Source organism: Acinetobacter genomosp. 15BJ (assembly GCF_000400715.1).
In the GTDB taxonomy this organism is placed as follows: Bacteria; Pseudomonadota; Gammaproteobacteria; order Pseudomonadales; family Moraxellaceae; genus Acinetobacter.
Window position 1 is genome coordinate 1 of record NZ_KE007346.1, and the last position, 115343, is coordinate 115343.

General features: G+C 41.6%; 117 protein-coding genes, 1 tRNA gene and 2 rRNA genes (1 of these 120 running past the window's edge). 75 read left to right on the forward strand and 45 right to left on the reverse strand.

Annotation, left to right across the window (positions count from 1 at the left end; genetic code table 11):
* The 7 genes from F896_RS16660 to F896_RS16630 form a co-directional block, all read left to right on the forward strand.
* Positions 1–1442: ribosomal RNA gene (locus tag F896_RS16660) — 23S ribosomal RNA — on the forward strand; the annotation flags it as partial.
* Between the two features lie 203 nt (positions 1443–1645).
* Positions 1646–1760, forward strand: a 5S ribosomal RNA gene (gene rrf, locus F896_RS16655).
* A 94-nt stretch (positions 1761–1854) separates the two neighbouring features.
* Positions 1855–2247 carry a putative signal transducing protein gene (locus F896_RS16650; RefSeq protein WP_016162535.1) on the forward strand — a complete coding sequence of 131 codons (393 nt, stop codon included), beginning with the start codon at positions 1855–1857 and terminating at the stop codon, positions 2245–2247.
* 86 nt (positions 2248–2333) lie between these two features.
* A complete protein-coding gene (locus F896_RS16645; RefSeq protein WP_016162536.1) occupies positions 2334–2729 on the forward strand; it encodes a hypothetical protein in 396 nt (131 codons plus the stop codon).
* Positions 2730–2794: 65 nt separating this feature from the next.
* Positions 2795–3142 carry a GFA family protein gene (locus tag F896_RS16640; RefSeq protein ID WP_016162537.1) on the forward strand — a complete coding sequence of 116 codons (348 nt, stop codon included), beginning with the start codon at positions 2795–2797 and terminating at the stop codon, positions 3140–3142.
* Between the two features lie 22 nt (positions 3143–3164).
* On the forward strand, positions 3165–3728 hold the full coding sequence (locus F896_RS16635) for a DUF4256 domain-containing protein (protein WP_016162538.1): 564 nt from the start codon (positions 3165–3167) through the stop codon (positions 3726–3728).
* A 132-nt stretch (positions 3729–3860) separates the two neighbouring features.
* Entirely contained in the window at positions 3861–5024 is a 1164-nt protein-coding gene (locus F896_RS16630; protein ID WP_016162539.1) for an acyl-CoA dehydrogenase family protein, read from the forward strand.
* Positions 5025–5084: 60 nt separating this feature from the next.
* Here F896_RS16630 and F896_RS16625 read toward each other — a convergent pair whose 3' ends face one another.
* From F896_RS16625 to F896_RS16605, 5 genes are all read right to left on the reverse strand, one after another.
* Positions 5085–5822, reverse strand: coding sequence for a hypothetical protein (locus F896_RS16625; protein WP_016162540.1), 738 nt, complete (start codon positions 5820–5822; stop codon positions 5085–5087).
* A gap of 18 nt (positions 5823–5840) precedes the next feature.
* Positions 5841–6551: a hypothetical protein gene (locus F896_RS16620; protein ID WP_016162541.1), complete on the reverse strand. Its 711-nt coding sequence runs from the start codon at positions 6549–6551 to the stop codon at positions 5841–5843.
* A 10-nt stretch (positions 6552–6561) separates the two neighbouring features.
* Positions 6562–7179 (reverse strand): DUF6915 family protein, encoded by a 618-nt coding sequence (locus F896_RS16615; protein ID WP_016162542.1) that lies wholly within the window; start codon positions 7177–7179, stop codon positions 6562–6564.
* A 119-nt stretch (positions 7180–7298) separates the two neighbouring features.
* Positions 7299–7808: a GNAT family N-acetyltransferase gene (locus tag F896_RS16610; RefSeq protein ID WP_016162543.1), complete on the reverse strand. Its 510-nt coding sequence runs from the start codon at positions 7806–7808 to the stop codon at positions 7299–7301.
* The gene (locus F896_RS16605; protein WP_004652564.1) at positions 7805–8404 is read right to left on the reverse strand and encodes a TetR/AcrR family transcriptional regulator; all 600 of its coding nucleotides are present in this window, start codon (positions 8402–8404) and stop codon (positions 7805–7807) included. Before F896_RS16605 ends, F896_RS16610 begins: the two co-directional genes overlap by 4 nt.
* A gap of 195 nt (positions 8405–8599) precedes the next feature.
* Between F896_RS16605 and F896_RS16600 the strand changes: the two genes are divergently transcribed.
* The 6 genes from F896_RS16600 (at position 8600) to F896_RS16575 (ending at position 17055) form a co-directional block, all read left to right on the forward strand.
* Entirely contained in the window at positions 8600–10408 is a 1809-nt protein-coding gene (locus F896_RS16600; RefSeq protein ID WP_016162544.1) for an acyclic terpene utilization AtuA family protein, read from the forward strand.
* A gap of 10 nt (positions 10409–10418) precedes the next feature.
* A complete protein-coding gene (locus F896_RS16595) occupies positions 10419–11294 on the forward strand; it encodes an SDR family oxidoreductase (protein ID WP_016162545.1) in 876 nt (291 codons plus the stop codon).
* A 2-nt stretch (positions 11295–11296) separates the two neighbouring features.
* A complete protein-coding gene (locus tag F896_RS16590) occupies positions 11297–12910 on the forward strand; it encodes an acyl-CoA carboxylase subunit beta (RefSeq protein ID WP_016162546.1) in 1614 nt (537 codons plus the stop codon).
* Between the two features lie 99 nt (positions 12911–13009).
* Complete coding sequence (locus tag F896_RS16585; RefSeq protein ID WP_016162547.1) at positions 13010–14170, forward strand: acyl-CoA dehydrogenase family protein; 1161 nt, start codon at positions 13010–13012, stop codon at positions 14168–14170.
* Between the two features lie 10 nt (positions 14171–14180).
* Complete coding sequence (locus tag F896_RS16580; protein WP_016162548.1) at positions 14181–15011, forward strand: enoyl-CoA hydratase/isomerase family protein; 831 nt, start codon at positions 14181–14183, stop codon at positions 15009–15011.
* Positions 15012–15096: 85 nt separating this feature from the next.
* Entirely contained in the window at positions 15097–17055 is a 1959-nt protein-coding gene (locus tag F896_RS16575) for an acetyl/propionyl/methylcrotonyl-CoA carboxylase subunit alpha (RefSeq protein ID WP_016162549.1), read from the forward strand.
* Positions 17056–17088: 33 nt separating this feature from the next.
* Here F896_RS16575 and F896_RS16570 read toward each other — a convergent pair whose 3' ends face one another.
* The 12 genes from F896_RS16570 to F896_RS16515 form a co-directional block, all read right to left on the reverse strand.
* Complete coding sequence (locus tag F896_RS16570) at positions 17089–17562, reverse strand: hypothetical protein (RefSeq protein ID WP_016162550.1); 474 nt, start codon at positions 17560–17562, stop codon at positions 17089–17091.
* Positions 17563–17592: 30 nt separating this feature from the next.
* On the reverse strand, positions 17593–18438 hold the full coding sequence (locus F896_RS16565; protein ID WP_016162551.1) for a sterol desaturase family protein: 846 nt from the start codon (positions 18436–18438) through the stop codon (positions 17593–17595).
* Between the two features lie 74 nt (positions 18439–18512).
* On the reverse strand, positions 18513–19292 hold the full coding sequence (locus F896_RS16560; protein ID WP_016162552.1) for an AraC family transcriptional regulator: 780 nt from the start codon (positions 19290–19292) through the stop codon (positions 18513–18515).
* 190 nt (positions 19293–19482) lie between these two features.
* Positions 19483–20412 (reverse strand): lipase secretion chaperone, encoded by a 930-nt coding sequence (locus tag F896_RS16555; RefSeq protein ID WP_016162553.1) that lies wholly within the window; start codon positions 20410–20412, stop codon positions 19483–19485.
* 12 nt (positions 20413–20424) lie between these two features.
* The gene (locus F896_RS16550) at positions 20425–21768 is read right to left on the reverse strand and encodes a sphingomyelin phosphodiesterase (protein WP_016162554.1); all 1344 of its coding nucleotides are present in this window, start codon (positions 21766–21768) and stop codon (positions 20425–20427) included.
* Between the two features lie 360 nt (positions 21769–22128).
* Positions 22129–22548, reverse strand: a complete 420-nt coding sequence (locus F896_RS16545; RefSeq protein ID WP_004652554.1) for a roadblock/LC7 domain-containing protein — start codon at positions 22546–22548, stop codon at positions 22129–22131.
* Positions 22549–22570: 22 nt separating this feature from the next.
* Positions 22571–23113: a GTP-binding protein gene (locus F896_RS16540; RefSeq protein WP_004802616.1), complete on the reverse strand. Its 543-nt coding sequence runs from the start codon at positions 23111–23113 to the stop codon at positions 22571–22573.
* An 8-nt stretch (positions 23114–23121) separates the two neighbouring features.
* Positions 23122–24090: a hypothetical protein gene (locus tag F896_RS16535; RefSeq protein WP_016162555.1), complete on the reverse strand. Its 969-nt coding sequence runs from the start codon at positions 24088–24090 to the stop codon at positions 23122–23124.
* 154 nt (positions 24091–24244) lie between these two features.
* Positions 24245–24604 (reverse strand): roadblock/LC7 domain-containing protein, encoded by a 360-nt coding sequence (locus F896_RS16530; RefSeq protein WP_005214502.1) that lies wholly within the window; start codon positions 24602–24604, stop codon positions 24245–24247.
* 387 nt (positions 24605–24991) lie between these two features.
* A complete protein-coding gene (locus tag F896_RS16525; protein ID WP_016162556.1) occupies positions 24992–25654 on the reverse strand; it encodes a hypothetical protein in 663 nt (220 codons plus the stop codon).
* A 15-nt stretch (positions 25655–25669) separates the two neighbouring features.
* Positions 25670–26095 (reverse strand): ClpXP protease specificity-enhancing factor, encoded by a 426-nt coding sequence (locus F896_RS16520; protein WP_016162557.1) that lies wholly within the window; start codon positions 26093–26095, stop codon positions 25670–25672.
* A 14-nt stretch (positions 26096–26109) separates the two neighbouring features.
* On the reverse strand, positions 26110–26769 hold the full coding sequence (locus F896_RS16515) for a glutathione S-transferase N-terminal domain-containing protein (RefSeq protein ID WP_016162558.1): 660 nt from the start codon (positions 26767–26769) through the stop codon (positions 26110–26112).
* A gap of 126 nt (positions 26770–26895) precedes the next feature.
* On the opposite strand from F896_RS16515, the gene F896_RS16510 reads away from it, so the two are divergent.
* Positions 26896–27294 (forward strand): putative periplasmic lipoprotein, encoded by a 399-nt coding sequence (locus F896_RS16510; protein WP_016162559.1) that lies wholly within the window; start codon positions 26896–26898, stop codon positions 27292–27294.
* A gap of 63 nt (positions 27295–27357) precedes the next feature.
* Here the strand turns inward: F896_RS16510 and rpsI are convergent, their stop codons facing one another.
* Both rpsI and rplM read right to left on the reverse strand, forming a co-directional pair.
* Entirely contained in the window at positions 27358–27744 is a 387-nt protein-coding gene (rpsI, locus tag F896_RS16505; RefSeq protein ID WP_004640839.1) for a 30S ribosomal protein S9, read from the reverse strand.
* Between the two features lie 12 nt (positions 27745–27756).
* Entirely contained in the window at positions 27757–28185 is a 429-nt protein-coding gene (gene rplM / locus F896_RS16500; RefSeq protein WP_004802631.1) for a 50S ribosomal protein L13, read from the reverse strand.
* A gap of 267 nt (positions 28186–28452) precedes the next feature.
* Between rplM and F896_RS16495 the strand changes: the two genes are divergently transcribed.
* The 36 genes from F896_RS16495 to F896_RS16320 all read left to right on the forward strand — a co-directional run bounded on the left by F896_RS16495 (position 28453) and on the right by F896_RS16320 (position 61147).
* Positions 28453–29082, forward strand: a complete 630-nt coding sequence (locus tag F896_RS16495; protein WP_016162560.1) for a hypothetical protein — start codon at positions 28453–28455, stop codon at positions 29080–29082.
* Positions 29083–29159: 77 nt separating this feature from the next.
* Positions 29160–30128, forward strand: a complete 969-nt coding sequence (pdxA, locus tag F896_RS16490; RefSeq protein WP_016162561.1) for a 4-hydroxythreonine-4-phosphate dehydrogenase PdxA — start codon at positions 29160–29162, stop codon at positions 30126–30128.
* A gap of 31 nt (positions 30129–30159) precedes the next feature.
* Complete coding sequence (rsmA, locus tag F896_RS16485) at positions 30160–30972, forward strand: 16S rRNA (adenine(1518)-N(6)/adenine(1519)-N(6))-dimethyltransferase RsmA (RefSeq protein ID WP_016162562.1); 813 nt, start codon at positions 30160–30162, stop codon at positions 30970–30972.
* Positions 30972–31811 carry a symmetrical bis(5'-nucleosyl)-tetraphosphatase gene (locus tag F896_RS16480; RefSeq protein ID WP_016162563.1) on the forward strand — a complete coding sequence of 280 codons (840 nt, stop codon included), beginning with the start codon at positions 30972–30974 and terminating at the stop codon, positions 31809–31811. Before rsmA ends, F896_RS16480 begins: the two co-directional genes overlap by 1 nt.
* Before the next feature lie 157 nt (positions 31812–31968).
* Positions 31969–33240 (forward strand): glycosyltransferase family 4 protein, encoded by a 1272-nt coding sequence (locus tag F896_RS16475; protein WP_016162564.1) that lies wholly within the window; start codon positions 31969–31971, stop codon positions 33238–33240.
* 38 nt (positions 33241–33278) lie between these two features.
* On the forward strand, positions 33279–33830 hold the full coding sequence (locus F896_RS16470) for a phosphatase PAP2 family protein (protein WP_004802640.1): 552 nt from the start codon (positions 33279–33281) through the stop codon (positions 33828–33830).
* A 96-nt stretch (positions 33831–33926) separates the two neighbouring features.
* The gene (gene iscX / locus F896_RS16465; protein WP_004664895.1) at positions 33927–34127 is read left to right on the forward strand and encodes a Fe-S cluster assembly protein IscX; all 201 of its coding nucleotides are present in this window, start codon (positions 33927–33929) and stop codon (positions 34125–34127) included.
* A gap of 107 nt (positions 34128–34234) precedes the next feature.
* The gene (gene ndk, locus F896_RS16460; RefSeq protein WP_004652531.1) at positions 34235–34666 is read left to right on the forward strand and encodes a nucleoside-diphosphate kinase; all 432 of its coding nucleotides are present in this window, start codon (positions 34235–34237) and stop codon (positions 34664–34666) included.
* Between the two features lie 121 nt (positions 34667–34787).
* On the forward strand, positions 34788–36023 hold the full coding sequence (rlmN, locus tag F896_RS16455) for a dual-specificity RNA methyltransferase RlmN (RefSeq protein WP_005206346.1): 1236 nt from the start codon (positions 34788–34790) through the stop codon (positions 36021–36023).
* Between the two features lie 17 nt (positions 36024–36040).
* Entirely contained in the window at positions 36041–36847 is an 807-nt protein-coding gene (gene pilW / locus F896_RS16450; RefSeq protein ID WP_004652529.1) for a type IV pilus biogenesis/stability protein PilW, read from the forward strand.
* Positions 36838–37632, forward strand: coding sequence for a helix-turn-helix domain-containing protein (locus F896_RS16445; RefSeq protein WP_004802646.1), 795 nt, complete (start codon positions 36838–36840; stop codon positions 37630–37632). The genes pilW and F896_RS16445 overlap by 10 nt, the downstream gene beginning before the upstream one ends.
* A 22-nt stretch (positions 37633–37654) precedes the next feature.
* Entirely contained in the window at positions 37655–38770 is a 1116-nt protein-coding gene (gene ispG / locus F896_RS16440) for a flavodoxin-dependent (E)-4-hydroxy-3-methylbut-2-enyl-diphosphate synthase (RefSeq protein ID WP_004802647.1), read from the forward strand.
* Entirely contained in the window at positions 38767–40059 is a 1293-nt protein-coding gene (gene hisS, locus F896_RS16435) for a histidine--tRNA ligase (RefSeq protein WP_016162566.1), read from the forward strand. The genes ispG and hisS overlap by 4 nt, the downstream gene beginning before the upstream one ends.
* 29 nt (positions 40060–40088) lie before the next feature.
* Entirely contained in the window at positions 40089–40787 is a 699-nt protein-coding gene (locus F896_RS16430) for a YfgM family protein (protein ID WP_016162567.1), read from the forward strand.
* Positions 40787–41929, forward strand: coding sequence for an outer membrane protein assembly factor BamB (bamB, locus tag F896_RS16425; RefSeq protein ID WP_016162568.1), 1143 nt, complete (start codon positions 40787–40789; stop codon positions 41927–41929). Before F896_RS16430 ends, bamB begins: the two co-directional genes overlap by 1 nt.
* A gap of 176 nt (positions 41930–42105) precedes the next feature.
* On the forward strand, positions 42106–43515 hold the full coding sequence (gene der, locus F896_RS16420) for a ribosome biogenesis GTPase Der (RefSeq protein ID WP_004802653.1): 1410 nt from the start codon (positions 42106–42108) through the stop codon (positions 43513–43515).
* A 250-nt stretch (positions 43516–43765) separates the two neighbouring features.
* Positions 43766–44380 (forward strand): beta-ketoacyl synthase chain length factor, encoded by a 615-nt coding sequence (locus tag F896_RS16415; protein WP_016162569.1) that lies wholly within the window; start codon positions 43766–43768, stop codon positions 44378–44380.
* Positions 44365–45186 (forward strand): lysophospholipid acyltransferase family protein, encoded by an 822-nt coding sequence (locus tag F896_RS16410; protein WP_155765774.1) that lies wholly within the window; start codon positions 44365–44367, stop codon positions 45184–45186. Before F896_RS16415 ends, F896_RS16410 begins: the two co-directional genes overlap by 16 nt.
* Positions 45170–45430, forward strand: a complete 261-nt coding sequence (locus F896_RS16405) for a phosphopantetheine-binding protein (RefSeq protein WP_016162571.1) — start codon at positions 45170–45172, stop codon at positions 45428–45430. Before F896_RS16410 ends, F896_RS16405 begins: the two co-directional genes overlap by 17 nt.
* Positions 45431–45441: 11 nt before the next feature.
* A complete protein-coding gene (locus tag F896_RS16400) occupies positions 45442–45690 on the forward strand; it encodes an acyl carrier protein (RefSeq protein ID WP_016162572.1) in 249 nt (82 codons plus the stop codon).
* Positions 45687–46238: a COG4648 family protein gene (locus F896_RS16395; RefSeq protein ID WP_016162573.1), complete on the forward strand. Its 552-nt coding sequence runs from the start codon at positions 45687–45689 to the stop codon at positions 46236–46238. Before F896_RS16400 ends, F896_RS16395 begins: the two co-directional genes overlap by 4 nt.
* A 6-nt stretch (positions 46239–46244) precedes the next feature.
* Positions 46245–47912 (forward strand): ApeI family dehydratase, encoded by a 1668-nt coding sequence (locus F896_RS16390; protein WP_016162574.1) that lies wholly within the window; start codon positions 46245–46247, stop codon positions 47910–47912.
* A gap of 10 nt (positions 47913–47922) precedes the next feature.
* Positions 47923–48663, forward strand: coding sequence for a glycosyltransferase family 2 protein (locus tag F896_RS16385; protein WP_016162575.1), 741 nt, complete (start codon positions 47923–47925; stop codon positions 48661–48663).
* Positions 48663–49595, forward strand: a complete 933-nt coding sequence (locus tag F896_RS16380) for an LpxL/LpxP family acyltransferase (RefSeq protein ID WP_016162576.1) — start codon at positions 48663–48665, stop codon at positions 49593–49595. The genes F896_RS16385 and F896_RS16380 overlap by 1 nt, the downstream gene beginning before the upstream one ends.
* A 25-nt stretch (positions 49596–49620) precedes the next feature.
* On the forward strand, positions 49621–51162 hold the full coding sequence (locus tag F896_RS16375) for an HAL/PAL/TAL family ammonia-lyase (protein WP_032882057.1): 1542 nt from the start codon (positions 49621–49623) through the stop codon (positions 51160–51162).
* Positions 51163–51171: 9 nt separating this feature from the next.
* A complete protein-coding gene (locus F896_RS16370; RefSeq protein WP_016162578.1) occupies positions 51172–51600 on the forward strand; it encodes an acyl-CoA thioesterase in 429 nt (142 codons plus the stop codon).
* Positions 51593–52270 carry a LolA family protein gene (locus F896_RS16365; RefSeq protein WP_016162579.1) on the forward strand — a complete coding sequence of 226 codons (678 nt, stop codon included), beginning with the start codon at positions 51593–51595 and terminating at the stop codon, positions 52268–52270. Before F896_RS16370 ends, F896_RS16365 begins: the two co-directional genes overlap by 8 nt.
* On the forward strand, positions 52245–54557 hold the full coding sequence (locus F896_RS16360) for an MMPL family transporter (RefSeq protein WP_016162580.1): 2313 nt from the start codon (positions 52245–52247) through the stop codon (positions 54555–54557). The genes F896_RS16365 and F896_RS16360 overlap by 26 nt, the downstream gene beginning before the upstream one ends.
* A gap of 24 nt (positions 54558–54581) precedes the next feature.
* Positions 54582–55877 (forward strand): NAD(P)/FAD-dependent oxidoreductase, encoded by a 1296-nt coding sequence (locus F896_RS16355; protein ID WP_016162581.1) that lies wholly within the window; start codon positions 54582–54584, stop codon positions 55875–55877.
* Between the two features lies 1 nt (position 55878).
* The gene (locus F896_RS16350; protein ID WP_016162582.1) at positions 55879–56433 is read left to right on the forward strand and encodes a DUF3261 domain-containing protein; all 555 of its coding nucleotides are present in this window, start codon (positions 55879–55881) and stop codon (positions 56431–56433) included.
* A complete protein-coding gene (locus F896_RS16345; protein WP_016162583.1) occupies positions 56430–57623 on the forward strand; it encodes a beta-ketoacyl-[acyl-carrier-protein] synthase family protein in 1194 nt (397 codons plus the stop codon). The genes F896_RS16350 and F896_RS16345 overlap by 4 nt, the downstream gene beginning before the upstream one ends.
* Entirely contained in the window at positions 57624–58055 is a 432-nt protein-coding gene (locus F896_RS16340) for a hotdog family protein (RefSeq protein WP_016162584.1), read from the forward strand. It begins immediately after the preceding gene.
* A 14-nt stretch (positions 58056–58069) separates the two neighbouring features.
* Positions 58070–58795, forward strand: coding sequence for a 3-ketoacyl-ACP reductase FabG2 (locus F896_RS16335; protein WP_016162585.1), 726 nt, complete (start codon positions 58070–58072; stop codon positions 58793–58795).
* On the forward strand, positions 58795–60018 hold the full coding sequence (locus tag F896_RS16330; RefSeq protein WP_016162586.1) for a beta-ketoacyl-ACP synthase: 1224 nt from the start codon (positions 58795–58797) through the stop codon (positions 60016–60018). The genes F896_RS16335 and F896_RS16330 overlap by 1 nt, the downstream gene beginning before the upstream one ends.
* Positions 60019–60036: 18 nt before the next feature.
* Entirely contained in the window at positions 60037–60471 is a 435-nt protein-coding gene (locus tag F896_RS16325) for a hypothetical protein (RefSeq protein WP_016162587.1), read from the forward strand.
* Positions 60472–60493: 22 nt separating this feature from the next.
* On the forward strand, positions 60494–61147 hold the full coding sequence (locus tag F896_RS16320; protein ID WP_016162588.1) for a 4'-phosphopantetheinyl transferase family protein: 654 nt from the start codon (positions 60494–60496) through the stop codon (positions 61145–61147).
* 34 nt (positions 61148–61181) lie between these two features.
* Here F896_RS16320 and F896_RS16315 read toward each other — a convergent pair whose 3' ends face one another.
* Positions 61182–62636, reverse strand: coding sequence for an NCS1 family nucleobase:cation symporter-1 (locus F896_RS16315; protein WP_016162589.1), 1455 nt, complete (start codon positions 62634–62636; stop codon positions 61182–61184).
* Between the two features lie 192 nt (positions 62637–62828).
* On the opposite strand from F896_RS16315, the gene F896_RS16310 reads away from it, so the two are divergent.
* Positions 62829–63542 carry an aspartate/glutamate racemase family protein gene (locus tag F896_RS16310; protein ID WP_016162590.1) on the forward strand — a complete coding sequence of 238 codons (714 nt, stop codon included), beginning with the start codon at positions 62829–62831 and terminating at the stop codon, positions 63540–63542.
* A 120-nt stretch (positions 63543–63662) separates the two neighbouring features.
* Here the strand turns inward: F896_RS16310 and secF are convergent, their stop codons facing one another.
* The 7 genes from secF to queA form a co-directional block, all read right to left on the reverse strand.
* The gene (gene secF / locus F896_RS16305) at positions 63663–64631 is read right to left on the reverse strand and encodes a protein translocase subunit SecF (protein WP_016162591.1); all 969 of its coding nucleotides are present in this window, start codon (positions 64629–64631) and stop codon (positions 63663–63665) included.
* 10 nt (positions 64632–64641) lie between these two features.
* On the reverse strand, positions 64642–66543 hold the full coding sequence (gene secD / locus F896_RS16300; protein WP_016162592.1) for a protein translocase subunit SecD: 1902 nt from the start codon (positions 66541–66543) through the stop codon (positions 64642–64644).
* Between the two features lie 51 nt (positions 66544–66594).
* Positions 66595–66924 carry a preprotein translocase subunit YajC gene (gene yajC, locus F896_RS16295; protein ID WP_004802702.1) on the reverse strand — a complete coding sequence of 110 codons (330 nt, stop codon included), beginning with the start codon at positions 66922–66924 and terminating at the stop codon, positions 66595–66597.
* A gap of 108 nt (positions 66925–67032) precedes the next feature.
* Complete coding sequence (gene tgt / locus F896_RS16290; RefSeq protein ID WP_005296836.1) at positions 67033–68163, reverse strand: tRNA guanosine(34) transglycosylase Tgt; 1131 nt, start codon at positions 68161–68163, stop codon at positions 67033–67035.
* Between the two features lie 352 nt (positions 68164–68515).
* Positions 68516–69085: a LemA family protein gene (locus tag F896_RS16285; protein WP_005193124.1), complete on the reverse strand. Its 570-nt coding sequence runs from the start codon at positions 69083–69085 to the stop codon at positions 68516–68518.
* A gap of 31 nt (positions 69086–69116) precedes the next feature.
* Positions 69117–70145, reverse strand: coding sequence for a hypothetical protein (locus tag F896_RS16280; protein WP_016162593.1), 1029 nt, complete (start codon positions 70143–70145; stop codon positions 69117–69119).
* A gap of 178 nt (positions 70146–70323) precedes the next feature.
* Entirely contained in the window at positions 70324–71361 is a 1038-nt protein-coding gene (gene queA, locus F896_RS16275; protein ID WP_016162594.1) for a tRNA preQ1(34) S-adenosylmethionine ribosyltransferase-isomerase QueA, read from the reverse strand.
* A gap of 180 nt (positions 71362–71541) precedes the next feature.
* Between queA and F896_RS16270 the strand changes: the two genes are divergently transcribed.
* A tRNA-Leu gene (locus F896_RS16270) sits at positions 71542–71628 on the forward strand.
* Positions 71629–71814: 186 nt separating this feature from the next.
* Entirely contained in the window at positions 71815–71961 is a 147-nt protein-coding gene (locus F896_RS20730; protein ID WP_155765775.1) for a hypothetical protein, read from the forward strand.
* 30 nt (positions 71962–71991) lie between these two features.
* Here the strand turns inward: F896_RS20730 and F896_RS21430 are convergent, their stop codons facing one another.
* From F896_RS21430 to F896_RS16265, 3 genes are all read right to left on the reverse strand, one after another.
* Positions 71992–72093, reverse strand: a complete 102-nt coding sequence (locus F896_RS21430; RefSeq protein WP_347007239.1) for a hypothetical protein — start codon at positions 72091–72093, stop codon at positions 71992–71994.
* 8 nt (positions 72094–72101) lie between these two features.
* Positions 72102–72515: a phage baseplate assembly protein V gene (locus tag F896_RS0119610; RefSeq protein WP_016162595.1), complete on the reverse strand. Its 414-nt coding sequence runs from the start codon at positions 72513–72515 to the stop codon at positions 72102–72104.
* A gap of 156 nt (positions 72516–72671) precedes the next feature.
* A complete protein-coding gene (locus F896_RS16265) occupies positions 72672–73157 on the reverse strand; it encodes a type II toxin-antitoxin system YafO family toxin (protein WP_016162596.1) in 486 nt (161 codons plus the stop codon).
* A gap of 475 nt (positions 73158–73632) precedes the next feature.
* Between F896_RS16265 and F896_RS16260 the strand changes: the two genes are divergently transcribed.
* The 5 genes from F896_RS16260 to F896_RS16240 all read left to right on the forward strand — a co-directional run bounded on the left by F896_RS16260 (position 73633) and on the right by F896_RS16240 (position 80595).
* Positions 73633–74154 (forward strand): hypothetical protein, encoded by a 522-nt coding sequence (locus F896_RS16260; protein ID WP_016162598.1) that lies wholly within the window; start codon positions 73633–73635, stop codon positions 74152–74154.
* A 461-nt stretch (positions 74155–74615) separates the two neighbouring features.
* The gene (locus F896_RS16255; RefSeq protein ID WP_016162599.1) at positions 74616–75887 is read left to right on the forward strand and encodes a sensor histidine kinase; all 1272 of its coding nucleotides are present in this window, start codon (positions 74616–74618) and stop codon (positions 75885–75887) included.
* Between the two features lie 72 nt (positions 75888–75959).
* Positions 75960–78707: a bifunctional [glutamate--ammonia ligase]-adenylyl-L-tyrosine phosphorylase/[glutamate--ammonia-ligase] adenylyltransferase gene (gene glnE / locus F896_RS16250; RefSeq protein ID WP_016162600.1), complete on the forward strand. Its 2748-nt coding sequence runs from the start codon at positions 75960–75962 to the stop codon at positions 78705–78707.
* 30 nt (positions 78708–78737) lie between these two features.
* Positions 78738–79664, forward strand: coding sequence for a branched-chain amino acid transaminase (locus F896_RS16245; RefSeq protein ID WP_004652473.1), 927 nt, complete (start codon positions 78738–78740; stop codon positions 79662–79664).
* Between the two features lie 175 nt (positions 79665–79839).
* Entirely contained in the window at positions 79840–80595 is a 756-nt protein-coding gene (locus tag F896_RS16240; RefSeq protein WP_016162601.1) for a hypothetical protein, read from the forward strand.
* Positions 80596–80680: 85 nt separating this feature from the next.
* Here the strand turns inward: F896_RS16240 and F896_RS16235 are convergent, their stop codons facing one another.
* Genes F896_RS16235 through F896_RS16225 form a run of 3 tightly spaced genes read right to left on the reverse strand, consistent with a single transcriptional unit; the run spans position 80681 to position 83789 of the window.
* The gene (locus F896_RS16235) at positions 80681–81706 is read right to left on the reverse strand and encodes an NAD-dependent epimerase (protein ID WP_016162602.1); all 1026 of its coding nucleotides are present in this window, start codon (positions 81704–81706) and stop codon (positions 80681–80683) included.
* Positions 81703–82872 carry a nucleotide sugar dehydrogenase gene (locus tag F896_RS16230; RefSeq protein WP_016162603.1) on the reverse strand — a complete coding sequence of 390 codons (1170 nt, stop codon included), beginning with the start codon at positions 82870–82872 and terminating at the stop codon, positions 81703–81705. Before F896_RS16230 ends, F896_RS16235 begins: the two co-directional genes overlap by 4 nt.
* Positions 82873–82907: 35 nt before the next feature.
* Entirely contained in the window at positions 82908–83789 is an 882-nt protein-coding gene (locus tag F896_RS16225) for an ATP-grasp fold amidoligase family protein (RefSeq protein ID WP_016162604.1), read from the reverse strand.
* Positions 83790–84164: 375 nt separating this feature from the next.
* Between F896_RS16225 and F896_RS16220 the strand changes: the two genes are divergently transcribed.
* The 3 genes from F896_RS16220 (at position 84165) to F896_RS16210 (ending at position 86906) form a co-directional block, all read left to right on the forward strand.
* The gene (locus tag F896_RS16220; RefSeq protein WP_016162605.1) at positions 84165–85163 is read left to right on the forward strand and encodes a Stealth CR1 domain-containing protein; all 999 of its coding nucleotides are present in this window, start codon (positions 84165–84167) and stop codon (positions 85161–85163) included.
* A gap of 3 nt (positions 85164–85166) precedes the next feature.
* The gene (locus F896_RS16215) at positions 85167–85925 is read left to right on the forward strand and encodes a glycosyltransferase family 25 protein (RefSeq protein ID WP_016162606.1); all 759 of its coding nucleotides are present in this window, start codon (positions 85167–85169) and stop codon (positions 85923–85925) included.
* Positions 85926–85994: 69 nt separating this feature from the next.
* Positions 85995–86906, forward strand: coding sequence for a glycosyltransferase family 32 protein (locus F896_RS16210; RefSeq protein ID WP_016162607.1), 912 nt, complete (start codon positions 85995–85997; stop codon positions 86904–86906).
* Between the two features lie 4 nt (positions 86907–86910).
* On the opposite strand, the gene F896_RS16205 is transcribed toward F896_RS16210, so the two are convergent.
* Both F896_RS16205 and F896_RS16200 read right to left on the reverse strand, forming a co-directional pair.
* A complete protein-coding gene (locus F896_RS16205; RefSeq protein WP_016162608.1) occupies positions 86911–87819 on the reverse strand; it encodes a hypothetical protein in 909 nt (302 codons plus the stop codon).
* Positions 87820–87896: 77 nt separating this feature from the next.
* Positions 87897–88799, reverse strand: a complete 903-nt coding sequence (locus F896_RS16200) for a hypothetical protein (protein WP_016162609.1) — start codon at positions 88797–88799, stop codon at positions 87897–87899.
* A 259-nt stretch (positions 88800–89058) separates the two neighbouring features.
* Between F896_RS16200 and F896_RS16195 the strand changes: the two genes are divergently transcribed.
* The 4 genes from F896_RS16195 to F896_RS16180 all read left to right on the forward strand — a co-directional run bounded on the left by F896_RS16195 (position 89059) and on the right by F896_RS16180 (position 93795).
* Positions 89059–90882, forward strand: a complete 1824-nt coding sequence (locus tag F896_RS16195) for an HAD-IA family hydrolase (protein WP_228130603.1) — start codon at positions 89059–89061, stop codon at positions 90880–90882.
* Between the two features lie 402 nt (positions 90883–91284).
* On the forward strand, positions 91285–92082 hold the full coding sequence (locus F896_RS16190; RefSeq protein ID WP_081402370.1) for a glycosyltransferase family 25 protein: 798 nt from the start codon (positions 91285–91287) through the stop codon (positions 92080–92082).
* On the forward strand, positions 92079–92852 hold the full coding sequence (locus F896_RS16185; RefSeq protein WP_016162612.1) for a glycosyltransferase family 25 protein: 774 nt from the start codon (positions 92079–92081) through the stop codon (positions 92850–92852). The genes F896_RS16190 and F896_RS16185 overlap by 4 nt, the downstream gene beginning before the upstream one ends.
* A 136-nt stretch (positions 92853–92988) precedes the next feature.
* Positions 92989–93795, forward strand: coding sequence for a glycosyltransferase family 25 protein (locus tag F896_RS16180; protein WP_016162613.1), 807 nt, complete (start codon positions 92989–92991; stop codon positions 93793–93795).
* 28 nt (positions 93796–93823) lie between these two features.
* Here F896_RS16180 and F896_RS16175 read toward each other — a convergent pair whose 3' ends face one another.
* The 4 genes from F896_RS16175 to F896_RS16160 all read right to left on the reverse strand — a co-directional run bounded on the left by F896_RS16175 (position 93824) and on the right by F896_RS16160 (position 97737).
* Positions 93824–94690, reverse strand: coding sequence for a lysophospholipid acyltransferase family protein (locus F896_RS16175; RefSeq protein ID WP_016162614.1), 867 nt, complete (start codon positions 94688–94690; stop codon positions 93824–93826).
* A gap of 4 nt (positions 94691–94694) precedes the next feature.
* The gene (locus F896_RS16170) at positions 94695–94916 is read right to left on the reverse strand and encodes a hypothetical protein (RefSeq protein WP_004802750.1); all 222 of its coding nucleotides are present in this window, start codon (positions 94914–94916) and stop codon (positions 94695–94697) included.
* 124 nt (positions 94917–95040) lie between these two features.
* Positions 95041–96822, reverse strand: a complete 1782-nt coding sequence (gene aspS / locus F896_RS16165) for an aspartate--tRNA ligase (protein ID WP_016162615.1) — start codon at positions 96820–96822, stop codon at positions 95041–95043.
* Positions 96823–96966: 144 nt separating this feature from the next.
* Positions 96967–97737, reverse strand: a complete 771-nt coding sequence (locus F896_RS16160) for a DUF4184 family protein (RefSeq protein ID WP_016162616.1) — start codon at positions 97735–97737, stop codon at positions 96967–96969.
* 201 nt (positions 97738–97938) lie between these two features.
* Here F896_RS16160 and F896_RS16155 point away from each other — a divergent pair, with 201 nt between their 5' ends.
* Positions 97939–99195 (forward strand): O-antigen ligase family protein, encoded by a 1257-nt coding sequence (locus F896_RS16155; protein ID WP_016162617.1) that lies wholly within the window; start codon positions 97939–97941, stop codon positions 99193–99195.
* A gap of 222 nt (positions 99196–99417) precedes the next feature.
* A complete protein-coding gene (gene znuD, locus F896_RS16150; protein WP_016162618.1) occupies positions 99418–101490 on the forward strand; it encodes a zinc piracy TonB-dependent receptor ZnuD in 2073 nt (690 codons plus the stop codon).
* Positions 101491–101622: 132 nt separating this feature from the next.
* On the opposite strand, the gene F896_RS16145 is transcribed toward znuD, so the two are convergent.
* Entirely contained in the window at positions 101623–101937 is a 315-nt protein-coding gene (locus F896_RS16145; protein ID WP_005208839.1) for a winged helix-turn-helix transcriptional regulator, read from the reverse strand.
* Positions 101938–102045: 108 nt separating this feature from the next.
* Here F896_RS16145 and F896_RS16140 point away from each other — a divergent pair, with 108 nt between their 5' ends.
* The 3 genes from F896_RS16140 (at position 102046) to F896_RS16130 (ending at position 104967) form a co-directional block, all read left to right on the forward strand.
* Positions 102046–102462: a carboxymuconolactone decarboxylase family protein gene (locus tag F896_RS16140; protein ID WP_016162619.1), complete on the forward strand. Its 417-nt coding sequence runs from the start codon at positions 102046–102048 to the stop codon at positions 102460–102462.
* A gap of 206 nt (positions 102463–102668) precedes the next feature.
* Positions 102669–104132: a phospholipase D family protein gene (locus F896_RS16135; protein ID WP_171069636.1), complete on the forward strand. Its 1464-nt coding sequence runs from the start codon at positions 102669–102671 to the stop codon at positions 104130–104132.
* 25 nt (positions 104133–104157) lie between these two features.
* The gene (locus F896_RS16130; RefSeq protein ID WP_016162621.1) at positions 104158–104967 is read left to right on the forward strand and encodes a hypothetical protein; all 810 of its coding nucleotides are present in this window, start codon (positions 104158–104160) and stop codon (positions 104965–104967) included.
* Positions 104968–105051: 84 nt separating this feature from the next.
* On the opposite strand, the gene F896_RS16125 is transcribed toward F896_RS16130, so the two are convergent.
* Entirely contained in the window at positions 105052–105489 is a 438-nt protein-coding gene (locus F896_RS16125) for a hypothetical protein (RefSeq protein WP_016162622.1), read from the reverse strand.
* Between the two features lie 178 nt (positions 105490–105667).
* Between F896_RS16125 and F896_RS16120 the strand changes: the two genes are divergently transcribed.
* The gene (locus tag F896_RS16120) at positions 105668–106159 is read left to right on the forward strand and encodes an RcnB family protein (RefSeq protein WP_016162623.1); all 492 of its coding nucleotides are present in this window, start codon (positions 105668–105670) and stop codon (positions 106157–106159) included.
* Positions 106160–106311: 152 nt separating this feature from the next.
* On the forward strand, positions 106312–106683 hold the full coding sequence (locus F896_RS16115; protein WP_016162624.1) for an RcnB family protein: 372 nt from the start codon (positions 106312–106314) through the stop codon (positions 106681–106683).
* Positions 106684–106724: 41 nt separating this feature from the next.
* Here the strand turns inward: F896_RS16115 and F896_RS16110 are convergent, their stop codons facing one another.
* The 4 genes from F896_RS16110 to F896_RS16095 form a co-directional block, all read right to left on the reverse strand.
* Positions 106725–107222, reverse strand: coding sequence for a phosphate-starvation-inducible protein PsiE (locus F896_RS16110; protein ID WP_004652444.1), 498 nt, complete (start codon positions 107220–107222; stop codon positions 106725–106727).
* Between the two features lie 122 nt (positions 107223–107344).
* Positions 107345–109126 (reverse strand): acyl-CoA dehydrogenase C-terminal domain-containing protein, encoded by a 1782-nt coding sequence (locus F896_RS16105; protein ID WP_016162625.1) that lies wholly within the window; start codon positions 109124–109126, stop codon positions 107345–107347.
* A gap of 162 nt (positions 109127–109288) precedes the next feature.
* The gene (locus F896_RS16100; protein WP_016162626.1) at positions 109289–111091 is read right to left on the reverse strand and encodes an acyl-CoA dehydrogenase C-terminal domain-containing protein; all 1803 of its coding nucleotides are present in this window, start codon (positions 111089–111091) and stop codon (positions 109289–109291) included.
* Between the two features lie 311 nt (positions 111092–111402).
* Entirely contained in the window at positions 111403–111777 is a 375-nt protein-coding gene (locus tag F896_RS16095) for a hypothetical protein (protein ID WP_004652439.1), read from the reverse strand.
* Between the two features lie 131 nt (positions 111778–111908).
* Here F896_RS16095 and baeS point away from each other — a divergent pair, with 131 nt between their 5' ends.
* The 3 genes from baeS to F896_RS16080 form a co-directional block, all read left to right on the forward strand.
* Positions 111909–113582 carry a sensor histidine kinase efflux regulator BaeS gene (baeS, locus tag F896_RS16090; protein ID WP_016162627.1) on the forward strand — a complete coding sequence of 558 codons (1674 nt, stop codon included), beginning with the start codon at positions 111909–111911 and terminating at the stop codon, positions 113580–113582.
* Between the two features lie 45 nt (positions 113583–113627).
* On the forward strand, positions 113628–114314 hold the full coding sequence (locus F896_RS16085) for a response regulator (protein WP_004652437.1): 687 nt from the start codon (positions 113628–113630) through the stop codon (positions 114312–114314).
* A 163-nt stretch (positions 114315–114477) separates the two neighbouring features.
* Positions 114478–115343, forward strand: partial view of a hypothetical protein gene (locus tag F896_RS16080; protein WP_016162628.1) — the 5' portion only. The gene runs 490 nt beyond the window's last position; the window shows 866 of its 1356 coding nt (coding positions 1–866); it begins with the start codon at positions 114478–114480; the stop codon falls past the right edge of the window.

The window sequence follows — 115343 nt, forward strand, 5'->3', positions numbered from 1 at the left end:
AGGTGGAAGGTTGTAGGCATGTATCTTAGGCAAATCCGGGGTACTCTATGCTGAGAACTGATAGCAAGCTGTACTTGTACAGTGAAGTGGCTGATACCATGCTTCCAGGAAAAGTCTCTAAGCTTCAGTTACACAGGAATCGTACCCGAAACCGACACAGGTGGTCAGGTCGAGTAGACCAAAGCGCTTGAGAGAACTCTGCTGAAGGAACTAGGCAAAATGGTACCGTAACTTCGGGAGAAGGTACGCTGCTGACGGTGATGGGACTTGCTCCCTGAGCTATTGGCAGCCACAGAAACCAGGCCGCTGCAACTGTTTATTAAAAACATAGCACTCTGCAAACACGAAAGTGGACGTATAGGGTGTGATGCCTGCCCGGTGCTGGAAGGTTAATTGATGGGGTTAGCGTAAGCGAAGCTCTTGATCGAAGCCCCAGTAAACGGCGGCCGTAACTATAACGGTCCTAAGGTAGCGAAATTCCTTGTCGGGTAAGTTCCGACCTGCACGAATGGCATAATGATGGCGGCGCTGTCTCCAGCAGAGGCTCAGTGAAATCGAAATCGCTGTGAAGATGCAGTGTACCCGCGGCTAGACGGAAAGACCCCGTGAACCTTTACTGCAGCTTGACATTGAACTTTGACCTTACTTGTGTAGGATAGGTGGGAGGCTTTGAAGTTAGAACGCTAGTTCTAATGGAGCCGTCCTTGAAATACCACCCTGGTAATGTTGAGGTTCTAACTCTGCCCCGTAATCCGGGGCGAGGACCATGTCTGGTGGGTAGTTTGACTGGGGCGGTCTCCTCCTAAAGAGTAACGGAGGAGTACGAAGGTGCGCTCAGCGTGGTCGGAAATCACGCGTAGAGTATAAAGGCAAAAGCGCGCTTAACTGCGAGACCCACAAGTCGAGCAGGTACGAAAGTAGGTCTTAGTGATCCGGTGGTTCTGTATGGAAGGGCCATCGCTCAACGGATAAAAGGTACTCTGGGGATAACAGGCTGATACCGCCCAAGAGTTCATATCGACGGCGGTGTTTGGCACCTCGATGTCGGCTCATCTCATCCTGGGGCTGAAGCAGGTCCCAAGGGTATGGCTGTTCGCCATTTAAAGAGGTACGCGAGCTGGGTTTAGAACGTCGTGAGACAGTTCGGTCCCTATCTACCGTGGGCGCTGGAAATTTGAGAGGATCTGCTCCTAGTACGAGAGGACCAGAGTGGACGAACCTCTGGTGTACCGGTTGTGACGCCAGTCGCATCGCCGGGTAGCTATGTTCGGAAGGGATAACCGCTGAAAGCATCTAAGCGGGAAGCCTACCTCAAGATAAGATTTCCCTAGGAATTTATTCCTCTAAAGAGCCGTTCGAGACTAGGACGTTGATAGGTTGGGTGTGGAAGCACGGTGACGTGTGAAGCTGACCAATACTAATTGCTCGTGAGGCTTGACTATACAACACCCAAGCAGTTGTATATAAAGCTCAATTCGATTCAAAACCAAACAGTCAGAAGTGAAAACAACTGATTGAACTTGATTTAGTGAATAAACTAGTTACAATACAGACCAATTATCTAATCCGTTAATAACTCTTTGGACCGTAAGTAAGGCATACGACAATACATCGTGATTAAGACCCGAAAGCACCACAACAGTTTGCTGGCGACAATAGCAAGAGTGAACCACCTGATCCCTTCCCGAACTCAGAAGTGAAACCTCTTAGCGCTGATGGTAGTGTGGCACTTGCCATGTGAGAGTAAGTCATCGCCAGCTTTTAAATACTAAACACCCCCAACCTAACGGTTGGGGGTGTTTTTTATTGTCAAAAAATTTATATACTGGAATCTTTATTTAAGAGCTTTCTCATATGAGTTGGATCGTGGTACAAAGCTTTTCATTTCCTTATGAAGCTCAGATTGCCAAAACGCAATTGGAAGCAGCTGAAATTCCAGCACGTATTGAAAATGAACATACCATTAATATGGATTGGCTTTACTCCAATGCTTTAGGTGGTGTGCGACTGTTAGTTCCTGAAGGCTATGCAGAAGAAGCTAAAGCATTACTTGCTCAAGATTTTAGCCAAGAATTAGAACAACAATTTGGAGCAAGTGAAAGCTGCCCTAAGTGTGGCAGTACCGATATACAACCTTATACAGAAGGTAAACGGCCCGCTTATGTGGTATTTCTATTGCTTGGTTTTCCGCTCTTTTCGTATAAAAATGGAACGAAGTGTCGGCAGTGCGAACATTTCTGGAGTTAGTGCTTTATCAAAGAAAGTTGCAAGATGCTTTTAAATCAAGAATGATTGGCTTATGTTCAAATTACAATAAAAAGAGCATTTAAATAATGAAGATTGCCAAGCATATTTTATGGATAGATTGTACTGCGGCCACATTTGCGGGGTTGATCGTATTACTTGCTGCACAATGGTTAAGTCAACTCTATCATTTACCCAAGGCGATTATCGTTTTTGTGGGTTGTGTAAATCTTTTATACGCATGTTATTCATTTATATTAGCCAATTATAAAAAACGTTCAATATTCCTCGTCAACATCTTGGTGATTGCAAATAGCATCTGGGTCTTGGTTTGTCTGATTATGCTTTGGAAATTCTGGCAGGAAATGACAATCTTTGCGGTACTCCATATTGCTGGAGAGGCTGTCTTTGTAGGTATTTTGGCTCGACTTGAATATCAATGGCGATATCAACTTACATTTTCTTATCACGAAAGAAATAACTAAATTAAGTGGACATCACTTAAACAGCTTTGTCTAATACGGTAGGACATTATAAAAAGGAAAATAAGATGGAATATAAAGGAAGTTGTCATTGTGGAAAAATCACCTTTGTTGCGCAAGGTGATTTGACTGAAGCAATGTCATGCAATTGCTCGATTTGCCAAAGAAAAGGTTCTTTATTGTGGTTCTTGCCTACAGATAAAGTTGATATTTCAGTTCAAGCAGATACTTTAACTAGTTACCAATTTAATAAGCATGTGATCGATCATCATTTTTGTAAGATCTGTGGTATTCATCCTTATGCAACAGGTATTGACCCAAAAGGCAATCAGATGTATGCCATTAATATAAGATGTATCGAAAATTTAGATTTGGAAAGCCTCAAAATTAATCATTTTGATGGCCGTTCGGTTTGACACTCAAATTTAGAGAATAAAAATGACCAAGAAAAAGCAGTTAGATGCTGAACAGACGATTGTATTGTTAGATATATTAAAAAAGCGTTTTGAAGCCAATATACATCGGCATCACGGTTTGAATTGGGTGGATATCGAAGATCAGTTGAAACAGAACCCTGAAAAGCTATGGGTATTGAATCAAATGGAAGAGACTGGTGGAGAACCAGATATTGTTTCATTTGATTCAAAATCATCAGAAATTATCTTTTATGATTGTGCTGTAGAAACCCCAAAAGGACGTAGAAGCCTTTGTTATGATCGTGCTGCTTTAGATGCTCGTAAAGAACATAAGCCTGAAAATAATGCGGTCGATGTGGCCGCAGCCATGGGAGTTGAATTGCTCACAGAAGAGCAATATAAGCAGTTACAGGCGGTTGAACATTTTGATTTAAAAACCTCAAGTTGGGTAACAACCCCAGACGATGTGCGTAAATTGGGCGGTGCAATTTTTTGTGATAGCCGCTATGGCCGCGTCTTTACCTATCACAATGGCGCTCAATCTTATTATGCGACCCGTGGGTTTCGTGGTCGATTAAAAATATAGTTTTGTGATTCGATCGCCCTTTGACATATTTTTTAATCTTTAATTATGCCAAGCGCTTGCTTGGTTTTTCGGGTTTTGCTACTTTAGTGCTCATTCAATAAACAATGATCAATAATTGCTAGGAAGCAGAATATGCACCTTAATCCTTTGTACTATAACGAGCAGCATCTTGAATTTGCCAAGAGTATTCGACGTTTTGTTGAAAAGGAAATTTCACCTTTTATTAATGAATGGGATGAAAGAGAAACCTTTCCGCGAGATCTGTATAAAAAAGCAGCAGATATTGGTTTGTTGGGATTAGGTTTTGAAGAGCAGTATGGTGGGATTGCAGGTACGGATGCATTTTATACGCTGTTATCTTCTATTGAGATCGCAAAATGTGCTTCAGGTGGCTTAGCAGCCTCTTTACTGTCACATACCATTGGTGCGCCACCAATTCAGCACTTTGCCAACGAAGAGGTTAAAGCTCAAGTGCTGCCTCAGATTTTATCAGGTGAAAAAATCTCGGCACTGGCGATTACTGAGCCGGGCGGTGGTTCAGATGTGGCTTCGCTTAAAACCAAGGCTGTACGTGACGGTGATTATTTTCTAGTGAGTGGTGAAAAGACCTTTATCACTTCAGGAATGCGAGCAGATTATTATTCAGTGGCAGTACGTACTGATCCGAATGCGAAAGGGGCAAATGGTATTTCAATGCTTCTCATAGATGCGCATAGTGCAGGAATCAGTAAAACCAAACTGGATAAGATGGGATGGTGGGCATCTGATACGGCACATCTGCATTTTGATAATGTCAAAGTGCCTGCTAGCCATTTATTAGGTCCAGAAAATATGGGTTTTCTGGTGATTATGAATAACTTCAATATGGAACGTTTTTTCCTTGCGGCAAGTAGTTATGGTTTTGCCTTGACTTGTTATGAGGAGGCATTGGATTGGGCACAGCAACGCCAAACCTTTGGTAAGCGTTTAGTCGATCATCAGGTCATGCGTCATAAGCTGGTGGACATGGCTACGCGTCTGACTGCAACCCGTGCTTTACTCGAGGATACTGCTTATCGTTTAGGCAAGCCTGAATTGCAAGGCAGTGAACTGATTGCCCAGATCTGTATGTTGAAGAATGTCGCTACTCAAACCATGCAATTCTGTGCCGATGCTGCAGTGCAGACACTCGGGGGGATGGGCTTTATGCGTGGTACTAAATCTGAACGCATTTATCGTGAAGTGAAGGTGAATATGATTGGCGGTGGTGCAGAAGAAATTATGAAGGATTTAATTAGTAAGCAGTTAGGGTATTAAACTTATTCCGTTGCTCATTAAAAGTGCGGTCAAAACACCGCACTTTTTTCATTTTGAAATTTATTCGAGTTCAGCCAACTCTTCTAAAGAAATCTGACGGATTTCAAAGATGGGTTGTTTTAAAAATGAATTTAGTGCTTTGATATCAATGAATTTTATATTGTCGAGTGCGATACCTTCAATACTATCTTTTTCAGTATTGTAACGAATATCCGCAGTTTGCTCGATAAACTGTTTGAATAACAAAGGGCTATCGCTTAACTCAGCAAGTGGCTTATCCATCAGGGCTTCGAACTCATAGTCCATCGCATAAATATTGGATTCCCACATAACATCGCTAAAGTTCTCATCTTGACTAGAAATAATGCTGCCAGTCTCATAGCCAGAAAAATAATCTTCTTCTGAATTGATCCAAAGCACATAACAAGGTTGTGTCGCATCGATTTCTAAGAGTTGATACCAGACGATCCCTGAAATTTGGGCAAATTCGAAAGCATCGTCTTCATTCAGCTTTGGAATTTCACCATCTTCGATATCAAACTTTTTGCCTGTTTTTTCTAATACCAAAGCTTCAAGTTTTTCGTAGATTTCATCATCTACTTCGCCATTGCCGATGTCATAGTTACAGAGTTCATCATAATATAAGCCTTCAACGACTAAGGTTTTGTATGCCTTTTCTGCTTCAGCTTTATCTGTATAAATCTGTTTGATTGCCCCAGTGGAAACACAGTTGGTCAGATGCCATTCATCATTGTATGCAAAATCATTTTGACGAATCACGTATTGGATATTGCTCATTTCTTCTATTCCTTTTCACTAAGCTTGATTGAGAGATTTTTCTAGTTGATAAATTTCTTCTATTGTCAGATAACGCATCTCAATTGGATTTTTGAGTAAAGGATTGATACTTGAAAGCGCGTTAGGTTTAATTACTAAACAAGAATGATTGTATTTAATATCAGGATGATCTTGAATGAGTCGTTCTAGTAGTAAAGGTGAATCACTAAAATCAGCTAGGCTACCAACCAACTCAATATCTCTATAAATAGCACTTGAAGCAGAGGGCGAAACTGCTGACAGTAAATGATCATTTTCTATAAAATTGGCTTGTAGAAAGTTATTTTCCTGAATGTCATATTCTGTTGTTCCATAGCAGACTCGATATTCATTTTGATAAATATCAAAAAAGACTTGTTGTTTGAGTTGCTTTGGATATTCAAATACAGCATAAACGCAATTGTCGAGTTGGTTCAGTATGTTAAATAATTCATCTACTGACATTTGAGCTAAAATTTTTTCCTTACCATAAAAGTCATGTTGTTGACTACATTCAATAATATTCTGAAAGTTGACTTTATGACTAAATTTATATTCGAGTTGTTTCCATTCTTGAATGGCGGCTTCTTTATTTTCAAATAAAGCTGCCATATGTCCTTGATGCCATCTTTCATAAAGATATGATGAAAAATATTCATCGTTATATGAATATGATAAATGTCGAATTGCATATATTTTTTCTGGTTCCATTTCTAGGGCCCTAAGCAATTTTAGTTTTTAATTCTTGCAGCTTAGCTGCACTAGGTGGCACAGCCATGCCATTATCCATCCAGAGTTCAAAACGCATCGGATTGAAAAAGAAATCAGGACGAATATCAAAATCAATAAATTTGGCTTCACTTTTTCCCATCATGGGAAGAATTGTATTGATAAACCAACTATTGTGGGTGATCAGTAACGACTTTAATTGTCCAGTCACCGATAATGGAGAGAGTAGTGTTGCTGACAGCTTTGGATCATTAATCACATCAGTATGGAATTTCTCTAGGCGTTTTGCTAACCCATCTGTAGGGATATCCTGCATCGCTGCAACAAAATCACTTAAAGTTGGAATAAAGCGATGATGGAAATCAACCAATAGGTGATCTTTTTCACAGAGGTCTTTAACCTCGATACTTCTGCCTGCACTATTTTCGAAATGATGTCCAAAGATCGGAATAATGACCTCCTGAACACCCCAAAAGGTATGCAAGATACGATGGCGATTGTCGGTACACAACATTTTGGTGCTGTCGATTAGAGCATGAATATCAATATAATCTTCAAGCTCGCCCCCACGACGTTTCACCGAAATATTGGCATGTTGTACTGGATTCATTTTTACTAATTCTTATAATCGTTTGATGTTTAAGAACAATAGCAGCTTTCTGATATAACGAATATAGATAAATAGACGTGAGCGATAAGCTGTGTCGTGCTTAAATTGGAATCAATTTTTTAGAATGCTTGATATTTCTTATCTGTCCAATCTGCATTTAAGATTGCCCAACGTTCATGATCTTTCCATTCTTTTCCACCTACTCGTAGGTACTGGCGGGAGAAGCCTTCTTTTATAAAACCTGCATTTGATACAAGGCGAATAGAGGGCAGATTATCTGGTTGGATATTGGCTTCTAGTCGATGCAGATTGAGAGTTTGAAATGCTTCGTGTAAAACCAGTTGCAGACCTTGTCGCATATATCCATGACCTGCATAAGGAGAAAAGGCTTCATAACCTAAATAGGCAGAATGGAAATAACCACGAATGATATTCGAGATATTGAAGGTTCCGACAATGGCATGATTTTCTTTCAAGCAGACAAAATAACGATGTTCTTGTGCGAGATATTGTTCAAAATCCGTTGGTGGGTAGGTCCACGGTTGATGGAGTTGAATACTATTTTGGTAGGCCTGTTTGATTGCAGCTAAATCGCTGAGTTGAGGCTTACGCAAATAGATAGCACTCATTTAACCGCCATTTCCCAAACCATTTCAGTCAATTCATCAATTTTGACTTTACCTTCAGGCCTGTACCACGTCACTGTCCAAGAAATCGAGCCACCGAGCAAGCGACGCCAAATAAAAGCATCGTGTTTCACTTTGCCTTGAGCACGTAATTTTTCAATCACATCCAACCATACTTGCTCATATTCATTACGCATTTTTAGAAGGTAGTCTTGCTTCTCTTTGGAAAGCGCAAACCATTCATGTACCAGTACAGCCATCGCTGCACCCGTATCGCCAGCAATGGAAAGTAATTCAGCTTTGATGAGATGACGTAATTGTTGTTCAGGATCGGTTGAGCGTTCGGCAGCTTCTTTTAAACGAGCAAAGTTATAAATGATGGTTTGTTCCATCACTGTCGCCAGGATTTCATCTTTGCTTTTAAAGTGATGAAACAGGCTGCCCGATTGAATACCAATAAATTCACCGAGTTGACGAACCGTAGTTTTGTCATAACCTTGCTTATAAAACAGATAGGCAGCACCTTGCAGTAAACGTCCACGTGGACTGTCATCAAAACAAACAATCTTGGGTATTTGCTCAATTGAAGTTGCGATCATGCCTATCCGTCTATCCCGTTTAATCCAAACTGTATTGTAACAAAATTCATTTGATGCGTTGTCTTATCTTTTTATAACAAGCATTTGCTTGAGTTTGTCTATTTTTGCTAATACAGCATAGCATTATGTACTTTACAAACCAAGCACTTGCTTGGTAATGTTAAGGCGTTTTTAGCAATAACAATGAGAAAGCGCATGACAACTGTCAAACAGGATGACCAGAGGGTAGTCAAAATCGGGTGTGCATCAGGCTTCTGGGGCGATACCAATACTGCTGCATTTCAGTTGGTGCATCTGAGTGATATTGATTATCTAGTCTTTGATTATCTGTCAGAAATCACCATGTCGATTATGGCCAAGGCGATGATGATTGATCCAAATCATGGTTATGCGCTGGATTTTGTCAGTCGAGTGATGTCACCACTGATCAATAAAATTGCTGAGAAAAAAATAAAAGTGATTAGCAATGCGGGTGGGGTAAACCCACTGGCTTGCCGTGATGCCCTACAGAAAATTATTGATGAAAAAGGCTTAGATTTAAAAGTTGCTGTGGTGTTAGGGGATGATGTATTGCCGAAGCATGCTGAATTACTCACCCAAAATATTCAGGAAATGTTTAATGGCGATGCCTTGCCTGCACATGTTGCCAGTAGTAATGCCTATCTCGGCGCTGTTGCGATTCGTGATGCTCTCGATTTAGGCGCAGATATTGTGATTACAGGCCGTGTGGTCGATTCAGCGGTTGTACTGGCCCCTTTGCTGCATGAATACAAATGGTCACTCGATGATTATGACAAGTTGGCACAAGGGTCATTGGCAGGGCATGTGATTGAATGTGGTGCACAATGTACAGGTGGAAACTTTACCGATTGGCGCCTAGTTCAAGGTTTTGACAATATGGGGTTTCCGATCGTAGAAGTCAGCGCCGATGCTTCATTTATCGTGACCAAGCCGCAAGGGACGGGTGGCTTGGTTTCAACTGCGACGGTAGCAGAGCAGATTGTCTATGAAATTGGCAATCCACAGGCCTATCTTTTACCTGATGTGAGCGCTGATTTTAGCCAAGTACATTTAGAACAAGTGGCAGAACATCGGGTCAAAGTGACAGGTGCCGCAGGTCGTGCGCCAACTCAGCAATATAAAGTTAGCGCAACCTATGCCGATGGTTATCGAGTTCTAGTCAGTTTCTTGATCGCAGGTCGTGAAGCACCAGAAAAAGCCCAAGTGATTGCTGATGCCATTATCAACAAATGTGAACGAGTTCTGGCACTGCGTTCAGTTCCTCCGTTTAGTGAAAAGTCGGTTGAGATTCTAGGTATTGAAAGTACTTATGGTGCACATGCCCGAATTCAAGACAGTCGTGAAGTGGTGGTGAAGATTGCGGTAAAGCATCTGTTTAAAGAAGCTTGTATGTTCTTTGCTTCTGAAATTGCCCAAGCCTCCACAGGTATGGCACCTGCGTTGGCAGGGATTGTCGGAGGGCGTCCTAAAGCATCGGCAGTGGTGAAATTATTTTCATTCTTGATTGATAAAGATCAATTAAAAGTCGAAGTCGATTTTGCAGGACAGCGTTATCCCGTTCAGATCCCTGTTGGGCAAGCTTCACAGGACTATGTGCAGCATCTTGTTGGTGAAGTGGCCGTATATCAAGGTGATGAAATTGAAGTTCCTTTAGTTGAGGTTGCACATGCACGCAGTGGCGATAAGGGAAATCATAGCAATATTGGAGTGATTGCACGCAAGGCTGAATATTTACTGTGGATTCGTGCGGCACTGACTGAAGCCAATGTCGCAGCGTATATGCAGCATGTTCTTGATCCAGAGAAATCAAAAGTGATTCGTTATGAACTGCCTGCCATGCATGCACTGAATTTCATGTTGGAAAATGCATTGGGCGGTGGTGGGATTGCCAGCTTACGGATTGATCCACAAGGTAAAGCTTTTGCACAGCAATTATTAGATATGCCAGTGAAAGTGCCCGCACAACTGTTAGAAAAATATTAAGGATATAAACATGAGTTATCAATCAATTTTCAGGGCAGATGCATTTGCTGACAAAGTGGTGATCGTCACAGGTGGTGGTTCTGGTATTGGCCGTTGTACTGCACATGAGTTGGCTTCTTTAGGCGCACAAGTGGTGATTACAGGCCGAAAAGTTGAAAAACTGGAAAAAGTCAGTCAAGAAATTCTAGAAGATGGTGGCAAAGTCCATTTCATCGTCTGTGATAACCGTGATGAAGAACAAGTTAAAAATATGATTGCTGAAGTGCTTGAAAAATTTGGCAAGCTCGATGGTTTAGTCAATAACGCCGGTGGACAATTTCCTTCTGCATTAGAGAATATTTCTGCCAATGGTTTTGATGCTGTGGTCCGTAATAACCTGCATTCAACTTTTTACTTGATGCGTGAAGCCTATAACCAGTGGATGGCAAAACATGGCGGTAGCATTGTCAACATGACCGCCGATATGTGGGGTGGTATGCCGGGTATGGGGCATTCAGGTGCAGCGCGTTCAGGTGTTGATAACCTAACCAAAACTGCTTCAGTAGAATGGGGGAAATCTGGGGTACGTGTCAACGCGGTTGCGCCAGGTTGGATTATTTCTTCGGGTATGGACAACTACAGTGGTGATTTTGCCAAAGTGATCATTCCAAGTTTGGCGAGTAATGTTCCGTTAAAACGTATGGGCACAGAATCAGAAATCTCTTCAGCGATTTGTTATCTACTTTCTGATGCAGCGGCTTTTGTATCGGGTGTTACCCTCCGTATTGATGGGGCTGCTTCACAAGGTACACGCATGTATCCATTGGCAGACGCGACCAATAATGAAGCCTTTAATGGTTTCCATCGTGCTTTTATTCCTGACATATTCAAAACTGATGGAGAATAAATATGAGTATTCTCCAATCTGAGATTACAGTGGGTGGTGAGCAATATGAGCAAAATCGAGAGGCGTTATTAACACAGTTAGCTGAAGTTCGTGCGGTGCAGCAAAAAAGCATTGATAAGTCTTATGCGGCAAAACCCAAGTTTGATAAGAAAGGGAAAATCTTACCGCATGAACGTATTCGCTTACTGTTAGATGCTGACTCACCTTTTGTTGAGTTGTGTGGCTTGGTTGGCTACAACATGCATGACGATAAAGATGGTTCCGAAGCTGGCGGTGGTGTGATTGCTGGCATTGGTTTTGTCAGTGGGGTACGTGCGTTGGTCTCGGCCAGTAACAGTGCGATCAAAGGCGGCACCATGTCACCCATGGGGGTGCATAAAACCCTACGCCTGCAAAAGATTGCATTAGAACAAAAGCTGCCAATGGTGACGTTGACCGAAAGTGGTGGCGCAAACCTGAACTATGCGGCTGAAGTATTTACCTATGGCGGTATGACTTTTGCCAATCAGGCACGCTTATCTGCAGCTGGAATTCCACAAGTGGCAGTGGTGCATGGCAATGCAACCGCGGGTGGTGCTTATCAACCGGGGCTGTCTGACTATGTGATTGCAGTACGCAAGCAAACAGAAATGCTGTTGGCTGGCCCACCCTTGTTATTGGCAGCAACAGGGGAAGTGGCGACTGCGGAAGAGTTGGGTGGGGCAGAAATGCATACTCAAGTTTCTGGTGTGGCAGAATATCTAGCTGAAAATGATGCAGATGGTATTCGTTTAGCCCGTGAGATTTTTGAACATCTGAATTGGAAAGAACAAACCGCACAATCCACTCATAATTATAAAGAACCACGTTATGCTGCTGAAGAGTTGTTAGGGATTGTTCCGCAAGATCCAAAGCAACCATTTGATATGAAAGACATCATTGCACGGATCATTGATGATTCGGATTTTCTCGAATTTAAGCAGGAATATGATGCCTTAACTGTTTGTGGTTGGTCCAAAGTGGGCGGACTACATATTGGCATTATTACCAATAATGGGCCGATTACCCCACAAGGGGCAGCCAAAGCAGCACAGTTTATTCATTTATGTGAACAGACCCAACGGCCGCTTTTATTTCTGCATAACACCACCGGTTTTATGGTCGGAACCGATGCCGAGCAGAACGGGATTATCAAGCATGGTTCCAAGCTGATCCAAGCAGTGGCCAATGCGACAGTACCCAAGATCTCGATTGTGGTGGCAGGCTCTTATGGCGCAGGTAACTATGCCATGTGTGGCCGTAGTTTGTCCCCGCAATTTATCTTTGCATGGCCAAATTCACATGTAGCAGTGATGGGTGCAGCACAAGCAGGCAAAGTCTTGCGTATCGTGGCTGAGGGTAAACAAAAAGCTTCGGGGATGGAACCGAATCCGCAGATGCTGGATTTCTTGGAACAAAGTACGGCGATGAAACTGGAACAGCAGTCGACGGCTTTATTCAATACCGCAATGCTGCATGACGATGGCATCATCGATCCAAGAGATACCCGGAAGGTATTGATCTTTTTATTACAAACCATTTATGAAGCACAACAACGTGAGTTAAATCCAACGCGTTTTGGTGTGTCGAGATTTTAAGAAATCTCCCCTAACCCCTCTTTAAAAAGAGGGAGACCCCTCCCTTTTCAAAAGGGAGGTTGGGAGGGATTTACGAGATTAAATTTAAGGAAAAAAACAATGAAATTTACCGCAGAACACGATGCTTTACGCCGTACCACACGTCAGTTTGTTGAAAATGAGCTGAACCCTTTTATTCCAGACTGGGAAGAAGCGGGCCGTTTTCCGATTCATGATGTATTCAAGAAAATGGGGGACTTGGGTTTATTGGGGATTTGTAAGCCTGAGGAGAATGGTGGTTTAGGACTCGACTATTCGTACAACCTTGTGGTGGCCGAAGAATTAGGTCGTGCTGCGTGTGGGGGTGTACCACTGGCGATTGGCGTGCAAACCGATATGGCAACGCCTGCACTGGCACGTTTTGGTAGCAAAGAGCTACGCGATGAATTTTTAAACCCGGCCATTCGTGGTGAATATGTCGCATCAATTGCGGTTTCGGAAGTGCATGCAGGTTCTGACGTCGCAGCCATCAAAACCACAGCAAAAAAAGATGGTGATGACTATGTGATTAATGGCAGCAAGATGTGGATCACCAACTCATTGCAAGCTGATTTCTTCTGTTTACTTGCCAATACCTCTGACGACAAGCCACACGTCAATAAATCCATGATTATTGTTCCTGCAAAAACGGCAGGGATCAGCTTCTCAGAACCATTGAACAAATTGGGGATGCGCTCAACCACAACTGCACAAGTCTACTTTGATAATGTGCGTGTACCACAACGTAATTTGGTTGGGGTGGAAGGTATGGGCTTTATGATGCAAATGATGCAGTTCCAAGAGGAACGTATGTGGGCCTGTATCAATGCAGTGGGTGGGATGGAAAAAGTCATTCAGCAAACCATTGATTACACTAGAGAACGAACCACTTTTGGTCAGCCTTTAATTCATAACCAATATGTACATTTTCGGTTTGCTGAACTGATGACAGAAGTTGCGGCATTAAAAGCCTTAACCCTTCAAGCCTGTGAACAGCATATTGCGGGTGAAGATGTCACCTTAATGGCTTCAATGGCGAAGTTGAAAGCAGGGCGTTTAAGCCGTGAAGTGGCAGATAGCTGCCTGCAATATTGGGGCGGTAATGGCTTTATGTGGGATAACCCTGCATCGCAATTGTTCCGTGATGGCCGTTTAGGTTCGATTGGCGGCGGTGCAGATGAAATTATGTTAGGAATCATTTGTAAGCTCACCGATATTTTGCCGAAGAAACAGAAAAACTAGGAGCAGAAGCATGACAGTTGCAACTTCTCTTACAGGCTTAGCGTTAGATGACAGCATTCAGCTCGAACAGCAAGGTGGCATTTTAACGCTATGGCTGAATCGTCCTGCAAGCCGTAATGCCATGAGTTTGAATATGGTCACTGCCATTCAACAGGTGTTTAGTCAGATTGCCGATGATGTCTCTATTCGCGCTGTGGTTTTACGTGGTCAAGGCGGGCATTTTTGTGCAGGCGGCGATATCAAGGATATGGCGGGGTTACGCGTTGAAGCTGCCAATAGCGGTAGCTTGCAGCCCTATGTTGATTTTAACCGCAGTTTTGGGGCCATGCTTGAACAAGTAGATCAAGCGCCGCAAACCGTCGTGGCGGTTTTAGAAGGAGCGGTACTCGGTGGTGGTTTTGGTCTAGCTTGTGTTTCAGATATTGCCATCAGCCGTGTTACCGCTCAGTTTGGTCTACCTGAAACAGGTTTAGGTATTTTGCCTGCACAGATTGCGCCTTTTGTGGTGAAGCGAATTGGTTTGACCCAAGCCCGCCGTTTGGCATTATTAGGTTTACGTTTTGATGGCAAGACGGCTGTGGACTTAGGTGTCGTTCATCAAGTTGCTCAAGATGATGATGAATTAGAGCAACAGCTTATGGATACCATTCAACAGATTAAACGTGCTGCGCCGTTGGCTTCTCGCGCCACCAAAGCTTTATTACATCGGACGTTGAATGAGCCTTTAGAGCAGCTTTTGGATAATGCCGCACAACAGTTTGCTCAGGCAGTCGGTGGCGCAGAAGGGCAAGAAGGAACCATCGCCTTTATCCAAAAACGTAATCCGAGTTGGTTTGACTGAAATCTCCCCCAAGCCCTCTTTACTAAAGGAGGGGCTCCCCCTTCAAAAGGCGGATCGAGAGGGATTTAATAATAGAGATGAAACAATGAGTTTTTCAAAAGTCTTAGTGGCAAACCGTGGTGAAATCGCTGTTCGCGTGATGCAAACAGCCAAAGCAATGGGTTATCAAACGGTTGCGGTGTATTCAGATGCAGATGCCAATGCCCGTCATGTACAGCTTGCTGATGAAGCGGTTTATATCGGTGCATCTAAAGTTTCAGAATCCTATTTATCCATTGCCAATATTATTGCAGCCTGTCAGAAGACTGGAGCTGATGCGGTCCATCCAGGTTATGGTTTCTTGTCTGAAAATACCGACTTTGCTCAAGCTTGTCTTGATCATGGCATTACTTTTATTGGGCCGACGGCTGCTGCCATCGAGTTGATGGGCAGTAAGCGTCTTTCTAAAATTGCCATGATCCAAGCTGGGGTACCTTGTGTGCCTGGTTATGAAGGCGATCAGCAAGACCTTGATTATCTAGCACAACAAGCTGAGAAGATTGGCTATCCTTTAATGGTCAAAGCCTCGGCAGGCGGTGGTGGGCGAGGCATGCGTCTGGTTCAACACGCTGCTGATGTATTGGAAGCCTTAAAAACCGCACGTTCGGAAGCAGAGAATGCCTTTGGTTCGGGTGAGTTGATCTTAGAAAAAGCGGTGATTGCCCCACGCCATGTCGAAATTCAGGTGTTTGGTGATACACATGGTAATTACGTATATTTATTTGAACGGGACTGTTCGATTCAACGCCGTCATCAAAAGGTGGTTGAAGAAGCACCATGTCCAGTGATGACACCTGAACTACGTCAGAAAATGGGTGAGGCTGCTGTTGCGGCAGCACAGGCGTGTGATTATGTTGGGGCAGGCACGGTTGAGTTTCTGCTTGATCAATCGGGTGAATTCTATTTCTTGGAAATGAATACACGTTTACAAGTCGAACATCCAGTCACTGAAATGGTCACAGGATTGGATTTGGTGGAATGGCAATTGCGTGTTGCCAATGGCGAAACCCTGCCTTTACAACAACATGAGTTGACCTTAAACGGGCATGCGATCGAAGTTCGTTTATATGCAGAAGATCCACGTCAGGATTTTCTGCCACAAACTGGCAAAGTACTGCGTTGGCAAGCAGCGGGTGCTGATGGCAGTTTACCGAATGTTCGTATTGATCATGGCATGCTAGAACACGGTGAAATCAGTCCTTTTTATGATCCAATGGTGGCTAAAGTGATTGCCTATGGCAAGACCCGTCAGGATGCGATTCGTCTGCTTGCCAAAGCGGTAGATGATTGTGTATTGCTTGGTGTGAATAGCAATAAGCAGTTCCTTGTCAATTTATTGCGTCATCCGATTATTGTGGCTGGGGACACCAACACCGCATTTATTCAGCAACACTTCCAAGAAGATGTCAGCCTGCATCAACAAACTTTGACACTTGAAACCTTGGCCGTCGCAGCCGCACTGTTTAGCCAGCAAAATCAGCAGCAAGTGGCTTGGCAAACGGGTGTTGCTATGCCGTTTCCACTGAAATTGAAATATGCCGACCAGCAGATATTGCTGCATGTGCAGAATGATCAGCAGCAGGTCAAAGTTGCGTTATGCGACCAACAAGCGACAATAAAAATTATAAGCATCACTGATGTACAGGTTGTTTATAGCTATGAAGGCGTTCGACGTAAGCTCGCCTATGTCTTTGATCAAAATCAGCTGTATTTAGATGCAGCTAATGGCAATAGCGTGCTTGAAAATATTACTTATGCAGCCCCAGAGGCGGCAGAAGTGGTGGGGGATGGCAAAATCCGTGCACCAATGGATGGTGCGATTGTGAATCTGCTGGTCAATGTTGGAGATTCGGTGACAAAAGGACAAACCTTATTGGTGCTTGAAGCCATGAAGATTCAGCAGCAAATCAAATCTGATGTCGATGGTGTGGTGGATGAATTGATTGGTCAAGTCGGGCAACAGGTGAAAAAACGTCAATTGCTATTAAACCTCAGCACGACTTGAAGACAACATTAGAAGAGAGCAAAAAGCGAGGTCTTAGTCTTCGCTTTTTAATAGGTGAAGGACAGCATCTAAAGAATGCTGTGAATTCCCTTGTAATTCTTGTGTTGCAAATTCAGCCAAAGCTTGTTCATGCGCCAATAAATACTGGAGAAAGTCTTGTGTGTTGGCATCTGCGTGTTGCTGCATCCGTTCAAAAGTTAGCATAAAGGGTTGCGTACCTTGTTTAAGTAAACGCATGGCCAGTTTCCACGGCAGTTTGGCCATCGCAATTCCTGATACTTTGGCCTGTAACTTAACATGCAAACGAATCGTTGCCGTTTGACCTTGTTGGATTAAGAACTGTTGTAACTTGTGTAGGGTTTGGGTTTCCAGTTTAGCTAGCGTTTTCCATTTTTGCTGTTGTTCGATTGAGCCTGCATGTTTGGCTGCATTTAAAAAGATCAGCTCACCCAGTATTTCTGATTCAAGTGCGGTGTTGAGGTCGTGTTGATATTGTGGGTAATGCATAACTGATTTCCTTAAATTTATGCGTCTTTATTAATTTTTTCTAACGAATGGCCACAGTATTTGTTTGAGATAAGTCTTCGGTAGCGCAGTCTTTAACCCGACTTGCCCAGCTTCCACGGGTTTGCTTTCATGGTAATACGTCCCAAACAGATGATCCCAGATCATCCAGAATTCACCAAAGTTTTTACGACCAAAACCATGTTTATGATGCCAACGATGGACTTCAGCAACCCCGAGCAAATGCCTAAAAGCACCTAAAGAATAATCGAGATTCGCATGCTGAAAAGCCAAATGAATTGCAGTTAATCCCATCCATGTACCAATTAGATTGGCTGGTGCTCCCATGAGTGTTACACAGATAATGCCAGGTGCAGCGAGCAGAACAGCACTTAATGGATGGCGACGTTCACCATTCAGCCAATATAACCGCTCAGAACTATGATGAAGGGCATGCAATTTCCATAAAAATCGTTTTTTATGGCTTAGCCAATGCATCAACCATAAGCCAAAATCGATGATTAGACCGACAATGAGTAATTGTAGCCAGATCGGTAGAGCGGTTGGCCAAAAGCTCGGAATATGAATCAGCTGCCGAAATATAGTAATGCATTCAGCGGTAATAAAAATCATGATGATACTAAAGCTGGCATGCAGAATATCAACACCTGTATCTTCGTGATCGTTTAACCACGTTTGCTCATAGGGCTGAATCTGTTCAAGCAGGGCAACCAGTCCAATCGCAATGGCTGCGATTAAGGGCACATAAGGCCAATAAGCAAGTGTGCCAGTTGCAATCGGGAATAAGAGAACCAGACTTAGCCCCATAATCAGGGGATAACTGGTATAGCGAATGAGGTACTGAATTAACTTCGGCATAATGTGTTGTTCCAAAAGAATGAACAGTCACTATGCCTGTGCGATTACAGGACTGAATTGAACAAAACAGCTATTTATTCGATAAAGAAAATTTGCCCCTGCATCTGGCTGAGTTCAGATGGCCGCACCCCTAGTAATTCGATACAGGTTCGTGTGAAATGCGCCTGATCAGCAAAATCAGCTTGATGAGCAGTATCTGTTAATGCACGTCCTTTTTGCAGTTGAGTTAATCCACAGATGAGACGTAACCATTTGCGGTAACTGCGCAAAGGCAGTCCCGTTTGTTCACGGAACCAGTGCGAAAAACGACTTTCAGATAAACCTGCAACTTGTGCTAAATATTGACGATCAGGAAGTTTGGATTGCAAGACTCCCTGATAAAGCAGCTCCAGAATGTATTCAATCTTCTGGGTATTGCAATCGGAAGTATCGTTGTTCAGTTGTGCGGCTTGTAAGAAATGGGCCAAGCCTTGATTGAGGGGTGTCTTTAGGCAAAAGCTTTGTCGTAATTGTTGTTGTAGATCTGTGGATACCTCATATACCTGTGTTGGTCTATGAAGATCTAGATTGAATCGGGTGGTGAGTGCATGATGGGTATCAATATAGATTGACAGATAATCGCCTGTTATAAGTTGATGCTTTAGCTTGGCAGGAATGAGTAAAGTCGGTGCTTGATAATGTTGGCCATCAGTAATCACTTGCACGGGTTGATCTGTATTCAAGGACATGGTGATTTGATGCGCATAGTGGTGGTGAGGGTGATTATTTCCTGATTGTCCAAGAAAAGCGCCAATCCCCAAAGCAATTGCTGCTTGACCACTCCAACCAGCATTATCATTTTTTAAGCTGTGCATGCCACATCATGATCTTGAAGTGATTGAATGGCTTATTTAGCGGGAATGCATGTGGTTTGTCAAATGAGCGAATGGAGGGGCTTTTAAAAGTCTCACTCTGGTTTAAAGCCGACGCATTGTTTATCTAAATGGTCGGCTGATTTTTTATCAAAGGCTGCTAAAAAGCTCAAGGCGCCTATATGGGCAAGTATCAAGAGAACATTTTCAAACGTAAACTTTCTAAACGACTTTGATATTGCTTTTGCCATTCTTCATTTGATAGTTGATTTTTTAAAGGCTCCATCTCTTGTTGCAGCTGCTGCACAGCTTGTTGATATTGATCGACTTGCTGCTGCTGTTGAACTTCACGTTGTTCACGCTGCTGTACGTCTTGGCGTTGCTGCTCAGTCAAATAGCGTTGTTGTAACATCTGTTTTAAACGCTGTGTTTCAGCAGGGCTGTACTGACCTTGATTAATTAAACCGAGTGCTTGTTCATAAAGGCCCATTTTATTTTCTTGTTGAGTTGCATCTGGATACTGTTTTTGTAGCTGCTCAAATGCTTTTAAACGTTGTTCAGCACTGAGTTTCTGATTCTGCGCCAAATCCTGATAGGCAAAACGATAATCTGCATAGCCGCGTTCTTGTCCAAAACCAAGCATCGCTTCAGCCTGTCCCAAGGTTTGTTCTCTCAGCTTCCACACTGCATCAAAGCGTTCTTTTGGCGATAAAGAGGTTGATAACACGATGCTTTGCATGCGTTGTTCATATTGCGGCATACGTTTTAATAGATTTTCCACCAAATGTGCAAAGTTTTGATCTGGATAATTAGCTAAAGCTTTTGCTAAAGCTGCATTACAGTCGGATACAGGGCAGTTGGCTTTGAAGTCATTGAGAAATTCGGTGATATTGCCTGGTTGCTGCTGTAGCGTTTTTAATTGTTTCAAAAGAGAGTCTTGAAAAACTTCATCCTTGGTTTTATTGGGCATGTTTTCATCACTCACCTGTAAGGATGAATCTTGAGATGATGAGGTGGATTTGGTGTTCTGAATTGCCGCGGAAGAGGCGGTGCTCTTCCAGACAACAATCCCAACCAAGACCACGACAACAATAAGCATTGTCAGCAATAGTCTTTTATTCATACCGAATTCCGTTTATGGGCCGTAATTAAATTGCCCCATCACAGGGAAATGATCGGAAAGATCCCAAGTCATATATAATGGGTCTGCTGTCGTACGTAAGATGCGCACATCGTTACGCGACTGAGTCGGCTGACGATGGTTATTTGAAGCCACCACATAGTCCAGATATTCCACTGTTGCACCGCCTGAACCTGCTGCTCCAGCCAATTTATTCACGCGTGGGTCAAAGGTCGAAGCGGTATAACCTGTGCTTGGTGCAGCTGTCGCATTCAGATTGGTCAACATGTCTTGATAATCTTGCGGCCATAACAATTTGTTCACATTAAAATCACCGCCCATAAGTACAGCATCAAAACTTGGAACATTCTGCTGATTCACCAATTGACGAATTTGTTTGAACTGGACTTGACGCAATGCGCGTGCTGCATCGGTATCAAAAGAGGCTGTATGCGTAGAGGTCACATGGTAAGCCTTACCATTCTTAATGATTTCCGCATACAACACGCCTTTATCCGCGAAACAATCAGTTCCTGTACAATCTGGATAAATCAATTGTGCTGTTTTGACGATTGGATAACGGCTCACAATGACCAGACCACTATCAAATAAGTTATAGCCAGAACCGACTGGAATATGGGTTTGATACGGATATTGCTGTGCCAGTTGATTCAACATACCTGTACGTGATGAAGCAAAGGCTTCTTGCATCATAATCACATCGTAGCCGTTTAAATGATTTGGTAATTCGGCCAAGCGTTCGCTGATTTTACTCGCCACCATCGGCAGGGCATAAATATTATAAGTCAGTACTTTGAGCTCATCGGCACTAGCTGAAACAGGCTCTTGAACCGTGTTTTGATGAATGGTGTAGTGGAAATCATCATAGCCCCCCGTGTACTCAGCTTTCACCGCTGCCTGCGCAGATAAACCGGCGTAGGTTGTGCTAATACGGTGTACATCACGATCTGAATACCACGGTGATGTTGTGGTCGCCGTTTGAATACCATGTTGAATATTACTACCCGACCAAGTTCCCGTCATGGTTTGTTTGAGGGTCACTTGTGAATTACCACTGCTGATCACGGTATCAAAGTTATAGGTCTTACCTGATTTGATCCCGGTATAGCGGTTCATGCGTAACACACGTTTGGTCTCGTAGGGTGCAAGTTGGGTCGCTTCCTGCGCCCATTCATTGCCTTGCTGTAAGCTTGCCCCAGTTTGATTGACTTGTATTGATACGGTTTGTGGCGTGGTATTGGTCACGAACACGTAGGAATCAGCCAAGGTCTGTTGGGTAGAAAAACCACCGATTAAGAGCGCGACCCCTGCGCCGAGTTTTAAGCTCTTCAGCTTCATCTTTATCTCTCCATAGTGCTTAATAATGTCTGAACAAATACAATCCTATGTTGTTAAAATTATTCATTTGTGAAAATTTTATGATTGTTATTTGTTCGAAAATTATAATAATGAAAAAATATTGCTAAATCATTTAAATTTGTGACCATTCATCTGATGTTTTAAAAAACAATATTTTATTTCATACTTCTGACTAATTTAGGAATTATTTAACAGATTAGGATGATTATTTAGTGAAATATAGGAAGGTGTATGCTTCAAAAATGAAAATTGAAAAGTAATCTATTTATTATAGGGGCTATAAATGAACAAAATCTGACAAGCTGGTTATGCCTGTCAGATTTTTTGATGAGAAAAGGATTAAGCTTGGTCAGCGTCGACGATTGCACTGCTGGTTTGTTTCAAACTATAGAGCAGTTGTCCTAACAAGACATCTTTATTACTTAAAGTCACCATGACCATAGGATGATGAGGGGCAGGGATTGAGGTCAGAATCGCTTTGCCGTTTTCAGCATCCAAGGTAATACTTTGACAGCCTGTCAGCTGGATTTCATTGAGAAAAGCGGTGACCATTGCCAAGATTGAACTACTGACAGCCGCCAGTTTGGTGCTGTTATAAGGGTTCTTCTTGTAAATGGAGGCGAGCTCAAAGCCATCGGTAGAGCAGAGCATAATATAATCGACACCTCGGATATTGGTTAAAATATCGTTGGCCTGCGCTTTAGCAAACTGAATCAGCTCTTTTGGCGCTGTACGTTGCTGACTAGGAATACTGAACATAATTCTTCTCTTTATAAAGTAATTAGTTTGTTGCTTTTAAATTGACTTCTAATGCTGCAATGAGAGATTCAATCATCAGCAAGATATGTTCTTGTTTACGGGCGTCAATAAAAAATAAGGGATATTGGTAGTCATTTTGAATTAACCACTCACGATAGATCGTGGTCGGTTGCCCCTTGTTTTCATCCACGTGGGTGATGCCGATTGAAATATTTTGGGTATAGTCCTTAAAGGTATCCAAATAACCCTCAAGTTCTTCGATCGGTACTTTACTGTTGTGGTCAACCAATAAAATAACGCCCAAGGCACCTTGGCAAATCACAGGCCAAATAAAATCAAAGCGTGATTGGCCTGGGGTGCCATATAAGCCTACTTTTACACCGTCATCTAAAGTAATCTCACCATAATCAATACCCACCGTAGTTTGCATTTTATTATGGGCCTGACTATCTGTATTGAATGCTTCGGTCGCGAGAACAGGAATTTCTGAAAGCGATTTGATTGCTTCGGTTTTACCTGCACCCATGCTGCCTGCAAATACAATTTTATATTGTTGGAGAATCATATCAATCCTTAAAGCCCAAAGCGGCGTCTGATCTTGCCGAAAAATTTATTTAAAAAGCCTTGTTGTTCAATTGTTTGTTCAGTGGTTTCTATTCGTAAGTAATGACTTTCTGAAGCAGGGATAATGCCGCCATTGTCAGAAATAATGCAGGCAGCGATAAATTGTTGAACCGTTTGAATAGGAAGTTTTAATTGTGTTGCAACTTGATAGAGTTGGGCTCCTTGTATAAAGCAAGCAGAAAGCAATAAAGTGGTTTTACGGTCAGTGCCTTGAGCTGGCTGCGGCCAATATTCAATTTTGTAGTATTCATTTTCATTTGGCGCTAAACGCTGAAATTCGAGTGAATGCCAAAACAGGTTCCATAACCAATCTTGCAGGTTATATTCAACTTTGCGTGAGACTTTGGTGAAGTTTGATGTCGTTGCGAACTCATATTTAAAGCTTTGATTGGTTTGCGTGTGGGTACGCGTTGGTTCTAACCATGCAATTTGACTACGTGTATCAATAATGGCCAACGTACCGTGGTCATCAAACAAATGTAGACGGGCATTTTCAGGATTTAACATATCAGTTAAATACTTTTCATTGATGGCATTATGTGTAGAGGTCGATTCGATCTTCGGTTGTTGCGCCTGTTGATGGGTGATATAGCTTAAAAGGCGAAGATGAATCCAGTTTTTTAATGCATCAGTATGCTGAAAAGGCAAGTAAAGCGTATTGTGTTCTTCTATATGTTGTGAGCCTTCTCCTTTTGAAACTTTTAAGCAGGGAAGTTGTTTTTGTTCTAAAATACGTTGAATACCTTCGGTTTCAAAAAAATTTTCATTTATTAATAATAAGTCGATATTAGGATCGGCAATGTTGATCCAGTTAATGCCAAATTCATGAGGTATTGTTTTTCTAAGCTCTATTTTTAACTCATCTGAAACTTTTAAACTTATACCTGAAATTGCGATATTAATGCAATGTCCATTCATAGTATCACTTTAATATTTTATAAAATATTGGACTGCACAGAATTAGTCTAGTACTAAAGACTAATAATAGACTTCTTGCATATTTATATTTTCTTATAATGAAAATAATAAATATACAAGAAATCTAATATATTAAGTATTTTGAAATTTAGAATTAAGCAAAGTCTAATTCTTTTTCAAATGTTTTCAATTCGTGGCGAGCCATCGCAAGGTTTGATTTGCTACGGTCTAATACGAGATAAAGGAATAAGTTGCCATTGCTTTCTAATGGACGGATTAAGTGATATGCCTTGCCAAGTGTGATCAGAATATCTTCGATGTCATCGTTCAGTTTTAGTGAGTTAGCTACACGGCGTTTTGCTCGAATAACTTCGGTATTACCCGCAGCTGCCAGTTCTAAGTCGATTGCACCCCCACCTTGAGTTGCTAGCGCCAAACCACTCTCTGTATCTACTAATGCTGCTGCAACGAACCCATCAATATTTGTTAAGCTTTCTAATGAAATTTTAGCCATGATTTTATCTCTACTAATACATCTTTGTTTATGAAGTTATATTCGCCACTTCTGTTTTTGATTAGTTTTCAAAAGTAGTTAATCTCATTATAGGAAACTCTTTTATTAAATCAATCATACTTTAAAATAATTGAATTGACTGATTTGCTAATAATTGACAATTTTTGTCAAACAAACAAATAAAAATACTAATTGAGGATTGTATTTTATTCTTAGTGTGATTTTATTCACATTAATAATGAGTTTTAAATACTTGCTTTGATTGTAAATAAATGTAAATTGTTTTTAATTAATATAGATACATTAATTTTTTAAATAAAATTAAATGAATAATAAGTCTATGATAAAGAAAGCAATCGTACTTTCTTTATCATTTAAATCATGAGATTAAAAGGAAACCAATTGGCAATATGAACAATACAAAAAGATCAGAATGACCAATGCCACGAAAGGCGAAACAATATAGGCCCATGTTGGCGTTTCTGGAGTTTTGACTTCGATCGTAGGCTCATCATCATGTGCAACGGGTTGTGCTTGATGAACCATTTGATTGAATTCTTGCATAGTCGCTTCAAGCGATACTTCTTGCTGAATAACCGGCTTTGAGCCGAGTAATTCTGTGAGTTGATTGGTTGACCAAACCCAGTCTTCTGCTTGTCCAGATAGATGCTCAATCTGACCCAATAAAAGTTCTGTTAGTCCTGTTTGCCCAAAGCTGCCAGTTTGATCAAGCTGTTTCAACTCAGTTAATTGTAAGGCCAGTACATCTGACAGGCTTTTTTCCAATTCAGTTGCTTTAAGTGCTGATTGATTATGAGCCGAGGTGGTGAGATGGCGAGCAACCTCTTGAATGTAAAGTGGATCGGCAGTATGGACTTCTTGATAGAGTTTCTGTGGATTCTGTTTCCATAGACTAATCAATTGTCCAAGGGCCAACACGTTTACTTCATCAATATATGTTTGTTTTTCTTTAAGAGAATATTGATCAAAAAGTTGTGGTTTTTGAATTTTTATTTGTTCAGAAAAATATTGAACTAAATCAAATGCCATCGTGACGATCCTCGCTTAATCTAAAATTCTTAGTGAAGGTTTCTTTTTCGTTGGTTCAGCTTCTTGCTTTGTTTCATCGATTGATGCCGCTGTCGAGTCATCGATTTCTGCATATTCAGAAGCATCAAAAAACAAGCCTTGACCATTTTCTCTTGCGTAAATACCTAATACAGCACGAATGGGCACATAAATTTCTTTTGCAACACCACCGAAGCGAGCGGAGAAGGTAATCGCTTCATTGCTCATATGCAGCTGATGAATCGCGTGTGGCGCAAGATTTAAGACAATTTGACCATCCTTCACAAATTGTAAGGGAACATCAGTATGGGGTTGCGTCGCATCAACCAATAAATATGGTGTCAGTTGGTTATCGCAAATCCATTCATAAATGGCACGAGCAAGATATGGGCGTGTAGGTGTAAAAGTTATTTGCTCAGACATAATTGAAAAACTTATTAAATCGTAGAAATCAATTCATTGTAGCTGTTTTTTTCTTGAGCTGTCATTGATTTAATGAACGATGGTCGGCTAAAGATACGATGGCAATACAAGAATATAGGTCGACAGTGCTGTGCAGGTAGTTCAATCCCCATACTTTTTAGCCTCAGGAAGATTGGAGCGAGCATACAATCTAAAATTGAAAAAGTTTCCGACATAAAAAATGGAAAATGCTGAAACAGAGGTGTGAGAGAAATTAGGGTGTCCCGAAGTTCCTTCTGCGCTTTTTGCTTTTGCTGCGGGTCTATCGTATCAGTATGTCTTAGCATATGATCGGCAAGCTTGAACCAATCTTGTTCAAAGCGCCAGATATATTGACGTTGCTCGGCACGCGCCATTGGTGCATCAGCATAGAGTTTATTTTGACGATAGCGATCATCTAAATATTCAGCAATCACATTGGCTGAAAATAGCTTTAGGTTTTGCTCAATCAACATGGGAAGTTGGTTGTAGGGATTGAGATCAGCTAAATCCTCATCCTCATGATCAGTAATAATCAGTTGGTATTTGATTTGTTTTTCAGCAAGTAAAAAACGAATCCAGTGTGAGCGGAAATCATCTGCATGACTATAAAGCGTAATGCCTTGGACAGGGGTTGGGGGATTTTCTAAAGACATAAGTCCAAAAAATTATGGTTGACTGTTTAGAATACTAAAATTAACGTTGGAAATCACTTAAAGCTGAACAATATGCTTGTTACAGAATAGATTTATGATTCAATAAGTTCAAAGAGAGAAAATAGAATGAAGCGAGATTACCTGATTGTTTTGTGTGGAGCGTTGTTACTGGCTGGCTGCGCTAGCTCACCTACAGGATCTGAGCAGGGCAATGTCTCATCAGTAGAGAGTGGGGCCGCTGCCGATGCTGTTATTGCTGATGCGGCTGATGATGAGAGTGGGCAACAATATGGTGGGATCAAAAAACAGTATGTGGTCAAAGGTTGCCAGGTCACTATTTATAATGATGGTCCAATTCAGATGGTTCATGAAAAAACGGGCCAACCTTGTAATGCACCGATTCCTAAAGATCATCAATTTTCGAAAACTACTCGAACCTATCAAGAAAATGGCTGTAAGATCACTGAGTTTGCTTCTGCCGATGGTACTGGTGATGCGATGATGGATTGTTCTAAAAAGAAATAACCAAAATCAGGCAATAAAAAACCTCGGAAAATTCCGAGGTTTTTTGTCCAATTCGTAAAACGATTAACGTTTAGAGAATTGAGGACGTTTACGAGCTTTACGTAAACCAAGTTTCTTACGTTCAACTTCACGAGCATCACGAGTAACGAAACCAGCTTGACGAAGAGCAGGTTTTAAAGTTTCGTCAGCAGCGATCAATGCACGAGTAATACCGTGACGGATAGCGCCTGCTTGACCACCAATACCACCACCTTTAACAGTGATGTAAAGGTCAAATTTTTCAGTAACTTCTAAAAGCTCTAAAGGCTGACGCACAACCATACGAGCAGTTTCACGACCGAAATATTGCTCAAGTGTACGGTTGTTAATTACGAGTTTACCTGTACCAGCTGATAAGAAAACACGTGCAGTTGCGGTCTTACGGCGACCTGTACCATAATTAGTAGCCATGTGCTGTATCCCTTAGATGTCCAAAACTTGTGGCTGTTGAGCAGTATGAGGATGCTCAGTACCAGCGTACACTTTCATTTTTTTGATCATTGCATAACCAAGAGGACCTTTTGGTAACATACCTTTAACAGCTTTTTCTAAAACTGCTTCAGGTTTGTGAGCAATTAACTTCTCGAAGTTAGTCTCACGGATACCACCAGGGAAACCAGTATGGCGATAATATTTCTTATCAAGCGCTTTTTTACCAGTCACTTGAACGTGTTCAGCATTGATCACAACGATGTAGTCGCCTGTGTCAACGTGAGGAGTATAAGAAGTTTTGTGCTTACCGCGTAAACGACGAGCGATTTCAGTCGCAAGGCGACCTAAAGTTTTGCCAGAAGCATCAACAACATACCAGTCGTGTTGAACTTCAGCTGGCTTAGCGCTGAGAGTTTTCATTTAAACCACTACCTATTATAGTTGGTTTGGACGGTGAAATCTGTCCAAACAAAAGGAGACCGAATTCTACATGAGTTTATAAAAGTGCACAAGAAAAATTAGCCCGAAATGCCAGAATTTGCTGCAATGTGACTGGTTTGGGAATTAACACACACTGCATGAAATAGCACATTATTTGTCTTGTGAGGGGGCTGGATTTACCCTATCATTTTTATTCCAATTATTTGAAATAAATAGAAGTATTTACCTCTTCTCTCGGGGAATTTGATGAAGTTGTCGTTTTCTACAAAAATTGTTGTAGTCACATTATTAATTGGCGTTTGTTCAACACAAACCAATGCACGACGACTTTATAAATGGGTAGATCAGACCAGCGTCACCAATTATTCAGAATTTCAGCCTAAAGAGGGCACCAGTCGTAAGCTTGAAGTGCTGGAAAGTCGTGGCAACGATCACGTTGACCCTTCAATGGCTGTGACTGCAGAAATGAAAGCGATTGAGATTCCTGTCGATCAAATGAATTTGCAAGGACAAGCGACCAATACAACTGCACAGCCTGTTCAGCAACCAACCACACAAACAGTTGTCAAACAAGGATCAATCGCAGCACCATATATACGCCCAGTCAGTGCAGCGGTTGCACCTACTCCTGTGGAGAAAAAAGAGACTCAAACCGTACAAGTGACTGAAAAGAAAGAAACTGTTAGCAATTCGTTGGCAGATAAATCCGCGAGTACTGTAGCAGTCCCTGAGAAAAAAGAAGAAGCAGTGATGGTACAGGCTGAGAAGAAAGTACAGCCTAAGATTAATCCGTGGACACGCAAGGTCGAGTTCGTACCTTCGAATCTAGTGCCTCAAAACTTACCCAAAGCGACCACAAATTCTGAAGTCAAATAATTTATAAAATGGAAGGGCTATAGCTGCTTTTAGATTTTGGTTACACTAAGCGCTAATCAAAAAGATGAGCGTGGTCTATGCTTCCTTTATATGTCACTTCAGGCGAACCTGCGGGAATCGGCCCAGATATCTGTCTGAGTTTGGCCGAGCGCATCGATGAGCGCCCTGTGGTTGTGCTTGCCGATATACAGATGTTGCAACAACGTGCCGATCAGTTAGAAATGAATGTCGAGCTGATTGCATATCAAGGGCAGACCCAGTCCAGCTTGAAAGGACAACTTTTTGTTGAGCATGTGCCTTTAGCCAAAACGGTTGTTTTAGGGCAGCTAGATTCAGCCAATGCCGCTTATGTGCTAGAACAATTACGTCGTTCGGCCGATTATGCGATGTCTGGACAGAGTGTGGGTGTGGCAACTGCACCAGTACAAAAATCAATTATTAATGAAGCAGGCATCGCATTTAGCGGACATACCGAATATTACCAAGAGTTTGCAGCTATCGAGCGTGTGGTGATGATGCTGGCGACCAAAAGCTTACGTGTGGCTTTGGCAACGACTCATTTACCGTTACGGGATGTACCTGATGCGATTACTTCAGAACGTTTGCAGCAAGTCATTGATATCCTGATTCATGACTTAAAGAGCAAGTTTAAAATTGCACAGCCACGGATTTTGGTTTGCGGTTTAAATCCGCATGCAGGTGAGGATGGCTATTTAGGTCGAGAAGAAATCGAAGTAATTAATCCTGTGCTGGAAAGTTATCGCGCACAGGGGATTAACATGAGCCTCAGTTTACCTGCGGATACCTTATTTACCCCTGAAAATTTAAAAGATGCTGATGCTGTTTTAGCGATGTATCACGATCAAGGTCTACCTGTGTTAAAATCACAAGGCTTTGGTGAAGCAGTTAACATTACACTAGGCTTGCCATTTATTCGAACTTCGGTCGATCATGGTACAGCACTATCTCTTGCAGGCACTGGACAGGCAAAAGCATCAAGCTTGCATGTTGCGGTGGATTTAGCACTTGATTTAGCCCGTCACTGATGGGCAAGAAATTATTCACGTTGGAATTATTATGTATCAAATTAATGCCCTAAACCCTAAAGATGAAGGGCATCAGGCTCGAAAACGTTTTGGTCAGAACTTTTTACATGATCAACGTGTGATTGCCAAAATTGTACGCTCAGTGAATCCACGTACAGGCGAAAATATTGTTGAAATTGGACCGGGTTTGGCTGCATTAACATCGCCCTTGATTGGTGAATGTGATGCGTTGACCGTGGTTGAGCTGGATCGCGATTTGGCAGCAGGGTTACCTGGGCGTGTACCTCATCCTGAACGTTTGACCATTATTGAAGCCGATGCGTTGAAATACGATTTCACCGAGTTGTTTAAAGATGGTCGTCCACTGCGTGTGGTTGGAAATTTACCATATAACATTTCTACGCCTTTGTTGTTCCATCTCTTGGAGTTTGGTGACAAGGTCAAAGACATGCATTTCATGTTGCAGAAAGAAGTGGTTGACCGTATTACGGCGACGCCAAATACCAAAGAATATGGTCGTTTATCGGTCATGATTCAGTATTACTGCAAGCCAACCTTTTTATTTGAAGTGCCACCAGGTTCATTTAACCCACCACCGAAGGTAACTTCAGCAGTTTTCCGTTTAGAACCATATGCAACTAAACCAATCGTGGCAAAAAATGAGAAAGCACTTGCTCGTTTAGTCGGACATGTGTTTACCCAGCGCCGTAAGACCTTACGCAATAGCTTAAAAGGCATGTTGGTGGAAGACGGTTTTGAAAAAGCAGGTGTTGATCCGATGGCACGTCCAGAAACCTTAAGCCTAGCTGACTTTGTGGCACTTTCTGATCAGATGGTGTCTTAATGTCTAAACGCTATAACTACGTCATTGGTGATGTGCAAGGCTGTTTCGAAGCATTGAAAGCGTTGCTGAAAGAAATTCGTTTTGATCCAGACCAAGACTTTTTATGGTTTGCAGGTGATTTGGTTGCGCGTGGTGAAAACTCGGTTGGTGCCTTACGCTTTATTAAAAAGCTGGCTGATCGTGGCGCTGCTGCAACAGTATTAGGTAATCATGACCTGACCTTGATTGCCTGTGCCCGTGGTTTCAAAAAGGCCAAAGACAAAGATCATACTCAAGAAGTGATTGATGCCATTGATGGTGATGAGTTGATCGACTGGTTGCGTAAACAGCCGTTGAGCTTATCTCCAAATGCACAGACTTTGCTTACCCATGCAGGTGTGCCGTGTATCTGGAATGCCGAACAAACTGTGGTATTGGCACAAGAAGTACAACAGGTGGTTGGTCATGACGATCTTTCGGTCTTAGATGGCTTTCTTGCAGAAATGTATGGCTCACAACCTGATCTATGGTCAGATGAACTCACAGGTATGCCACGCTTGCGCTGTATTACCAATTATCTCACCCGAATGCGTTTAACTGATGCAACAGGGCGTTTAGAGTTTGATTTTAAAGATGCGCTCGATGCACCAATGCCAGTAGGTTTTCAACCATGGTTTGAGTTTGAAAGTCAGGCAGCACAGACCCATCAGTTGATTTTTGGACATTGGGCGGCTTTGCAGGGCAAGACCATTAGTGCTCAAATTCAAAATGTCGATGGTGGTTGTGTTTGGGGACAGCAATTGATGGCGTTCCGTTTGGAAGATCAACACATGTTTGCGGTGGATAATCCTTTAGCTTGATCAGCCCGTGATCTCTTTTAAATGCCCATTTTTATACTAAAAATCGGGCATTTTTTATTTTAAGGCTGTCAAAAAACTGTCATAGACTGATCATTAAAGTGTCAAATAATGTTTTTAAGCTGAAAGCATGAAAATAACGACACAAATGGATGGCGATATGCAAAGTACATACGCGACATCTCTATTCAAGCAAGAGTTTCCTGAAAATTTTAAATTTTACTTTAAAAGGAAACAACTCAAAAATAAACAAGATGAACTGTCTGAGCTTCGTGATCTCGTTCGTCCTCGTCTCCGAATTGCCATTGTGACTGAAACTTGGCCGCCAGAAATCAATGGCGTGGCGCTGTCGATGATGCAATTGTGCCAAGGGTTACAACGACTTGGACATAAAATTTTATTGGTACGACCAACCCAAAAAGCAGTCTGTACCGAGTTTCACCCTGAACAAGAATGTCTGGTGATGTCACAGCCGATTCCGAAATATCCAAGTATTCAGTTTGGTTGGCCGCAATATATTAAAGTGTCCAAAGCCTTTGAAAAATTTGCCCCAGATGTGGTGCATATTGTGACAGAAGGGCCTTTGGGTTTAACTGCCTTGCAAGCAGCAAAATCAAGAAAAATCGCAGTCTCCAGTGGTTTTCATTCAGCCTTTCATGATTTCAGCCGTTTCTTTGACTTGGCTTTCTTGGTTAAACCAATTCAGCGTTATTTAACTTGGTTTCATAACAGTACCGATGTGACCTGTGTGCCAAGCCAATATACCGAACAAGCTTTACGTGGTTTCGGTGTGACTTGCCCATTAGTAGTGGTCGGGCGTGGTGTGGATACTGAAAAATTTTCAGCCAAGCACCGTTCACAACAACTGCGCCAACAATGGGGTGTTGATGCCGATACCCGAGTGATGTTGTATGTCGGACGTTTATCACCAGAAAAAGAAGTCGATGTGCTGATTAAAAGCTTTCATGCATTACAGGCTCAACAAGGCAAAAATAGCAAATTTGTGATTGTCGGTGACGGCCCTGATCGTGCCCGTCTGGGTAAGATGGCACAATCGGATGACATTATTTTTATGGGCAGTCTAAGTGGCCGTGAACTCTCAGCCGCTTATGCCAGTGCCGATGTTTTTGCCTTTGCCAGCCAAGCCGATACGTTTGGAAATGTGGTCTTAGAAGCAATTGCCAGTGGCTTAGCGGTGGTGGCCTATGATTATGTTTGCGCACATCAGCATGTACAACCGAATGTCACTGGTTGGTTGAGTCCATTGGGACAAACAGATCATCTGATTCAATCAATTTGCCAATTACCTGCCTTGCCGCAATTACGACAAATGGGCTTATTGGCCAGTGAAAGTGTGCAGCAAAGTAGCTGGCAGTTTCCAGTACAACAATTAGAACAAGCATTGTATCAAGTCGTGAGGAGTCTCCCATGACCGCGACCTAAGCTACTCTCAAAAAGAGGAGAAATCGTATGAATCTTCAAAATGCAAAAATAAAAATACTCGATTTAGATTTAAAAGGGTGTGTCTACCTCAATCATCTCTCTCAGTCACAACGGATCGCTTTATTTTTTAAAACGATCAGTCGTTTGGGGGATGGACCATTTTGGTATGTCATGTTGTTGTCTGTATGGGCAATGCAAGGTCTGGCATACGGTCTGCAAATATTGTATGTGATTGCGGCAGGTTCTGTCGGAACCTTAATCTATAAGTTTTTAAAAAATAAAACCACGCGGCCAAGACCTTATCAGGTGCATCAAGTGATTGTGTTGGGTGAGCGACCGCTCGATCATTTTAGTTTTCCATCAGGCCACACTTTACATGCGGTCATGGTGACCATCACTTTAGGTTATATTCAACCTCTACTATTGCTGTTGATGCTGCCATTCACGATTTTGGTTGCCTTATCTCGAATGGTACTCGGCTTGCATTATCCAAGTGATGTGATTGTGGGTGCGATGATTGGTGCATCGGTTGCCAGTGGCATTATCTTGTTCGCCCCAACTGCCAATATCGCTTTATAAGGTGTTTTATCTCGAATTTAGCGACAGAACACTATCTCTTAAATTGCATGATTTGTTAAAGTACGCTCAATTACACATATTTATTTAGGTTGTCATATGGGCTTACGTTGGACAGATACGATTGATATTGCGATTGAACTCACCGAAGCACATCCAGATGTAGATCCTCAATGGATCCGTTTTACCGATTTACATGCGTGGGTTTGTGCTTTGCCTGACTTTAATGATGACCCAAATAAGTCAACTGAAGGTTTGCTTGAAGCCATTCAAATGGCATGGCTAGATGAAGTTCGTTAAAAATTCGTCAGAAAACGCTTAAGTTTTGCATATTCAAGCTGATTATTAGCGATGACATCGGTATAATGCGGCAAATTTTTTAGTTTAAACCATAATAGGAGTCAATCATGGCGATTGAACGTACTTTATCTATCGTAAAACCAGATGCAGTTTCTAAAAACCACATCGGCGACATTTTTGCTCGTTTCGAAAAATCAGGTTTGAAAATTGTTGCAACTAAAATGAAACACCTTTCTCAAGCTGATGCTGAAGGTTTCTATGCTGAGCATAAAGAACGTGGTTTCTTTGCTGACTTAGTTGCATTCATGACTTCTGGTCCAGTGGTTGTTTCAGTTCTTGAAGGCGAAAACGCTGTTCTTGCTCACCGCGAAATCTTGGGTGCGACTAATCCTAAAGAAGCTGCTCCAGGCACAATCCGCGCTGACTTTGCTGTAAGCATCGACGAAAATGCTGCTCACGGTTCTGACTCAGTTGCTTCTGCTGAGCGTGAAATCGCTTACTTCTTTGCTGATAACGAGATTTGCCCACGCACTCGTTAATCCAAAGTATTCAGACCAGATAAGTGGTATACTACTTATCTGGTTTTTTATTTCTTATAGCTTGTGTTGTGCGAATAATGCACAGCATTTTTTAGCGTCGATATTGTTTAGGTAAATATACATGAGTTCTGCAGTGGTCGTTTCATCAGAAAATTTAGATGAAAAACAACAGTCTGTTTCTACGCCTGTCGTTCATGCTGCCGAGAAAAAAGTAAATTTACTTGGCATGTCTCGGGCTGAATTAGAAAAATTCTTCGAAGACTTAGGCGAAAAGAAATTTCGTGCGGGTCAGGTCATGAAATGGATTCATCAATATTTTGTGACTGATTTTGCTGAGATGAGCAATATCTCAGGCAAATTACGAGAGAAACTCGAAAAGATTTGTGAAATTAAAGCGCCTGATGTAGTGCATCGTAACTACTCTAAAGATGGTACCCGTAAGTGGGTGTTCCGCGTAGGGGACGGTGAAGGTTCTCTAGTTGAAACCGTATTGATTCCTGCGGAAGATAAAACAGGTGCACGTAAGACCTTGTGTATTTCATCACAAGTGGGCTGTGCATTGGATTGTTCATTCTGTTCTACAGGTAAACAAGGTTTCCAGCGTGACCTCACGCCAGCAGAAATCATTGGTCAGTTGTGGATGGCGAACTATTCCTATATGGAAGAGGTACCTGTGGCTGAACGCGAACGTACCGTGACCAATGTGGTGATGATGGGTATGGGTGAACCTTTACTCAACTATGATGCTGTACTCAGTTCTATGCAGTTAATGCTGGACGACTTTGCTTATGGCATGTCGAAACGCCGTGTAACCTTATCGACTTCAGGTGTAGTACCGAAAATTGATCAGCTGGCGCAAGATATCGATGTTGCTTTGGCAATTTCACTACATGCACCAAATGATGAATTGCGTAATGAACTTGTTCCAATCAATAAAAAATATCCATTACAACAGTTAATTGCTGCTTGCCAGCGTTATCTCGCTAAAGATGGCAATGAAAGCTCACGTCGCCATGTCACCATCGAATACGTGATGTTGGACGGTGTCAATGATAAGCCTGAACATGCACAACAACTGTTAAAGCTATTGAAAAACTTACCGAGTAAAATCAATCTTATTCCATTTAACCCGTTCCCGCATGCACCGTATGGTCGTTCGAGCCGTAACCGTATTATTGCTTTCCAAAAAACTTTGTCGGATGCCGGATTTGTGTGTACGATTCGTCAGACACGTGGTGATGATATCGATGCAGCGTGTGGACAATTGGTAGGACAGGTTGCTGACCGTACTCGTCGTGCTGAACAATGGAAAAAGAAAGTGGCGCAACAACAAGAAATTTTGCGCACACAAGGATAATACTTGGGGAAAAGGCGTTGAATACCACTCGACCAAAAACGATTATTGCGACAGCTGTTGTGTTTACTTTACTTGGCCTGACAGCATGTCAATCAACATCTTCAACATTAAAAAAAGATCCAGAAAAAGCAGTGCAAGTCCGTACCCAACTTGCAGCAGAATATATTCGTAATCGTGATTTAGACGCAGCCAAGCGTTCGCTTGACCAAGCTCTAAAAGTTGATTCACGTGATGCCAATGCCAACATGATGATGGGCATCTTGCTGCAACAAGAAGGTAGCAAGACCAATATGGAAAAAGCAGAAGCTTATTTTAAGCGTGCAATTTCCTCAGAACCTGATAATGCTCAAGCGCGTAATAATTACGGTACATATTTGTATCAGCAGCAACGCTATAATGATGCCATTGAGCAATTTACTCGTGCGGGTGCAACCTTAGGATATGAACAGCGTTTTCAGTCGTTGGAAAACCTAGGACGAATCTATTTGAAATTGGGCGATGTTGCGAATGCTGAAAAATCATTCAAACAAGCGCTACAAGCGAATCGAAATGCAACCATTTCAATGTTAGAGTTGGCGGAAATTTTCTATTTGCAACAAAATAATAGAGATGCATCGCAACTATACGAACAATATGTTCGTAACGTGGGACAGAAAAACCAAGGTGCTCGGGCACTTTGGATTGGTCTACGCATTGCTCGAGCGAATGCGGATCAATTAGGAATGCAAGTGTTAGTCAATCAACTGCGCGCACTCTTTCCTGATAGTCCAGAATATCAACGTTATTTGCAATTACAGTACAGTACTGAGGCCGTATGGAAATAAATCCAAATTCACATCAGCCAACTGGCTCAACCTCGCCATCGTCAACCTTAGGAAATATTCAACGACCTGGTGAGTATTTGCGTCAAATTCGTATTGCACAAAAGAAAGAAATTGAAGAGATTGCAAACGTATTGAATATGCCTGTCAAAACATTGACAGCATTAGAGCAAGATGATTATAAATCATTACCTGAAGCAACTTTTATCAAAGGTTATTATCGAGCTTATGCAAAGCATTTAAATGCAGATGCCAGTGCGATCATTCAGCGTTTTGATGAAATCTATGTCAATGATACTGGACTGAAAGCCAGCCATGCCTTGAATAATTCTCCAATTAAAATTATGGGGAAATTATCAGGTTCGAAAAGTGTACGTAACCGTATCTGGTTAAAACGTATTGCAATCGTGGCGGCTGTTGCAGTTTTAGCGTGGTTGGCAGTTATGGCGGTGCAGAATTGGACATCAAGCCATAAAGATGAAGATGATGTACCAAAGATCAAAAATTCGGATGTTCAGATTTTGCCGATGGGGAATACCACCACTGCAACATCTGGTGACCAATTGGTGTTGAATTTTAATCGACCAACTTCTGTGCATATTGTCGATGCAACAGGTAAAGTATTGGCAACAGGTCGTCAAGCATCAACTTTGACTTTAAGTGGCGAATCGCCATTTCAAATTCGTTTAGATGATGCGACCGCAGTAGCATTGACTTTAAATCAGGAGCAAATTTCCTTGTCTCCATATACGGTCAATGGAAAAGCAGAATTCCGTTTGTCTCGTTAATGCCAAAGAGTAGAGCTATACGATGATTGTGAATCCAATTAAACGCCGTCCAACACGAAAAATCCGTGTTGGTTCAGTGTATGTCGGTGGTGATGCCCCGATCAGTGTTCAAAGTATGACCAATACTGAAACCTGTGATGTGGATGCAACTGTGGCGCAAATCCAGCGTTGTGCAGATGCAGGTGCGGATATCATGCGTGTTTCAGTACCGTCGATGGAAGCAGCAGAGGCGTTTGGCGCGATTCGTAAACGCGTTTCTGTACCTTTGGTGGCAGATATTCATTTTGATCATCGTATTGCTTTAGCGGTTGCGGATTATGGCGCAGACTGTTTACGTATCAATCCAGGTAATATCGGTTCGGATCAGAAAGTGCGTGAAGTGGTTGCTGCAGCAAAACATCATGGTATTTCGATTCGTATTGGGGTCAATGCTGGGTCTCTGGAAAAAGACTTACAAGTGAAATATGGCGAGCCAACAGGGCAGGCCTTACTTGAATCGGCAATGCGTCATATCGACATTCTCGACCGTTTGGATTTCCATGAGTTTAAGGTGAGTGTTAAAGCATCGAATGTGTTCTTGACCATGGATGCTTATCGCTTGCTGTCTCAACAGATTGATAATCCGTTACACCTTGGTGTAACTGAGGCAGGGATTTATCGTACAGGTACAGTGAAATCAGCCATCGCACTAGGTGGACTGTTGATGGAAGGCATCGGGGATACCATGCGTATCTCGCTTGCGGCTGAACCAGAAGATGAAATTAAAATCGGTTTTGATATTTTAAAATCGTTGGGCTTACGCTCAAATGGGATTAACTTTATTGCTTGTCCAAGCTGTTCACGTCAGGAATTCAATGTGATTCAAGTGATGCAGGCCTTGGAAGAGCGTTTAGAAGATATTCGTACCCCGATGGACTTGTCTGTCATCGGATGTAAAGTGAATGGTCCTGGTGAAGCCAAAGAAGCTGATATCGGGATTGTAGGTGCATCACCTCGTTCACTGGTCTATCGAAATGGTGAAAAGAGCCATTTAATCGATACAAATCAGCTGGTTGATGAAATTGAAACAATGGTTCGTCAACGTGTTCAAGAGCTTGAAGAAGCAAAATCTAAAGTAATTATTCGTAGTTCATCATGAGTTCAATTGTCGCTATCAAAGGTTTTAATGACACCCTTCCAACGCAAACTGCGGCTTGGAGAAGTCTGGAACAACAACTTGCATCGTTAATGGATGCATATGGTTATCAACAAATCCGTTTGCCAATCGTTGAGCAAACAGGTTTATTCAAGCGTGCCATTGGCGATGCGACCGATATTGTTGAAAAAGAAATGTATACCTTTTTCGACAAAGGTACGCCGCCAGAATCACTGACGTTGCGTCCTGAAGGAACGGCAGGTTGTGTACGTGCTTTGCTTGAACATAATTTGTTGCGTGGCGCGACGCCGCGTGTGTGGTATATGGGGCCAATGTTCCGTTATGAAAAACCACAAAAGGGCCGTTACCGTCAGTTCCACCAGTTTGGTGTAGAAACTTTTGGTGTGGCAACACCAGATATCGATGCAGAGTTAATTTTACTCACAGCGCGTTTGTGGAAGCATATGGGTATTGCTGACAAGGTTCAACTTGAGTTGAATACCTTGGGGGAAACCGATGAGCGTGCAGAATACCGTGCAGCATTAGTTGAGTTTCTAAACCAACACAAAGATGCGTTGGATGAAGACTCGCAACGTCGTTTAAGCACCAATCCATTACGTATTTTGGATTCTAAGATTGAATCGACGCAAAAGATTTTGGAAAATGCACCGAAGTTGCATGATTTCCTCAAAGAAGATTCAATCAATCACTTTCAGCAATTGCAGCAATATTTAAGCGATGCTGGCATTGAATTTGTGATTAACCAAAAGTTAGTGCGTGGTTTGGACTACTACAACAAAACGGTATTTGAGTGGACCACCACAATGTTGGGTTCACAGGGTACAGTTTGTGCGGGTGGTCGCTATGATGGTTTGGTTGGCCAGTTGAAAGGTAAGGCTGATCAGTCGGTACCTGCAGTTGGTTTTGCCATGGGTATGGAGCGTTTGCTACTGTTGCTTGAGCAAGTTGAACAAACCAAAGATGTTCGTGATTGCGAAATCTTCTTGTTAGCTGAACCTGCTTATCAAGCTAAAGCGCTAGTCTTGGCAGAGCAAATTCGTGACCAATTGGAAGCGGAAAATAGCACGATTCGTTTAAAAACAGGATCTCAGGGCAGCATGAAAAGCCAAATGAAGAAGGCGGATCAGTCTGGTGCAACCTATGCGGTTATTTTGGGTGAGCGTGAGTGGGAATCTCAGCAGTTATTAGTGAAGCAACTTGCAACGGCTGAACAGTCTCAAGTAGCCTTGGCTGAACTGACACCATTCTTTATCGAAAAATTTAAACAATAAATTGCAAAGTTTAGGAAAAGGACAATCACATGAGTCTAAGTGATGAAGAACAACTCGACAGTTTAAAGTCGTTTGCCAAAAAATATGGTTCTGCAATGATTAGCGGAATTCTCATTGCCTTGATTGCCTTTTTCGGATGGGAATACTGGCAAAAGAAAAACCTTGCTGAAGCCCAGAACCAGACAGCAAAGGTACAGAAGTTGATGGATGAGGCGAAAGCGGCATCAGGTCAACCGAATGCTTTTGCCAGCTTATCTGAAGCAGCGGATAAAATTGTGAAAGATGATCCGGATTCTGCTCAAGCGATTCAAACACAATTTATTATGGCGAAACTTGCTTATGACAAGCAAGATTATGCTGCTGCTGAAAAAGCCTTGAAGAAAGTAGAAACTTCAAAAGTTAAAGATGCGGGTTTAGTTCAAATTGTTAAATTACGTTTAGCGGATGCGCAATTGGCGCAAAGCAAATACGATGACGCTTTAAAAACCTTAACTAGCGTGACTGATCCTGCGTTCAAGGCGACTGCTGATGAACTTCGTGGTGATATTTTTGTTGCGAAAAAAGACAATGAATCTGCTCGTAAAGCATATCAAAGTGCATGGGATAACCTGCTCGAGCGTAAACAAGAACGTCAGCTTTTACAAATTAAACTCGAAAGTGTTGGCGTTTTAGTAGATGATCCTGAGTTTGAGCGCCCGATCTTAGATACCAAAGTGGATGAGTCTTAATGCAGAATAAACTAAAACTACCTTTGGCAATTGCAATTGCTTCAGCTTTACTCGTTGGTTGTTCAAGCAATAAAGTAAAAGAAGCAAAACCGAACCCATTGCCAAAAATCACGCAAGAACAAAATTTAAACCTTGTGTTTTCACAAAGTGTCTCGTCTACGGATGCTGCTGAAGCTTTACGTTTGCAGTTGGATACAGACAATGGTGTGATTTTTGCGATTGACCCAGATGGTCAGGTTTCTGCATACAAAGGTAAACAGCGTCTTTGGAAAAGTAAAATTACTAAACAAGAACTCACTGCCGGTGTAGAAGCCGGTGAGGGAATTGTGGTGAGCGGTAATCGCAAAGGTCAGTTATTTGCTTTAGACCAAGCCACAGGTGAACAGAAGTGGACCGCGAAATTGTCGGGTGCCATTTTATCTCCTTCGTTGATTCAGTCGGGTCGTGTGATTACCATTGCCAATGATGGTACGGTATTTGCGCATGACGCAGCGACAGGACAACAGGTTTGGGCGTATAAGTTACCCAATGTTCAGTTTAGTTTGCGTGGTCAACCAGCACCTGTTCGTTTAGATGAGCGTACTGTGTTAATTGGTTCTGCCAATGCCTATGTTTATGCTTTGGATATCATTAGTGGTGTACCGCGTTTCCAACGTCGTGTAGCGATTAGTGAAGGTCGTTCTGACATTCAGCGATTAGTGGATGTGGTTGGCGATCCAGTTATTTCAGGTCAATATCTGGTGACGACGAGCTTCCAAGGTCAAGTGACTGTGACCGATCTTGCGACACAACGTGTGGTGTGGAGCGAAGATGCGAGCAGTACCAATAGTGCTGAAGTTGCGGATGATAAAGTTTTCGTTGCGACTACAGATGGCAAGTTGAATGCATATAACTTGGCAACAGGTGAGTTGGTTTGGCAAAATGAAGAATTGCTGAATCGTAAGCTCAGCAATCCTGTCATGCTAGGACAAAACCTTGTTGTGGGTGATTTGGATGGTGTGATTCATCTGATTAATCCAGTCTCAGGTAAGCTAATTGGTCGTGCCAAAACCAGTGGTGAAGTTCGCTCATTACGTGTGATTGACAATCAGCTTTATGTCGCAACACGAAAAGGTGCATTAACCATTTGGCAGAATCGTTAATTTTGTCTTAGCTTGTGGTAAAATGCTCAATTAGCTATTGCTAATAAAAGAATGATCGGGGTATTTGTTTAAACAAAACCCCGAATTTTTATTGTGATTACTTGATCACCAAAATCTTCCATACTGTTTCTGATACGATGTCATCAACGATGGCTCGTCTGAATTAAGGTTAATCTATGAAACCCGTTATTGCGCTCATTGGTCGTCCAAACGTCGGAAAATCAACGCTATTTAACCAAATCACCAAAAGTCGTGATGCTTTGGTTGCTGACTTCGCTGGTTTAACTCGTGACCGCAAATACGGCGATGCGGTTTATCAAAATAAATCGTTCATTGTTGTCGATACGGGTGGTATTGGTGAGAACGAAGGTGGCATCGACTCTTACATGGCAGAGCAGTCGAAAACTGCGATTCATGAAGCAGACATCATTGTGTTTGTTGTCGATGCGCGAGCTGGCCTCTTGGCGTCAGATGAGCAAATCGCTCGTGAATTGCGTACCCTAGGCAAGAAAGTATATCTGGTTGCCAACAAAGTAGATGGTGTACATGCTGAAGCTGCTCTGGTTGAGTTTTATAAGCTTGGTATGGGTGAGCCATTACAAGTTGCGGCGAGTCATGGACGTGGCGTACAACAGATGCTTGAAGATGTCTTGGCTGAGGTTCCAGAAGATGAGAATCCAGAAGAACATGACAAAGCAACAGGTCTACGCTTAGCAATTATTGGTCGTCCTAACGTAGGTAAATCGACTCTAGTCAATCGCCTTTTGGGTGAAGACCGTGTGGTTGCATTTGACCAACCGGGTACAACCCGTGACTCAATTTATATTCCTTATGAGCGCGATGGTCGTCAATATACCTTGATCGACACAGCAGGTGTACGCCGTAAAGGCAAAGTAGAGGAAATGATTGAGAAGTTCTCAATCGTGAAAACACTACAAGCGATTAAAGATGCGCATGTGATTGTGGTGGTACTTGATGCCCGTGAAGGGGTGGTCGAACAAGATTTACATTTGATTGGTTATGCGCTTGAAGCAGGTCGTGCCATGGTGATTGCGATCAACAAATGGGACAACATGACCGAGTATGATCGTAAACAATGTAAGTTGGATGTTGATCGTCGTTTTGACTTTATTCCTTGGGCCAAAGTACATTTAATCTCAGCGTTGCATGGCACGGGTGTGGGAGAAATGTACCCAACCATCCATCGCGCTTATGACTCATCACACTTAAAAGTTTCTCCTGCGAAGCTTACTCAGATCTTGAATGATGCGACTGAAGCGCACCAACCGCCAATGATTGGTGGTAAACGAATCAAAATGCGTTATGCGCATATGGGGGGGCAGAACCCGCCAACCATCGTGATTCATGGTAATAAGGTTGATAAAACACCTGCGGACTATCGTCGTTATCTTGAGAACGTGTTCCGTAAAGTTTATAAACTGGAAGGAACGCCAGTTCGTGTAGATTTCAAAACATCAGATAACCCATTCGAAGGGCGTAAATCTCAAGTCGATGAGCGTGTAGCGGCACGTAAACGTCGCTATGTTCAGAAGTTCAAGAAAGCGGAAAAGAAATTCAAACGTTAAGCTGGTCTTGATGATAAAAGCCCAAAGTTTGCTTTGGGCTTTTTTGATGCTATTGTTTTGTTAGTTCATATAAACAATGCATGTTTTAGTTTAGTTTAGTTTAGCTTTGGCTTTTATTTAAAATAAATAATATAAGTTATTGAAATATAATAAAAATTATTTTTTGTTAAATTTCGCACCAGTGCTATAATGCCACCGCAAAATTTCTACAAATTGATTATTTTTTAAACCATATTGGATTGTGCATTGCATGTTGAAACTCCATCTAACGCAGCCTCAGTTGATTGAAGCACAGCAAAACTATGCTGCGTTGGACGCTATTCCAGCCATGCAGCGTCGTCGTCTATCTGCATTGGCAAAAATGGCATTAAGCAGTGCTTTGACAAGCTTAAATGGTCAACAGGTTGATTATATTGTTTGGGCTTCCCGATATGGGGACGAACAAAAAACCTTGGATATTCTCCAAGACGTATTACAACAACAAACACCATCACCAACACAATTTTCAACCTCAGTTCACAATGCGATTGCAGGCTTGTATTCAATTCTATGTCAGGATGCGACGCCTTCGACAAGTTTAAGCTGTGAATGGACAGAAGCATTGATTGAGGCTTATGCAATTTTAAAATCAACAGCTACCGCACAACGCGTATTGGTGGTGGCATATGATCAAGCATTACCAAATGTTTATGCCGATACGGTCGAGTTCCCCGCATTTGCGTTGGCGACCATCGTTAGCTTAGAACATCCCAATTTGGAAGTTTTACAGCTCAGTGGCTCGGAATCATTAGAAAGTCTGGCTTTTTACCAGTTTTGGCAGGCTGCTGAAGCAGGCCAATCTGTGTTGAGATGGAAAAAATGTTAAAGCTGAATCAGATTAAACAGAAAGCCAATTATGCTTGGCGGGTTGCAGCAACAGGTTTCAGCTTTGCAAGTTTCGGCGCGGGTGGGGTTGGGATTGCAACAATTGTGGCACCCTTGGTTCATTTAAGCAGCCGTAATCCAGTTGTGCGTCAGCAGCGCGCGCAGCAAGTCATTCATTACAGCTTTAAGGGCTTTACTGAAATGATGGTCAAACTTGGGGTAATGACTTACTCGGTAGAGGGACTGGAGAAACTGCAACATAGCCGCCAAGAGTTGGTGATTGCCAATCACCCGACCTTAATTGATGTGGTGGTGATGATTGGCTTGATGCAGCAGGCCAATTGTGTGGTGAAGCAATCGCTTTGGTCAAATCCGTTTACTCGTGGACCAGTGCGCAGTGCGGGTTATATTTTAAATGCGGGTTCGCAGCAGTTTATTGAAGACTGTGTGCTTCGATTAAAACAGCAGGGTGCAGCTTCATTGCTGATCTTTCCTGAAGGCACGCGAACTGAAAAAGGCGAGTGCTTGAACGAATTTCAACGTGGAGCGGCCAATATTGCGATTCGTGCCAATGTGCCGGTACGTCCAGTTTTGATTAGATGTACGCCATCCACCTTAACCAAAAATGAAAAATGGTATCATGTGCCCGCACAGCCTTTTCATATCGAGATTAAGGTGTTGGATGCAATTGAAGTCCAAGATATCTTGGCAGATTCAGAAGTATCACCGAAACAGGTGCGTCAGTTGAATCAGGGTTTTTATCAAATTTTTAATAATGAGTTATCGAAAAATGAGCAACCTTGCTGATGAATTAAAGCAAATGATTATTGATGTTCTCGCGCTAGAGGATATTGGCATCAGTGATATTGAAACTGAAGCACCACTCTTTGGTGAGGGTTTGGGCTTGGACTCAATTGATGCGCTCGAGTTGGGCTTGGCATTGAAAAAACGCTATAACATTCATTTGAATGCAGAATCAGATGAAACCAAACAACATTTTAAATCAGTTCAAAGCTTAGTTGCTTTGGTTGAAGTGCAGCAAGCAGGTTAAGGAGTAGATCGATGTTAACTCAAGAACAGGTGCTGGCAAAGTTAAGAGAATGGATGCATGATTTATTCGAAATTGAACCTGATGATATCCAGCTTGATTCCAATTTATATGAAGATCTAGATGTAGACAGTATTGATGCTGTCGATCTGGTGGTTAAAATTAAAGAACTGACCGGCAAGCAAGTAAAACCTGAAGATTTTAAAGCGGTCAGAACCGTACAGGATGTAGTTGCAGTTATTCAGAACATGACCGCTGAATGAGACATCTCATTAGAGGGGTATTGATCACATTTTTTGTGTTGTACCCCTTTATTGTTGGATGGAGCCTGTCGCATGGACAGTTCATCTGGGTCAGTGTTTTACTGATTGTTTTGGGCATGAGCCGCTTGCTCAGCGCAAAAAAAGATTTGCTGTTACCGCTGACTGGTTTAGCCATTATTTGTGGTGGATTGAGTCTGATTTTAAAAGACCATGCTTGGCTCAAGCTTTATCCTGTGGGTATGAGTCTTGGTGCGTTGATCATTTTTGCACTGACACTGTATCGACCACCGTCTATGATTGAGCGTTTTGCGCGTCTGGTTGAGCCTGATCTGCCAGCCTCTGGCGTGATGTGGACGCGGAAAGTTACTGTGGTTTGGTGCTTTTTCTTTGCAATAAATGCCATGATTGCGCTGGCAACAGTATTTGCACCCATGAAGTATTGGATCATTTATAATGGCTTTGTGTCTTACCTATTGATGGGAATATTATTCCTCGGTGAGTACATCTTGCGAAAAAGACATCAACGTTTAAATCAAACGATATCTTAAAATATTATGCCTATTTCTTTTTATAATGATGCTGATTCAGCGAATGCGTTATGTATTACCTCTGAATTAAAAACAATTTCTTATGCCGATTTTTGGCAAGACGTCGCTGAACAAGCTGCTGCAATCAGGGGATTGAGCCAAGAAACCTGGGCATTGTGGGAACAAGATAGCTATCAGTTTCTATTGTTATTATTTGCAGGCTTATTGGCCAATAAAAAAATCATTTTACCTCCCAATCGTGTCCGAGATTTAGAACAACAATTTGCCCAGCAACAGATTTATTTTCTGAGCCGTCAGCCTGTTGCTGTGAATGTAGAGGCAAGCTTTTCGCAACTGATTCGTATCCAACAGGATGATTTTTTAAATCAGGCTGAGATCATATTCTTTACCTCGGGTTCAACCGGCGAACCGAAAAAGATTGAACGTACTTTAAAGCAATTGCTCAATGAAGTGATCGGCTTAGTTGGCAGTTTTCAGTTCAACCAGAAAAGCGTTGCCCTTGCCACAGTCAGTCACCAGCATATTTATGGACTACTGTTCAAACTGCTTTTACCGCTGGCAACAGGGCGCCATTTTTTTAATCCGCAACTGGCTTTTCCTGAAGATGTTATTCAAGCTCAACAGCGTTTAGCTCAACAAGGGTGGAGCAACTATCTGATTTCCAGTCCTGCTTTATTAAAACGCTGGACGCAGGATTTGCTCTTGCAGCAGTGCGAAAGGGTGTTTAGTTCGGGTGGAAAATTGGATGCGGGTGTTCGACCACATTTGAATGTACCGATTGTTGAAGTGCTGGGAAGTTCAGAAACAGGGGGGATTGCACATCGGCAATATGATGATGCAGCATGGACAGCCTTTAATAATGTCGAGATTCAGATTTCTGCAAGCACTCAACTCATGGTGCGAAGTAACCATGCGGGTGAGTCTGGCTGGATCATCACGGGCGATGCTGCTGAGTGGATCAAGATCGACAATAAGCAATTCAAACTTTTAGGTCGCTTGGACCGTATTATCAAGTTGGAAGAAAAGCGCTTGAGTCTGGATGCGATTGAGCACAGTCTGAATACGTTGGTAGAAGTAGAACAAAGCCATACACTCTTACTTGAACATCAACATCGGCAAATTTTAGTAGCGATTGTGGTACTCAGTGCCGAGGCTCAACAGCAATTAATGACGATAGGTAAAGCCGCTTTTGTAAAACAGTTGAAGCAACAGTTACAGTATCAGCTGGAAAGTATTGCCATTCCGCGACAGTGGCGTTTTTTGAGCCAGATTCCACAAAATGCCCAGTCAAAACGCGATAAAAATTATTTAAAAGTATTATTTAGCCCGATGTTACAGCCTGTCGTATTATCGCAATGGCAACAACAGGATGAGCAATATTTCAGCCTTGAGTTTCCTGCTGAACTGGAATGTTTTAAGGGGCATTTTCCAACCCAACCGATTTATCCGGGTGTTGGACAGATTGGCTTTATTCAGCAGTTTGCGAAAAATAGTTGGTCTGATTTACAGTGGTGTCAGGGGTTTGAGCAATTGAAGTTTCAAAACCTGATTCGTCCTTATGCGGTGGTGCAATTAAAATTAAGTCGTAAATTACATAAAATCAGCTTTGAAATCACCTCAGAGCAACAGGTCTTGGCTTCAGGGCGTTTATTGTTTGCGCTTGAACAGGTCTAGGAGTCCGCTGATGTTGAACTATGGCATTGTTATTCCTGTGTATAACCATCCACACTATCTTACTGATCTTGTTGAGTATCTGGAACAATTTCAATATCCGATTATCCTCGTCAATGATGGCAGTAATGCCGAATGTACGGCGATTCTGCATCAACTGGCACAACAGTATTCATTGGTTGATTTAGTGGAACATCAGACCAACCAAGGCAAGGGGCAAGCGGTTATTACTGGACTACAACATGCTGCTCGGTTAGGGATGACGCATGCACTGCAATTAGATGCGGATGGTCAGCATTGCTGGGAAGATGTGCCGAAATTTATCGAGCAGTCGCAGCAACACCCCCAAGCGATGGTGATTGGACGGCCAATCTTTGATGACTCGGTACCCAAGAAACGCCTGTATGGACGTTATGTCACGCATTTTTGGGTCTGGTTAAACAGTTTGTCTTTCGAGATTAAAGACAGTATGTGCGGTTTCCGAGTCTATCCCTTGGCGAAAACCATAGCAGTACTCAATGCTGCTCAATTTCAACCTCGAATGGGTTTTGATAGTGAAATTCTGGTTCGATTAAAATGGGAGAATACCCCCTTTGTGAATGTACCTACACGGGTGATTTATCCTGAACATGGCGTGTCACATTTTAATGTATGGCGTGATAATTTGGGCTTAAGTCAGGCACATGCCCGATTATTTGCAGGCATGTTGCTGCGTTTTCCAAAGCTGATTTGGCATAAGTTTAAGGTGGACTGATGACGACACCGCAAACTTCACAGGATACATGGCATCAGATTAAGGAACGAGGGGGAATATTGCCGCTGATGCTGATGCTTGGATTTTATCGCTGTGGCGGACGTTGGCTATGCCGTGTGGTGCTGTATTTTATTATTATGTGGTATTGGCTGTTTGCGCTGACAGCACGACAGGCCTCTTTACAATATTTACAGCGCTTGCATCAATTCGCGGGGGCTCAGTCACCGTTTGCAGCAATGCCAAACTGGATGAATAGCTATACGCATTTCATGCAGTTTGGTGAGTGTATTCTGGATAAAATTGAGGGATGGTTAGGGCATATTCCCGAGCAAAAACTGCAATTGTTTGGGCATGAGCACTTCCAGCGCCATTATCAAAAAGGCGCGATTATTGTGGTGTCGCACTTTGGCAATATTGAGTTACTGCGGGCGCTAAAGTCAGAACACCCACAAAAAATTAATGTATTGGTGTATCAAAAACATGCCTCACAATTTAATCAGTTTTTAAAAAAAATTAATGATAAGGCTGATGTCAATTTAATTGCAGTGGATGAACTTGGCATTGAAACAGCGATGTTGTTACAGGAAAAGATGGAGCAGGGGGAGTGGGTGATTGTAGCGGCGGATCGAATTCCTGTGCAGTCGGATCGAGTGCAAAGCATCCAGTTTTTGGGAAATGAAGCTGCGTTGCCACAAGGGGCATGGATTTTGGCCAATTTACTGAAAGTGCCTGTGCTGGCCGTGTTTTGTTATCGTGTCCAGCAGAAGTTTCAGGTGCATATTCATGCGATTGCTAAGCAAGTGGATTTACCGCGCAAAACCCGATTAAGCAGCATGCAACAGATCACCCAATCCTATGTCGCCGTATTAGAACAACATTGCTTACGGGCACCGTATCAATGGTTTAATTTTTATCAGTTTTGGACAAAATAACGTGAATGCAAGTCAAAGTGAAGCAATGCTCAAGCCCGTCCTGATTGTTGGGGAACAGCCACTCAGTATTGAAGATGTGGTTGCGGTTGCTCGACAACAGCGTCAAGTGGCTTTACCGACAGCAACCGCTTGGCGTGAGTTGATTAAGCGCGGTGCAGATTTTTTGGATCAACTCCTGCTAGATGAAGGCGTGATCTACGGCGTTACCACAGGCTATGGTGATTCATGTCTGGTTGAAATTCCCATGCATCAAGTTAATGAGCTCCCTTTGCATCTGTCTCGTTTTCATGGTTGTGGTCTAGGTGAAAATCTGGATTTGATCACTGCCCGTGCGGTGGTGGTAACTCGTCTTTGTTCACTCGCACGTGGTTATTCAGGTGTGTCTTTAGCCTTGCTAGAGCGTCTGGTCTGGATGTTGAATGAAAATATTATTCCAGTGATTCCATCGGAAGGGTCAGTCGGGGCAAGTGGTGATCTGACGCCTCTGTCATACATTGCAGGTGCTTTGGTGGGGGAGCGTGATGTCTATGCGCAAGGCAAGATTGTGCCGATTGCACAAGTCTATGCTGAGCAAGGCTTGGACGCCTTGGTGTTACGCCCGAAAGAAGGCTTGGCACTCATGAATGGTACTGCGGTGATGACGGCGATTGCCTGCTTAAATTATAAAAAAGCAGAACAGGTGGCTTTGGCCAGTACCTTGATTACTGCTTTAAATGTCTTGGCCCTAGAAGGTAATCCAAGTCATTTTGATGAAGTTTTATTTGCTCAAAAACCGCATCAAGGTCAGCAACAGATTGCCCAGCAATTACGTGAATGGCTGAACAGTGAAGTACAGACGGCACACCAAAGTCCACGTTTACAAGATCGTTATTCTTTACGCTGTGCGCCACATATTATTGGTGTGTTTGAAGATTCAAAAAATTGGTTGCGCCAATTTATCGAAAATGAATTAAATTCTAGCAATGATAATCCATTGATCGATCCTGTGAATTTAAGGGTGCTGCATGGTGGTCATTTCTATGGCGGGCATATTGCCCAAGCCATGGACAGTTTGAAGATTATGATCGCCAATATTGCTGACCTGATGGATCGACAAATTGCACAGTTGGTCGACCATAAAATGAATCATGGTTTAGCACGCAATTTAACGGGTGCCAGTGCCGAGCGCTTACCCTTGAATCATGGTTTTAAAGCAGTTCAAATTGGGGTTTCGGCTTGGACCGCAGAAGCTTTGAAGCATACTTTGGCCGCGTCTATTTTCTCACGTTCTACCGAATGCCATAACCAAGACAAAGTCAGTATGGGGACCATTGCCGCCCGAGATGCGACTCGGGTCATTACCTTGACGCAGCAGGTTTTGGCGGCCTTATGTTGTGCCAGTGTGCAGGCCGTGCATTTGAAAGGTGTTGAATCTCAATTAAGCCCGCCTTTAAAGGCCTTTGTCGAGTGGACCTTACAAAGTTTTGCACTACTGCAAGAAGATCGTCCTTTACAAACTGAACTACAACAGATTATTGATCGTTTCGACAACTTTGAATTGTTCAATCAATTCCAGCAACAGGTCTAGGAGCGACAGATGCAGGCAGATGTAATCATTGAAATCCCGTTTCATGATGTCGATACCATGAATGTGGTCTGGCATGGACACTATTTAAAGTATTTCGAAATTGCGCGTTGTAAGTTATTGGAACAGTTTAATTATAACTACAACCAGATGAGAGCATCGGGCTATGCATGGCCTGTGATTGAAAGCCATGTGCGTTATGTACAGGGGATTGAGTTTGAACAGAAAATTAAAGTTCGCGCGATTTTAAAAGAATGGGAAAATCGGTTAAAAATTGAATATTTGATTCTCGATGCAGACACTGGACGACGTTTAACCAAAGGCTATACCACCCAAGTGGCTGTGAACATGGAAAACAGAGAAATGTGTTTCCAGTCACCGCAAATTTTATTGGATTGTTTAAATGCATGGGATGCGTTTAAGGAGCACCCGCATGGTTAATTCTGGTTTTCTGAATTTAAATCGCCTTGCTGCATTGATGCAGCAGCGTGCTTGCTGGTTGTTACTCAGTGTAGTTAGCGTATTGTTCAGCTTGAGTGTTTCAGCATCTGCACATGCGGATCAGGTCTCGACGATTTTTAATCAGCTTGCTAAAAGTGAGCTCATTCGCGCCGATTTTGAACAGCAAAAGAAGTTGGCGAGTTTAAACAAAACTTTTGTTTCCAATGGCACACTGACCTTTGCGAAATCCAATGGCGTAATTTGGCAAATTAAACGACCTGTGCAAGCAGATTTGATCGTAACCCAAAACAAACTCATCCAGAAAACACAACGAACCTATAGCCAGATCAAGATTGATCAGTCACCTTATAGTTCGGTTGCGACCTTATTTTTACAACTGATGTCAGGTAATGACAAAGCCTTGGCGAAGAATTTTAATGTGTTATCAGCCAATTACAGTCCGACAGGATGGAATATTGCTTTAACGCCTAAATCAGCGCTATTTAAAAAGTTGTTCCAGAGAATAGATGCACAAGGACAACAGTATGTGAATAAGATCGTGATTCAAGAACAGGCCAATAACAGCACTACGATTTTATTCCGTAATCAAACCACTCAACCGAATCAACTGACGGCTGCTGAAGATGCGCTTTTCCAATTGGCAAAATAAATTCACAGCCATCTGGTTAATTATTTTAACGCTGGTTGGGCTTACGCTAGCGGTGGCATGGGTCAAAAAAGAGATCCATATTCAGACCAATATTTTTGCTTTGCTGCCTGAAACGCAACAAAATCCCGAGCTTGCCAAAACACAGCAATATATGAGTGATCAGCTCAATGAAAAGGTCTTTGTTGTTTTAGAAAGTCAGGATCAGCAGGCCTTGGCGCAAGCCACTCAGTTGTTTCAAGAGAAGCTACAACACAGTGACCTGTGGCAACCGCTTCGACCACAGTTGGATTTAGCACAGTTTTCCAAACAGTTGTATCAACATCGGGCAGGCTTGCTGAATCAACAAGACCGACAGTTTTTGCAACAGCAGGATTATGAGGCACTGACCGAACAAAGCTTGATGCAGTTAATGAGTGTCGGGGTGCCGATTACCGCGACGTCATTACAGCAAGATCCCTTGTTACTGTTTCCACGGTATATGTTGAGTGTGGCCAATCAACTTTCAAGCAATGTCGAACTGGAAGATGGTTTCGCAACCATTCATGATGAGCAAAAGACCTCACGCTTACTGGTTCTGCAATTAAAACAGAGTCCTTATAACATTGATTATCAGGAACAGGTCAGCGCTTGGATTGAACAGTTGCAGCCTGAGCTGAACAGGTTGCAGGTTCAATCGCATTGGACTGGAACCATTTTATTTTCTAATTATGGAACCCAATCGGCTAAGCAGGAAATTTCAACCATTGGTCTCGGTTCGACCTTGGGCTTAATCCTGTTGGTCTGGTTTGGCTTCCGTTCATTCCGGCCGCTCATTACTGAATTTATCGCCGTGTCGACAGGGAGCTTACTGGCATTTGCGGTGACGCATCTGGTGTTCGGTGAAATTCATCTGATGACTTTGGTCTTTGGCGCCAGTCTGATCGGGGTGTGTGTTGATTTCTCTTTCTATTTTATGGCAATGCAATCACAGCACCGTAAACTGGATGGATTTAGGATTCTTAGACCGCTGTTGCCGAGCTTATTTATGGGCTTAATGACCACGGTTGTGGCCTATATTTTTCTCAGCTTTACCCCATTTCCTGCTTTTAGGCAAATTGCGGTTTTTTCAATAGTCGGTTTGGTCGCTGCCTGGATCACCAGTGTGTTGCTACTGCCGCGCTTAGCTCCACTGAATGCACAAGCTGCAATTCGACGCTTAGCTTGGATTGGAATGGCCAGACAATGGTTTCAGCAACATCAGAAAATCCGCTATGGCTTTATTTTGAGTATCTTGTTGATTGGAGGAAGCAGCCTATTTGCTTTGCAATCCAATGATGATATTCGAAACTTGCAAAGTATGGATGCCAAGCTGAAGCAGGAAGATCAATATATTCGGTCCTTGTTTGCTCAGCAGCAAAGCAGTGATTATTTTGTTGTCCGTGCACACTCCAGTGCTGAGCTTGAGCAGCAGGAAGCACAATTGATTGATCAATTGCAGCAATTGCAAACTCAGGGACAGATTGAAGGTTTTCAAGCTTTGGGACAATGGATTCCTCCTTTGGCCCAGCAGCAGCAAAATGTGCAGCTACTTCAGCAGACTTCAGCAACGGCACTGAAAAAGTATGCGGAAAGCATGGGGTTAAATTTTGCTGATCTACTGCAATGGCAACAACAATTGCAGCAGCAACCCTTACTCACAGAACAGGTGTTTCAACAACATCCCTTGGCATTTTTACAGCTCAGTCCTACCGAGCGTCTGGTCATGGTGCGTGGGGTTAAACAGGCGCAGCGATTACAGCAACTTGAATCCGCACAGATTGATTTCCAACAACCTGTCAGCACACTGTCTAGTGCGTTTGCACAGCATCGTCAGCAAGCGCAGCATTTATTGATCTATGCCTTATTTGGACTGGCGCTGGGTTTGGGCTTGGTTTATGGCAGGCGTTCGATTATGCCGTTGGTTTTGCCTGTGACTTTGGCACTCATCAGCACCTTTGCGGTGCAGGCATGGTTGGGTGTAGAAATTAACTTGTTCAGTATTATGGGAACCTTCTTGATTATTGGAATTGGTGTGGATTATGCGATTTTCTATCGGCATGGACATGACCATCCGCAGGTGGTTGGCATGGCGCTGTTTTTGTGTATGATGTCGACCTTATTGGGCTTTGGACTATTATCATTGAGTCATACTTATGCGATTCATTGCTTCGGTCTAACTGTTTTATTGGGTGTGATCTTTTCATTTGTTTATGCAACTTTGCTTACGCCAGCTGATCAGCACCATATTGTGAATTTAGAAGAGCATTAAAAAATCTAATTTTTAGGGGCAATAATGAAGATGATACAAACAGCCGATGTGGTGATTATTGGTGCTGGACCTTCTGGCAGTTCAGCCGCAGCTTTGCTTCGTCAAAGAGGTTATGCGGTCACGGTGATTGAAAAACAATATTTTCCGCGCTTCTCAATTGGTGAATCTTTATTACCGCAGTGCATGGTTTTTTTGGAAGAAGCGGGCTTATTAGAAACCGTGCGTGAGCATGTTCAATCCCGTGCATTCCAGTTTAAAAATGGCGCGGCATTTTTGTGTGGTGAAAAACGTAGCCATTATGATTTCACTGAAAAATTCAGTGCGGGGCCTGGCACCACTTGGCAAGTTCGCCGAGCTGACTTTGATCATTTACTGGCCCAACAAGCGCAGCAATATGGCGCAGATATTCGTTTTGGACATGAAGTTGTTGCGATCGATGTTGAGGTAGAGCACCCTGTTTTAACTGTGCTAGATGAGGCACAGCAGCACTATCAGATTCAAGCCAAGTTTTTATTGGATGCCAGTGGTTTTGGTCGCATCTTACCGAAGTTTTTAGATTTAGAAAGCCCTTCCAATTTCCCCGTACGTCGTGCCTTGTTTACCCATATTGAAGATGGGATTGGCGATCGTGCTGATTTTGACCGGAACAAAATTTTAATTACCGTGCATGAAAAAGACCGTCGTGCTTGGTATTGGCTGATTCCTTTTGCCGATGGTCGAGCTTCCTTTGGTGTGGTAGCAGAGCAGGATTTCTTTGATCATTATCAGGTTGAAGATGCTGCTCAGAATGAACCTGACTTGTTATTGAAAAGGATTCTAGACGACGATCCTGCGTTATCTCAGGTATTAGCGCAGGCGAAATTTGATACGCCTGTACGTACCTTGGTTGGTTATTCGGCAAACGTCAAACATTTGGCCGGTCGGAATTATGCCTTGCTCGGCAATGCAGGCGAGTTTCTCGACCCTGTATTTTCATCGGGTGTGACCATTGCATTGAAATCTTCCAGTCTGGCAATTCCTTTGGTTGATCGAGTGTTGCAAGGTGAACAGGTGGATTGGATGCAGGAGTATGAATTGCCGCTGCGTAAAGGGATTAAAGTGTTTCGTGCTTATGTCGAATCTTGGTACGAAGGCGAGTTTCAGGATGTGGTATTCGCAAGCAATCAAAATGACAACATTCGTCGTATGGTTTCATCATTACTGGCAGGTTATGCATGGGATGATCAAAATCCGATTCATAAAAATGCCAAACGCCGTTTAAGCACCTTGGCCGAGTATTGCCGTGAAGGCGTCGCGCAAGAGAAAGCCTTAGAGGTTTAATATGCAACGGATCTGGATCAACATATTATGCTGTAGCATGTTGCTGTTGAGCGGTTGTCAACTGACGCCCCATGCACAGGGACTGAAAAGCAGCCATTGGCCAGCACAGCAATATCAACGGCAAGACCAAGTTGAGGTGCAGTGGAAGGATAAAAGCTTTAGCTTCTTGCTCTATCAACAACAGCAAGGTCAGCAGCTCAGTCTGCTTGCTTTGGGTTTAACTGGACAGCCTTTGTTTCAATTACAATTTGATGGGCAACAGGTCAAAGTACAGCAACGCATTGACCAGATGCGCTTACTGCCTTTTGAGTTTGTGGTTCGAGATTTGTTATTTGCGACCTATCCCCAGTTTGCTCAGTTAGGACAACAGTCTGTTCGGGTACAACAAGCGGCAACGCAACAGCAGGTTTTTATTGCTGAAAAGGCCGTATTAGCGATTCGAACTCAAGACAATAGCATTGAGCTTGATAATCTGCAGGTACCGTACCGCATGACCTTGAGCCCGATTGAAAATACCTTGAATGGTGGTCAATCTGAGCAAGGAGTGCAACCATGAGTCAATCTTTATCTCAGTTGCAAGCAGTTGGTATTCCTCTAAGTATTGGGCTTTCTGCATTAGGTCAGGATATTGCGCAGATCCGCCAGCACTTGATTGAAGCAACGAATACATTGAGTCTGGACGCTGGGTTTTTAGCGGATCGCGCTGTTTGGGTTGGACGCTATGCAGAGCCATTGATTGAGACTATACCTGAATCACTCGGTCGATTTGACTCGCGTAATCTACGCTTTGCTTTGACTGCGCTGCAAAAAATTGAGACTGAACTTCAACAGCAAATTGCCAGCATTGATCTAACCCGTTTAAGTATTGTAATGGGCACCTCGACTTCGGGAATATCCGACAGTGAGCTTTTACTGAAACAGCATTTTGATGGAAATGACACCATTGAAATTATGCATCAACCGCAAGAAATGGGTTGCCTAGCCAAAGCTTTACAAGTCTATCTCGGCTGGCAAGGGGCGGCTTATACCATTTCGACGGCCTGCTCTTCCAGTGCCAAGGCCTTTGCCGCAGGACAACGTTTAATTCAGGCAGGTTTGGCTGATGCGGTATTGGTCGGTGGGGTGGATACCTTATGTCAACTGACCTTAAATGGTTTTAACAGTTTGGAAAGTTTATCGGCAGATATTTGCCAACCCTGTGGTATCAATCGAGATGGTATTAATATTGGCGAAGCCGCAGCTTTATTTTTGCTGACCAAAGCCACTGCACCGATCATGTTATATGGTGTGGGTGAATCGATGGATGCATGGCATATTTCTGCACCGCATCCAGAAGGTTTGGGCGCAGCGAACGCGATGCAGCGCGCCTTGGACAGTGCAGCGATAACAGCACAGCAGGTGGGTTATATCAATTTGCATGGAACCGCCACACAACAAAATGATGCGATGGAAATCAAGGCTGTTCGACAAGTCTTTCAAGGCTTGAATGTGCCCTTAAGTAGTACCAAGCATAAAACTGGACATTGTTTGGGAGCGGCGGGTGCGATAGAAGCCTTTATCTGTACCCAACTTTTAAAAGATCAAAATGGGTTGCCCCTACATCAACAGACCGATATTGATCCTGAGCTTGCTGATCAAAACTATGTCACAGATGCTCGGCAGACCGAGAACATTCGCTATGTGCTAAGTAATTCTTTTGCCTTTGGTGGCAGCAACATCAGCTTGTTATTTGGGGTGCAGCACTAAATGAAATTAGATGCGATTGAATATATTCCACATGAACAGCCTATGGTCTTTATTGATCATCTGCTCGAAGTCAAACAAGGTTATGCAATTGCTGAATTGACGATTCGGTCTGAATTGATGTTCTGTGAAGCGGCGGGTTTACCGACTTGGACAAGTATTGAAATCATGGCGCAAACCATTAGCGCCTATTCCGGTTGGATGGGGCAACAATTTCAGCAAGCACCAAAACTGGGTTTTTTGTTGGGGACACGCAAGCTGCAGTTACCCTTTGCGTATTTTGCGCTTGGACAGACCTTAAGAATTCGGGTCGAACAGCAATATCTGCATGAAGGTTTGGGGCAGTTTTCTTGCGAGATTGAAGGGGCTGAGCAGGTGATCAGTGTCTTACTCAGTGTTTATGAACCGACTGATCAATCGACATTAGCATTATAGTTTTAGGAACAACAATGAGTAGAAGAATATTGGTCACGGGTTCAAGCCGTGGCATTGGTAAAGCAATCGCATTGCAATTGGCTCAGGCGGGTTTTGATGTGACCATTCATGCTCGCTCACGTGAGGCTGAAGCAGCTCAAGTGGTTGAGCAGATTCAAAAACTTGGTCGAAACAGTCATTATTTATTATTTGATGTGAATGAACGTGAGCATGTCAAAAGCTTATTAGAACAAGATGTTGAACAACATGGTGCTTTTTATGGTGTCGTACTGAATGCAGGTCTTACACATGACGGTGCTTTCCCTGCATTGACTGATCAGGACTGGGATGAGGTTATTTCGACCTCTTTAGACGGTTTCTATAATGTGCTTAAACCCTTGATCATGCCGATGATTCACTTACGCAAAGGTGGGCGAATCGTGACGCTTTCTTCGGTCTCGGGTATTATGGGCAATCGTGGACAGGTGAATTACAGTGCAGCCAAAGCAGGCTTGATTGGTGCAACCAAGGCATTGGCTTTGGAATTGGCCAAGCGCAAAATCACGGTGAACTGTGTGGCACCCGGTCTGATTGAAACGGAAATGGTCACCGATGAAGTCAAAGAACATGCATTAAAAATGATTCCAATGCAGCGCATGGGGCAGGTGGATGAAGTGGCGGGTGTGGTGAAATTTCTCTGTTCAGATGAAGCCTCTTATATTACCCGTCAGGTGATTTCGGTCAATGGAGGACTGATCTGATGAAGCGTGTTGTGGTCACAGGCATGGCAGGGATTACCTCGTTAGGCGAAAGTGCTGATGAAATCTTTGCACAATTCCATACGGGTAAGAGTGGCATTTGCTATATGTCCGAGTGGGAGCAATATCCAGATTTAAGAACCAAACTCGCAGGTCCAGTCACTGGTTTTCAGGTCGCCAAGCATTTTAACCGTAAGGTGACACGAGGCATGGGGCGTGTCGCGTTAATGTCGGTCATCAGTGCTGAAAATGCCTTGCAAGATGCAGGCTTAATCGCTCATGAGATATTGAGCAGCGGTGAGGCTGGCGTGGCCTTTGGTTCATCTGCAGGCAGTGTGGATGCGGTGCGCGAGTTTGGCAATATGCTGATTGATCAAGATATGAGTAAGATCAATGCCACCACCTATATACGCATGATGTCACATACCAGTGCTGTGAACATGACGGTCTATTTCGGCTTGAAAGGGCTCACCTTGCCAACCTCAAGTGCATGTACCTCAGGTTCAATGGCGATTGGTCAGGCTTATGAAGCGATTAAATACGGTAAACAAACCTTGATGCTTGCGGGTGGGGCGGAAGAGCTGAGTGCCGCAGGTGCCGCCGTTTTTGATGTTCTATTGGCGACCAGTGGGATGAATGATCATCCTGAAAAATCACCACGACCATTTGATACACGACGAGATGGCTTGGTGATTGGCGAGGGTGCTGGTTGTTTGATTCTTGAAGAATATGAACATGCCAAGAAGCGTGGCGCTACCATTTACGCCGAGATCATTGGTTATGCAAGCAATACCGATGGGCAGCATGTGACCAAGCCTGATAGTGAGCGGATGGGGCAATGCATGCAAATGGCATTGAAAGATGCCCAACTGGATGCCAGTCAGATTGACTATATCAATGCGCATGGCACTTCAACCGATCAAGGTGATATTGCTGAAAGCCAAGCTACGGCAAGGATTTTGGGGCGTAAACCCATCAGCTCATTAAAGAGTTATTTTGGGCATACCTTGGGGGCGTGTGGAGCAATTGAAGCTTGGTTAGGCATTGAAATGATGCAGCGAGGACAATTGATTCCAACGTTGAATCTGGATGAAATCGACCCACAATGTGGTGATTTAGATTATATTACCCAGCAAGTGAGAGCGAGTGAGATCAATATCATGATGAGCAATAACTTCGCTTTTGGTGGGATTAATACCTCACTGATTTTTAAACGAACAACATAACAAGCAAGGGGCATAATAATGTCAATCAAACAATTATTCTTAGCAACTGTATTAACGGCTGGTTTTACTGTATCTGTTCAAGCTGCTGATACCGTGCATAATCTGGATTTTAAAGCGGCGGTAGATCGTGCAGTTGCCGATGGAACGCTTGATGGAACGGTAAAGTTTTATCTTAAAGGCACCAAATCAGGTGGAAAAGTATTAGAACAAGATATCGTCACCAATCAAAAAACCAATGGTTTTGGGAAGTCTGCTGAAAAGTCATGTGATTGGGTGCTTCGTTCGGCATTAATCCAGTTAGATAAAGCAGCAAAAGCACGTGGTGCCAATGCAGTGACCAATATCGTGAGTTATTTTAAAAAGAATGAATCACAAAATTCGACCACTTATCAATGCTATAAAGGTATGGCAGTGGCGAGTGTTGCATTGAAAGGCGATATTGTTAAGTTTTAAGTGATTTGATCAGGTTGAGCCAATGACGCTACGTGAAATTGAAATCCATGTTCAGGCATTGGCACAACTGCTTGAAAAGCCTAAAACCGATTTTGCTGATTTAAGCAACTTTAACCATTATAAAAAACAGCAGATCAGGGACTATCGTAATCATCTGTTGGCGGAACGATTGCAAAGTGATGTTACGGCGCTCAGTTTTTCCAAACATGAACATGGTAAGCCCTTTTTAAGTTCGCATGCATTGCATTTTAACCATACCCATAGTCAGCAATATTATGCCTTGGCGATGAGTGAACGGGTCAAAGATATTGGGATTGATGCCGAAGAACTGGATCGTAAAGTTCGTTTTGATGCGTTGGCACAACATGCTTTTCATGCTGAAGAATACCAAGCTTGGCTGCAGCAAGATCAGGAACCAGAATATTGGCTGCGGGTCTGGACCACCAAAGAGGCGGTATTGAAAGCATCAGGTCTTGGTATTCGTTTAGACCTGAATAGTTTGAATACGCAGGTACATCCATCCAATCATGGTGGTATGTGTTCCCATCCCCTCATTGGTCACTTTGCCTATCAACATTTTATTCTCAATCAGAAGATTGTACTGACCGTCGCATGGCGGGCAGAGCCATCTTGTCGTGGATTTCAGTTTCCACGAATTCAGATCATTCAGCATTAGAGAACAACCACCATCAATGGAATTATTGATGGTTTTAATGAAGATTCAAGCTTTGTTGATCACCAACACTTTTTACTTTTATAACGACACTTTCCCGAGACAGGCTATAGTAAAAACTACTGCCAAGCATGACCCCAATAAACCAGTTGAAGGGCGCCAAAAACTGAAAACTCGGAATAAGAACGAACAGCAGGCCGATACTGACTGCTGCCACTAAGCTCATTACAGCTTTTTTATTGATCCCTTTTTGATAGTAATATGCTGCTGTGGGTTGATCGCTAAATAAGTCATCGACCAACACTTTTTGTTTGTTAATCAGATAAAAGTCAGCAAGTAGAATACCAAACAGTGGGCCGATAAAAGCCGCTAAAGTATCAAGGGTATAGTGAATCAGTTCTGGGGAGTTAAATAAATTCCATGGCGTGATAAAGATGGAACCGATCGCTGCAATCATGCCTGCTCTGCGAAAATTAAGAAAGCGCGGGGCGAGATTAGAGAAGTCAAAACCTGCCGAAACGAAATTCGCCACAATATTAATGCCAATGGTCGCGGTTAATACCGTCAATAAGCCGAGCACCACCACGAATCCATTATCGATCATAGCAACCGTTTCGAGTGGATCATGCACCATTTTTCCAAAAACACTAAAGGTACCTGAAACAATCATCACCACAATGACGGCAAAGAAAATAAAGTTAAACGGCAGTCCCCAAAAGTTCCCTTTTTTGACCTGTTGCATATTTTTGCCATAACGGGAGAAATCCCCAAAGTTGAGTAATGGGCCTGAGAAATAAGACACCACCAATGCAATGGCGACAATGGTTTGCATGATCTGCTGATTGACGCTGAGCTGTTTATCACTGAGGTTAAAGGAAATATTATGCCAACCTGATTTCCACACCAGCCATAATGCCAGTGCTAACATCACCACATAGACCATTGGACCTGCCCAATCAATAAATACCTTGATGGTGTCCATGCCTTTCCAGAAAACCAATGCTTGTATCGCCCAGATAAAACCAAAACAGATCCAGCCAATCGTACTTAGACCTGCAAACTCTGTCAGTGTAAGCGGGTGTAAGGCAGGATAGAACTTAAGTAGAATCATCATCAGGGCATTGGATGCCAGCCAGGTTTGAATGCCATACCATGAAACCGCAATCAGGCCACGAATTAAGGCTGGAATATAGGCCCCATAAATCCCGAAGGCTTGGCGAGAGATGACGGCATAGGGAACCCCTGAAATTTGACTGGGTTTTGCGACCAAGTTCGCCGCAACTTGAACAATCACGATACCAATGAGTAAGGCAAGCAGAACTTGCCAGCTGGCAAGACCGAGTGAAAATAAGCTCGCTGCGACCACATAGCCGCCCATACTATGTACATCGGACATCCAAAAGGAAAAGATGTTGTACCAAGTCCAATTTTGTTGAGCAGGGGTGAGATCTTCATTTGAGAGTTTAGGACTATAGTTCTGGTTATCGCTCATGACGGGTCTTCAAGATAAACAACTGTTCAGACCAGTGATGCATAAATTAAGCCAACTTCTTTTGTTAATTTTTATTTAAGTCTTAATTTTATGATTATATTGATGTTAAAAATTAATTTTAAGTTTTAACTGTTCAGACCAGTTGGATTTAAATATGATCAATCTTATTTTTTGAATTAAAAATGTGCAGAAATGAGAAACGCGACCCGAATTCAAATCATTAATCCAAATACCTGTGTCGAAATGACCACATCGATTGCTGAGGCTGCACGTCAGGTGGCCGCGGCAGATACCGAAATTATCGCCCTGTCTCCTGAGAAAGGGGTGGCATCGATTGAAGGGCATTATGATGAGGCAATGTCTGCCATTGGAGTGCTGGAGTTAATTCAACAAGGGAAAGCACAGCAGGTAGATGGTCATATTATTGCCTGTTTTGGTGATCCAGCCTTGCATGCAGCAAGAGAGTTGGCTCAGGCGCCTGTGATTGGTATTGCCGAAGCTGCATTTCACATGGCCAGTTTGGTTGCGACAAAATTTTCGATTGTGACTACTTTAGCCCGAACCAAAATTATTGCTGAACATTTATTACATCAATATGGATTTGAACGAAAATGTGCACAGATTCGATGCATTGATCTACCTGTATTGGCATTGGAAAATGATAAGCAAGCGGCGTATGAAAAATTATTAGCGAGTTGTCAGCAAGCTAAAATGCATGATGGGATTGGTGCAATTGTATTGGGCTGTGGTGGTATGGCCGAGATGGCAGATCAGGTTAGTCTAGAGTTGGGAATTCCGATTATTGATGGGGTTCGGGCTGCAGTAAAACTGATTGAAAGTTTACATGGTTTAGGTATTCAAACCAGTAAGTGGGGAGATTATGATTACCCCTTAATAAAAGGATAATTCAGTGCAACAGCTTGTGAAAATATAGATTATGTAGTCTGTTTAAGTTCGGATTCGCTTTGACGTCCATACAAAAATGCCAGCATTTCGCTGGCATTTTTAGTTTCAAGAAGAACAGATTTAAGGAATCTGATCTTCTTCAAATTCAGGTTTAACTTGAACAATAAAGTCCTGACGATTCAGACCACGCCATAAAGCGTATGCTGTACCGATATAGATCGATGAGTAGGTACCAACAAAGATACCGACAAACATTGCCATAGAGAACCAGTGTAAGCCATCACCGCCTAAGAACATCATGGCAAGGACCACGAGTAATAGGGTCATCGAGGTGTGAATGGTACGACGTAAGGTTTCTGTCAAGGCGATGTCTACGATTTCACGAGGGCTTGCACCGCGAATCTTACGGAAGTTTTCACGGATACGGTCCGATACAACGATGTTATCGTTGAGCGAGAAACCAATCACAGCAAGCACAGCCGCAAGTACGGTTAAGTCGAATGGCCATTGGAACAGTGCAAAGGCACCAAAAATGATGATAATGTCATGGAATAATGACATTACAGCACCGACAGCCATTTTAAACTCAAAGCGAATGGTGACGTAGATCAACATTAAGATCAATGCCAGTGCAACGGCGCCCGCAGAGCGTACATAGAGCTCATTACCAACCGCACCACCAACTGAGTCCACTTTGTGAACTTCTACTGTGTTATTTGGTAATTGAACCGCTTTAGTGATGCTATTGCTCAGGTCTTCAACATTCAGGTCTTCTTGTACTGGCATACGTACGATGAGGTCAGTACTACTGCCTAAAGTTTGTACCACAGCATCTTTAAATCCTGCACGATCGAGTGCTTGAACCACTTGAGCAGGTTGAACACCTTGCTTGTAGTTTAATTCAGCCGAGATACCACCAGTAAAGTCCAAACCAAGATTTAGACCTTTAGTTACGATAAAGAAGATACTGGCAATGGTAATCAGGATCGAGAAGATGGCCGCAGGTGTGGCAATCTTCATGAATGGGATGATTTTTAGATCATCTGGGCGACCGTATTGCTTTGAGTCTTGTTGAGTCAGATCAGTCATGTCAATCTCCTTAAATACTCAACTTGTTCAAATTACGGCGTTTGCCATAAATGAGCTGTACGATTGCACGGGTTACTGTAATTGCAGTAAACATCGAACAAATAATACCAATCATCAAGGTTACAGCGAAGCCTTTGATCGGACCTGTACCAATCGCGAATAAAATAAACGCAACAATGAACGTGGTTAAGTTCGAGTCAAGAATGGTGTTATAGGCTCGATCATAACCTGCGACAATCGCCTGTTTTGGCGAGGCGCCCCAGAGCATTTCCTCTCGTATTCGTTCACAGATCAGTACGTTGGCATCGACCGCCATACCAATGGTAATCACGATACCCGCAATACCTGGCAGGGTAAGGGAAGCCCCAATCCAAGACATCACGGTTAAGATCATGGCAAGGTTGAAGACCAAGGCAAAGTTCGCAATTAAACCGAACAAACGGAAGAACACGACCATCCAGATCGCAACCAACAAGAAGCCGATTTGGGTAGATAATACACCCTTATCAATGTTTTCTTGACCTAGGCTTGGACCCACGACACGTTCTTCAACGAAGTACATTGGTGCAGCCAAAGCACCCGCACGAAGCATCAAGGCAAGCTCAGCCGCTTCTTGTGGTGAATCTAGACCAGTAATACGGAATTGTGAGCCCAATACCGCTTGGATCGTCGCAGCGTTGATCACTACAGATTCGGTATATGGGGTACGAACTTCTGTTTGAACACCTGTGTTTGGATCAGCAACATAAGAGATCTTTTGTTTATTTTCGATAAACAAGACCGCCATACGTTTACCTACAGCACCACGTGTTGCATCAGCCATGAGCTTACCGCCCGAAGAGTCTAGGGTGATGTTTACTTCTGCACCACCAGAATCTTGGCTAAAGCCAGAACTTGCATTTTGAACACGTTCACCTGTCAGAATACGGTTACGTTGTAACAGTAATTGACGACCACTATCTAAAGACTGATAAGCAAACACTTCAGTCCCCGGAGGAAGGGGTTGACCATTATATTTACCCGTATATGGGTCAATATATTGATCATTACTGTCCGCAACCAAACGGAACTCTAAGTTCGCGGTACGACCCAAGACACGTTTTGCTTCAGCGGTATCTTGTACACCCGGTAATTCAACCACAATACGGTTGCTACCTTGCGTTTGTACCAGTGCTTCAGCCACACCGAGTTCGTTAATACGGTTACGTAAAGTGGTTAAGTTTTGGTTGACTGCATAAGATTGAATTTCCTGACGACGAGTGTCGGTATAATTCAGTCTTAAGGTTGCACCAGATGAGGTTGCAACCGCCTGCTGAGTAAATTCATTGCCATTACGACGTAAAAAATCGGCCGCTGCATCACGGTCTGCATTGCTGGCAAACTGAACGGTAATGGTATTGTTATTTAAAGCAAGGTTGTTAAATTTGATTTTGTTATCACGGAATTGACGACGCAAATCAGTCGCAGATGTTTCCATACGCTGACTAATTGCTTTATCCATGTCGACTTCGAGCAAGAAGTGTACACCGCCACGTAAGTCCAAACCGAGTTTCATCGGTTTTGCCCCGATCTTTTGCAACCATTCTGGTGTGGTCGGCGCAAGGTTGAGGGCAACTACATAGTCATCACCTAAATCACGGCGTAATACTTCTTTGGCTTTTAACTGTTCTTCAGAAGAGTTTAAGCGTAATAAGGCCGCGTTGTTGGTAAAGCTATTGTCGTGACTGCTTATGTTGGCAGTTTTTAAAATCTGCTCAGCTTTTTGCACGATCGTCTGATCAATTTTGGTGCCTGCTTTTGCCCCAGAAATTTGGACAGCAGGTTCATCTGGATACAGACTTGGAAGTGCATATAACGTACTGATCACAAGTACCACAAGGATCAGTAAATATTTCCATGCAGGGTAACGCATTCGCTTTCTTCTTAAATGAAAAAGTCGTGCTGAGGCACGACTATTTTATGATTAAAGGTTATTTAATGTGCCTTCAGGTAATACTGAAATGACACTCGCACGTTGGATTTTTACCTCAACACCGCGAGTGAGTTCAACTACTGCAAAGTCACCTTCAAGCTTGGTAATTCTCCCCATTAAACCACCAGCAAACACGATTTCACTGCCTACACCCAAGCTTTCGATTAAAGAACGGTGTTCTTTAGCACGTTTTGCCTGAGGTCTCCAGATCAAGAAATAGAAGATTGCGATGAATACCGCGATCATCAATAAGTTTGCCATGAGGCTTGGACCTTGTGTCGCAGCTGGAGCCGCGTGAGCAGTAGAGATGAAAAAACTCATTTCGATTTCCTAAAATTAAAAGGCAAAAAATTAACAATAAATTCCAATTCGTTTTGCAATGTACCTTGTCTTGCGATCAGGCGCAAATCTTGATGCAAATCGTTCCGCTTAGTCTTCTGGACATGGTGGAACTTCTAATCCACGACGTGCGTAAAAGTCCTGAACGTACTCATCAAATGTGCCGTTATCCAGTGCATCACGCATACCTTGCGTCAAGCGTTGGTAGTAACGCAAGTTGTGGATTGTGCCAAGCATTGATGCCAGCATTTCTCCACACTTTTCTAAATGATATAAATAGGCACGACTGAAGTTTTTACAAGTGTAGCAATCACAATGTGGGTCTAAAGGCCCTTGATCGTGACGGTAGCGACTATTACGAATTCTTACCAGACCATCGGTGACAAAATAATGACCATTACGTGCATTACGGGTTGGCATCACGCAGTCAAACATATCGACACCACGACGAACCGCTTCCACGATGTCTTCTGGTTTGCCCACGCCCATTAAATAACGTGGTTTGTCCTGTGGCATTTTGTTGGGTAGATAATCAAGTACCTTGATCATTTCTTCTTTCGGTTCACCGACCGATAAGCCGCCAATTGCATAACCATCAAAACCAACTTCTAATAAGCCAGTGAGTGACTCATCACGAAGGTCTTCATACATGCCACCTTGAATAATGCCGAATAACGCATTTTTATTCTTAAGCTCATCATGGTGGTGGGTTTTACAACGTTTAGCCCAGCGTAAAGAAAGCTGCAATGATTTTTGCGCTTCTTCATGGGTGGCAGGGTAAGGCGTACATTCATCAAAGATCATCACGATATCTGAGTTCAGTACATGTTGGATCTCCATTGAAATTTCTGGAGACAAGAACACCTTTGAACCATCAATCGGAGAGCGGAAGGTCACACCTTCTTCTTTGATTTTACGCATTGCGCCCAAGCTAAATACTTGGAAACCGCCTGAGTCGGTCAAAATTGGTTTATCCCATCGGATAAACTCATGCAGACCGCCATGCTCTTTAATCACTTCCAAGCCTGGGCGTAAGTACAAGTGGAAGGTATTTCCTAAGATAATTTGTGCCTGAATTTCTTCAATGTCACGAGGGAGCATGCCTTTAACCGTACCATAAGTACCCACTGGCATAAACACAGGGGTTTCAACCACACCATGTTCTAAAGTAAGTCGACCACGACGGGCGCGCCCCGACTGGCCTAATTTTTCAAATTTCATGTAATAACCTGAGCAAGATCGAAGTGCTACTTTGATTGCAGCGCAAGGAGGCGAAAAAACAGTTCGCTGATCGAAAGCGGCTATTTTCCCCGATTATGGCGTGTAGTTCTACTACTAAATGTAGCCATAACCAAAAAATAATAATCTCCCCTAACCCCTCTTTAAAAAGAGGGGGATAAAAGGCAATATTATCTGACGATAAATTCAAATGCTCCCTCCTTTTTTAAAAGGTGAGCTGCGGTTGTAGCAGCGCAAGGGAGGGGGATTTAAGAGGTAAGATAGTAAATCTAAAGCATCAAACCGAATGATTTTCCACTTATAAAAATGAACTACAGTGATCAGTACTAAAGCACTAAAAATTCGGCTTATAGTCAAAGTTTTCAGTCGCCAGATTATCCTTAAACGGGCGAATGGCTTTCTTCGATAAAGTTAGTGTGTTGATCAGGTTGTTCGGGAACACTTCGATTTGGTTATTAAATAGTTCCACGTTGCGGTTAAAAATAGTGATGGCCGCACCAACATTTTCATTTTGTTCCTGAATATCATCCATCATCTTGCTATACAGCGCATCGGCTTTCAGTTCAGGATAATTTTCTACTACCACATTCAAGCTACGAATCAGTTCCTTACTCATTTTCTCAATCTGTTGTAACTGAGAAATATCCGTGTCATTCACATTCAGGTTGAGAATCTGCTGACGCAACTCAGTGACTTTTTCCAGTGTGGATTTTTCAAACTGGGTATATTGATCCAGCGTTGCTTCCAAGGCTTCTAGTGTCTTTACTTTTTGACGTTCGAAGTTGGCCACTTCTGACCAAGCACGTTTGGTGGCATTAAAATAGCGTACGATGTTGTTGCGGATAGAAACGCCCCATACGATCAGTACCACAAAAATCCCCAAAAAGATCAGTAAACCTGTCATCGCTATTCCCCTTATTGTTATCGCTAAATGATTAGCTAATTAAATTCAGCATGAGTTGTTGAAACTTTTGATATTGCGGCATGGTCATGGTTCTTAAATGTCCACGTAATGCTGGAATATCTTGTATTTCACTGCGTTTACTGGCGGTTTGGAAAAGATTTTGTTCGCCTACGTAACACATGATTTGCTCTTCATGATGATAAATTAAATCACCTGTAAAATGTTGAAAAAAATCATGTAACTTTAAGGTCAGGCTAGGGCTCACCTCTTTTGCGAGTCGGTGTTGATCTAAGCCAAAAATATTCAATTCTTGGTTAATCAAAATATCGCTGCTTTGCCATGAACTGGTGTAAGGCTCAAAAAAACGAGAACGTTGATTGCTTACAGCAATACCTAAGGCTGGCATTTGAAAAATAAACGCGCCCCATAAATCTTTATGGATTTCTTTAACGATTTTTTTATCGCTGCTCTGATCCTGAAGGATCGGCATTTCACTGACATAGTGATATTGAAATAGCAGTACTTGGTGGGTTGTGTTGCCATCATCCCACGTGGTCGACGCGTATTGGGTAATCTCGTTAGCTTCATTGCCGCGATTGAATAAGGGGAAATGTTGCTTTAGTTTGCTGATGACCAAAAGTGGCTGCGCTTGAATGGGTAAATAAGCAGGCAATTGTTGGAACTGCAAACCATAGCGTAATACCGTCATACGTTCTTCTAAATAATGAATGACGCGTGTTAATGGCTCTTGTGGTTCATAGAGCAAATAGGCCAGAAAACCTGTCAAAAATGCGCCTAGTAAACTCCAGATGTATTGAATATGTGGATGGAGAAAATAACCAAACACCAAGGTGCCAACACTAATTATACCCAGTAAGTAGGGTAGCACATTAAAAAAACGTAGACTATGATCGTCACGCCACGGGTGCAAAGCATCTAGCAAAGCTTGATCACTATGGGACTTTTGTCCAGCTTCCCACAGCCGAGCAATATTGTGAAAAACCTGCGCATTTTTTTTACGTCTGATATGCAGCGCTTGTTGTACAGTGTCGATTGGCATGGAAATAATCGTTTCATTATAATGGGTTGGTCTTGTTTGAATTATGCTTTAAATTTCAGAAACTAAGAAGTCTATAATCTGAATCTAGTTGAGTTTTATTATTTTGAATGAATGACTTCTACCAAAACATTTTATTGAGAAAATCGACTAAACCGTAATTTAGTCGATTAATCACTTTTTAAGCGTCGAGCTTATCTACCAACATTGCATCGCCATAACTAAAAAAGCGATAACGTTGTTCAACTGCATGGGTATAAGCAGCCAAGATATTGTCACGATTGGAAAGTGCTGAAACCAACATCAGTAAGGTCGATTCAGGTAAATGGAAGTTGGTAATCAAACGATCCACGATACAGAATTGATAACCTGGATAGATAAAGATTTGGGTATCACCTGTCCACGCTGCAATTTTGCCTTGATTGGCTTGCGCTGCACTTTCTAAAGCACGGGTCGCCGTGGTTCCCACCGCAATGACTTTATTGCCACGCGCTTTGGTTGCCAAAATCAAGTCAATGGTCGCTTGTGGAACATCACACCATTCACTGTGCATAATGTGATTGGTAATGTCTGTGGTACGCACAGGCATAAAAGTCCCCGCACCGACATGTAGTGTGACAAAGGTTTTTTGCACGCCTTTAGCAGCTAATTTTTCTAATAAGCCTTGGTCGAAATGCAGACTAGCTGTTGGTGCAGCAACACTGGCAATTTTTTCAGGGTCGTGGAACACGGTTTGATAACGCTCAGTATCAATCTCTTCGGCTTCACGGTTGAAATAAGGTGGAATCGGGAGTTGACCGTATTGATCCAGTACCGACAAAATTGGTTGTGAAAACTTCACCACAAACAGATTTTCATGGCGACCTTGCACGGTGACAGGTACTGCATCTTCACCGATATACAGTTCTGCGCCTGCTTTAGGTGAGTTGCTTGATTTGATATGGCAATGAGCCGTGTGGGTATCCAACATGCGTTCAACCAGAACTTCGATTGCTCCGCCTGTCGCACGTTTGCCTTTTAAGCGTGCTTTCATGACTTTGGTGTCATTCAGTACCAGCAAATCACCGTCTTCAAGTAGATCGAGAATATCGGTAAAGGCATGGTCGTGATATTGACCTTGTGCATCGATATGCAGTAGGCGAGAGGCGCTACGGCTGTCTAATGGATAGCGAGCAATAAGTTCATCGGGGAGATCAAACGAAAAGTCGGAGAGTTGCATACATCTAAAACATTGCAAAAATTGGGCGTAGTATAGTCTTTTTTGTGTTTTCTCGCTGAGTTCGCGTGCTTATTGATAGAAAAATATCTGAATGATTTAAAAGTGAGCAATAAGCGTGAGTTAGTGTTTGACAATAAAATCAAACAGGTTATTATACGCAACACAAAGCATCGCACTCTTCCCGAGGTGGTGAAATTGGTAGACGCGGCGGACTCAAAATCCGCTGTCAGAGATGACGTGTCGGTTCGAGTCCGACCCTCGGGACCAAGCGAAAGCTTAACCAGATTATTCAAACCCCCAAGCCTTATATATCAAAGGCTTGGGGGTTTGTTGTTTTTGGCGTTTGCATTTTTTTTGGGTGTTTCTAGGGTTTTTCGGATATATATTTCCACACATTTTCCACATTTAATTTTTTGCGGATTTATTTTAGGGAATTAGGGGCTTGGTGCAGATATGAGTTTGTCTGTTTATCAGCAAGCGAATGGCTCTTGGCCAGCTGATTTGCGAGTTTTAAATGTTTGTTGCAGCAAAGTTAGAAAAACAAAAAACAGAAGTGCTGAAATGGGCGAAGTCTTGATCCTCGTCATCAGTAATGTTTAAACCAGTTAATCTCGACATTCCTTTCATTTGTTATGCTCCCGACGGAAGTGCAGGACCAGAGTTTTCAGATCCACCACGAACGCCACTATGAGGGTGTTTCACAAGGCTGACGTTTGCGGCAATCACATCCACAGCAGAAGTTATTTTTTCTTCAGCGTGAACCTTTCCTTTAAAAGTGTTGTCAGGACAGTCAAATACACATTTGGATAGCTTGAAATTGGCTTCACCGCTTGAGGCTTTATGACAAAACTGTATTGGCCAAACTCGAAATAAACTTCATCCGGGTTAGTGGTAGGAGGTGGGTTTTCATCAGAAAATAAACTGATTTGAGGGGCGGCACTTGTCAGCTCACAGCCTTGGGCCATTACAGAAAATTGTTCACCTATGGAAGGGCATCGCCAGAACTTCACCAAACCTGCAGCAATGGTTGGAATGGGAATCCAGTCGGTTTCGTTTTCGTCGATTTTTAAGCGCATTTTCCCTGCAGGTGGATCGATAGCAATGACGGTGCCGATCCCTGCCAAGTTTTGAAATTGTCTTGTTAAATTGCTCATATAGAAACTGAAAAGCCCATGATTATTGAATCATGGGCTTTTTGTTTTAGGCTCTCTATTTGGCCGATCCTGATTAAAGGTTATTCAGGATCGAAACCCAAATAAACCTTTAGATACTTTTACAGTCTTAGAACAATGACTGCTAAAGCTTGATGTTTATATAGGTGGGGGAGGATTAATAATATTACTTTTATATTCTTGAGCTTGGGCTAAGTAACCTGGAGCGGATGCAATATAGATTGCATTGTCATTGTTATGAGCGTTTTTCTCAATCAAATCAATCAAAAAATAATAGTGACAATTATTATGGTAGAAGTAAGAATAAATAAGGTAAGTATTACTTTTACAGTCCCATTGAGCTTTTGGATCACCATCATCAAATTCCCATAGAGAATTTTCTTCACGAAAGTGAACATGTTGAATTTCTTCAGCACGGGCTTGTTTGTGTTTAATATCAAAGCGATCTCTACCGAAATAATACGAAACACTCGCTGTCGTTCTTTGAATATGATTGACTGGTCTAGGGTGTTCTTTGTCGTTACTATTTTTTTTATAAGACTCAAATTCTTCTAAGATGAGTTTGAAATCAGGGTGGTTACTGAGCTTTTCTGAGGCAGTGAAAATAAAGGTTTTTTGTTGCAAGGGAATCCTCCAAAATTAACATTGACCCTCCTGTCGCTTAGCTACTAGCTCGGCAGTATTTTGAACAGCAATAGAATGCGCTATTCGAATCTTTACCATAGCTTCAGTAGTATTAACTTGCTGACGATTTGGGCGTGAAATAACATTTTTCCTGATAGTTGTCATGTGATGACGACCTCTTTATGCGTTAGACTTAGATGCTGGGAAAAAGAGCATAAGTCTTTATATATGAATAGGGGGTGAAATATCTTTCTTAAAAACAAGATATTACAGTCATTGCGGCTAGACTGCGGAGCACTTATACAATTTTAGCTCATGTCTAGGACCTCCAAAAAAATAGTTAATTTACAATTGGATCATAATTTTTTTTAAAAGTCAATTTATTTTATTCTTGTTGAAAAAATTATTAACTGTTTGCTTAATACATTCCTCATCATCTGTGCTAAACCCGACCAGTTCTCGGATTATGACTAATATGTTAGAAATAATTCTTAAAACAATACCATTTACACCACTTCTTTATTGGTTTTTTTCTAAGACTTTTAGAATGGCGAAAAAAAGAAAATTTTATGAGGCACAAATTTCTACTTTAGATGACTACATAAAGAGCTACTACAAAGTTGAAACAATTGAGTTTTCTTTAAGAGATTTGAAAGCAAGACAAGTTACCTGTAATGATTGGGTTGGGAGTAAGTTCCTAGATTTTGCAATACGAAATAAATGTCCAAATATTTTTGGTGCAATTTCTGATTTCGACACCTCGTGGCTTTTAATAAAATTAGAAGATGATCAAGCAGGGGACGTAAAGCTAGTCTGTAAATATAAAAAGAAAACAGTTGAGCGTGTTTTTTATTTAATTGTAATTACTTATTTTTTCTGTGGCTCAATATTATTCGTAAATAGGACCTTGCTGATAATTTTGGGATTATTGGATTTGTCGAGCATACCTACATATGCGTGGTGGTATAATTTTGTTTTTTACATAAGTGTTTTTTGATTGTTATATCTGCAATTTTATTATTAAGTGTAGGTAAAATTTTAGCTTCAACCTTATCATTAGGTAAGAAGCTTCCTATTGAGTTTAAGGCTAATTAATCAATTTTTGAGATATTGAATATTCGTTTCAATCTCAAGCTGTATGGTCAAGTCACTTGTTGAATAACGGTGAGTGGCTTTTTCAACGATCTATTTAAGCTTGGCCAACTATGGCTTCAATCCTTCCTGTTCAATAAGTGTTTCGATTGAAATGGTCAGGTTGTCCCAATAGTGATACTGACGTTCAAATTATTGAGTTGGGAGTGCTCTAAGTTTAAACTTAATGAAATTTCACGCTTTGTGGCGAATTGATTGAATCAACAATTGCCTTTTCTGTTAAAGTTTGTTAATACTAAGTGATAGTTTTCACATTTTTTTATAAAACGTAAAGAACCGTATAACGAAAATATTCGAGAGGCGGGAATGACGATTCAATTATTAGAACTACAGCAAGCCGAAAAGTTAAGTGCTTGTAAAATCTCTCTTTCTTTGGGGCTAACTTCAGAGCAGAACTTGCTTGAGCAATTTTTACAGTTTAACCGAAAACTGATGCAAGCCAGTACCGCATTGCTATCATTTCACCAAGAACCTTATCTGTGGCATCGTTGCCCTGAAAAACTCAAAGCCATTGATTCTGCAAAAATTACCAAAAGTCTAAATACGCTATTCGTCAATGGTGATCTGGTCGATAACGATCATCCGCAATACTCAACCTTACTGGCATTTCTCGCACCACTGAAAAAGAAAATCCAAACTGCAGTCGCCTTACATCTTAGACATCCAGACCAAACCTCACTGGGCTATATCATCCTATTTGATGAGGCTGCACAAGGCTTTAGCGATCTACAAAAACAACTCCTGCAAGAACATTGTGTCAATTTCATGCAACAACTGGAATTGAAGTTTAACCATGACGAGTTGAAAGAACTATACGAACAAGAAGCTGCATTGAACTTTAGTAAAACTAAATTCTTTTCGATTATTTCTCATGACCTACGTGCACCGTTTCATGGGCTACTAGGTTTTTCTGAAATACTGGCGAAAGAACGTGAAACCTTAGATGAATCCAGTATTCAGAATATTGCTGACTATCTATACGATACCTCACAGTCGACTTATAACTTATTAGAAAGCTTACTGAATTGGGCGATGGCCGAAGGTGGGCGTTTTGTCTATCACCCAATCAATTTTAAGTTGCGGCAGATCACCAATATCGTGACTGATATTCTCAAAACTTTAGCGATTAAGAAGAATATTCAACTGATTAATGAAGTCGATGAAAATCTTAAAGTCTATGCTGATATGAATATGATCACCTCGGTGATTCAGAACTTGGTGTCTAATGCGCTGAAATTTACCGATGTGGATGGTACGGGCAAAGTCTATATCCAAGCACAACATAAAGGCACTTATGTTGAAGTCTATGTCAAAGACACCGGTCTTGGTATGACTCAAGAACAGATCAAAGACCTATTCCAGCCACGGATTACCATGAGTTATAAAGGCACCGCAGGAGAGAAAGGTGCAGGTCTGGGCTTAAGTTTATGTAAGCGCTTTGTAGAAATGAATTTGGGTGAAATCAATGTCACCTCCAATGAGGGCGAAGGCACGGTATTTACGGTGTTGTTGCCAATCGAACGTGAACAGGTTGATTTATGTACGGATCAACAAAAAAGCAAAGCGAAATTAGTCTAAAGAGATTTTAAAGATAAGCTTGTAACTGATATAACTAACCTAGATGACATGACATCAGTCGAGCCTTTTTATATGAATGCGCAACAGCTACAAAAAACCTTAGTTGCAAGCCAATATGCTGAACAAGTTTTAAATTTATACAAATTACAATTAGAACAAGACTATTCCGAAGATCAATTTCTTGACTCGTTGTCGACCGAAACCATCTATCAAAAAGTGCAACTGGCTGTGGCTGAAGTCAGCGATGAGCAATCATGGATGAAAGCCTTACGGGTGCTCCGTGCCAAGCTCATGTTTCGCTGGATTTGGCAGGATGCCAATCAACTCACCAATGTGGTGACGCTGACACGTGAGTTATCCGATTTTGCTGATGCCAGTATTTGTGCAGCCAAAGCTTTTGCATTACCGCCTTTATTAGCCAAACATGGTGAGCCCATCGGTTATTCAGGTCAGTTACAAGATCTGATTGTCATTGGAATGGGTAAGCTGGGCGCTCAAGAGCTGAATCTATCTAGTGATATCGATTTGATTTTTGCCTTCGATGAACAGGGCGAAACCAATGGGCGTAAATGTATTGATGTCCAACAGTTTTGCATTCTGTGGGGGCAGAAGCTGATTTATCTGCTGGATCATATTACCGCTGATGGTTTTGTGTTCCGTGTAGATATGCGTTTGCGTCCGTGGGGTGATGGTTCAGCCTTGGCGATTAGCCATAGTGGATTAGAAAAATATTTAAGCCAGCATGGACGAGAATGGGAACGTTATGCATGGATTAAGGCGCGCGTGATTACAGGTGGCAAAGCGGGCGAAGAGTTGCTCGACATGTCGCGTCCCTTTGTATTCCGTCGTTATGTCGATTATTCCGCTTTTGCTGCTATGCGTGAAATGAAAGCCATGATCGAACGTGAGGTCATGCGCCGTAATATCGAAGAGGATATTAAGTTAGGTGCAGGCGGGATTCGTGAAATTGAATTCATCGTGCAGGTGTTCCAGTTGATCTATGGTGGATCGAAGCGCGAACTGCAAGATCGTCAATGTCTGGTCAATTTACACCATTTGGGTGAAGCCGAACTGCTAGATCAGCAAGCGGTGATTGATCTGGAAGATGCTTATTTATTCCTAAGACGAGTCGAACATGCCATTCAAGCCTTGAATGATCAGCAAACTCAATCCTTGCCAACTGAACCTGAACAGAGACAACGGATGTTGGATACGCTTGGCTTTACCGATTGGTCTGACTTCTTGGATGTACTCAATCAGAAACGTGACAAGGTCAAAGTCCAGTTTAAGCAATTGATTCAGGAAAAAGAGTTTGCTGAGCCTGTCGATGATTTCGTTCAGCTTGAACAAAAACTCAATGCAGTACTGGATGATGATGCTAAGAATTTAATTCAAAACTTCTGGCATGGGCAAGCTTTACGCAAAATCCCAGCCAGTGCCTTAGAGCGTTTAAAGAAATTCTGGCCGCATTTGATCGAAGCGATTTTACAGTCGGATCAACCGCAAATGGCGCTGTTACGTTTGATGCCATTGGTTGAATCGGTGCTACGTCGTACCGTCTATCTGGTGATGTTGATGGAAAGTCGTGGTGCTTTGCAGCGACTGGTCAAGATGGCAACCGTCAGTCCGTGGATTTGTGAAGAGCTGGCGCAATATCCTGTGCTGTTAGATGAATTCCTGTCGATGGATTTTGGTCTGCCACAACGCAAAGATCTGGAAGATTCACTGCGTCAACAATTGTTACGGATTGAGATTGATCAAGTTGAAGATCAAATGCGAGTACTGCGCTTATTCAAAAAGAGTAATGTACTGACGGTTGCTGCCAGTGATGTACTGGCAGAAAGTCCGTTGATGAAAGTTTCCGATGCTCTGACCGATATTGCTGAAGTGAGTGTACAAGCGACTTTACGCTTGGCTTATGAGGCGGTTGCACAGCGTCATGGCTATCCGGTCGGAAATGATGGTCAGCGTTGCAGTCTCGATAACAAAGGATTTGCCGTGATTGCCTATGGCAAATTGGGTGGCATTGAGTTGGGCTATGGCTCAGATTTAGATTTGGTGTTTATCCATGCCTTTGAAGAGCAAAGTGAAACCGATGGCCGCAAGGGCATTAGTGGGGCCGAGTTTGCGATTCGTGTAGCACAGAAGTTTATGTCCTTGATGACTACGCAAACCTTAGATGGGCGTGTTTATGAAATTGATACCCGTCTGCGACCATCGGGTGAAGCAGGGATGTTGGTCACCAGTTTAAAAGCTTATGAGCAATATCAACAAAAAAGTGCTTGGTTATGGGAGCATCAAGCTTTGGTGCGTGCTCGCTCAATTGCGGGAGATAGTGGATTATGCACGCAATTTGAACAGATTCGCTGTCAAATTCTGACCCAAGTACGTGATGAAAATGTGGTGCGTGAAGAAGTGTTGAAAATGCGCCAAAAGATGAAAGATCATTTGGGATCATCTTCTGAGCAAAAAAAACATGGGATTTTTCATTTAAAACAGGACTCAGGTGGTATCGTTGATATCGAATTTATGGCACAGTATGCTGTGCTTGCATGGAGTGGGACGAATACAGATCTCGCCCATTTTTCCGATAATGTAAGAATTCTAGAAGATGCTGCTAAAGCAGGCTGCTTATCCAGTGAAGATGCCACAGCATTAATACACGCTTATCTCCGTGAACGAGCTGAGAGCCACCGTCTAGCGCTTGCAAATCAATCTATGCAAGTCAATGCTGCGGATTGGCACGATACCCGCGAGATCGTTTGCAAGTTATGGCAAAGATTAATTGATCCAACTGCGCAAGCATTGGAAAGTGAATAATTGTGTAAAAAAGAAAATGGAGTATGTGCGATGAGTTTGGCTGATCGTGATGGTTTTATTTGGCAAGATGGAAAATTAGTTGATTGGCGTGATGCAAAAATTCACGTCTTAACTCACACACTACACTACAGCATGGGTGTCTTTGAAGGCGTCAGAGCTTACGAAACCCCGAATGGTACCGCAATCTTCCGTTTGCAAGATCATACTAAACGCTTATTAAATTCAGCAAAAATTTATCAAATGAATGTTCCATTTGATCAAGCGACACTAGAACAAGCACAAATCGATGTGGTTCGTGAAAATAAACTGGCTTCTTGCTATTTACGTCCATTGATTTGGATTGGTTCTGAGAAACTCGGTATTGCAGCAACAGACAACACCATTCATGCCGCAGTTGCCGCATGGGGCTGGGGTGCATACTTAGGTGAAGAAGCAATGGCACGTGGTATTCGTGTGAAAACCTCTTCATTCACGCATCACCATCCAAACGTGACCATGTGTAAAGCAAAGGCATGTGGTAACTATACCGTGTCGATCTTGGCACACCAAGAAGTGGCACGTTCAGGTTATGACGAAGCCATGTTACTTGACCCACAAGGCTTTGTTTGCCAAGGTGCGGGTGAGAACGTGTTCTTGATTAAAGATGGTGTATTGCATACCCCTGATTTAGCAGGTGGCGCGTTAGAAGGGATTACTCGTCAAACTGTGATTACTATTGCTAAAGACCTTGGTTATGAAGTGGTTGAACGCCGTATTACCCGTGATGAATTCTACATTGCCGATGAAGCATTCTTTACGGGTACTGCTGCGGAAGTGACGCCAATTCGTGAATACGATGACCGTGAAATCGGTTGTGGTTCTCGTGGTCCGATTACCACTGTGATTCAAAAGACCTTCTTTGATGCAGTACAAGGTCGCAATGACAAATATGCACACTGGTTAACTTATATTAAATAAGCTGTAATCGTACACAAAGGCGAAGCTTAGGCTTCGCTTTTTTATTGACGAATTAATACTAAAAAAAACAATCCGCTCTATGCTAAGATGAGCGTATATTCAGTGCATATGATTGAACACTTTTGTTTTTTTGGACAAAGTGTAGCCTCGTATCTCAAGCATTTAAGGTTATCAGATGGTAGATATTCAACAAAATTCGGCAACTCATGAAGACAATGTGATCTTGTGCATGAAGTGGGGAACCAAGTATGGTGCTGAGTACGTCAACCGTTTGTATAACATGGTCAAACGTCATTTGACCCTGCCTTTTAAAATGGTTTGCTTGACCGATCGTACCGAAGGTATTGACCCGAATATTCAATGTTTTCCGATTCCATCTCTAGATTTGCCAGCAGGTAGTCCTGAGCGTGGCTGGAATAAATTGTCGACCTTTGAACCTGATCTGTATGGCTTAAAAGGCAATGCACTGTTTCTCGATCTTGATGTGGTGATCATTGATAATATTGACTGCTTCTTCCAAGCGGAAGGTGAGTTCTTGGTGATTCACGACTGGAAACGCCCTTGGCGTATCACTGGCAATAGTTCGGTTTATCGTTTTAAACTGGGGGCTTTCCCTGATATTTTGCCGTACTTCCGTGCAAACTTTAATGAGATCAGTCAAAAGTTCCGTAATGAACAAGAGTACCTGTCTTGGTTTGTGCATAAAGAAGGCAAGCTGAGTTATTGGAATAAAGACTGGTGTAAGAGTTATAAATATCACTGCTTACGTCGAGTACCATTTGCGTATTTCCAGCCGCCTATCAAACCAAAAGGCGCGAAAATCATTATTTTCCATGGTGAGATTAATCCGCCTGATGCGATCAGTGGTGGTGGTGGTAAGTGGTATCGCTATGTGTTGCCATCAGATTGGATTAAAGAGTCTTGGCAGTAATCCAAGTGCTATTCATCCTGAAAATGAAGGGATGGATAGAATAAAAAATCAGGCGGAATGCCTGATTTTTTTGCTTTAAGGGCTGTTAAATCTTGTGGTATTGGCGGTACCAATCGACAAAGTTTTTCACTCCATCGACCACCGAAGTCGCAGGCTTATAATCGACATAGTTTTCTAGCGCAGAGCTATCGGCAAAGGTATCTGGTACATCACCAGGCTGCAGGGGAAGCAGGTCCAAAATCGCTTCTTTGCCTGCCGCTTTTTCAATCGCCTGAATATATTCAATGAGCTTGACCGTACGGTTGTTACCAATATTGAAAATTCTAAATGGAGCATTGCTGGTGGAGGGATTTGGATGGTTGCTGTCCCAAGTCTCATCAGGTGTCGCAATCTTGTCGCTGGTACGAATAATCCCTTCAACAATATCGTCGATATAGGTGAAGTCACGGGTATGATTGCCATGATTAAACACAGGAATCGGTTTGCCTTCAAAAATGTTCTTGGTGAACTTAAACAAGGCCATATCTGGACGTGTCCATGGTCCATAGACGGTAAAGAAGCGTAATCCTGTGGTTGGTAATTTAAATAAATGACTGTAGCTATGTGCCATTAATTCATTGGCGCGTTTGGTTGCGGCATAGAATTGTAGCGGATGATCCACACCGTGTTGTTCGCTAAAAGGCATGGTGGTGTTAGCACCATACACACTACTGGTACTTGCATAAGTCAAGTGTGGTGTTGCTGCGTAACGACAAGCTTCCAAAATATTGGTAAATGCAATCAGGTTGCTCTCCACATAGCTATGTGGATTTTCAAGCGAATAGCGTACGCCTGCCTGTGCGGCCAAATGAATCACACGATCAAAACTATGATCTTGGAAGCATTGATCCACCATGGTTTTATTGGCGAGATTGTCACGAATCAGAGTGAAACTGCCTGTATCGTTGCGTTCAGCCAGCAGTTGTAATTGCTGAGCACGCGCCTCTTTCAGGGAGGGATCATAATAATCGTTAAAATTATCAAAACCGACCACATCATCACCGCGTTCCAGCAGTTTTTTTGCAACACTAAAGCCGATGAATCCAGCAGCACCTGTGACTAGAACTTTCATTCATCGCCTCCAAAAATATCTCGGGTATAAACTTTATCTTGTACATCTAGCAATTCATTGGAGAGGCGATTGGCAATAATCACATCACAAGCTTGTTTGAACTCATTTAAATCTTGAGTGACTTTAGAGTTAAAAAAGCTGTCTTCATGAAAGGTTGGTTCGTAGATAATGATTTCTAGACCTTTGGCTTTTAATCGCTTCATCACGCCTTGAATGGCAGAGGCACGGAAATTATCTGAGCCGCTTTTCATCACCAGACGATAGATTCCTACTGTGCTTGGGTTTCGTGCAAGAACTGAATCCGCAATAAAATCTTTACGGGTGCGGTTGGCATCCACAATCGCTTTAATCAGATTGCTTGGCACATTGTTATAGTTGGCCAATAACTGCTTGGTATCTTTCGGTAGACAATAGCCGCCGTAGCCAAAAGATGGATTATTATAATGACTGCCAATACGAGGATCTAGACAGACACCGTCAATCACTTGTTTGGTGTCTAGGCCAAAGCTTTGTGCGTAAGTATCCAATTCATTGAAGAAGGCAACCCGCATTGCCAGATAGGTATTGGCGAACAGTTTAATCGCTTCAGCTTCGGTTGAATGCGTTAGCAAAACAGGAATATTCTGCTTGATCGCACCTTCTACCAGTAAATCTGCAAATTGCTGGGCACGTTCAGACTGTTCTCCAACGATAATACGCGACGGGTAGAGATTATCGTGTAAGGCTTTACCTTCACGTAAAAATTCAGGTGAGAAAATAATGTTTTCAGTCTGGTATTTATTTTTGACTTGCTCGGTGAAACCCACAGGAACTGTAGATTTGACGATCATGGTCGCATTGGGGTTAATAGCCAGTACATCCTGAATGACGCTTTCTACACTTTGGGTATTAAAGTAATTGGTTTGGGGGTCATAGTCGGTTGGGGTGGCAATAATAATAAAATCAGCATTTTGAAAAGCCTGCTGTTTATCGGTAGTCGCTGTGAAATTGAGATTTTTTTCTTTTAAAAAAAGTGAAATATCATGATCCTGAATCGGTGATACTTTGTTGTTCAGTAAATCTACTTTAGTTTGTAGGATATCCAGGGCAATGGTTTCATGGTGTTGTGCAAATAGCATTGCATTTGACAACCCGACATATCCTGTTCCAGCAATCGCTATTTTCATAAGTACCTAACAGATTCGACATACATGATGGACGGCTAATAGGATAACCAGAGTGACCCTAATTTTAAATCCCATTCTACAGGTGTAATCACCATTCGTCCTGCATTCGGAGTGAGAGTGATTTCACTAAAATACACATGATCTTGAGAGAGTAAGAAATCTACTCGGCTATAACCATAGGTGAAACAGAGTTTTTCTGACAGTTGAATGATATCTTGCAATTGTTTCGGCGCAGCTAAGGCTGATGGTGAGTTATCTTTAAGATCGACCCGAAATGGCTGCAACTGCCATTGCGTATCATACATATTTGAATAGTCATTGCCCTGAGCATCTTGGACATCAATTTCTAGATATTCTGGACGGCCTTCAAAACAGTGCACACGACACGTGGTAATGGTGGATTGACTGGCAGGGTCGACATAGAGCTCTACATATTCTTCAACCAGCACTTTAGGGCAAATATCTTTATAGTGCCATTCACGTTTTCTAAAATACATGTTCATTTTGAGATGATTTTTGATTTTAGCTGTCGCTGCTTCGACACTAAATTTGCTCTTGTCGCGGCAGACCATGGCGCTGCCACTGTCATGCGTGCATTTTAAAACAAATTGATTGGGTAATTGGTTAAAATCAATCTCATCAATACATTTATAAATGCCAATCAATGGAACAAAATAGGCATCACCAACCTTTGCTGAAACCAGCTGTCTGACCGCACATTTATCTGCTAATTTTGTGAACAGGGGACTCCGCTCGAAAATCATTCGGGCAGTGACTTTTTCATTGAAGCTTTTTGGCGAGCAAAAATCAGGGGTATAACCTAATTTGCAGATAAACCGTTTGGTAAGATACGCTTTATCTGAAACAAATTTAGTTCTAATTATTTTTGCTTGATACTCAAAGTAGTTATAAATCATCAGTCAAAAGATTAAATCCCATCAAAGTAACCTGTAATTATAATAAAAATACCTAAATTCGTCTAATAAAAATGTGGTGGTTTTAGGTGTAAAGTGATTCCAAAAGGTTTGATTTTGTTAGGGATTGTCAGGGGTTAAGCTGGGGTTAATAAAGTTACTGAACAAGGTGGAATTATATATCTGCTGATTACCTCATCGATGTTAAAATTTAAACAATTATAATATATTGATTTATATGGAATGATTGCACAATCAATACTCTCGCTATTACGAAAAGAGACTGACTGTGAATAGATCAGTGGTGTTATCATATGCTCCTAGATTAAACATGTTTAGCTGTATTTTCGGGCTTTCGGATCGTTTAAGAGTGAATTGATGAGTGAAATGATGCAACCGGTTGATGTGGTGATTGCTTGGGTAGATGGCAATGATCCGAAGTTAAAACAGAAGCGCATGCAGTATCAGGGCAAAGTACAAGCTTCTGATGCCGTCAGTGATACCCGTTTTGCGAGTAACCATGAAATTTATTATAACGTTGCATCTATTTTAAAATATGTTCCATTTTGTCGACATATCTATATTGTGACAGATGGTCAGCAACCGCAATGGATTGATGACTTTGTTCAGGATGGAATTTGTGAGGCAGGTAAAATTCGGATTGTTGATCATCGTGAAATCTTTACGGGTTATGAGCAATACTTACCTACTTTCAATACACGTTCGATTGAAACCATGCTCTGGAATATTCAAGGCGTATCTGATTACTTTTTCTATTTGAATGATGATTTCTTTTTTAACGCGCCTGCGCAATTAGAGGATATTCTGATTGATCAAAAAATGGTGATTTACGGGCATTGGCAGAGCAGTTTTGTGCTCAAGGCCAAGCTTTGGTATCGTCAGATTTTAAATCAATATTTTTCCAAGCCGATACAACCTAAACATATGATTGCACAAATGTTGGGGGCGGATATGCTTGGATTTAAAAAGTTTTTTGAGATTCACCATTATCCGCATGTAGTTGACCGTAAAATATTACAAGACTATTTACTTGCTCATCCTAAATTTTTAGAAAAACAGATTCAGTATAAGTTCCGCAGTGTAGAGCAAATCAACCCGATTTCATTGATGAATCATTTGAAAATTCAAAAGGATGAGGCCTTGTTAAAGCCTGATCTTGAAATTGCTTATTTGAAAAATGAAAGCAGTTTAAGTAGCTTCTTACAAAGCTTGGGTAATGAACAGATTAAATATGGGTGTATGCAAAGTCTGGATCAATTGAGTAATACAGCAGCTACAGAAATTTATGCAGCTTTAAATCAAAAATTGGCAGGCTATATACCGAAAGTTTTATTGGCTGAAACGGCCAAAGGATAAATGATGAAAGTTGAAACTTATCTAATTAACCTTGATGGCAGTGATCAGCGTCTAGCCAGTGCGACCGCACAATTACAGCAACAGGAATGGCCATTTACCCGTTTTTCGGCCTATGATGGGCGTGGTAAGGCCTTATCTGAGTTTAAGCAATATGATGATGCAGAAGCTCAACGAATTTTAGGTCGTAGTCTTATTAGTTCAGAGCTGGGATGTTATCTGAGCCATTATGGTTGTGCTGAAAAGTTTCTTGAAAGCGACGCCGATTATTTGGTGGTGTTAGAAGATGATATTCAGGTTCTGCCTAACTTTAAACACAACCTTGAGTCGCTCCTCAATTATCTGGATGAGCATAAAGAGCTGGATTGGTATGTCGTAAATATGGCGGCGAAAAAGAAAAAACTCGCCAAAGATATTGTACAGATGGATCATTATAACCTTTGGCATGCGTATTATTTCCCTATCCGTGGGGTTGGGTTGCTTTGGTCTCGTAAAGGGGCGGAACAGTTTGTAAAACTTGGCAAACAAATACATGTGCCTGTCGATATCTTTTTCCAAGGCTGGCTCAGCAAGAATGGAAAAGGCCTAGGCGTTTGGCAGCCTTTTGTTAAACCTGCTGGATTGGACAGTGATATTTTGGGTACAGTTGCAACACAGGGTATTCAGCGTAAAGACTTGGAAAAGCGCGATTCGTCTCATGGTTTAAAGAAACAGAAACGAATGTGGCGTGACCGTTTTTATGCTTTTAAGCATCTTTACTTTTAATTAAATATTCTGGGCAAATCACTTGAGTAAAAAGCTGAGGTGATTTGAAGATATGGCTGAGTGATCTGTATGAAAATATTTAAAAAAATATTCTATCTCTTAAAGTTCTATACGATGTATTCGAACAAAAAGAGAGGGATTAATGAAGCCATAGACAATGAAGCAGATCTGATTGTACTTAATCCGATTGTGCAGAATGCGGTAATTCCTAAAAAAATCTGGATGTATTGGGAAGGACCACTGGCTGGGTTTGTGGAAAAATGTGTTGAGCAAGTTAAAAAGACCAATCCAGACTATGAGGTTCATTTTCTCACACCAGACACAGTGAAAAACTTTTGTAATATTGATTTTGGTCGTTTCCCAAAGGCAACACCACAACAAAAGGCCGATTTGCTCCGTTTTGAGTTGATTTATCAGCATGGAGGAATTTGGTTAGATGCAAGCATCCTTGTTTATGAAAGCTTAGACTGGATTCAGGAACTGATTACGAAAAATCATAGCAACAGCTTTGCCTATTATCGCGCCAAGAACACAATGCTTAAAGATTTTCCCGTCTTAGAGAATTGGTTATTGGCTAGCACAGAGAAAAATATTTTCTTTAAAGAATGGTTTGATGAACTAGCGAAGGCGATTGAAATGACGCCTAAAGCCTATCTACAGCAGCTTAGGGAAACTGAGCCACATTATCAGGATTTGTTTCAACAGATTGGTCGTTTGGAATATCTGGTTGCCTATGTGGCGTGTCAGAAGGTGATGCGTCGTCATTTGCCGAGTATGAGCTTAATCAATTGTGATAAAAATGCCTTGTTTTTCCAAGTGAAGCATCAATGGGTGAAAGAAAAAGTGTTGATTGATATGGCGATCAATTACCCACCTCAGGAAATGCCACGGCTGATCAAGCTTGCAGGCAAAGAAAGAAAAACATTGAGTCATTATTATGAAAAAGGCATGTATCTAGAAGATTCATTGATTGATCTTTAAAACATCATTTTGAAGTTTCAAGTAGTGAGTTTGGATCAATTTTCTTAAAGACTTGTACTGCACTGTTTTGAGATAAATTGAAAACCTGAATATGCTTTTGTTTAAATAAAGTTGCTGCTGCATCCAAAGCTTGGAATACATCATCGACATGATGATTTAAAGTTGTTGGTTGCTGTCCGTCAATACTTTCATAAAAACGCGGCTGAGAAAAATTATTCATGTCTAAACCCGCGATATAAATTTCTCTATAACCCAGCGTATAGAGAATCTGAAGAGCGACATAAGCCACGGTGAAATAGTCAAATGTCCCTTTATAGACATCGAGTGAGAAACCGATGCCTTTGTGAATAAAGAAGTCAGTTTCATTTTGATCGACATGCCTAGCATGCTCTAGAAACGTTTCGATTTGGCCATCGGTAATTGTTTCAATGGTTTTGATCTGGCAGTGAATATCTTCAATTCGAACGTGTCTTAAAATCAGGTCTAGGCAACGTGGTGTGGTGTAAAACGTGCAATCGCTATCTAAGACTTTTTGGACCAGATCGAAGCGGCAGTCCACAAAATTATGGTCAATAATCACATAACTGGAAAATGAAATTGAATCAAATGCGATGGCACCGTTCACACCGATATAGTCTCTATCCTGTTGATGTAAAATTTCTGGATTTAGTTGCTGAATAGAGGGACCTGTCGCCACCAGCATGCACTTTTTATGAGAAATTTGTGGTGGAATGAGATTATTGGAAACCAGTTTTTTCTTAAAATAAATTTTCTCGATACGATTTTGTGAATCTCGCTCAACGCTATAAAGTGGCCAATAACGACGGTTGTGTTTTGCTGCTTTAGGGAAGAAAAGCTTATAAATCAATTTATAGATACTTCTAGAAATACGATCTGAAAAGAAGTGCACCATTTAAAAACTCATTTATAAATCATTGAGACGAATGAAACTAGATAACTTGGTTTAGGCCATCTAGTTTCGATTGAATATTAGTCGTCTAAAGAAAAACTTTTCTTTTTCAATTTGGCTTTTAGGCTATGTAAAGAACGAGCAAACCAATTTTTATCTTCTGGGCGAGTTACTTTGTTGCCGCGATAATGAATTTGAGTCGCTTTAGAAAAATCACCAAAGGGCTCAATACGATAGTTCTCTGGGCGATAACCTGCTGCAATGGCTTCTTGATAATATTGGTCGAACAGTTCAGTCAGATCTTCACGTGGATGCGGCATGATTTTACCGTCGAACCAGTGTTTTTGTCCCTCAGCCTCTAGCCGTGGTAAGGAATATTTATGGCTGAATTGTGTGCCCATATCTGAATAATGCAAGATTTTGATTTGATCAGCAGCGAAACCTTCACCATCAATATTATTATAGGAGTCTTGATAGGGTTGAACTAACTTGGGTTGATCTTTTAAAAGCTGCATCAACTTTTTATGGCTTTCAGGATCAGCTTGAATATCCTTTAATGAAGGAAGGTATGCTTTGGCTTTTTCACAATCCCAAACACAAGTACACAGTCTGGCTGAGTTTTTACCGCCTTTGGCAATCACGATTGCATCATCTTTTTTAGGATGTGCCCATAACTCCGCGATGTCACATAACACCACAACATCCGCATCCATATAAATGGCACGGCCTTCAAAATTACATGACTCAGGGATTGCCCATCTAAAGCCTGAGAAAGGAGTCGCCCAATGCTCAGTATGCCAACCTTGGTCTGTTTGTTGATTGGTATACCATGGACTATTTTGATCGTGGCTAAGCTGCATCCATACAATTTCAACAGGATGTTTGGTATGCTTGCGGACACTATAGTCCAGAACCATCATTTGTTCTAAGTCGCAGTTATTAGGATCGCAACCAACAAAAATTTTAATTGTGGAGTTAGTCATTCCTAGCTTCCATTTTTAAGGCTTTATTCATAATTATAGTCTAAAAAGAGAGGCTTTTTTTGAAATATTTCCCTACTTCTAGTTATATTGTAAAGTGATTATGTGAGGCAATGTAATGATAATAAATATATTTATTGAAAAGGCAAAACGGAAAATTGCCCAAGCAGAGATTGTCTCTTTTGATATTTTTGATACCTTATTGCTACGTCCATATTTATCTCCACGAGATTTATTTTTACATATCGAGATTGATCAATGTTTGGAAGGTTTTGCTCTGGCTCGAAGAGAGGCTGAATTTAGAGCGAGAAAGAAAAATCCGGATCGACAAGAGATTTGCTATGACGATATTTATAATGAAATTGAGGCTGAGTTTAAATGCGCCAAAGAAATTGAATTAAACTGGGAGTTTATGGTTTTACAACCGAACCCAGAAATGAAAATACTTTGGGATTATGCCCTTGAATTAAATAAGAAAGTCATTGTCGTTTCAGATATGTACCACTCATTTGAGAGTTTGAAGCAATTACTGATTAAAAATAAATTTCACGCTTTTGAGCATTTATATGTGTCTAGCAGCTATGGTAAAACCAAGAAAAAAGGCACATTGTTTGAGCAGGTCTTTTCTGATTTAAAGGTGAGAGCACAAGATATTGTTCATATTGGTGATAATAAGAAAGGGGATTATAGAGCACCTGCGAAGTTGGGTGTCCAAGCAATTTTATATAAACAGGTTGCACAGCAGTTTTTAGCTGTTGATGAGCGAGCAAGACGCTTTACAGAAAAAGGAGCGCTCAATTTAGGCAAGAGCATTTTGATCGCAATGTTGGCGATGAGATGGTTAAATCAGTCTTTGCTGCAGGCTAAACCATCATATTGGCAAGAGATCGGTTATAGCTATGCCGCACCTTTGGCTTATGGCTATAGTAAATGGATTGAAACAGCGGCGCTAGAAAAAAAGCTCGATCATCTTTTGTTTGTCGCTCGAGATGGTTATTTATTGCAAAAGGCTTTCAAACAATTTCATGTTGGTGGAATTAAAACGAGTTATGTATATGCCCCACGTCTACTCAATCTGGTTTACCGACTTGATTATGATAAGCAGAATATTGAGAGTGCCAAAGCGATTGTAGATTTTTATGCGCATAAATATGCGGATATTGCTGCATTAACAGAAGGGCGATCTTTTAACAAAGCCAGTAATTACCATCATTTTATTCAAGAGTATAAGCATCATTTTGAACAACATGCTGAGCAAATGTACGCTGATTATCGTCATTATATTGATACGATCATAGGCAAACATGAACAGGTCGGGATAATTGATAGTAAGACCGTCGCTTTCACCTCACAGAAAATGTTGGAAGATGTGTTACAGCGTCCAATCAGTGGTTTTTATTGGTCTACGTTATTACCATATCGCACTAAAAAATATGCATTTGATACATTTATTCCCAATAATTTAAATACTTTAGACTCAAATGTATTTACTAAGAACTGGAAATTTGTTGAATTGCTTTTAAGTTCTCCTGAGTTTCCAATTTATGGCGTTTCGATGAAGGGGCAGCCGATATATAAAGATAATCCAAGTAAGGATGAGCGTCTCATTAAGGAAAACTATGCTGAAATTGTTCAGGGAGCTGAAGCATTTTTTGCAGATATAAAAGCTATTTTTGGTCAAACCAATCTTTATCTGGAAGGTGGGGATCTTGTTGCGTGGGCCAATATCTTTTGTGACTATCCAAGTTGTGTTGATGTTGAAAAAATGACAGAGGTTCGTTTAGCCGTTGATGTTTCACATCATCGCTCTATACCACTATTCTCGACGAAGACGTCGTTGGCAGATTTCCTTAAACAGCCTAAAACAACCCTAAATATGTGGAAGGGGTTGGTTTGGAGAACCCCAATACAATCATTGCTTTTACACGTATTTAAGCCATTAAAGGTGAAAAAAAGTCATGCTAAGCATATTAAAATCGGTATTCTCCCATATCTTAAGACAAGATACTTTATCTGGACATTGCTATTGTTTAAGCGGTTTTCACTGCAATTAACCTTAGGAAATTATAACAAACATCATTCTTGAGTTTGAATGGCGCTGGTAGTGTCCTATGTGAAATTGCCAGCTCTTATCTTTTAATTTGAATTTGACTAAACAGTTTGGGCCAGTTTTTGATAGGGGGATACTCCTTGGAAAATCTGTATTCTTGTCAGTAATTTGTTATATTTGTTTGTTGGCTTAGAAATAAGATGATTTTACCTTTTTTTATCATATTGATTTTATTAGGCTTATTGTATTCTACTTTACTGTTTTGTAATGCAAAAAGTTTTAGCTCTAAGAACAGTAAGGGATTATTTTTGAAATACTGAAGGTTATCCATAACTTACAAGGTCTTAGCTTAAGCAACAGTCAAGCAAGATTGAAATAATGTACATCATAATCAAAAACAAGTATTCTTAGCGCCTGTAGGCATGTCGCCTAATCTGTATGAATTACTCCTATCCCAATATGAAAAAGTTTGTTGTCAGTCTCTCTAGCGCAATTGAGCGCCGTAATCATATTTCATCTCAATTTGAGAGACAGGGAATAGAGTTTAGCTTTTTCGATGCTATTACTCCTGATATCGCTGCATCTGATGCACAAGCCATGAAACTTAGTGTGCATGAAAACTATATTGCCAAGGGTGAACTTGCCTGTTTTATGAGCCATGTACATTTATGGAAGAAGATTGTCGATGACAATATTCCCTATATGGCAATTTTTGAAGATGATATTCATTTAGGGGAAAAGGCAAACAGATTCTTAAATCAATCTGACTGGATCGAGCCAGACTGGCATCTAATTAAGTTAGAGGCATTTACTCCGAAAGTGATATTGGGGGCCAAATGTAAAGAATTCCCGCAAGAAGGGCGAGAAATCTATAAGTTAATTGGAAAAAACTTAGGAACAGCGGGTTATATCCTGTCATTGCAAGGTGCAAAATTTTTATTAAATGAAATTGAAAAGATTGACTATATTATTCCCTTAGATAACTTGATGTTTGAGCACGTTGTTAAAGATCATAATTTTATAATGTGTCAAATGCAGCCTGCACTATGTATTCAAGATACTATATTGCATTATAGATCAACCAATATTCAACTTAAAAGTCAGCTTACCCCGGAAAGAAAAAAGAGGATGAGAGCCAATAAAGCCAATGGTCTGCAAAAGATTTTTTTAGAATTGCTTCGTATTAGCACCCAATTAAAAATTATATTTTTTGCTCGTCGGGTAACATATAAGTGAAAACTTTTGTCATCAGTTTACAGTCCGCAGCTGATCGTAGAATACATATTGAAGAACAGTTTGGGGAAAAAGGAATTTCATTTCATTTCTTTGATGCTATCGAACCACCTCAGGTTGATCTTCAAGCTGAAAAGATTGGTCTTACGCTTCATCAAGGTGATTTAAGTCGAAATGAGTTGGCTTGTTTATTAAGCCATGTTTCCTTATGGCAAAAAGCTGTTGATGAAGAAATGTCAGCAATTGCAATTTTTGAAGATGATATCCATTTGGGGGATGATGCTGAGCTATTCTTAAAACAATCAGACTGGTTAAACGTTGATATTGTGAAGCTCGAAAAATCTTACGACAGTGTTATTTTAGATTTAGATAAAACCCAAATCTTTGATCATAAAGATTTTATTTTGAGACGATTAAAAAACCCTCATCTTGGAGCAGCAGGCTATATTCTCTCTTATGAGGGAGCAAAGGCATTGCTTGAGTATATGAAAGAACAACCTGTTTTGGATCATGTTGATCAAATTGTTTTTCGAAAATATATCGCTGAAGGGCAGCTTGGTATCTATCAATTAAATCCAGCATTATGTATGCAGGACTATTTATTAAATCCACAAAATCAAAAGTTTAAAACAACACTGCAATGGCGTAATAAACAAAAAATTAAATCCAGAGGATTACAGAAGTTATCTCGTGAGCTCAAGCGTCTTTTGACTCAATTGAAAGAGTTTCCTTATAAAACTAAACTAAAATTTACAGTGACTAATAAAAATTAAACTATGGTATTGTTTATTAATGGATTATCTGTGTTGATTTACATTGTGGAATAGTATGAATATTCCTTTGAGGTTTATTTTATATATTTTAATTGTATAATTCTGCTGTTTTTTCTCAAATATGATGGTTTCCTAAATGAGTGTTTTTGTTATTAGTTTGGATTCTGCAATTGAGAGAAGACAGCATATAGATGCGGAGTTTAAAAAATATTTAGTTGATTTCCACTTTTATGATGCAATTACACCAGTTACATCTGATGATGCAGCAAAAAGTGTAGGAATTGATTTGGCTCGGCGAGGAAGCCTCACGAAAGGTGAAGTTGCCTGCTTGTTAAGTCATATTATGTTGTGGAAAAAGATTGTTGATCTCGACTTAGACTATATGGCAATTTTTGAAGATGACGTGTATTTAGGTGAGAATATACAGTGCTTTTTCAATGACTTTTCATGGATACCCAAAGATGTCCACATTATCAAATTAGAAGCTTTTGATAAAAAAGTTGATCTGTCCTTTTTCTTAAAATTATCAAAAAATGGAAGAAGTTTATATCATCTTAAAGGGATGCATTTAGGAGGGGCTGGTTATATTTTATCAAAAGCAGCTGCTGAGCATTATCTTAAGCTGATTGCAGATATGCCAGAATTAGTTCCTGTAGATCATATTTTATTTGGCCGCAATGTTAAAAATGGGAAGTATAAAGCTTACCAAATCACGCCAGCAATTTGTGCACAAGATTTTTATCTGAATGATCAATATCATAATTTAGGAAGTTATCTAGAAGAGGATCGTGCTGTTCGGCATAAGGCAGAAAAACTAGAAAGACTTCGACAAAAGCAGCAAATGGGCCTATCTTTAAAAATAAAAAAAGAGGTTTTAAGATTAATTTTTCAAATATTGAAACTTAAGGATCTCTCTGCTTATCGTACAGTGAAGTTTAAATAGTTTTAAGACTCTTGAAATCAATAGCCACTCATTTGTAGGCAGATTCAGATTTTCCGCCTCTAAACCGTTTATAACCCCACATGTATTCAGCAGGAAAGCGGTTGATCATCTGTTCAACGGCTTGATTGAGTGCAGTTGTCGCAACTTCGATATCTCGATCATACAGTTGTGGGTCATTCAGGTCATCACAATACACATCAAAACCTTCACCATCTTCACGGCGGAAACAACTTAAGCCAACTAAGCGACATTGGGTTTTTTGAGCCATTTTACTGGCAAGTGTGCTGGTTAAGCAGGGAATGCCAAAAAAAGGAACCACAACACCACCAGACGGGTCTGGGACATGATCGGGCAAGATTACACTGAAGCCACCTTGCTTTAGATTTTTAAACAAGGCCTTTACACCAGATGCATCAGTTGGGACTAAAGTGGCGTTAAGACGCTGACGGGCATGTAAGGCAAAAGCATTAAAACTAGAATCTTTCATGGGTTTGTACATGATGGTTGGAATACCGTATTGATGTACCCATGCATTCATCATTTCCCACGTACCCAAATGAGGGGTAATAATCAGTGCACCTCTTGGATCACTGAGCGCATCTGTTAATACCTCCAAATGATGTACTGTATGAATCTGCTGAATGCTCCATTCAGGTGACATCGCCCAACATTTACCAGATTCAATATAACTGAGGCATTGTTTGGTGACACTTTCTCTCGCGAGCTGTTCTTTTTGTTCTCGACTAAGTTGAGGATAGGCTAGCCCTAAGTTGACTCTGGTTTTCCACAGCATACTTTTATTGGGATTTTGATTGATAAAGTATGCCGCCACTTTTGCGATACTACGTAAAAGTGCTAAAGGGAGAATACGAAGTAGAGTAGCGTAAAACGACATGATCTTAGTCTTGTTTATCTACGTTGCCCTTAAGCACCATATAGATTAATGCGACAAAAATCAGTAGAGCACCCGCCAAGCTGCTTACACAGAAGTATAAAATGCGTTGATTGGTATCCATATTGAAGAGTTCATTTGCCAAGATGTAACGCATGAAAAACCATTGAGCAAGTGAAAATACAATAAGTACAATTGCATGTCGACGTACATCAGGACGCATTGCCATAAGACGGATCTCTCAATAAAAAAGCAGTCTATTATGCCACTAGCAGGCATGTTCGCAAAGCAAAACTCGAATATAATAAAACCCTGCATAGAGCAGGGTTTTATTTGAATCATAAACCTATGGTTTATTTCTCTTCAGCCTTTGCTTTTTCGCGTAAACGAATACCTAAGTCACGCAATTGGTTTGCTTCAACTGGTGCAGGTGCTTGTGTCAATGGACATTCAGCTGTCTTGGTTTTCGGGAATGCAATTACATCACGAATCGAAGAGGCACCTGTCATCAACATGATCAAGCGGTCAAGACCAAATGCCAAACCACCGTGCGGAGGCGCACCATAACGTAATGCATTCAATAAGAAGCTAAATTTCTCTTCCGCTTCTTCTTCACCAATACCTAAAGCTTCAAAAATTGCTTTTTGCATTTCTAAAGTATAGATACGAAGTGAACCACCACCGATTTCAGTACCATTCAGTACCATATCGTATGCAACAGAAAGTGCTTCACCTGGATTGCTCTTCACTTCTTCAACACTTGATTTTGGTAGTGTGAATGGGTGGTGAACAGAAGTCCATTTACCATCATCAGTTTCTTCAAACATCGGGAAGTCAACAACCCAAAGTGGTGCCCACTCGCAAGTAGTCAGCTTTAAGTCATGACCGATTTTCACACGAAGTGCGCCCATCGCATCATTTACAACTTTTGCTTTATCCGCACCGAAGAATACGATGTCGCCGTTTTCAGCGCCAACACGTTTTAGTAGATCAAGCACGATTGGCTCAATAAATTTTACGATTGGAGATTGAAGACCTTCGATACCTTTTTCAAGTTCGTTGACTTTGATGTAAGCCAAGCCTTTTGCACCGTAGATGCCTACGAATTTGGTGTATTCGTCGATCGCACTACGTGGCAATGAACCAGCGCCAGGAACGCGTAAAGCAACGATACGACCTTTAGGATCTTTTGCAGGGCCTGCGAATACTTTGAACTCAACGTCTTGCATTAAGTCTGCAACGTCAACAAGTTTCAATGGAATACGCATATCTGGTTTGTCAGATGCATAGTCACGCATAGCGTCTGCATAAGTCATACGTTCAAATTTATCGAATTTTACATTCAATAATTCATTGAACATTTTAACCGTTAAGCCTTCCATTAAATCCATGATGTCATCGTCACTCATGAACGATGTTTCAACGTCGATTTGGGTAAATTCAGGCTGACGATCTGCACGTAAATCTTCGTCACGGAAACATTTTGCAATTTGGTAATAACGGTCGATACCACCCACCATCAACAATTGTTTAAACAATTGTGGTGATTGTGGAAGTGCGTAGAAGCTACCATTTGAAACACGGCTTGGCACTAAATAGTCACGTGCACCTTCTGGGGTTGCGCGTGTCAAAATTGGTGTTTCAACGTCTAAGAAACCATGATCTTCAAAATAGTTACGGATCAAGTTGGTCACTTTAGAACGGAAACGCAAGCGCTCTAACATTTCAGGACGACGGATGTCCAAGAAACGGTATTTCAAACGAATTTCTTCTGAAATATTGGTGTTTTCGTCATTCAATGGGAATGGCGGAGTATCAGAAGCTGCAAGAACTTCGATGTCTTTACCTAAAACTTCAATCTGGCCACTCACCATGTTGGCATTTTCAGTACCTTCATAGCGACGACGAACACGACCTGTAATTTTTAATACAAATTCTGAACGTGCTTTATCTGCTGTTGCGAATGCTTCAGGTGTATCTGGATCGATCACCACCTGTACGAGGCCATCACGGTCACGCATATCAAGGAAAATCACACCGCCATGGTCACGGCGACGGTGAACCCATCCGCATAAAGTAACGGTTTGATCGATTTGGGCTTCTGTTAAAGAGCCACAGTAATGAGTGCGCATCATATTGAATTATGTATCCAAACTATATTGGCTGTAGAAGGTGAATGCGTAAACAGCGCACCACCAATGAAGGGGAGATTATGCCTTGTTGAACGTCTAGTCTCAAGTCTTAATGTTTTCAAGCGAATTTTAAAACAACACTTCTACTTAAACTGATTTTAGACGAGTGATCCAATCAAAAAATAAAAACAATAGGCAGGCCACCGTAAACCAGCTTAAGCTTGCTTGTGTAAATTCATTAATCGATTTACCTATATAAAAATAGCGTTCATTATTCCATAGATCAGCGCTGATCTGTTGGTTGTAGTCTAAGACTGCGAATAGCCCTGTGATGATTGAAACACTGAAGCTTAGTAGTGCAAATGTTTTTATTTTGGTTGAAACAGGATGGCTATGCTTATGCCTAAGGTAATAATGCCAGGACATGACCAGAATGATGGGTAAGGTGAGCACTGATGAGGCAATTTGTAAGACAAAATGCAGGGGATAACTTAAGCCAAGAAGTGAAATGTTTTGGGCAAGTATTTCTTTGAATGCAAATGTTCGAAAGTCGAGGTGAGTGAGTCCATCCCAAATTAAATGTGTAGTAATACCTATGCTCAGGGCAAAACAACTCATCAAGATAAAAGATAAGACATGATCAAAGGAATTGAGCTCTAACGGATGATGAATACCTAAAATGCGGTAAATCACGGGGCGATAGATCAAATACCACAGCAGGCAGAAGAACAATCCGATCGGAAGATTGGGAAATAAAAGACCTGACCATTGGTGGGTTAAGCTGATATTTTCTTGTGTAAATAAGCGATAGAGATCTGGTGTCATACAGCCAATTGCTAAAGCTGCAAGTGGTAAATGGCCTTTGCTTAATTTGGATAAGGGAGGGGCAAGTACTGCATGAGAAAGGGTGAAAGGCATAATAAAAAAAGCATTAAAGATAATAAAATCTTACGCGAAAGAATCATAAATAAATAATCAGATTTGTAAATAGGCTGACGGTCATGCTTGTTTTTTACAATGTTGTATTGTAAGTGTGTTTTTGCTTAAATAATGCAATGAATTTTGGTCTATTTTGATGGTTAATCAGTTTGCAGATGTTGATGAGGTTTAATTTTTGTAATGGGGTATAATTTAATTTTTTTGGGTGAGAATAAAGTCGCAAAACTCATCTCATTGACGATATTGATTCTATTTTTTTATTATATTTTTAATGAGAAATTTAGAGTTTGGTATGTTTCAATTATCTATACTTTAATGTTTGCCTATGTTTTTATTAAAAATAAAAAAATAATTATGAATATACCCTTGGTGGTCTTCTGTCTGATTAGTTTTTTTACTTTTAGCTTAAGTTATTATCTTTTTGATCGGTTGGATGTTATTCCACAAGGTGGGCCATATAGAACATATAAAAATATTGTTAATCAGTATCTGTGGATAATCCCTTTCTGCTTTTTACCAACGATATATCATTATTTTGGTTTTAAAACCAAACAATTTTTTTATGTCTTATATATTATTATTGGCTTCTTGCTGGTCTATAGTTGGATTGTCGGATTTCAACTTGATTTCGACCGTGGCTTGCTGGCAGATTTTTACAATCCAATTATATCGTATGATATTGTGTTTGTTTCTTTAAGTATTTTAGTTTTCGTTTTTTCATTTTATTTAAAATCGAAATCCTCGTATCTGATAACAGCTATAAGTTTGTTTACTTTATTTGCTTTTATACTACATGGTTCTAGAGGGACATGGTTGGTCATACCATTTTTACTGTTTTTTTTAACGTTGTTTTATTATAAAACTCAGAAGATAAAGTTACTTTTTAGTGGGGCACTGCTTTTAATATTTTTGATTGCTAATGCTGTTATTCCAAACTCACCCATATTTGATCGGTTTGATGAATTTCAAAATGATAAGGCTCATATCGAGAATCATAGCTATAATAACAGTACAGGTTCTAGATTGGTGATGTGGCACAATGCGATTGAACTATTTCAACAACAGCCTGTTATAGGCGTTGGTGTTTATGGTGTTGAAAAGGAACATTGCCATCTCGCTGAACAAGGTATTTTACCGAGTTGTTTTCAACATAAGCATAATATTTTCTTTCAAGATCTCGCTGCTAATGGCTTGATCGGTTTGGTAGGTCTTATTATTTCATTGCTTACGCCACTGATATTTTTCTTCTCTCAATTTTTTAGTAGAAATGAATTGGTTAGAAATTTGGCACTTGCTGGATTTTTATTTGTATTTTCATTTCTCTTGAGTGGATTAACAGAATATTATTTATTCTTTCCTCATGTCACTTATATATTCTTTTTTATAACAGCCAGTTTAATGAGCTTTATCATATTGAAAGACAAAAATAAGCTTTGATAAATTGGGTGGAATTTAACCGACATATCGAGAAATAATGTCGGTTTTTTTATCAAAAAATTGGGCTGATATGGGGGTAACGTTTCTCGGACGTTGAAGGTCTTTCATTGAATCATGGAGAAGCAGTGTAGCAAATGTTCTTTGTTGCACTGTTTTTTATTGCAAAATAAGTGAAATGTTATAATATAACAAAAATAATGATCGACTGATTCGAGACCCGATATGTCATTTCCACAGAATATTTTGACCTTATCTATTTTAGCTGTTGTATCTGTATCTACTTTTGCAGCAGAAAATGAGCAAGTGACAAGCTTAGAGACAATACGAATTAAAGCACATCCACTAGAGCAAACATCGAAAGATTTTGCGGTTGCCGATACCGTCGTGGATCAAAAACGCTTGCAACAGGGGGCTGTCACCATTGGTGAAGCATTGAGCAGTGAACCTGGAATTTACTCCAATCAATTTGGTGCAGGCTCAAGTAGGCCTGTGATCCGTGGCCAAGATGGACCACGGGTAAAAGTGTTGCAAAACTCCTCTGAAAATATTGATGTATCAACTTTATCTCCTGACCATGCAGTTACTGTAGATCCTGCATTAGCGCAACAGGTTGAAGTGATTCGTGGTCCATCTACCTTATTATTTGGTGCTGGCACAGTAGGTGGTTTGGTGAATGTGATGGATAGCAAAATCCCAACCAAAATGCCTGAAAATGGTTATGAGGGGAATGTTGGCTTACGTTACAACACGGGCAGTGATGAAAAACTGGCAACTGCTGGGGTCACCGTTGCTCTCGGTGATCAAGTAGCCTTGCGTGTCGAAGGCTTAAATCGTGAAGCCAATGACTATATCGCGCCGAACTATATGCATGAAGGTGAACGTGAACGCCGTGTCGGTAATACTTTTGCCAAAGGCGAAACGGTGAATGTCGGTTTGTCTTGGATTTATGACCGTGGCTTTACCGGAATTTCATATAGCAATCGTCAAGATAAATATGGTCTGCCTGGACATAGCCATGAATATGAGAGCTGTAGTGCTCATCTTTCGGGGCGTCCACATTTACACTGTGGCGATCATGATCACGAGGATGGTGATGATCATGGTCATGACGATCACGACCACGATCATGCACATGAAGCAGGACCTTGGATTGATCTAAAGTCTGAGCGTTATGATGTACGTACAGAATTGAATGATCCGTTTGCAGGCTTTAAAAAGTTGCGTGCTCAGGCCAGCTATACTGACTATAAACATGATGAAATTGAAGAAGATACCATCGCCACTCGTTTTAAAAACAAGGGTTATGATGGCCGTTTAGAGTTAGTACATAACCCACTTGGGCCATGGGAAGGGGTGATTGGGACCCAATATGGTCAACAAAAACTAGAACTCACCGGTGAGGAAGCGTTCTTAGCGCCAAATACCACGAAGAAGTGGAGTATTTTTGCCTTAGAACATGCACAGTTTAATGATGTACATGTCGAAGTGGCAGCGCGTGCAGACCAACAAAAAATTGATATTGAAGATTCGAGTAAAAAAGATTTCGACGGTTCAGCCTTTTCTGTGTCTGGTGCGGCCAATTGGGAGTTTGCACCGAACTATAAACTTTCTTTCGTAACCTCTCATCAGGAACGTTTACCATTAGCGCAGGAGCTATATGCCAATGGTGGGCATTTCGCAACCAATACCTATGAGTTGGGTAATGATCAATTGAAGAAAGAGAAATCCAATAATGTGGAACTCGGTTTCCATTATGACAATAACAAGTTTGATTATCATGTCCATGTGTACCATAACTGGTTTGATGATTATATCTACGCGCAAACTTTAGATCGTTATAAAGATTTCCGCTTAGTGAAATATACCCAAGATCAGGCACGTTTCTACGGTGCTGAAGCAGAGGCGGGTTATCAGATTTCGGATATGTACAAAATTGGTGTATTTGGTGACTATGTGCGTGGCAAAATCGACAATGAGAATGCACCACGTGTACCTGCGGGACGTTTAGGTACCAAAGTGAATGCGGACTTTGGTGATGGCTTTAGCGGTTCAGCTGAATACTATCATGTGTTCCAGCAAGACAAGATCGCTGCTTATGAAACGGATACCCAAAGCTATAACATGCTAAATTTAGGTGTGGCATACACAGGTAAATATAGTAAGGCTACAGATTATCGTGTTTATCTAAATGCCAATAATTTGCTCGATGATCAGGTGTATCAACACGCATCATTCTTATCGACGATTCCACAAGTGGGTCGTAACTTTACTGTTGGGGTGAATTTTAACTTCTAACTGAGTTAAAAATAGAATATTGAAAAAGCCATTCGCAGGCAGTATACGGTTGTATTGTTCTGCGAATGGCTTTTTTATTTAGGATATAAATTGCAAGCAAGTGCTTTCGAAATAGATAAATAACGATTGCTATTATCTTGATTTTAGCCATAAGCCAACTTCTTGTAAGGTATTGACCAATTTCTTGAGCTTTTGACCTTCAGCCGTGATGGAATATTCAACTTTAACCGGAACTTGTGCATATACTTCTCTTAAAATAAAGCCTTCTTCTTCTAGAAATCGTAGTTCTAAGGTCAGCATTCTTTGCGATATATTTGGAATCGCTCGGCGTAATTCGTTGAAACGCATGGGTTTCTCTAATAGAAACGAAATAATAAGCATACGCCAACGTCCACCTAATACGGTCATCGCTTCTTCTACAGAGCACCCTGAAATATTATCTTTCATTGTGAATTTAAGTATAAAAAAGTTACCTATATAACAAATTAATGCCTAATTTACAATCTATACTAGATCCTCAATAATGGTTTTTCCTTCTGTATAAGTGATGTCGCGATGGACTATAAAGAAATTGCAAAGAAGACGATTCAGCATTTGTACTCAGCTCATACTTCAATTAGAGCGTCAGGTATAGACCCTAGCTTGATTGCATTGGCTGAGCTATACGTTTCTCAGGTGAATGGTTGTGCTTATTGTTGCGCTTACCATGCACAAGAGTTGAGAGATATGGGGCATGAACAAGGGCTGATTGATAAAATTCCAGGCTATAAACATTCAAATGCTTTTTCAGAAAAGCAAAAGCTGGTGCTTGAATGGGCTGAAGCAACCACAACCTTATCTGACAAGGTTGAATATATCAAAGCTCAGTTGGCGGAACATTTTAATGAAAGAGAAATTGTTGAGTTGACGACGAGCATTACATTAATGGGGGCTTTGAATCGACTAAGAATTACTTTGGGTGATCTAGTTTAGTTGTTTTTCATCGATTATCCATGCGTTGTTGAGAAGTGTGTAGGGTTGAACGAATATGAATAGATTAAGGTAAAGATTAATTCTTTATACAATCACCAAATTAGCATTGAAAAATCAAAGCATAAGCTCTAGCCTACATATAGTTCCCCCTCTTTGATAAAGAGGGCTGGGGAGATTTTTATTCGGCTAGGGCTTTTTTTGTTTATATGCGTATCTTCCAACGAATCCATCGAAAATTAAACTGGTCAGGTCGACGTTACATGGCAGTCATATTGTGTATTTTTGCGATTGGATACATTGCTTCGGCAATCTATCACACCGTAAAACCACTCCCAAGGGGATTGGATTTTACTGGGCAATTACGTCATGCCAATGTGAAATTCTTAGCAGATCAGACTTATATCGATGCGCAAGGTCAACAACAAGTTGATCAGCATATTTTCAAAGAAGTATTCCAGTTGATTGATCAGGCACAGAGTACCATTGTGCTGGACATGTTCCTATTTAATCAGGAAGTGGGTAAGTCGACAGTCAAACAATTTCCTTTGATGCAAGAATTGACTGATGCCTTAATTGTGAAGCGTCGTTTGCATCCAAACGTCGAAGTTGTGGTGATTACTGATCCGATTAATTCGGTTTATGGTGGGTTAACACCAAAGCATTATCTACAACTACGCCAAGTAGGTGTGGATGTCATCGAAACTGATTTAAAGCCATTGCGTGCTTCGAATCCGCTGTGGTCAGGTCTCTGGTATATCTGCTGTCAAAACTTAGGTAATAACCCAGAAGGTGGTTGGTTAAGTAGTCCCTTTGGCAAAGATAAAATTACTTTGCGTAGTTATCTGGAATTGTTTAATTTCAAAGCCAATCATCGTAAAACCTTGGTAGTTGATACTGTGGATGGCTGGAAAAGCTTGGTGACTTCGGCCAATCCACATGATGGTAGTTCACATCATAGCAATGTGGCCTTGGTCGTGGATGGGCCAACAGCGATTGATGTGTTACAAACCGAGCAAGCTGTAGCCAATATGTCAAAAGGTTCGAGTCCATTTGTGATTATGGGTGGGCTGGCTGAAGATAAAAGCTTGCCACAAGTGCAAGTCCTGACTGAAAAAGCAATTTACGACGCTGTGCTGAAAATGATTGAAACTGCCAAGAGCAAAGAGCATCTGGATATGGCGATGTTCTATTTATCAGAACGCAATATCATTGATGCACTCAAGCAGGCGCAGCAACGTGGCGTTAACATTCGTATTATGCTTGACCCGAATAAAGATGCGTTTGGTCGCCAAAAGAATGGCATTCCCAATCGTCAAGTGGCTTCTGAACTGAATGCAGTCGGTATTCCAATCCGTTGGTGTGATACCCGTGGCGAACAATGTCATAGCAAAATGCTGCTTAAATCAAATGCTCAGCAATCGGAGATCATTCTGGGTTCTGCCAATTTAACTGCACGTAATTTAAAAAATTATAATCTTGAAACCGACATGCGTGTGATTGGTGCGGCGCAAGCACCTGTGTTTAAAGATGCGGGACAGTATTTTGATGCAGCATGGACAAATGCAAATGGCCGTCAAATCACGGTGGATTATGCAAAATATGCCGATGAGTCAAAAGCAAAATACTGGCTGTATCGTTTTATGGAATGGTCAGGCTTATCCACTTTTTAATTCAGCATAATGGGGGTTCTACGCAATGGCGAAAATTAAACTGAATATTAGACAGGATGAGCAGATTGATTTAGATGTACATCAATTTAATCATTATGCAGATATTGTTGAAATTCACAGTTGGGCAGAACTCTTAGAATGTTATCGCTCCCTTAAACAGGATGTTTATCCTAAAAAAGTGTTTCTGGTTTTGGATGATGCCGCACAAGCAAAATATACCTCGATGCATGCGGTTGAGGATGAGCGTTTGTATGTTGATTTTAGTGACGATCTCAAGGGGATTGAAGTCGATGATCCACGATGGGAGCAAACCTATCAAAATGTTTGTGTTCCAAAGCAATTGCAGCATTATCTTCAACAGTTGAATGATCCCGCACAGCAGCAGCACTTTGAAAACCTTGCTGAAAAAATGCAGCATTACGATGAAAATGACTTAGAAGCATTGCTTTATTTCAATCAAGATCTATTGATTTCACTGGACGGTGTTATCGAAGTTAAAGTCGCGGATATTGAAACTGAAGCGTTGAAACTGGCGATGCTACCGAATGGCTATTTTTCTTGTGATTTTGATCCCTTCGAGAATTATGCGCTGATTCAGAGAATGCAGCACTATGGTTTTGAATTTATCGGACTCGGAGCAGCGTTATTGGGATGGATCAAAACAGCAGATTTTGAAGCCGAAAAAATTGAAGATTTAATTCAGGATTTGTCTTTGATTTATCCTTTAGATTCCTCTCATCAAAAGGCAATGAAAGACCTGATTTTTAAAAACAATTATCTGATTTTACCTTATTCGGAATCCCCACAAGAATATTTGGGTTATGACTTATCGTGATTCAGAACGTGAGCTCAACAAGCTGAATGTGGACCTTTGCTTGCTCTTCAGCTTGTTGAAAGACATACATCATCAATAAAAAAATTAAGGGCTTGGCGGGATTAATTGATCTAAATCCTTATCAGCCATTTGCTCAAGTTCACTTATATCTGTTTTGATTTTCCACTGAGTTTCATCATCGACAGGATTCGGTAAGCGGGCTTCTAGCCAGTCACAGACCACATCTGGAGTGAATTCTGGATGATTACATTGGATTACCCAAGCCAAGAAATCTTTAGCTTCACCGTTCATATAGGGTGGTGGAGATACGGGGAAGAATTGGGTCGGTAAGCGTTCATTGGTGGACAAATAATTGAGAACATGTCCAAGTTCTTGAACGGTTTGCCATGCTAAAGGATGTTCAACATCAATATTGAATTTAAACCACCATGCATGTTGACCATCTGCACCGTGCGCAACGATACGTGCTTCTTGCACACTTGGAACTTTGCAAAAGAATTGATAGAGACGATCAAAATTCATTTCAGCCACAGATGTTGCCTTAAAACAAAAAAATGATTTTAGCATATCTCGGCGGAGCTGTAGCTCGCTGCTGTTTATCTTGGGAATTCAACAGCTAATCTGAAAAAATATTATTACAACAGTTGTGCTTATTTTTTATTCTAAAATAGACAGATACTCTGCTTTTAGGGAGATCACAATGAAGCAATTTCAACCTTATATTTATGGCTTGGCAGCTGTATTGAGCTATCTCCCAGTGATGAGCTATGCGGACAATGCTTGGAGTGGCTATAGTGGGGTAGAACGTCGCTCTTCCCATCAGACTACACCTGCCTATCAGCAGCCCACACAAGATCCATTCGCTTTTTCGAACCAACGTTATACACCGACAGCGCCGCCGAAAGGCTACTACTATCAACCCAATCAAAATAACTACTATCCTCATCCGAATCATCGACCGGGTGTTCGTGTCGAATATTATCCAGACACACAATATGACCGCAGCTATCGCCGTGAGTCTTTCGTCGTGGGCAATGAATTGCCGGGTGAGTTTCGTAGCGAGCGTTATGTGGTTCGGGACTGGGGCTATTACTCCTTACGTGAACCACCACGTGGCAGACATTGGGTCGTCGTCGATGGACGTTATCTTTTAGTGACTGATGATAATTTTACCATTGAGATTATTCGCTGATTTTTGATGATTTTTAAAATGAAGTCTCTAGAGGATTCTCCATAATTTCTCGCTATTCATTACAAAGCTTTGCAATCTCGCGAGTTTTATTCATGCTTTCTCCTTGAGTTTTTCTTAATCTGATTTCAGATCGAAAAACAGAGGATTAAATAATGAAGAAGACCGCAGTATTACTGGTATCAACACTTATGTTGGGTGTTTCGGCCTCAGCTATGGCGGATTCAAATCGTTGGAATCATGATCATAGAGATCGCTACGATAACCGCTATGATCGTTATGACCACCGTTACGATCATCGTGAACAGCCGCGCTGGTCGAATGGCGACCGAGGTAATCATTATGGTCAACGTATTAATTTCAAGCGTGGTGAGCGTTTACCCTCAGAATTCCGTAGTAACCGCTATGTGGTTTCGAACTATCGTACTCACCGTTTATATGAACCACCTCGCGGCTATAACTGGATGCAGGTACAAGGCAAATATGTGTTGGTGGATTCGAAATATCGTGTCTTCCGCATTGCATAATAGATGCAATAAAAAAGCAGGCCATATGCCTGCTTTTTTATTTATGCCAGTTCGTCATCTTGCGGTCGAGGTGTTTTGTTGGAAGGTAATTGTTGTTCTTGATCCTTGCCCCGAATCACAGAAGGGTAGTTCCATGAAGCAAATCGGACCACCAAAATCGCCACCGCTAAAATTAAAATGGAGCCAGTGGTAATCACCAAATCCATAGAAGCTTTATGGTTATGCTGAATATCAGCAATCAACAGACGGGTGAGTGCAGTAATCGCGACATAAATCAAAAAGCGTACCGGCATGTGATTGGTCTTGAAATAAATCCCCACCATGGCGCCTAATTCTAAATAGATAAACAGCAGCAAGATGTCATCAATGGTGGCGTACTGTTTTACGGTCAGAATTTCAATCACGGTATGTACGGCTGACCATGCAATCATACAGCCGATAATAAATAAGGCTAAATAATGAAAAGCTTCAACAGCGTAGTGACCAAAGCGATCAAGTAGGCGAGGTAAGCCTTCAAGTTTCTCTCTTGAATTAGACATAGCGATTTATATTCTCAACATGATCATTAGAATGTTATGCAAGTTTTATGCTGATTTTATTATAGCGATAAAAAAACTGCCTCAACCAAATGATTGAGGCAGTTTTTAACATCACACCAAAATTAAGCTTGGTTTGTGAAGTAATCTTCGCTGAAGTTCATGATCAAGTCAGAACCTGCTTTGATTTTCGCTAAACGTGCATCTAATTCAGGCAAAATACGGTCTACAAAGTATTGCGCTAATGCAATTTTGTTTTGGTAGAAATCACCCGACTTGTCTTTTGCAGCAGCCGCAATTTTTGCAAACATATAGGCGAAGCTGAGTAAGCCGACTGCATGTAAGTAGTCAACTGCAGCTGAGTTCGGGAAGTCAACATTTTCAGCTGCTTGCTCGATAATGAACTGCGTGATGGCTTCAATTTCAGTAGCAGCGTCTAAAGTTGCATCTTTAATGAAGTTTAAATCGGTGTCTAGATCATTGGCGAAGTCACGGATTTCAGTGATGTACTCAGCAATGAATGCGCCGCCACATTTAATGGTTTTACGACCAATTAAATCTTGAGACTGAACACCGTTAGTCCCTTCGTAAATTTGAGCAATACGAAGATCACGGATACATTGTTCCATACCCCATTCACGGATATAACCGTGACCACCAAAGACCATTTGTGCATCTAAGGTTGCTTGGAAGGCTGTATCAGTGAGGTAAGCTTTTGCGATTGGTGTTAACAGTGCAACACGGTTGTTCGCTTGCTTCACAGCTTCTGCATCAGTCGAGAACTTGGTGATATCCAGTTGTTGACCTACATAAACTGCAAATGCACGTGATGCTTCGTTATTCGCGCGTACGTTGAGCAACATACGACGTACATCACCATGAACTAAAATGCTGTCCGCTGGTTTATTTGGTGATTGAACACCTGCTGCGCTACGGCCTTGCAAACGGTCAGTCGCGTATTGTGCTGCATTTTGATAAGCAAATTCAGAAGCACCCAGACCTTGGATACCCATCGACAAACGTTCGTAGTTCATCATGACGAACATTGCAGCAAGACCTTCGTTTTCTTTACCAACAAGGTAGCCTTTAGCACCGTCAAAGTTCATCACGCAAGTAGCAGAGGCTTTGATCCCCATTTTGTGTTCGATTGAACCAGGGCCAACAGGATTGCGCTCGCCTAAAGAACCGTCTTCATTTAACAGGAACTTTGGAACAATGAATAAAGAAATACCACGTGAACCCGCAGGCGCATTAGGCGTCTTGGCAAGAACAAGATGAATGATGTTTTCAGCTAGATCGTTATCACCACCGGTGATGAAGATTTTAGTACCCGTAATGTTATACGTACCATCTTCATTAGGTTCAGCTTTAGTTTTGATAATACCTAAATCTGTACCTGCATGTGGTTCAGTTAAGCACATTGTGCCTGACCATTCGCCAGAGTAGATTTTAGGTAAATAAGTTTCTTTTTGCTCTTGTGAGGCATAGCTGTTTAAGGCCATACCAGCACCTACAGAAAGAAGTGGGTAGAGCATGAATGATGGATTCGTCGCGAATAACATTTCATCAGACAATACAGTCAGCATTTTTGGCATTGCCTGACCGCCCCATTCTTCATCAGCACCTAAGCCGATCCAACCGCCATCAGCGTATTGACGGAATGCTTCTTTGAAACCTGCTGGGGTGAAAACTTCGCCATTTTCCCAACGTGCACCTTCTTCATCACCCGTACGGTTTAACGGATGTGTCACGTTTTGGGCAAACTTCGCCATTTCTTCTAAAATTGCTTCAGCTGTTGCAGCATCTACATGAGCCAGTTTCTCATTAGACTGCCAAAATTGTTCTGCTTTAAATACATCATTTAAGATGAATTTCATGTCTGCTAAAGGAGCATTGTAAATTGGCATAATCGTTCCCTTCTACGCACAGTTTCATGTGCAAAGTGATCAAATAAAACGAACAAATAAATTGAATCGTATAAATTTAGCATTGATTAAACAAAAAAAGGACGGTCAAAACTGACCAGTCCTTTTTCTGTGATGAACGTTGCATCTCATTCTAAACTATGTTTAGAAAGCGAAGTGTTCCGCATCAAGTTCAAACAATGGCGCAACGCCAGTTGAAAGTACGTCTACATGCGAACGAACACGTGGCAAGATCTTCTTGAAGTAGAAGCGAGCGGTGGTCACTTTTGCATTGTAGAAGTCAACTTCAGTTGAGCCTTCAGCTAGTTTCTCTTGAGCAACAAGTGCCATACGTGCCCATAAGTAAGCAAGCGTTACATAGCCAGAGAAGTATAAGTAGTCAACCGCAGCTGCACCAACTTCATCCGGGTTTTGCATTGCACGCATGCCAATTTGCATGGTGATGTCGCCCCATTCTTTGTTTGCAGCAGCCAATGGCGCAACGAACTCTTGCATTGCAGCATTGTCTTTGTTTGCTTCAACAAATTTATGGATGATCTTGGTGAAGTCTTTCAACATCGCACCTTGAGTTTGCAAGACTTTACGACCTAACAAGTCAAGTGCTTGAATCTCAGTGGTACCTTCGTATAAGCAAGCAATACGTGTATCACGTACGATTTGTTCCATACCGTGTTCAGAGATGAAGCCGTGACCACCAAATACTTGTACGCCGTGCTTCGCAGATTCAGAACCCGTTTCAGTTAAGAATGCTTTTGCAATTGGTGTTAACAAAGACAAGATGTTGTCAGCAAACTTACGCTCTTCTTCAGTTTCGCCTTTTTCAACGATATCTGCATATTGAGCCAATAAGTAAACCAACGCACGACCACCTTCAGCAAATGATTTTTGCGTTAAAAGCATGTTACGAACAGCTGGATGAACAATAATTGGATCTGCTTCTTTTTCAGGTGCTTTAGGACCAGAAAGAGAACGCATTGCCAAACGATCTTTCGCATACGCTAAAGCGCCTTGGAAAGAAGATTCAGATGCAGATAAACCTTGAACCGCTGTACCAATACGTGCTGTGTTCATGAAGGTGAACATGCAGTTTAAGCCACGGTTTTCAGGTCCGATCAAGTAACCTTTTGCTTGGTCAAAGTTAATGACACACGTTGCGTTACCATGGATACCCATTTTGTGTTCGATTGAACCACAACGTACTGCATTACGCTCGCCAACTGAACCATCAGCATTGACGTGGAATTTAGGCACGATGAATAAAGAGATCCCTTTAGTGCCTTTTGGCGCACCTGGTAAACGTGCAAGTACGATATGGATGATGTTGTCAGCCATGTCGTGTTCACCAGCAGAGATAAAGATTTTCTCGCCAGAGATTGCGTAGCTACCGTCAGCATTTGGTTCAGCTTTAGAACGGATAATACCGAGGTCAGAACCTGCATGAGATTCAGTTAAGCACATGGTACCTGTCCAAACACCTGAAACAAGGTTTGGCAAGTAAGTGTTCTTTTGCTCGTCAGAACCGTGATGTTCTAAAGTACGAACAGCACCGTGAGAAAGACCAGGGTACATGCCCCATGACCAGTTTGCAGTACCCACCATTTCAGAGATAGAGATCCCTAAAGAGTTTGGTAATGCTTGACCGCCAAATTCTTCATCAGCAGAAAGAGATGGGAAGCCAAGTTCGATATATTTTTGATACGCTTCTTTAAAGCCTGTAGGCGTTGTTACAACACCGTCATTCCAAGTACAACCTTCACGGTCGCCGACTTGGTTTAAAGGAGAAAGTTCGTTTTCGCAGAAATCAGCCGCTGCTTCTAAATATTGATCAACCAATTCACGGCTTACAGTGTCTTGAAATGCAGGAAGTTTCGCGTAATGTGCTTCAGCATTTAATAATTCGTGCAATACGAACTGCATATCACGTAAGGGTGCTTTGTATTGTGGCATAGCGGGTTCCTCAATACTGGTTAAACCAGAGTTATAATCTTAGTCAATGATAAATGTGCCCAACAGCACCATTTTGTACTGCTAATCGTGCAACAAGTTATAGTTCGGTACAAGCTTTTGCAGGTCATTTCTTAGTGACTGTGAAGTCAAAGTTTATGGTTCAACCTGTTTAAGCGTTTAGATTGTAGGTGCTTTTTAGGCTTTTGAGTGAAACTGCAGCGGCAAAATCGTAAGCAGCTGTGTACTTAAAAATGAATATGCTTTGGCCATAAAAAAAGGCGCTTTAAAAGCGCCGATGAGGAACTGGGGGATTAAGTAGTTGCGTTGGCTTGGCGTTTGAACTGTGATTTATCTGGGGTAAAACGAACTTCACAGGTGCCTTCAATTACACGCTTATTCCATTGAACATTCACGCGTTCTCCGATACGCTTTCCTTGGCAGGCTTGCTCAATCTGGGCACGTTGTGCTTGATGTTCCTGACGCATTTGTTCGCGTTGCTCTAAGCGCTGTTCACGTTTGGCTTGCCATTCAGCACGTTGTTCTGGTGTAAGTGGTGCACGTTGCATATTATGGCGGTGATGGTCACGATCCATTGACTGTTCCGCTGGTGTGGTTGACTGACAGGCAGCCAAACCTAAAACAGAACCGAGTAGGGTGGTCATCAATACGATTTTTGTCTTGTTCATTGTTTTATCCAGCATGATCAGTTGTGATTCGATGGTTAAAGATTAGATAATAAAGATGAAGAAACAATGGAGAGTTTTTTTCGACCATGTTGGTTACAATCCACAAATAGAACACTATTGAGAATCTGCTTTTGAATGTTCGCCGCGTGCCTTTAGCCTTACGCCTGTTTTTAACGGTATTACTGACTACCTTGTTGATCGCAACGATTAGCTTGGGGATTTTGCATTGGACAATGCAAAAGAACTTTGCACGTTATGTGGCCGATGTGGAAATGCAGAAGCTAGACCGATTGATTGCGAATTTAGGCAACGTCTATACGGTTTATCATGACTGGGGCAATGCAATTCAGGCGCAGATTCTGCAAATTGAAGGTACGGCAGCACCTGACGACTATGACCGTTTGTCTCAGTGGTGGTTGCGCCGTCAATACGATATTGCCTTACAACAACGTTATTTTAATGACCATACTTTACTCAGCCTATCTCCAACGCTGGCACAAAATAATGTCGAGATCAAAAATCGGCAGATATTTAATGATGAAGAGTTAAAAATCCTCAAACAAAATTTACCTTCGGAATATCAACCTTTTGAAGGCTTACGCTTTCCTTTAAGTCCACGTCAATTCCGTTTAAAGACGGATAGCAAAGAAGATAAACAAGAAAGCAAACTGAATGCTGCACCTGTTGAACAGGGCAAAAAGCGCTTTGTCTCGATTCCTGATCGTTTAGGTTTGAGTTCACGATTATCTTTATACGATGAGAATCAGCAGTTTATTGTGGGTGAACCTGCAACGGACCAAATTTCGTTCCGCCCCATTGTGGTGGGCGAGAAGGTGGTGGGTTACCTCGGATTAAAGCCTGTACTGGATCAAGATGATGCTTCTAGTATCAATTTCTTTAGTAATCAAAAACGATATTTGCTATTGGTCTATGCCTTAACAGTACTTTCAAGTTTGGTTGCGGCATTATTGATGGCGACTTATTTTAAGAAACCAATTCAACGTTTATTAAAAGCAACCTTGGAATTGACCCGTGGCAATTATCAACATCAAGTGATGATTAAGCGCAATGATGAGCTGGGTGACTTATCCAATCAACTCAATCATTTGGCTGATATTTTACATCAGCATGAAGAATCTCGCCGTCAATGGGTATCCGATACGTCACATGAACTGAAAACACCTTTGGCGGTATTGCAGGCACAGATTGAAGCGATGCAGGACGGGATTCGTAAGGCGACGCCTGAACACCTGAATGCCATGATGCGTCAGGTCAGTACGTTGAAGAAGTTAACCCAAGATCTCGCAGACCTAGCACAAGCCGATGCACAACAGTTGAAATGCTATTTTGCTGAAGTCAATCCGTGGGATGTGGTACTACAAGAAGTTGAAAACTTTAGATCGACGTTTGAACAAAACCAGCTTGAAGTAACATTATCCGGCGAAGGGGCAACCTTATCTTTAGACCGTGATCGCTTTAAACAGATTATCGTCAATCTGTTAGGGAACTGTGTTCGTTACACCGAACAAGGTGGAAAAATACAGATTCACACTCAACAAGATGAACAACAATGGATAATGTATGTAGATGATAGTCCATTGGGCGTAAATGATGAGCAATTGGCACGTTTAGGTGAGCGCTTCTATCGTGTCGATGATTCGCGTACACGCAGTACGGGTGGTACAGGTCTAGGTTTGGCCTTGTCGTGTAAGTTGGCACAAGCTTTAGGTGGTTCACTGACTTTCGATCATTCACCCTTAGGTGGATTACGTTGTGTCCTGACTTTCCCAAAATCAATTCAATAACTTTTAGATCCTCTTGTATTGAGGATGATGGATAGGATGAAAACCATGAAACATATTATGTTGGTTGAAGATGAGGTTGAACTCGCACAGTTGGTTCGTGATTATTTAGAAGCTGCTGGTTTTGAAGTCAGTATGTTTCATGATGGTCAGGATGCTTATACCCAGTTTCAACAACGTAAACCGAGTTTGATGATTTTGGACTTGATGGTGCCACGCATGGATGGCTTGACCATTTGCCGTAAGGTTCGTGAACAGTCTGATCTACCGATTATTATGGTCACGGCTCGTACTGAGGAAATTGACCGGGTTTTAGGTTTGAATATGGGTGCAGATGATTATATCTGTAAGCCATTCAGTCCAAAAGAATTAGTGGCCCGTGTACAAGCGGTGTTGCGTCGTTTAGAGCGTAAAGCAGAGCCTGAGCAAAACGATTTATTCCGTATTGATAAAGCGCAGCAACGTATTTGGTATCAACAAAAAGCACTGACTTTGACCCCTACTGAGTTCCGGTTATTAGAGTTGTTCTTGGAGCACTTGGGTCAGGTTTATTCTCGTGCTCAGCTACTTGACCATATTAACCCGGATAGTTTCGATGTAGCCGATCGTGTAATCGACAGCCATATTAAAAACCTGCGCCGTAAGATTTCAGAGGCGGCGGATACCGGTAATCGTCATGAATGGATTCAGGCGGTGTATGGAGTGGGTTATCGCTTTGAATATCCAGATGAGTAAAATATTAAAAGCCCTTTATTTATAAAGGGCTTTTTTTGTTAAATAAAAAATTGTCATTATAAATATAAATAGCTATTATTCTTCGCAAAGCCTATATATGGGTTTTTAAAATCCTAAATTTAAAACAGTTTAGATAATAAGTTTATTATAAAAGGGGTCTCCAATGTTTAAAAAGACATTTTTAGCTTTCGCTTGTTCTACAGTTTTAGTTGCTTGTGGAGGTGGTGGCGGCAGCTCATCAAATAATACCGATAATGGTAATCCAGTTGCACCTGTTTCAGATTTAGATAAAGCAAAACAGCTGATTGATACAACCAATAGCATTGTTGCTTATTTTGATAGTTTTGATAGTTTGCAATCTCAATATCAACCAACTTTTGATGCAGTTAACGATGCTGGGAAGGATATTGGCAATGCAGCAGGGCTGGTGCTCACACTTGCTACATTAGCCTATAATGATGCTCAAGGATCAAATAAGACCTATAATGCAGCACAATTGCAGACTTTACTTGATAATGATGATTATATTGACTATCAATTAACGGATAGTACATTTGCTGTGACAGTAAATGCATCATCCGTGACAGTTTCAGGTAGTGCAAAAGCAAAATATTGGACAAATACGATTTGGGATTTTAAAACCAATACAGTGAAAGATATTTTTGATGAGGGGGCTCAAGTTACGGTTAATGCTGTGAAACTAGAGGCACCTTATACAGCTGTAACGGATAAATATAATTTTAAAATCGTTGCTGGTGGAAAAATCCTAACCAAGAATGATGCAAATAAAAAAGATGCTTCTTTAGAGTTTAAGAGTGATAGTACAGCACAAGCCATTTATAGTACTGCTGCATTACTAGAGAACCGTGGCGATTCACGTCCTGAGACTGCGGAACTTAAGTTCTCAAATGTTGTATTGAAAACAACAGATGCAGAAATTGAATTAACCGAGCTGGCAAGCAAAGCTAAAAAAGTTCAATTCAAAGACGGTAATAATTTGGGGACAGAGATCATTCCAACTGAACTTAC

Excerpts from the sequence above, each read along its gene's own strand:
- F896_RS16330 (WP_016162586.1), top strand. The coding sequence starts at position 58,795 with ATGAAGCGTGTTGTGGTCACAGGCATGGCAGGGATTACCTCGTTAGGC.
- glnE (WP_016162600.1), top strand. The coding sequence starts at position 75,960 with ATGAATGCGCAACAGCTACAAAAAACCTTAGTTGCAAGCCAATATGCT.
- F896_RS16560 (WP_016162552.1), bottom strand. The coding sequence starts at position 19,292 with ATGCACAGCTTAAAAAATGATAATGCTGGTTGGAGTGGTCAAGCAGCA.
- F896_RS16540 (WP_004802616.1), bottom strand. The coding sequence starts at position 23,113 with ATGATTCTCCAACAATATAAAATTGTATTTGCAGGCAGCATGGGTGCA.
- F896_RS16345 (WP_016162583.1), top strand. The coding sequence starts at position 56,430 with ATGAGTCAATCTTTATCTCAGTTGCAAGCAGTTGGTATTCCTCTAAGT.
- ispG (WP_004802647.1), top strand. The coding sequence starts at position 37,655 with ATGATTGTGAATCCAATTAAACGCCGTCCAACACGAAAAATCCGTGTT.
- F896_RS16475 (WP_016162564.1), top strand. The coding sequence starts at position 31,969 with ATGCAAAGTACATACGCGACATCTCTATTCAAGCAAGAGTTTCCTGAA.
- F896_RS16375 (WP_032882057.1), top strand. The coding sequence starts at position 49,621 with ATGCTCAAGCCCGTCCTGATTGTTGGGGAACAGCCACTCAGTATTGAA.
- der (WP_004802653.1), top strand. The coding sequence starts at position 42,106 with ATGAAACCCGTTATTGCGCTCATTGGTCGTCCAAACGTCGGAAAATCA.
- F896_RS16220 (WP_016162605.1), top strand. The coding sequence starts at position 84,165 with ATGAGTGAAATGATGCAACCGGTTGATGTGGTGATTGCTTGGGTAGAT.
- F896_RS16535 (WP_016162555.1), bottom strand. The coding sequence starts at position 24,090 with ATGAATGGACATTGCATTAATATCGCAATTTCAGGTATAAGTTTAAAA.
- F896_RS16570 (WP_016162550.1), bottom strand. The coding sequence starts at position 17,562 with ATGCATTACCCACAATATCAACACGACCTCAACACCGCACTTGAATCA.
- secD (WP_016162592.1), bottom strand. The coding sequence starts at position 66,543 with ATGCGTTACCCTGCATGGAAATATTTACTGATCCTTGTGGTACTTGTG.
- F896_RS16520 (WP_016162557.1), bottom strand. The coding sequence starts at position 26,095 with ATGTCTGAGCAAATAACTTTTACACCTACACGCCCATATCTTGCTCGT.
- F896_RS16105 (WP_016162625.1), bottom strand. The coding sequence starts at position 109,126 with ATGCCAATTTACAATGCTCCTTTAGCAGACATGAAATTCATCTTAAAT.
- F896_RS16360 (WP_016162580.1), top strand. The coding sequence starts at position 52,245 with ATGCGCTTTTCCAATTGGCAAAATAAATTCACAGCCATCTGGTTAATT.
- F896_RS16160 (WP_016162616.1), bottom strand. The coding sequence starts at position 97,737 with ATGCCTTTCACCCTTTCTCATGCAGTACTTGCCCCTCCCTTATCCAAA.
- F896_RS16605 (WP_004652564.1), bottom strand. The coding sequence starts at position 8,404 with ATGATCGCAACTTCAATTGAGCAAATACCCAAGATTGTTTGTTTTGAT.
- F896_RS16370 (WP_016162578.1), top strand. The coding sequence starts at position 51,172 with ATGCAGGCAGATGTAATCATTGAAATCCCGTTTCATGATGTCGATACC.
- F896_RS16550 (WP_016162554.1), bottom strand. The coding sequence starts at position 21,768 with ATGAAGCTGAAGAGCTTAAAACTCGGCGCAGGGGTCGCGCTCTTAATC.
- queA (WP_016162594.1), bottom strand. The coding sequence starts at position 71,361 with ATGCAACTCTCCGACTTTTCGTTTGATCTCCCCGATGAACTTATTGCT.
- F896_RS16390 (WP_016162574.1), top strand. The coding sequence starts at position 46,245 with ATGCCTATTTCTTTTTATAATGATGCTGATTCAGCGAATGCGTTATGT.
- F896_RS16205 (WP_016162608.1), bottom strand. The coding sequence starts at position 87,819 with ATGGTGCACTTCTTTTCAGATCGTATTTCTAGAAGTATCTATAAATTG.
- bamB (WP_016162568.1), top strand. The coding sequence starts at position 40,787 with ATGCAGAATAAACTAAAACTACCTTTGGCAATTGCAATTGCTTCAGCT.
- F896_RS16610 (WP_016162543.1), bottom strand. The coding sequence starts at position 7,808 with ATGAGTGCTATCTATTTGCGTAAGCCTCAACTCAGCGATTTAGCTGCA.
- F896_RS16335 (WP_016162585.1), top strand. The coding sequence starts at position 58,070 with ATGAGTAGAAGAATATTGGTCACGGGTTCAAGCCGTGGCATTGGTAAA.
- yajC (WP_004802702.1), bottom strand. The coding sequence starts at position 66,924 with ATGAGTTTTTTCATCTCTACTGCTCACGCGGCTCCAGCTGCGACACAA.
- F896_RS16260 (WP_016162598.1), top strand. The coding sequence starts at position 73,633 with ATGTTAGAAATAATTCTTAAAACAATACCATTTACACCACTTCTTTAT.
- F896_RS16110 (WP_004652444.1), bottom strand. The coding sequence starts at position 107,222 with ATGTCTAATTCAAGAGAGAAACTTGAAGGCTTACCTCGCCTACTTGAT.
- F896_RS16645 (WP_016162536.1), top strand. The coding sequence starts at position 2,334 with ATGAAGATTGCCAAGCATATTTTATGGATAGATTGTACTGCGGCCACA.
- F896_RS16650 (WP_016162535.1), top strand. The coding sequence starts at position 1,855 with ATGAGTTGGATCGTGGTACAAAGCTTTTCATTTCCTTATGAAGCTCAG.
- F896_RS16175 (WP_016162614.1), bottom strand. The coding sequence starts at position 94,690 with ATGTCGTTTTACGCTACTCTACTTCGTATTCTCCCTTTAGCACTTTTA.
- F896_RS16085 (WP_004652437.1), top strand. The coding sequence starts at position 113,628 with ATGAAACATATTATGTTGGTTGAAGATGAGGTTGAACTCGCACAGTTG.
- F896_RS16115 (WP_016162624.1), top strand. The coding sequence starts at position 106,312 with ATGAAGAAGACCGCAGTATTACTGGTATCAACACTTATGTTGGGTGTT.
- F896_RS16590 (WP_016162546.1), top strand. The coding sequence starts at position 11,297 with ATGAGTATTCTCCAATCTGAGATTACAGTGGGTGGTGAGCAATATGAG.
- F896_RS16320 (WP_016162588.1), top strand. The coding sequence starts at position 60,494 with ATGACGCTACGTGAAATTGAAATCCATGTTCAGGCATTGGCACAACTG.
- F896_RS16170 (WP_004802750.1), bottom strand. The coding sequence starts at position 94,916 with ATGGCAATGCGTCCTGATGTACGTCGACATGCAATTGTACTTATTGTA.
- hisS (WP_016162566.1), top strand. The coding sequence starts at position 38,767 with ATGAGTTCAATTGTCGCTATCAAAGGTTTTAATGACACCCTTCCAACG.
- F896_RS16235 (WP_016162602.1), bottom strand. The coding sequence starts at position 81,706 with ATGAAAGTTCTAGTCACAGGTGCTGCTGGATTCATCGGCTTTAGTGTT.
- pdxA (WP_016162561.1), top strand. The coding sequence starts at position 29,160 with ATGCTTCCTTTATATGTCACTTCAGGCGAACCTGCGGGAATCGGCCCA.
- F896_RS16340 (WP_016162584.1), top strand. The coding sequence starts at position 57,624 with ATGAAATTAGATGCGATTGAATATATTCCACATGAACAGCCTATGGTC.
- F896_RS16600 (WP_016162544.1), top strand. The coding sequence starts at position 8,600 with ATGACAACTGTCAAACAGGATGACCAGAGGGTAGTCAAAATCGGGTGT.
- F896_RS16395 (WP_016162573.1), top strand. The coding sequence starts at position 45,687 with ATGAGACATCTCATTAGAGGGGTATTGATCACATTTTTTGTGTTGTAC.
- F896_RS16130 (WP_016162621.1), top strand. The coding sequence starts at position 104,158 with ATGGCGAAAATTAAACTGAATATTAGACAGGATGAGCAGATTGATTTA.
- F896_RS20730 (WP_155765775.1), top strand. The coding sequence starts at position 71,815 with ATGAGTTTGTCTGTTTATCAGCAAGCGAATGGCTCTTGGCCAGCTGAT.
- znuD (WP_016162618.1), top strand. The coding sequence starts at position 99,418 with ATGTCATTTCCACAGAATATTTTGACCTTATCTATTTTAGCTGTTGTA.
- F896_RS16255 (WP_016162599.1), top strand. The coding sequence starts at position 74,616 with ATGACGATTCAATTATTAGAACTACAGCAAGCCGAAAAGTTAAGTGCT.
- F896_RS16280 (WP_016162593.1), bottom strand. The coding sequence starts at position 70,145 with ATGCCAATCGACACTGTACAACAAGCGCTGCATATCAGACGTAAAAAA.
- F896_RS16400 (WP_016162572.1), top strand. The coding sequence starts at position 45,442 with ATGTTAACTCAAGAACAGGTGCTGGCAAAGTTAAGAGAATGGATGCAT.
- F896_RS16615 (WP_016162542.1), bottom strand. The coding sequence starts at position 7,179 with ATGAATCCAGTACAACATGCCAATATTTCGGTGAAACGTCGTGGGGGC.
- F896_RS16355 (WP_016162581.1), top strand. The coding sequence starts at position 54,582 with ATGAAGATGATACAAACAGCCGATGTGGTGATTATTGGTGCTGGACCT.
- F896_RS16285 (WP_005193124.1), bottom strand. The coding sequence starts at position 69,085 with ATGACAGGTTTACTGATCTTTTTGGGGATTTTTGTGGTACTGATCGTA.
- F896_RS16125 (WP_016162622.1), bottom strand. The coding sequence starts at position 105,489 with ATGAATTTTGATCGTCTCTATCAATTCTTTTGCAAAGTTCCAAGTGTG.
- F896_RS16510 (WP_016162559.1), top strand. The coding sequence starts at position 26,896 with ATGAAGCGAGATTACCTGATTGTTTTGTGTGGAGCGTTGTTACTGGCT.
- F896_RS16120 (WP_016162623.1), top strand. The coding sequence starts at position 105,668 with ATGAAGCAATTTCAACCTTATATTTATGGCTTGGCAGCTGTATTGAGC.
- F896_RS16155 (WP_016162617.1), top strand. The coding sequence starts at position 97,939 with ATGGGGTATAATTTAATTTTTTTGGGTGAGAATAAAGTCGCAAAACTC.
- ndk (WP_004652531.1), top strand. The coding sequence starts at position 34,235 with ATGGCGATTGAACGTACTTTATCTATCGTAAAACCAGATGCAGTTTCT.
- F896_RS16470 (WP_004802640.1), top strand. The coding sequence starts at position 33,279 with ATGAATCTTCAAAATGCAAAAATAAAAATACTCGATTTAGATTTAAAA.
- F896_RS16545 (WP_004652554.1), bottom strand. The coding sequence starts at position 22,548 with ATGTTCAGTATTCCTAGTCAGCAACGTACAGCGCCAAAAGAGCTGATT.
- tgt (WP_005296836.1), bottom strand. The coding sequence starts at position 68,163 with ATGAAATTTGAAAAATTAGGCCAGTCGGGGCGCGCCCGTCGTGGTCGA.
- F896_RS16095 (WP_004652439.1), bottom strand. The coding sequence starts at position 111,777 with ATGAACAAGACAAAAATCGTATTGATGACCACCCTACTCGGTTCTGTT.
- secF (WP_016162591.1), bottom strand. The coding sequence starts at position 64,631 with ATGACTGATCTGACTCAACAAGACTCAAAGCAATACGGTCGCCCAGAT.
- F896_RS16630 (WP_016162539.1), top strand. The coding sequence starts at position 3,861 with ATGCACCTTAATCCTTTGTACTATAACGAGCAGCATCTTGAATTTGCC.
- F896_RS16635 (WP_016162538.1), top strand. The coding sequence starts at position 3,165 with ATGACCAAGAAAAAGCAGTTAGATGCTGAACAGACGATTGTATTGTTA.
- F896_RS16515 (WP_016162558.1), bottom strand. The coding sequence starts at position 26,769 with ATGTCTTTAGAAAATCCCCCAACCCCTGTCCAAGGCATTACGCTTTAT.
- F896_RS16555 (WP_016162553.1), bottom strand. The coding sequence starts at position 20,412 with ATGAATAAAAGACTATTGCTGACAATGCTTATTGTTGTCGTGGTCTTG.
- F896_RS16135 (WP_171069636.1), top strand. The coding sequence starts at position 102,669 with ATGCGTATCTTCCAACGAATCCATCGAAAATTAAACTGGTCAGGTCGA.
- F896_RS16350 (WP_016162582.1), top strand. The coding sequence starts at position 55,879 with ATGCAACGGATCTGGATCAACATATTATGCTGTAGCATGTTGCTGTTG.
- aspS (WP_016162615.1), bottom strand. The coding sequence starts at position 96,822 with ATGATGCGCACTCATTACTGTGGCTCTTTAACAGAAGCCCAAATCGAT.
- F896_RS16190 (WP_081402370.1), top strand. The coding sequence starts at position 91,285 with ATGAATTACTCCTATCCCAATATGAAAAAGTTTGTTGTCAGTCTCTCT.
- F896_RS16180 (WP_016162613.1), top strand. The coding sequence starts at position 92,989 with ATGAGTGTTTTTGTTATTAGTTTGGATTCTGCAATTGAGAGAAGACAG.
- F896_RS16245 (WP_004652473.1), top strand. The coding sequence starts at position 78,738 with ATGAGTTTGGCTGATCGTGATGGTTTTATTTGGCAAGATGGAAAATTA.
- F896_RS16385 (WP_016162575.1), top strand. The coding sequence starts at position 47,923 with ATGTTGAACTATGGCATTGTTATTCCTGTGTATAACCATCCACACTAT.
- F896_RS16310 (WP_016162590.1), top strand. The coding sequence starts at position 62,829 with ATGAGAAACGCGACCCGAATTCAAATCATTAATCCAAATACCTGTGTC.
- F896_RS16405 (WP_016162571.1), top strand. The coding sequence starts at position 45,170 with ATGAGCAACCTTGCTGATGAATTAAAGCAAATGATTATTGATGTTCTC.
- F896_RS16215 (WP_016162606.1), top strand. The coding sequence starts at position 85,167 with ATGAAAGTTGAAACTTATCTAATTAACCTTGATGGCAGTGATCAGCGT.
- F896_RS16365 (WP_016162579.1), top strand. The coding sequence starts at position 51,593 with ATGGTTAATTCTGGTTTTCTGAATTTAAATCGCCTTGCTGCATTGATG.
- F896_RS16145 (WP_005208839.1), bottom strand. The coding sequence starts at position 101,937 with ATGAAAGATAATATTTCAGGGTGCTCTGTAGAAGAAGCGATGACCGTA.
- F896_RS0119610 (WP_016162595.1), bottom strand. The coding sequence starts at position 72,515 with ATGAGCAATTTAACAAGACAATTTCAAAACTTGGCAGGGATCGGCACC.
- F896_RS16415 (WP_016162569.1), top strand. The coding sequence starts at position 43,766 with ATGTTGAAACTCCATCTAACGCAGCCTCAGTTGATTGAAGCACAGCAA.
- F896_RS16410 (WP_155765774.1), top strand. The coding sequence starts at position 44,365 with ATGGAAAAAATGTTAAAGCTGAATCAGATTAAACAGAAAGCCAATTAT.
- F896_RS16380 (WP_016162576.1), top strand. The coding sequence starts at position 48,663 with ATGACGACACCGCAAACTTCACAGGATACATGGCATCAGATTAAGGAA.
- F896_RS16580 (WP_016162548.1), top strand. The coding sequence starts at position 14,181 with ATGACAGTTGCAACTTCTCTTACAGGCTTAGCGTTAGATGACAGCATT.
- F896_RS16620 (WP_016162541.1), bottom strand. The coding sequence starts at position 6,551 with ATGGAACCAGAAAAAATATATGCAATTCGACATTTATCATATTCATAT.
- F896_RS16445 (WP_004802646.1), top strand. The coding sequence starts at position 36,838 with ATGGAAATAAATCCAAATTCACATCAGCCAACTGGCTCAACCTCGCCA.
- F896_RS16325 (WP_016162587.1), top strand. The coding sequence starts at position 60,037 with ATGTCAATCAAACAATTATTCTTAGCAACTGTATTAACGGCTGGTTTT.
- F896_RS16240 (WP_016162601.1), top strand. The coding sequence starts at position 79,840 with ATGGTAGATATTCAACAAAATTCGGCAACTCATGAAGACAATGTGATC.
- F896_RS16585 (WP_016162547.1), top strand. The coding sequence starts at position 13,010 with ATGAAATTTACCGCAGAACACGATGCTTTACGCCGTACCACACGTCAG.
- F896_RS16480 (WP_016162563.1), top strand. The coding sequence starts at position 30,972 with ATGTCTAAACGCTATAACTACGTCATTGGTGATGTGCAAGGCTGTTTC.
- F896_RS16575 (WP_016162549.1), top strand. The coding sequence starts at position 15,097 with ATGAGTTTTTCAAAAGTCTTAGTGGCAAACCGTGGTGAAATCGCTGTT.
- iscX (WP_004664895.1), top strand. The coding sequence starts at position 33,927 with ATGGGCTTACGTTGGACAGATACGATTGATATTGCGATTGAACTCACC.
- F896_RS16225 (WP_016162604.1), bottom strand. The coding sequence starts at position 83,789 with ATGATTTATAACTACTTTGAGTATCAAGCAAAAATAATTAGAACTAAA.
- F896_RS16625 (WP_016162540.1), bottom strand. The coding sequence starts at position 5,822 with ATGAGCAATATCCAATACGTGATTCGTCAAAATGATTTTGCATACAAT.
- rsmA (WP_016162562.1), top strand. The coding sequence starts at position 30,160 with ATGTATCAAATTAATGCCCTAAACCCTAAAGATGAAGGGCATCAGGCT.
- F896_RS16640 (WP_016162537.1), top strand. The coding sequence starts at position 2,795 with ATGGAATATAAAGGAAGTTGTCATTGTGGAAAAATCACCTTTGTTGCG.
- F896_RS16530 (WP_005214502.1), bottom strand. The coding sequence starts at position 24,604 with ATGGCTAAAATTTCATTAGAAAGCTTAACAAATATTGATGGGTTCGTT.
- F896_RS16100 (WP_016162626.1), bottom strand. The coding sequence starts at position 111,091 with ATGCCACAATACAAAGCACCCTTACGTGATATGCAGTTCGTATTGCAC.
- F896_RS16430 (WP_016162567.1), top strand. The coding sequence starts at position 40,089 with ATGAGTCTAAGTGATGAAGAACAACTCGACAGTTTAAAGTCGTTTGCC.
- F896_RS16210 (WP_016162607.1), top strand. The coding sequence starts at position 85,995 with ATGAAAATATTTAAAAAAATATTCTATCTCTTAAAGTTCTATACGATG.
- F896_RS16565 (WP_016162551.1), bottom strand. The coding sequence starts at position 18,438 with ATGCCGAAGTTAATTCAGTACCTCATTCGCTATACCAGTTATCCCCTG.
- F896_RS16230 (WP_016162603.1), bottom strand. The coding sequence starts at position 82,872 with ATGAAAATAGCGATTGCTGGAACAGGATATGTCGGGTTGTCAAATGCA.
- rpsI (WP_004640839.1), bottom strand. The coding sequence starts at position 27,744 with ATGGCTACTAATTATGGTACAGGTCGCCGTAAGACCGCAACTGCACGT.
- F896_RS16315 (WP_016162589.1), bottom strand. The coding sequence starts at position 62,636 with ATGAGCGATAACCAGAACTATAGTCCTAAACTCTCAAATGAAGATCTC.
- F896_RS16140 (WP_016162619.1), top strand. The coding sequence starts at position 102,046 with ATGGACTATAAAGAAATTGCAAAGAAGACGATTCAGCATTTGTACTCA.
- F896_RS16525 (WP_016162556.1), bottom strand. The coding sequence starts at position 25,654 with ATGGCATTTGATTTAGTTCAATATTTTTCTGAACAAATAAAAATTCAA.
- F896_RS16200 (WP_016162609.1), bottom strand. The coding sequence starts at position 88,799 with ATGACTAACTCCACAATTAAAATTTTTGTTGGTTGCGATCCTAATAAC.
- rlmN (WP_005206346.1), top strand. The coding sequence starts at position 34,788 with ATGAGTTCTGCAGTGGTCGTTTCATCAGAAAATTTAGATGAAAAACAA.
- rplM (WP_004802631.1), bottom strand. The coding sequence starts at position 28,185 with ATGAAAACTCTCAGCGCTAAGCCAGCTGAAGTTCAACACGACTGGTAT.
- F896_RS16595 (WP_016162545.1), top strand. The coding sequence starts at position 10,419 with ATGAGTTATCAATCAATTTTCAGGGCAGATGCATTTGCTGACAAAGTG.
- F896_RS16495 (WP_016162560.1), top strand. The coding sequence starts at position 28,453 with ATGAAGTTGTCGTTTTCTACAAAAATTGTTGTAGTCACATTATTAATT.